Origin of the sequence: Mobilicoccus massiliensis, assembly GCF_000826525.2 — a bacterium.
Lineage (GTDB): Bacteria > Actinomycetota > Actinomycetes > Actinomycetales > Dermatophilaceae > Mobilicoccus > Mobilicoccus massiliensis.
Window position 1 is genome coordinate 115,343 of record NZ_LN651331.1, and the last position, 114,308, is coordinate 229,650.

Annotated in this window: 104 protein-coding genes and 2 riboswitches; of the genes, 61 read left to right on the plus strand and 43 right to left on the minus strand. The window is 71.8% G+C overall.

The genetic code is table 11. From position 1 onward, the window contains the following. The first annotated feature begins 30 nt into the window (after positions 1-30). Positions 31-540 (plus strand): PH domain-containing protein, encoded by a 510-nt coding sequence (locus tag BN1197_RS13435; RefSeq protein WP_245851939.1) that lies wholly within the window; start codon positions 31-33, stop codon positions 538-540. Here the strand turns inward: BN1197_RS13435 and BN1197_RS13440 are convergent. Continuing rightward, complete coding sequence (locus tag BN1197_RS13440) at positions 537-1,880, minus strand: FUSC family protein (RefSeq protein WP_245851941.1); 1,344 nt, start codon at positions 1,878-1,880, stop codon at positions 537-539. The two genes, BN1197_RS13435 and BN1197_RS13440, sit on opposite strands and share 4 nt — an antisense overlap. Before the next feature lie 87 nt (positions 1,881-1,967). On the opposite strand from BN1197_RS13440, the gene hisF reads away from it, so the two are divergent. Continuing rightward, positions 1,968-2,759, plus strand: a complete 792-nt coding sequence (hisF, locus tag BN1197_RS13445; RefSeq protein WP_040160560.1) for an imidazole glycerol phosphate synthase subunit HisF — start codon at positions 1,968-1,970, stop codon at positions 2,757-2,759. A 230-nt stretch (positions 2,760-2,989) separates the two neighbouring features. Here the strand turns inward: hisF and BN1197_RS13450 are convergent, their stop codons facing one another. After that, complete coding sequence (locus tag BN1197_RS13450) at positions 2,990-3,631, minus strand: GOLPH3/VPS74 family protein (RefSeq protein WP_040160563.1); 642 nt, start codon at positions 3,629-3,631, stop codon at positions 2,990-2,992. After that, positions 3,628-4,233, minus strand: coding sequence for a precorrin-6Y C5,15-methyltransferase (decarboxylating) subunit CbiT (gene cbiT, locus BN1197_RS13455; protein ID WP_052466736.1), 606 nt, complete (start codon positions 4,231-4,233; stop codon positions 3,628-3,630). Before cbiT ends, BN1197_RS13450 begins: the two co-directional genes overlap by 4 nt. Positions 4,234-4,324: 91 nt before the next feature. On the opposite strand from cbiT, the gene BN1197_RS13460 reads away from it, so the two are divergent. Next, positions 4,325-5,074, plus strand: a complete 750-nt coding sequence (locus BN1197_RS13460) for a cobalt-precorrin-6A reductase (RefSeq protein WP_040160566.1) — start codon at positions 4,325-4,327, stop codon at positions 5,072-5,074. 27 nt (positions 5,075-5,101) lie between these two features. Here BN1197_RS13460 and BN1197_RS13465 read toward each other — a convergent pair whose 3' ends face one another. Continuing rightward, entirely contained in the window at positions 5,102-5,821 is a 720-nt protein-coding gene (locus BN1197_RS13465; protein WP_040160568.1) for a PIG-L deacetylase family protein, read from the minus strand. A 375-nt stretch (positions 5,822-6,196) separates the two neighbouring features. Here BN1197_RS13465 and cobI point away from each other — a divergent pair, with 375 nt between their 5' ends. The 4 genes from cobI to cobM are packed head-to-tail and all read left to right on the plus strand — an operon-like array spanning position 6,197 to position 9,502. Further along, the gene (gene cobI, locus BN1197_RS13470) at positions 6,197-6,961 is read left to right on the plus strand and encodes a precorrin-2 C(20)-methyltransferase (RefSeq protein WP_040160574.1); all 765 of its coding nucleotides are present in this window, start codon (positions 6,197-6,199) and stop codon (positions 6,959-6,961) included. Next, the gene (gene cbiE / locus BN1197_RS13475) at positions 6,958-8,208 is read left to right on the plus strand and encodes a precorrin-6y C5,15-methyltransferase (decarboxylating) subunit CbiE (RefSeq protein WP_082043905.1); all 1,251 of its coding nucleotides are present in this window, start codon (positions 6,958-6,960) and stop codon (positions 8,206-8,208) included. The genes cobI and cbiE overlap by 4 nt, the downstream gene beginning before the upstream one ends. A gap of 53 nt (positions 8,209-8,261) precedes the next feature. Then, positions 8,262-8,720 carry a cobalamin biosynthesis protein gene (locus BN1197_RS13480; RefSeq protein ID WP_176489766.1) on the plus strand — a complete coding sequence of 153 codons (459 nt, stop codon included), beginning with the start codon at positions 8,262-8,264 and terminating at the stop codon, positions 8,718-8,720. Continuing rightward, positions 8,717-9,502, plus strand: coding sequence for a precorrin-4 C(11)-methyltransferase (cobM, locus tag BN1197_RS13485; RefSeq protein WP_040160576.1), 786 nt, complete (start codon positions 8,717-8,719; stop codon positions 9,500-9,502). Before BN1197_RS13480 ends, cobM begins: the two co-directional genes overlap by 4 nt. A 6-nt stretch (positions 9,503-9,508) precedes the next feature. On the opposite strand, the gene BN1197_RS13490 is transcribed toward cobM, so the two are convergent. From BN1197_RS13490 to BN1197_RS13520, 7 genes are all read right to left on the minus strand, one after another. After that, entirely contained in the window at positions 9,509-9,991 is a 483-nt protein-coding gene (locus tag BN1197_RS13490) for a glutathione peroxidase (protein WP_040160578.1), read from the minus strand. Positions 9,992-10,004: 13 nt separating this feature from the next. Beyond that, positions 10,005-10,415 carry an RbsD/FucU family protein gene (locus BN1197_RS13495; RefSeq protein ID WP_040160581.1) on the minus strand — a complete coding sequence of 137 codons (411 nt, stop codon included), beginning with the start codon at positions 10,413-10,415 and terminating at the stop codon, positions 10,005-10,007. Between the two features lie 15 nt (positions 10,416-10,430). Further along, a complete protein-coding gene (locus tag BN1197_RS13500; RefSeq protein WP_052466742.1) occupies positions 10,431-12,116 on the minus strand; it encodes a precorrin-2 C(20)-methyltransferase in 1,686 nt (561 codons plus the stop codon). A gap of 8 nt (positions 12,117-12,124) precedes the next feature. Further along, positions 12,125-12,754 (minus strand): precorrin-8X methylmutase, encoded by a 630-nt coding sequence (locus tag BN1197_RS13505; protein ID WP_040160584.1) that lies wholly within the window; start codon positions 12,752-12,754, stop codon positions 12,125-12,127. Between the two features lie 61 nt (positions 12,755-12,815). Then, a complete protein-coding gene (locus BN1197_RS13510) occupies positions 12,816-14,153 on the minus strand; it encodes a hypothetical protein (RefSeq protein ID WP_176489767.1) in 1,338 nt (445 codons plus the stop codon). 86 nt (positions 14,154-14,239) lie between these two features. After that, positions 14,240-16,135 carry a DNA helicase RecQ gene (gene recQ, locus BN1197_RS13515; protein ID WP_052466744.1) on the minus strand — a complete coding sequence of 632 codons (1,896 nt, stop codon included), beginning with the start codon at positions 16,133-16,135 and terminating at the stop codon, positions 14,240-14,242. Between the two features lie 100 nt (positions 16,136-16,235). Beyond that, complete coding sequence (locus tag BN1197_RS13520; protein ID WP_040160586.1) at positions 16,236-17,216, minus strand: alpha/beta fold hydrolase; 981 nt, start codon at positions 17,214-17,216, stop codon at positions 16,236-16,238. A 78-nt stretch (positions 17,217-17,294) separates the two neighbouring features. Between BN1197_RS13520 and BN1197_RS13525 the strand changes: the two genes are divergently transcribed. Further along, positions 17,295-17,897, plus strand: a complete 603-nt coding sequence (locus BN1197_RS13525) for a TetR/AcrR family transcriptional regulator (RefSeq protein WP_040160589.1) — start codon at positions 17,295-17,297, stop codon at positions 17,895-17,897. Positions 17,898-18,008: 111 nt separating this feature from the next. Here BN1197_RS13525 and BN1197_RS13530 read toward each other — a convergent pair whose 3' ends face one another. Continuing rightward, entirely contained in the window at positions 18,009-18,794 is a 786-nt protein-coding gene (locus tag BN1197_RS13530; RefSeq protein ID WP_052466745.1) for a phosphatase PAP2 family protein, read from the minus strand. 186 nt (positions 18,795-18,980) lie between these two features. Continuing rightward, positions 18,981-19,106, plus strand: a riboswitch (cobalamin riboswitch). Between the two features lie 33 nt (positions 19,107-19,139). On the opposite strand from BN1197_RS13530, the gene cobN reads away from it, so the two are divergent. The 4 genes from cobN to cobO all read left to right on the plus strand — a co-directional run bounded on the left by cobN (position 19,140) and on the right by cobO (position 27,084). After that, entirely contained in the window at positions 19,140-23,081 is a 3,942-nt protein-coding gene (gene cobN, locus BN1197_RS13535) for a cobaltochelatase subunit CobN (RefSeq protein ID WP_052466746.1), read from the plus strand. After that, positions 23,078-25,273, plus strand: a complete 2,196-nt coding sequence (locus tag BN1197_RS13540) for a VWA domain-containing protein (protein ID WP_082043907.1) — start codon at positions 23,078-23,080, stop codon at positions 25,271-25,273. Before cobN ends, BN1197_RS13540 begins: the two co-directional genes overlap by 4 nt. Positions 25,274-25,323: 50 nt before the next feature. Further along, on the plus strand, positions 25,324-26,250 hold the full coding sequence (gene mmuM / locus BN1197_RS13545; RefSeq protein ID WP_040160592.1) for a homocysteine S-methyltransferase: 927 nt from the start codon (positions 25,324-25,326) through the stop codon (positions 26,248-26,250). Positions 26,251-26,460: 210 nt separating this feature from the next. Next, the gene (cobO, locus tag BN1197_RS13550) at positions 26,461-27,084 is read left to right on the plus strand and encodes a cob(I)yrinic acid a,c-diamide adenosyltransferase (RefSeq protein WP_040160594.1); all 624 of its coding nucleotides are present in this window, start codon (positions 26,461-26,463) and stop codon (positions 27,082-27,084) included. A 107-nt stretch (positions 27,085-27,191) separates the two neighbouring features. Here the strand turns inward: cobO and BN1197_RS13555 are convergent, their stop codons facing one another. Continuing rightward, a complete protein-coding gene (locus tag BN1197_RS13555) occupies positions 27,192-27,920 on the minus strand; it encodes a thermonuclease family protein (RefSeq protein WP_040160595.1) in 729 nt (242 codons plus the stop codon). 203 nt (positions 27,921-28,123) lie between these two features. On the opposite strand from BN1197_RS13555, the gene BN1197_RS13560 reads away from it, so the two are divergent. The 6 genes from BN1197_RS13560 to BN1197_RS13585 all read left to right on the plus strand — a co-directional run bounded on the left by BN1197_RS13560 (position 28,124) and on the right by BN1197_RS13585 (position 35,458). Continuing rightward, entirely contained in the window at positions 28,124-29,458 is a 1,335-nt protein-coding gene (locus BN1197_RS13560; RefSeq protein WP_082043909.1) for a YihY/virulence factor BrkB family protein, read from the plus strand. 12 nt (positions 29,459-29,470) lie between these two features. Beyond that, positions 29,471-29,611: riboswitch (cobalamin riboswitch) on the plus strand. 36 nt (positions 29,612-29,647) lie between these two features. After that, positions 29,648-31,129: a cobyrinic acid a,c-diamide synthase CobB gene (locus tag BN1197_RS13565; RefSeq protein WP_082043970.1), complete on the plus strand. Its 1,482-nt coding sequence runs from the start codon at positions 29,648-29,650 to the stop codon at positions 31,127-31,129. Beyond that, complete coding sequence (gene cobC / locus BN1197_RS13570) at positions 31,126-32,199, plus strand: Rv2231c family histidinol phosphate aminotransferase CobC (protein ID WP_052466828.1); 1,074 nt, start codon at positions 31,126-31,128, stop codon at positions 32,197-32,199. The genes BN1197_RS13565 and cobC overlap by 4 nt, the downstream gene beginning before the upstream one ends. After that, on the plus strand, positions 32,196-33,998 hold the full coding sequence (gene cobT / locus BN1197_RS13575; RefSeq protein ID WP_245851943.1) for a nicotinate-nucleotide--dimethylbenzimidazole phosphoribosyltransferase: 1,803 nt from the start codon (positions 32,196-32,198) through the stop codon (positions 33,996-33,998). Before cobC ends, cobT begins: the two co-directional genes overlap by 4 nt. Beyond that, positions 33,988-35,193 (plus strand): uroporphyrinogen-III C-methyltransferase, encoded by a 1,206-nt coding sequence (gene cobA, locus BN1197_RS13580; RefSeq protein ID WP_245851944.1) that lies wholly within the window; start codon positions 33,988-33,990, stop codon positions 35,191-35,193. The genes cobT and cobA overlap by 11 nt, the downstream gene beginning before the upstream one ends. A 46-nt stretch (positions 35,194-35,239) precedes the next feature. Next, the gene (locus tag BN1197_RS13585; protein WP_040160598.1) at positions 35,240-35,458 is read left to right on the plus strand and encodes a hypothetical protein; all 219 of its coding nucleotides are present in this window, start codon (positions 35,240-35,242) and stop codon (positions 35,456-35,458) included. Between the two features lie 18 nt (positions 35,459-35,476). Here BN1197_RS13585 and BN1197_RS13590 read toward each other — a convergent pair whose 3' ends face one another. Beyond that, positions 35,477-36,058, minus strand: coding sequence for a DUF3043 domain-containing protein (locus BN1197_RS13590; protein ID WP_040161305.1), 582 nt, complete (start codon positions 36,056-36,058; stop codon positions 35,477-35,479). Positions 36,059-36,116: 58 nt separating this feature from the next. Here BN1197_RS13590 and BN1197_RS13595 point away from each other — a divergent pair, with 58 nt between their 5' ends. From BN1197_RS13595 to BN1197_RS13605, 3 genes are all read left to right on the plus strand, one after another. Next, a complete protein-coding gene (locus BN1197_RS13595; protein WP_040160600.1) occupies positions 36,117-37,505 on the plus strand; it encodes a dipeptidase in 1,389 nt (462 codons plus the stop codon). 41 nt (positions 37,506-37,546) lie between these two features. Next, on the plus strand, positions 37,547-38,707 hold the full coding sequence (locus tag BN1197_RS13600; RefSeq protein ID WP_040160602.1) for a glycerate kinase family protein: 1,161 nt from the start codon (positions 37,547-37,549) through the stop codon (positions 38,705-38,707). A gap of 152 nt (positions 38,708-38,859) precedes the next feature. Beyond that, entirely contained in the window at positions 38,860-39,216 is a 357-nt protein-coding gene (locus BN1197_RS13605) for a HesB/IscA family protein (RefSeq protein ID WP_040160604.1), read from the plus strand. A gap of 133 nt (positions 39,217-39,349) precedes the next feature. Here BN1197_RS13605 and BN1197_RS13610 read toward each other — a convergent pair whose 3' ends face one another. Then, entirely contained in the window at positions 39,350-39,895 is a 546-nt protein-coding gene (locus tag BN1197_RS13610; protein ID WP_052466748.1) for a hypothetical protein, read from the minus strand. A 6-nt stretch (positions 39,896-39,901) separates the two neighbouring features. After that, complete coding sequence (locus BN1197_RS13615; protein WP_040160606.1) at positions 39,902-40,255, minus strand: PadR family transcriptional regulator; 354 nt, start codon at positions 40,253-40,255, stop codon at positions 39,902-39,904. A gap of 100 nt (positions 40,256-40,355) precedes the next feature. Between BN1197_RS13615 and BN1197_RS13620 the strand changes: the two genes are divergently transcribed. The 6 genes from BN1197_RS13620 (at position 40,356) to BN1197_RS13645 (ending at position 46,759) form a co-directional block, all read left to right on the plus strand. Beyond that, positions 40,356-41,342: a carbohydrate kinase family protein gene (locus BN1197_RS13620; protein ID WP_040160608.1), complete on the plus strand. Its 987-nt coding sequence runs from the start codon at positions 40,356-40,358 to the stop codon at positions 41,340-41,342. Continuing rightward, positions 41,335-42,051: a leucyl/phenylalanyl-tRNA--protein transferase gene (gene aat / locus BN1197_RS13625; protein WP_040160611.1), complete on the plus strand. Its 717-nt coding sequence runs from the start codon at positions 41,335-41,337 to the stop codon at positions 42,049-42,051. The genes BN1197_RS13620 and aat overlap by 8 nt, the downstream gene beginning before the upstream one ends. A gap of 211 nt (positions 42,052-42,262) precedes the next feature. After that, positions 42,263-43,153, plus strand: a complete 891-nt coding sequence (ctaC, locus tag BN1197_RS13630) for an aa3-type cytochrome oxidase subunit II (RefSeq protein ID WP_040160614.1) — start codon at positions 42,263-42,265, stop codon at positions 43,151-43,153. After that, positions 43,153-44,925: an aa3-type cytochrome oxidase subunit I gene (gene ctaD, locus BN1197_RS13635; protein ID WP_040160616.1), complete on the plus strand. Its 1,773-nt coding sequence runs from the start codon at positions 43,153-43,155 to the stop codon at positions 44,923-44,925. The genes ctaC and ctaD overlap by 1 nt, the downstream gene beginning before the upstream one ends. Next, positions 44,922-45,323, plus strand: a complete 402-nt coding sequence (locus tag BN1197_RS13640; protein WP_040160619.1) for a cytochrome c oxidase subunit 4 — start codon at positions 44,922-44,924, stop codon at positions 45,321-45,323. The genes ctaD and BN1197_RS13640 overlap by 4 nt, the downstream gene beginning before the upstream one ends. Before the next feature lie 284 nt (positions 45,324-45,607). Continuing rightward, complete coding sequence (locus tag BN1197_RS13645) at positions 45,608-46,759, plus strand: L,D-transpeptidase (protein ID WP_187122605.1); 1,152 nt, start codon at positions 45,608-45,610, stop codon at positions 46,757-46,759. Positions 46,760-46,765: 6 nt separating this feature from the next. Here BN1197_RS13645 and BN1197_RS13650 read toward each other — a convergent pair whose 3' ends face one another. Beyond that, positions 46,766-47,107: a metallopeptidase family protein gene (locus BN1197_RS13650; RefSeq protein WP_040160621.1), complete on the minus strand. Its 342-nt coding sequence runs from the start codon at positions 47,105-47,107 to the stop codon at positions 46,766-46,768. Positions 47,108-47,136: 29 nt separating this feature from the next. Here BN1197_RS13650 and BN1197_RS13655 point away from each other — a divergent pair, with 29 nt between their 5' ends. Beyond that, a complete protein-coding gene (locus BN1197_RS13655; protein WP_040160623.1) occupies positions 47,137-47,436 on the plus strand; it encodes a DUF167 domain-containing protein in 300 nt (99 codons plus the stop codon). Positions 47,437-47,497: 61 nt separating this feature from the next. Here the strand turns inward: BN1197_RS13655 and qcrB are convergent, their stop codons facing one another. The 4 genes from qcrB to ctaE all read right to left on the minus strand — a co-directional run bounded on the left by qcrB (position 47,498) and on the right by ctaE (position 51,927). Continuing rightward, a complete protein-coding gene (qcrB, locus tag BN1197_RS13660) occupies positions 47,498-49,297 on the minus strand; it encodes a cytochrome bc1 complex cytochrome b subunit (RefSeq protein ID WP_052466751.1) in 1,800 nt (599 codons plus the stop codon). After that, positions 49,294-50,430: a cytochrome bc1 complex Rieske iron-sulfur subunit gene (gene qcrA, locus BN1197_RS13665; protein WP_040160626.1), complete on the minus strand. Its 1,137-nt coding sequence runs from the start codon at positions 50,428-50,430 to the stop codon at positions 49,294-49,296. Before qcrA ends, qcrB begins: the two co-directional genes overlap by 4 nt. A 47-nt stretch (positions 50,431-50,477) precedes the next feature. Continuing rightward, positions 50,478-51,275 (minus strand): cytochrome bc1 complex diheme cytochrome c subunit, encoded by a 798-nt coding sequence (gene qcrC / locus BN1197_RS13670; RefSeq protein ID WP_082043910.1) that lies wholly within the window; start codon positions 51,273-51,275, stop codon positions 50,478-50,480. 73 nt (positions 51,276-51,348) lie between these two features. After that, the gene (gene ctaE / locus BN1197_RS13675) at positions 51,349-51,927 is read right to left on the minus strand and encodes an aa3-type cytochrome oxidase subunit III (RefSeq protein WP_040160628.1); all 579 of its coding nucleotides are present in this window, start codon (positions 51,925-51,927) and stop codon (positions 51,349-51,351) included. A 328-nt stretch (positions 51,928-52,255) separates the two neighbouring features. On the opposite strand from ctaE, the gene BN1197_RS13680 reads away from it, so the two are divergent. Next, complete coding sequence (locus tag BN1197_RS13680; RefSeq protein WP_040160630.1) at positions 52,256-52,705, plus strand: response regulator; 450 nt, start codon at positions 52,256-52,258, stop codon at positions 52,703-52,705. A 5-nt stretch (positions 52,706-52,710) separates the two neighbouring features. After that, positions 52,711-53,778: an anthranilate phosphoribosyltransferase gene (gene trpD / locus BN1197_RS13685; RefSeq protein WP_040160632.1), complete on the plus strand. Its 1,068-nt coding sequence runs from the start codon at positions 52,711-52,713 to the stop codon at positions 53,776-53,778. Positions 53,779-53,942: 164 nt separating this feature from the next. On the opposite strand, the gene BN1197_RS13690 is transcribed toward trpD, so the two are convergent. Continuing rightward, a complete protein-coding gene (locus BN1197_RS13690; RefSeq protein WP_040160634.1) occupies positions 53,943-54,221 on the minus strand; it encodes an Lrp/AsnC family transcriptional regulator in 279 nt (92 codons plus the stop codon). After that, positions 54,218-56,038, minus strand: a complete 1,821-nt coding sequence (locus BN1197_RS13695; RefSeq protein WP_082043973.1) for a DEDD exonuclease domain-containing protein — start codon at positions 56,036-56,038, stop codon at positions 54,218-54,220. Before BN1197_RS13695 ends, BN1197_RS13690 begins: the two co-directional genes overlap by 4 nt. Before the next feature lie 140 nt (positions 56,039-56,178). Between BN1197_RS13695 and BN1197_RS13700 the strand changes: the two genes are divergently transcribed. Together BN1197_RS13700 and BN1197_RS13705 are read left to right on the plus strand one after the other, a co-directional pair. Beyond that, entirely contained in the window at positions 56,179-56,397 is a 219-nt protein-coding gene (locus BN1197_RS13700; RefSeq protein ID WP_141397321.1) for a hypothetical protein, read from the plus strand. A 373-nt stretch (positions 56,398-56,770) separates the two neighbouring features. Continuing rightward, a complete protein-coding gene (locus BN1197_RS13705; protein ID WP_141397300.1) occupies positions 56,771-57,499 on the plus strand; it encodes a hypothetical protein in 729 nt (242 codons plus the stop codon). On the opposite strand, the gene BN1197_RS13710 is transcribed toward BN1197_RS13705, so the two are convergent. Then, complete coding sequence (locus BN1197_RS13710; protein WP_040160638.1) at positions 57,490-59,283, minus strand: AMP-dependent synthetase/ligase; 1,794 nt, start codon at positions 59,281-59,283, stop codon at positions 57,490-57,492. The genes BN1197_RS13705 and BN1197_RS13710 overlap by 10 nt on opposite strands. An 89-nt stretch (positions 59,284-59,372) precedes the next feature. Here BN1197_RS13710 and BN1197_RS13715 point away from each other — a divergent pair, with 89 nt between their 5' ends. From BN1197_RS13715 to BN1197_RS13730, 4 genes are read left to right on the plus strand one after another with little or no spacing between them, the layout of a single operon-like run. After that, positions 59,373-59,816, plus strand: coding sequence for an SRPBCC family protein (locus BN1197_RS13715; RefSeq protein WP_040160640.1), 444 nt, complete (start codon positions 59,373-59,375; stop codon positions 59,814-59,816). Beyond that, a complete protein-coding gene (locus BN1197_RS13720) occupies positions 59,813-60,247 on the plus strand; it encodes a hypothetical protein (RefSeq protein WP_040160643.1) in 435 nt (144 codons plus the stop codon). The genes BN1197_RS13715 and BN1197_RS13720 overlap by 4 nt, the downstream gene beginning before the upstream one ends. Beyond that, on the plus strand, positions 60,244-61,194 hold the full coding sequence (locus tag BN1197_RS13725; protein ID WP_040160645.1) for an ROK family glucokinase: 951 nt from the start codon (positions 60,244-60,246) through the stop codon (positions 61,192-61,194). The genes BN1197_RS13720 and BN1197_RS13725 overlap by 4 nt, the downstream gene beginning before the upstream one ends. Beyond that, on the plus strand, positions 61,191-62,165 hold the full coding sequence (locus tag BN1197_RS13730; protein WP_040160647.1) for an ROK family glucokinase: 975 nt from the start codon (positions 61,191-61,193) through the stop codon (positions 62,163-62,165). Before BN1197_RS13725 ends, BN1197_RS13730 begins: the two co-directional genes overlap by 4 nt. 20 nt (positions 62,166-62,185) lie before the next feature. On the opposite strand, the gene BN1197_RS13735 is transcribed toward BN1197_RS13730, so the two are convergent. Then, positions 62,186-62,812, minus strand: coding sequence for a hypothetical protein (locus tag BN1197_RS13735; RefSeq protein WP_052466753.1), 627 nt, complete (start codon positions 62,810-62,812; stop codon positions 62,186-62,188). A gap of 216 nt (positions 62,813-63,028) precedes the next feature. On the opposite strand from BN1197_RS13735, the gene BN1197_RS13740 reads away from it, so the two are divergent. From BN1197_RS13740 to BN1197_RS13760, 5 genes are all read left to right on the plus strand, one after another. Then, entirely contained in the window at positions 63,029-64,021 is a 993-nt protein-coding gene (locus BN1197_RS13740; protein ID WP_082043913.1) for a lysophospholipid acyltransferase family protein, read from the plus strand. A gap of 14 nt (positions 64,022-64,035) precedes the next feature. Continuing rightward, positions 64,036-65,283: a MacS family sensor histidine kinase gene (macS, locus tag BN1197_RS13745; protein WP_052466754.1), complete on the plus strand. Its 1,248-nt coding sequence runs from the start codon at positions 64,036-64,038 to the stop codon at positions 65,281-65,283. Beyond that, positions 65,280-65,984: a response regulator gene (locus BN1197_RS13750; RefSeq protein ID WP_052466755.1), complete on the plus strand. Its 705-nt coding sequence runs from the start codon at positions 65,280-65,282 to the stop codon at positions 65,982-65,984. Before macS ends, BN1197_RS13750 begins: the two co-directional genes overlap by 4 nt. A 112-nt stretch (positions 65,985-66,096) precedes the next feature. Then, positions 66,097-67,461: a class II 3-deoxy-7-phosphoheptulonate synthase gene (locus BN1197_RS13755; RefSeq protein WP_052466756.1), complete on the plus strand. Its 1,365-nt coding sequence runs from the start codon at positions 66,097-66,099 to the stop codon at positions 67,459-67,461. A gap of 9 nt (positions 67,462-67,470) precedes the next feature. Next, positions 67,471-68,067, plus strand: coding sequence for a molybdopterin-dependent oxidoreductase (locus tag BN1197_RS13760; RefSeq protein WP_040160649.1), 597 nt, complete (start codon positions 67,471-67,473; stop codon positions 68,065-68,067). 36 nt (positions 68,068-68,103) lie between these two features. On the opposite strand, the gene BN1197_RS13765 is transcribed toward BN1197_RS13760, so the two are convergent. Continuing rightward, positions 68,104-70,239, minus strand: a complete 2,136-nt coding sequence (locus BN1197_RS13765) for a Stk1 family PASTA domain-containing Ser/Thr kinase (RefSeq protein WP_040160651.1) — start codon at positions 70,237-70,239, stop codon at positions 68,104-68,106. A gap of 73 nt (positions 70,240-70,312) precedes the next feature. Between BN1197_RS13765 and BN1197_RS13770 the strand changes: the two genes are divergently transcribed. Next, on the plus strand, positions 70,313-70,708 hold the full coding sequence (locus tag BN1197_RS13770) for an Rv2175c family DNA-binding protein (RefSeq protein WP_082043915.1): 396 nt from the start codon (positions 70,313-70,315) through the stop codon (positions 70,706-70,708). Between the two features lie 39 nt (positions 70,709-70,747). Here BN1197_RS13770 and BN1197_RS13775 read toward each other — a convergent pair whose 3' ends face one another. Beyond that, positions 70,748-71,908: a polyprenyl synthetase family protein gene (locus BN1197_RS13775; protein ID WP_245851946.1), complete on the minus strand. Its 1,161-nt coding sequence runs from the start codon at positions 71,906-71,908 to the stop codon at positions 70,748-70,750. A gap of 364 nt (positions 71,909-72,272) precedes the next feature. Between BN1197_RS13775 and BN1197_RS13780 the strand changes: the two genes are divergently transcribed. The 6 genes from BN1197_RS13780 to BN1197_RS13805 all read left to right on the plus strand — a co-directional run bounded on the left by BN1197_RS13780 (position 72,273) and on the right by BN1197_RS13805 (position 80,109). Then, the gene (locus BN1197_RS13780) at positions 72,273-72,587 is read left to right on the plus strand and encodes a DUF6504 family protein (RefSeq protein ID WP_052466757.1); all 315 of its coding nucleotides are present in this window, start codon (positions 72,273-72,275) and stop codon (positions 72,585-72,587) included. A gap of 149 nt (positions 72,588-72,736) precedes the next feature. Next, a complete protein-coding gene (locus BN1197_RS13785; protein ID WP_052466758.1) occupies positions 72,737-73,180 on the plus strand; it encodes an SAV_6107 family HEPN domain-containing protein in 444 nt (147 codons plus the stop codon). 152 nt (positions 73,181-73,332) lie between these two features. Then, positions 73,333-77,370, plus strand: a complete 4,038-nt coding sequence (locus tag BN1197_RS13790) for a DNA polymerase III subunit alpha (protein ID WP_082043917.1) — start codon at positions 73,333-73,335, stop codon at positions 77,368-77,370. A gap of 103 nt (positions 77,371-77,473) precedes the next feature. Beyond that, on the plus strand, positions 77,474-78,247 hold the full coding sequence (locus BN1197_RS13795; RefSeq protein ID WP_040160653.1) for a methyltransferase: 774 nt from the start codon (positions 77,474-77,476) through the stop codon (positions 78,245-78,247). A gap of 45 nt (positions 78,248-78,292) precedes the next feature. Next, positions 78,293-79,576: a DNA polymerase IV gene (gene dinB / locus BN1197_RS13800; RefSeq protein ID WP_052466759.1), complete on the plus strand. Its 1,284-nt coding sequence runs from the start codon at positions 78,293-78,295 to the stop codon at positions 79,574-79,576. Positions 79,577-79,707: 131 nt separating this feature from the next. Then, the gene (locus BN1197_RS13805; protein WP_040161352.1) at positions 79,708-80,109 is read left to right on the plus strand and encodes a DUF3040 domain-containing protein; all 402 of its coding nucleotides are present in this window, start codon (positions 79,708-79,710) and stop codon (positions 80,107-80,109) included. Here the strand turns inward: BN1197_RS13805 and BN1197_RS13810 are convergent. The 3 genes from BN1197_RS13810 to BN1197_RS13820 all read right to left on the minus strand — a co-directional run bounded on the left by BN1197_RS13810 (position 80,103) and on the right by BN1197_RS13820 (position 81,528). Then, the gene (locus BN1197_RS13810; protein ID WP_040160655.1) at positions 80,103-80,567 is read right to left on the minus strand and encodes a hypothetical protein; all 465 of its coding nucleotides are present in this window, start codon (positions 80,565-80,567) and stop codon (positions 80,103-80,105) included. The two genes, BN1197_RS13805 and BN1197_RS13810, sit on opposite strands and share 7 nt — an antisense overlap. A 97-nt stretch (positions 80,568-80,664) precedes the next feature. Next, on the minus strand, positions 80,665-81,186 hold the full coding sequence (locus BN1197_RS13815) for a DUF456 domain-containing protein (RefSeq protein WP_040160657.1): 522 nt from the start codon (positions 81,184-81,186) through the stop codon (positions 80,665-80,667). Between the two features lie 135 nt (positions 81,187-81,321). Beyond that, entirely contained in the window at positions 81,322-81,528 is a 207-nt protein-coding gene (locus BN1197_RS13820; RefSeq protein WP_040160659.1) for a DUF7455 domain-containing protein, read from the minus strand. Here BN1197_RS13820 and BN1197_RS17885 point away from each other — a divergent pair. The 3 genes from BN1197_RS17885 to BN1197_RS13835 all read left to right on the plus strand — a co-directional run bounded on the left by BN1197_RS17885 (position 81,516) and on the right by BN1197_RS13835 (position 85,542). Beyond that, the gene (locus BN1197_RS17885) at positions 81,516-81,857 is read left to right on the plus strand and encodes a hypothetical protein (protein ID WP_245851948.1); all 342 of its coding nucleotides are present in this window, start codon (positions 81,516-81,518) and stop codon (positions 81,855-81,857) included. The genes BN1197_RS13820 and BN1197_RS17885 overlap by 13 nt on opposite strands. Beyond that, complete coding sequence (locus tag BN1197_RS13830) at positions 81,854-83,962, plus strand: DNA gyrase/topoisomerase IV subunit B (protein ID WP_040160663.1); 2,109 nt, start codon at positions 81,854-81,856, stop codon at positions 83,960-83,962. The genes BN1197_RS17885 and BN1197_RS13830 overlap by 4 nt, the downstream gene beginning before the upstream one ends. 104 nt (positions 83,963-84,066) lie before the next feature. After that, positions 84,067-85,542, plus strand: coding sequence for an APC family permease (locus BN1197_RS13835; RefSeq protein ID WP_040160665.1), 1,476 nt, complete (start codon positions 84,067-84,069; stop codon positions 85,540-85,542). A gap of 1 nt (position 85,543) precedes the next feature. Here BN1197_RS13835 and BN1197_RS13840 read toward each other — a convergent pair whose 3' ends face one another. Beyond that, positions 85,544-86,536, minus strand: a complete 993-nt coding sequence (locus tag BN1197_RS13840; RefSeq protein ID WP_082043918.1) for a ferredoxin family protein — start codon at positions 86,534-86,536, stop codon at positions 85,544-85,546. Further along, entirely contained in the window at positions 86,533-87,510 is a 978-nt protein-coding gene (locus BN1197_RS13845) for a sugar-binding transcriptional regulator (RefSeq protein ID WP_040160667.1), read from the minus strand. Before BN1197_RS13845 ends, BN1197_RS13840 begins: the two co-directional genes overlap by 4 nt. 164 nt (positions 87,511-87,674) lie before the next feature. On the opposite strand from BN1197_RS13845, the gene BN1197_RS13850 reads away from it, so the two are divergent. The 5 genes from BN1197_RS13850 (at position 87,675) to BN1197_RS13870 (ending at position 94,486) form a co-directional block, all read left to right on the plus strand. Continuing rightward, entirely contained in the window at positions 87,675-89,462 is a 1,788-nt protein-coding gene (locus tag BN1197_RS13850; protein ID WP_052466761.1) for a glycerol-3-phosphate dehydrogenase/oxidase, read from the plus strand. A gap of 139 nt (positions 89,463-89,601) precedes the next feature. Then, on the plus strand, positions 89,602-90,369 hold the full coding sequence (locus BN1197_RS13855) for an MIP/aquaporin family protein (protein WP_281253133.1): 768 nt from the start codon (positions 89,602-89,604) through the stop codon (positions 90,367-90,369). A 46-nt stretch (positions 90,370-90,415) separates the two neighbouring features. Then, on the plus strand, positions 90,416-91,951 hold the full coding sequence (gene glpK / locus BN1197_RS13860; protein WP_040160669.1) for a glycerol kinase GlpK: 1,536 nt from the start codon (positions 90,416-90,418) through the stop codon (positions 91,949-91,951). Between the two features lie 73 nt (positions 91,952-92,024). Continuing rightward, positions 92,025-93,221, plus strand: coding sequence for an acetylornithine deacetylase (gene argE, locus BN1197_RS13865; protein WP_040160671.1), 1,197 nt, complete (start codon positions 92,025-92,027; stop codon positions 93,219-93,221). After that, positions 93,218-94,486: an MFS transporter gene (locus BN1197_RS13870; RefSeq protein ID WP_052466762.1), complete on the plus strand. Its 1,269-nt coding sequence runs from the start codon at positions 93,218-93,220 to the stop codon at positions 94,484-94,486. Before argE ends, BN1197_RS13870 begins: the two co-directional genes overlap by 4 nt. A gap of 46 nt (positions 94,487-94,532) precedes the next feature. Here the strand turns inward: BN1197_RS13870 and BN1197_RS13875 are convergent, their stop codons facing one another. The 3 genes from BN1197_RS13875 to BN1197_RS13885 form a co-directional block, all read right to left on the minus strand. Continuing rightward, on the minus strand, positions 94,533-97,268 hold the full coding sequence (locus BN1197_RS13875) for a DNA gyrase/topoisomerase IV subunit A (protein ID WP_040160673.1): 2,736 nt from the start codon (positions 97,266-97,268) through the stop codon (positions 94,533-94,535). A gap of 149 nt (positions 97,269-97,417) precedes the next feature. After that, complete coding sequence (locus BN1197_RS13880) at positions 97,418-97,885, minus strand: OsmC family protein (RefSeq protein ID WP_040160675.1); 468 nt, start codon at positions 97,883-97,885, stop codon at positions 97,418-97,420. Positions 97,886-98,024: 139 nt separating this feature from the next. Further along, positions 98,025-98,789, minus strand: a complete 765-nt coding sequence (locus BN1197_RS13885) for an SDR family NAD(P)-dependent oxidoreductase (protein ID WP_040160677.1) — start codon at positions 98,787-98,789, stop codon at positions 98,025-98,027. Between the two features lie 271 nt (positions 98,790-99,060). Between BN1197_RS13885 and BN1197_RS13890 the strand changes: the two genes are divergently transcribed. Next, positions 99,061-99,693 (plus strand): TMEM175 family protein, encoded by a 633-nt coding sequence (locus BN1197_RS13890; RefSeq protein ID WP_040160679.1) that lies wholly within the window; start codon positions 99,061-99,063, stop codon positions 99,691-99,693. A gap of 25 nt (positions 99,694-99,718) precedes the next feature. Continuing rightward, a complete protein-coding gene (locus BN1197_RS13895) occupies positions 99,719-100,531 on the plus strand; it encodes a PIG-L deacetylase family protein (protein WP_176489769.1) in 813 nt (270 codons plus the stop codon). A 157-nt stretch (positions 100,532-100,688) separates the two neighbouring features. On the opposite strand, the gene ptsP is transcribed toward BN1197_RS13895, so the two are convergent. The 7 genes from ptsP to BN1197_RS13925 all read right to left on the minus strand — a co-directional run bounded on the left by ptsP (position 100,689) and on the right by BN1197_RS13925 (position 107,229). Then, positions 100,689-102,404 carry a phosphoenolpyruvate--protein phosphotransferase gene (gene ptsP, locus BN1197_RS13900; RefSeq protein WP_082043919.1) on the minus strand — a complete coding sequence of 572 codons (1,716 nt, stop codon included), beginning with the start codon at positions 102,402-102,404 and terminating at the stop codon, positions 100,689-100,691. A gap of 4 nt (positions 102,405-102,408) precedes the next feature. Beyond that, the gene (locus BN1197_RS13905; RefSeq protein ID WP_040160681.1) at positions 102,409-102,678 is read right to left on the minus strand and encodes an HPr family phosphocarrier protein; all 270 of its coding nucleotides are present in this window, start codon (positions 102,676-102,678) and stop codon (positions 102,409-102,411) included. Between the two features lie 112 nt (positions 102,679-102,790). Then, positions 102,791-102,961: a hypothetical protein gene (locus BN1197_RS17160; RefSeq protein WP_217991206.1), complete on the minus strand. Its 171-nt coding sequence runs from the start codon at positions 102,959-102,961 to the stop codon at positions 102,791-102,793. Positions 102,962-103,066: 105 nt separating this feature from the next. After that, positions 103,067-105,010 (minus strand): PTS fructose-like transporter subunit IIB, encoded by a 1,944-nt coding sequence (locus BN1197_RS13910; RefSeq protein ID WP_082043920.1) that lies wholly within the window; start codon positions 105,008-105,010, stop codon positions 103,067-103,069. Continuing rightward, the gene (locus BN1197_RS13915) at positions 105,007-105,462 is read right to left on the minus strand and encodes a PTS sugar transporter subunit IIA (RefSeq protein ID WP_040160683.1); all 456 of its coding nucleotides are present in this window, start codon (positions 105,460-105,462) and stop codon (positions 105,007-105,009) included. Before BN1197_RS13915 ends, BN1197_RS13910 begins: the two co-directional genes overlap by 4 nt. Before the next feature lie 55 nt (positions 105,463-105,517). Then, positions 105,518-106,471, minus strand: coding sequence for a 1-phosphofructokinase (gene pfkB / locus BN1197_RS13920; RefSeq protein WP_040160685.1), 954 nt, complete (start codon positions 106,469-106,471; stop codon positions 105,518-105,520). Further along, entirely contained in the window at positions 106,468-107,229 is a 762-nt protein-coding gene (locus BN1197_RS13925; protein ID WP_040160686.1) for a DeoR/GlpR family DNA-binding transcription regulator, read from the minus strand. The genes pfkB and BN1197_RS13925 overlap by 4 nt, the downstream gene beginning before the upstream one ends. Before the next feature lie 177 nt (positions 107,230-107,406). Here BN1197_RS13925 and BN1197_RS13930 point away from each other — a divergent pair, with 177 nt between their 5' ends. The 3 genes from BN1197_RS13930 to BN1197_RS13940 are packed head-to-tail and all read left to right on the plus strand — an operon-like array spanning position 107,407 to position 111,901. Then, positions 107,407-110,133 carry a bifunctional acetate--CoA ligase family protein/GNAT family N-acetyltransferase gene (locus BN1197_RS13930; protein ID WP_082043921.1) on the plus strand — a complete coding sequence of 909 codons (2,727 nt, stop codon included), beginning with the start codon at positions 107,407-107,409 and terminating at the stop codon, positions 110,131-110,133. Between the two features lie 32 nt (positions 110,134-110,165). Continuing rightward, positions 110,166-110,759 carry a DUF5998 family protein gene (locus BN1197_RS13935; protein WP_040160688.1) on the plus strand — a complete coding sequence of 198 codons (594 nt, stop codon included), beginning with the start codon at positions 110,166-110,168 and terminating at the stop codon, positions 110,757-110,759. Between the two features lie 2 nt (positions 110,760-110,761). Continuing rightward, entirely contained in the window at positions 110,762-111,901 is a 1,140-nt protein-coding gene (locus BN1197_RS13940; RefSeq protein WP_245851949.1) for an alkaline phosphatase family protein, read from the plus strand. A 90-nt stretch (positions 111,902-111,991) separates the two neighbouring features. Here BN1197_RS13940 and sepH read toward each other — a convergent pair whose 3' ends face one another. Continuing rightward, entirely contained in the window at positions 111,992-114,175 is a 2,184-nt protein-coding gene (gene sepH, locus BN1197_RS13945; RefSeq protein ID WP_040160690.1) for a septation protein SepH, read from the minus strand. Positions 114,176-114,308: the final 133 nt, after the last annotated feature.

Below are 114,308 nucleotides of genomic sequence, written 5' to 3' on the forward strand. Positions count from 1 at the left end.
GCCCAGATCCGCCCGCGGCGGGGTCGGGTCGTGCCCATCGTCGCGGCGGTGTTCGTGGTGCTCGTCTTCACCGGGTCGGCGGTGTTCGTGCCGGGTCAGGCGGCGCAGAAGAACGACTGGGCGATCTCGGATCGGCTGCTCATGTTCCTGCTCGGGATCGCGATCGCCGCGTTCCTCCTGCGCTTCGCGTTCATCCGCGCCGTTCCGAGTCGCGAAGGCATCGTCGTGCGCAACCTCCTGCTCACCCGCAGCCTGGAGTGGAGCGAGATCGTGCGTCTGCAGTTCGGCGGGGGATCGCCGTGGGCCTACCTCGACACGTGGGACGCCGACACGGTGCCGGTGATGGCGATTCAGAAGGCTGACGGCGCCTTCGGCCGAGCGGAGGCGGCCCGGCTCGCCGCGCTCATCGACTTCCACGCCGGTCGGGAGCCGGGGGAAGCGGGGCCGACGCGAGCCGGTGGCCCGGTCGAGGGTGAACCGGGGCCCACAGATCAGCACATGAACGACGAACCGCAGGATCCCCCGCAGGACTTCCGCTAACGCTCCTTCCCGCCACCGCGGCGAGGCTCCGAGTCTCGACCTCGTTCCGTGGTGCCGTGCACCGGGATGTCGTCGTGTTCCATGAGGCCCTCGTGTTGCGCGGAGTCTCCGACCGTTCTTCCTGCGGTGTCGTCGTGCTCGTCGTGCTCTTGCTCGTCGTCGCGACCGTCGAAGTCGTCACCGAGGATCTCGTCCTCCTCGCCGTGCAGGCTGTAGGAGGAGGGGATGCCGATCATCGCCTCCTCGAACGGCAGTCCGCTCACCATGAGCAGGTCGAGCACGATCGAGCGCACCTGGGCCCGGATGACCTCGGAGGACAGGGTCGGGCGGGAGGTGACGTACGTCGTGGCCTCGGCGAGGCGGTAGAGCTCGGCCCGGTGGCCGGCGGGGAGCTCGCGGCGGCCGAGATCGTCGGCCATGCCCGCGGTGACGTCGGCGAGTTCGCTCACCATGTCGATGTAGTTCTTGGGCACGCTCTCGCCCTGGCGCAGCGCGATGGTGGCGCGCCGGATGAGCACCCGCAGGTTGCGCATCGCGCGCTCCAGCGGCTCGTGAAGGTCAGCGATCTCCTGCACGGCGGGCAGGTGACCGCGGCGGAACGGTGAGGAGCGGATGACCGCGAGGCCGTCGTCGGCGAGCGACTTCAGGGTGTCGAGCATGCTCTCGGCGTCCCGCGCGCGGTCGAGCGCCGCGGTGGCACGGCCGAGGTCGCGTTCGCGCAGCGCGGCGGTGGTCTCGGCGAACAGGTCGGAGACGTCGCGCACGATCTCGGAGGTGTGCTGACGCGGACGGCGCAACGGCGCCGCGGGGGTGATGGTCGCGGCGACGAGCGCGACGAGCCCGCCGACGACGGCGTCGATCCACCGCGAGAACGCCTGGTTCGGCCCCGCGACGAGGATCGTCACCATCGCCGACTGGAGGCCGGCCTGGATCGTCGTGAGCACGCGTCCGTCCACCAGCGTCATGATCGCCATCGACGCGAACACGATGAGCGCGAGCTGCCAGTACCCGCTGCCCACCACCCAGACGACGAGGTCGCCGACGAGGACCCCGACGGCGACGCCGAGGACGATCTGGACGGCCCGCTCGATGCGCTGCCCGAACGAGAAACCGAGGGCGACGACCGTGGCCACCGGGGCGAAGAACGGGCTCGGGTGCCCGAGGACGCGACCCGCGATGAACCAGGCGAGGGCCGCCGACACCGCGATCTGGGTGATGAAGAAGAGGCGCTCGCGCAGGCGCCGCCACCGCTGTTGGAGGGATGCCCGGCCGCGACGGCGGGCCGCGGCGGCGCGGCGGGCCGCAACGGCGTACAGCTCACTCGTGTGGGGCACGTGCACGGCCTCATCGTAGGCGCGCGGTCCCGGGCAGACCGGATGGCGCGAGCGACGGGCCGACGACCTGACCGACCTCCCTAGACTGGACGCGTGAGCCTCGCGACCCGTGTCATCCCCTGCCTCGACGTCGACGGCGGCCGCGTCGTCAAGGGCGTCAACTTCGAGAACCTCCGCGATGCCGGTGATCCCGTCGAACTCGCGCGGCGCTACGACGCCGAGGGCGCCGACGAGCTGACGTTCCTCGACGTCACCGCCAGCAGCGGCAACCGAGAGACGACCTACGACGTGGTCTCCCGCACGGCCGAGCAGGTGTTCATCCCCCTCACCGTCGGTGGCGGGGTGCGCACCGTGGCGGACGTCGACCGGTTGCTGCGGGCGGGCGCCGACAAGGTGGGGGTCAACACCGCCGCGCTCACCCGGCCCGAGCTCATCGACGAGGTCGCCGCGCGGTTCGGCGCGCAGGTGCTCGTGGTCTCCGCCGATGTGCGCCGGTGGCGACCGACCGAGGCGGGGGCCGGGGACCGCGAGCGGCCCGAGAGCGGGTTCGAGGTGACGACCCACGGAGGCCGTCGCGGAACCGGCATCGACGCGCTCGCGTGGTGCGAGGAGGCCGCGCGGCGCGGTGCGGGCGAGATCCTGCTCAACTCCATCGACGCCGACGGCACCAAGGCCGGGTTCGACCTCGAGCTCATCGAGGCCGTGCGGGGTCGGATCGGGGTGCCCCTCATCGCGAGCGGAGGCGCGGGAGCCACGGCGCACTTCGCGCCGGCGGTACGGGCGGGGGCGAACGCCGTGCTCGCCGCGAGCGTCTTCCACTTCGGCGACATGACGATCGACGAGGTCAAGCGCGCCATGGCCGCCGAGGGCATCCTCGTCCGCTGAGGACGGCCCGGGCAGGCCGGGCTCGGGCGCCTGGCCCCCTCAGGTCATCGGCGCATCGAGGGCCCCCACTCATGACGGCGGCCCCGGTGGGGGGGACCGGGGCCGCTGGGTCTGCACAGCCGGGGGGAGGCTGACGAACCACTGCCAGGCTACGAGCCGGGGCTTGTGCTCGGGACAGCCGGAACCCTGGGAAGAGTAGGGAGTTCGTAAAGTCTTGGCATGGCCGACGATCAGGCGCGGGCGGCGTTGACGAGCCGCACGGCGTGGGCAGTCGCCGTCACGACCCAGTGCTTGCCGGGGGCCGTCTTGAGGCGGGTGCGAAGAGCACGGGCGTCGAGTTCGGGAAAGAGCGCGGCGGCCGTGCGACGGGAGTGGTAGGCCGTGCCGAGCAGGTCGACGAGCATCCGGGTCTGCGGATCGGCGGCCTCGGCGGCGGCACGCACGTCCGCAGCGAGCACGACCGAGCGCACGCGCTCGACGACCTGCTCACGGGCCGCCAGGTCGCGCAGCGGGTGACGGGTACGCGGCAGCATGCCGAGCACGACGTCCTCCTCGGTGCCGAGGACACCGGTTTGGACGAGGTGCTCCCGCTCGGCCTGCGTGATCGAGCGCCCGGTGTCGAAGATCCACCGCCAGGGGGCGCGTCCACGCCGGGTGTCGGCGATACGCGCGAGCAGCCTGTCGAGGACGGGGTGACCGGTCGGGGTGTCGTCGTCGACCTGCACGGTGCGAGCGGGGCAGGAGATGCGGCCGCGCGCCGCGAGGTCGGCCATCGCGGCGCCGGCGACGAGCGTGGGGAGGTCGCGCAGCGCGTGCCGACCCTCGGGGGTGGACCCCAGGAGCAGCATCTGGTCGACGAGGGCCGCGCTCATGGGGTGATCGTCGCAGACCAGATCGTGACCGCCCGCGCCGGCGTCCAGGCGGTGAACGAGCCGATCGGGCCGACCCGCTCGACCGCGACGCGGCTGAGCTCGCCACCGTGGCGGCGGTGGGCTTCGAGCACGACGGCCTCGGTCTCGAAGGTCACGGCGTTGGCGACGATCCGTCCGCCGCCGCGAGTGAGGGTGTCGAGGCAGAGGTCGAGCAGTCCGGGGCTCGTGAGGCCGCCGCCGACGAAGATCGCGTTGGGAGTCGGCAGGCCCGCGAGCGCGTCGGGCGCTCGGCCGAGGACGACCTCGATGCCGGGAACGCCGAGCCGGGCCGCATTCTCGCCGATGCGGGCCGCGCGGTCGGGGTCGGGTTCGACGCAGATCGCCCGGCACTGCGGGTGCGCGCGCATCCATTCGATGCCGATACTCCCGGAGCCGGCGCCGACGTCCCAGAGCAGTTCGCCCGGGGCGGGTGCGAGGGCGGCGAGGGTGACGGCCCTGACCTCGCGTTTGGTGATCTGCCCGTCGTGCGCGTAGGCGTCGTCGGGCAGGCCGGGGGTGAGCCCGAGGCGGACGCCGGGGGAGTGGGGAACGCGTCGGGGCATGGGTCCAGCCTACGACCGCCCGGTACCGCGGCGCGCCGCAGGAGTTCGCACGTGGGCGGGGCGGCCACCTGCGGCTGAGACACTGGAGGGCATGGCATCGACACGTGTCCTGCTGCTCGGAGGAACGACCGAGGGCCGCGCCCTCGCCCGTGATCTCGTGACCTTGCCGGGGGTCGAGTTGACGAGCTCGCTCGCGGGCCGGGTGCGCCACCCGGAGGCGCTGCCCGGGGAGGTGCGGGTCGGGGGGTTCGGCGGTGTCAACGGCCTCATGGCGCATCTGTTCGCCGAGAAGGTGGATCTCGTCATCGACGCGACGCATCCGTTCGCCGCGGAGATGACCCACAACGCGACCAAGGCGAGCGAGATCGTCGGAGTCCCCCTCGTGCGAGTCGACCGGCCGGCGTGGAAGCCGCGCGCCGGGGACCGCTGGCACGAGACCGACACCGTCGCCGAGGCCGCGCGGCTCGCCGACTCGATCGGCACCCGCCTCTTCGTCACCACGGGCCGTCAGGAGGCCCAGGCCTTCGCCGGGGTGCGGGCGTGGTGCCTGCTGCGCAGCGTCGACCCACCCGAACCGCCTCTGCCGGCGCGGCACGAGATCCTGCTCGCCCGAGGGCCGTTCGTCGTTCCGGAGGAGATCGCGCTCATGGCCGACCGGCGCATCGACTGCCTGGTGACGAAGAACAGCGGCGGCGGGGCGACCGTCGCGAAGATGTCGGCCGCGCGCGAGCTCGGGCTGCCCGTGGTCATCGTGCGCCGGCCGCCGCTGCCGCCGGGGCTGCAGTGCGTGCCCGATCCCGAAGGAGCCGTGGACTGGGTCGCGCGACGACTCGTGCCCTGACGCCGATGAGGTCGTGATGCGCTGAGCTCAGAGGTCGAAGACCTCGAACCCCACGCCGTGCTGCGTACCGGTGAGGGCGCCCCCGCCGGTGAGGATGCCGGTGAGCAGCTCGCGCGGCGACGGGTAGTCCTCGCCGAGCGCGTCGAGATACTGGCGGTGCGCCTCGAGGCTGGCGACGGCGGCGTCGAAGTGACCGGTGACGTCGAGGGCGTGGGTGGGCTGGGGCGCATTGGCGTAGGCGATGAACTTCGTCCCGCCCCAGGGCTCGTCGTCGGTGTTGAGCTCGGGGTGGACCCACCGGTTGCCGGCGTCGCGGGCGGCGTCCATCGCGGCCTGCCCGACGACGCGGTGATCGGCCTGGTTGGTGCCGCCGCCGGCGAACCGCTCGCGGTGGGTGAGGCAGAAGAGCGCCTCCGGTCGGCGGGCCCGGATGACCCGGGCGATGTCGCGGCGCAGGTCGAGGCCGTACTCCAGGACCCCGTCGGAGTGGTCGAGGAACTCGACGACGTCGACACCGACCTCGACGGCGCCGTCGCGCTCCTCCTGTGCACGCACGACGGCGGCCTCGGCGGGGTCCATCGTGTCGATGCCGGCCTCGCCGTGCGTGGCGAGGAGGTAGGTGACCGTGCGGCCGTCGCTGGTCCAGCGGTCGACGGCCGCTGCGAGGCCGTACTCGATGTCGTCGGGGTGGGCGACCACCACGAGGGCGGTGTTCCAGTCGTCGGGCAGGGTGGGCAGTGTGCTCATCTCGTGCCTCCTCGCGAGGGCCGCGCCGGGCCGGTCGTCGCCGGGTCGGTCGGCGTCAGACTAGCCGCCGGCCTATGGGGAACCGGTGAGGTGAGGGTGGTCGGCGCGGCACTGGCCTGAGCGTGCTCGCCCTGATCGAGACGGAAGATGGGATGGCAGCGCAGCCGGGGTGATCACCCCTGTTCCGCTGCCATCCCGTCTTCCATCTCGGGTGGCGGTTCGGGTGGCGGTTCGGGTGCCGGCTGGGGTGACGGCTCGGGTGTCGTGGTGCGGACGTCGGCGCGGGGCGGGACGGCCGGGGCCGAGGTGACGGGCTGTCGGTGTGGCAGTGCAGGATGGAGAGAAGCAGTGCACGATCGCCGCCAGGAGGAGCCCATGTCGCACGTCCGCCGCCTCGTCGGAGTCGGTCTCGGCCCGGGTGATCCCGAGTTGCTCACGTGCCGCGCGATCCGCGTGCTGGGCGAGGCCGGGCTCGTGCTCGTGCCCCCGGGGGAGGAGACGGAGGCGTCGGGGCTGCCCGAGACCGTCGTGCGCTCCCACCTCGGTGAGGCGGCGCCCGTCGTGGCCCTCGACGTGCCCGCCGGCGAGGAGTCCGAAGAGGTGGTCGACTCCGCGCTGGAGTCGGGGGCCGTCGAGGCGGTGACTCGCGCGTTCGCCGCGGGCACGCAGACCGTCGTCTTCGCGACGCTCGGAGATCCGAGCGTCTATTCGGTGTTCGGGCGTGTGACCCGGGCGGTACTCGACCGCGATCCACGGGTGGAGGTCGAGGTCGTGCCGGGCATCACCGCGATGCAGGCACTCGCGGCGGCGAGCCGGACACCGCTCGTGGAGGGCACCGAGTCCCTCACCCTCGTACCCGCGACGGCCGGGCTCGCGACGTTCACCGACGCGCTCGAACACTCCGACACGGTCGTCGCCTACCGGGGTGGCCGCTACCTCGCGGCGATGCACGGCGAGCTCAGCCGGCGAGGCCGTCTCGACGGGGCGGTGCTCGGCGAGCACGTCGGTCTGGCGGACGAGTGCATCACCGCCCTCGACCGCGCCTCGCACGGGGAGGGCCCGGCCGGGCTCGCGTCGCCGCCGTCCTCACACGCCACGACGGTCATCGTCCCGGCCGCTCGCGAAGACCGCCGCCGATGAGTCCGGCGGGTGAGGCGGCTCCGAGCGGGGCGGGCTCGACCGATGACGGGCATCCGAGGAGTGAGCGTGCCCTCCCGGTGAGGGTTCTCGGGTACATCGGCGAGGCCGCGCCCCTGTCCGCCTCGGCGCGGCGGGCCATCGCGGAGGCCGATCTCGTCGTCGGCGGCCGCCGCCACCTCGAGGCGTTCGACGTGCCGTCGAGCAGGCGGGTCGTCCTCGGCCCCCTCGATCCGGCCATCGAGACCCTGCGGAGCCGTGGGCCGCGCCGGGCGGTGGTCGTGGCCAGCGGAGATCCGGGGTTCTTCGGCATCGTTCGACGCCTGCGCGCCGCGGGTGTGGAGATCGTCGTCGAGCCCGGTCCCTCCGCCTGCGCGGTTGCGTTCGGCCGGCTCGGGCAGCCGTGGGAGGAGGCACAGGTCGTCTCGACGGTCGGCCGCGATCTGCGCCGCGCGCTCAACGTCGTTCGTGCCCACCGCCTCGTCGCGGTGATGACCACCGTGGGAGCCGGATTGCGTGAGATCGCCGCCGGTCTCGAGGCGTGGCCCCGGCGTCTCGCGCTCGTTGAGCGCATCGGCGAACCCGACGAGCGCGTGCGATGGTTCACCGTGGCCGAGGCCCTCGACCTCGATCCGGCCGACATCGCCGAGCCCAACGTCGTCGTGGCAGCGGCCGACGAGCATTGGCCCGAGAACTCGGAAACCTCACTCGGCCCGTCCGCCGGGTCCGGCATGCCGTGGCGGTTGGGCGATCGTGGTGCTCATCCTGACGCCGCGCGAGTGCGCGACGACGTGCTCTCCGCTCTCGTCACCGGCGCCTTCGGCATCGGCCCGGGCGACCTCGTCGGGCTGGCAGGCGACGGCATCGACCTTCTCGGAGCAGCAGTGGCCGAGCGGGGGGCAGCGGTGATGCGGGTCGATGGCGGCGTCGATGCCTCCAGCCCCGTCGTCACGGCGCACGGGCGGCTGCCCCGCCTCGAACGGGCCGACGTCGTCTGCGTCTCGCTCACCGGCGGTGTCTGGCCCGACGTCGAGCTCGTCGCCGACGCGGGTGCCGGCGAGCTCGCGCGGGGGGTGGCGATGGTCACCGACGACGCGGGATACGACCGGGCCGCATCGGTGCTCGTCCTGCTCGGCGAGGCGTTCGACACCCGGGTTCTGCCGGTGCCGGTCGCGACGACGCTCGACGGCTCGCACGACGAACGCCCTCACCCCGGCCCCTACCTCTTCCTCGCTCGCCGGCGGTCGTGATGGACGATCATTCGGCGACGAGCGCCGGCCCGACGGCCGCGGGGGCTGCGCGCGTGGACGACGAGACCGTCAGCGACGCCACGGCACCCCTGGTGGTCGGCATCGGCGCCCGATCCGGTGCCGGTGCGGCGCAGATTCGCTCGCACCTCGCCTCGGTCCTCGCCGAGCACGGCCTGGAGCCGAACCGCGTGCAGGTCGTCGCGACGATCGACGCCCGCCGCGAGGGTGGGGTGGCCGATCTGTCGGCCGAGCTGGTGGCCGAGCTACGCACCTTTCCCGCCACGCTGCTCGACGCCCAGCCCGTGCCCACGCGGTCGTCGAGCGGTTCCGCAGTCGTGCGAGCCCTCGGCACGGCCAGCGTCGCCGAGGCCGCGGTCGTCGCCACCGGCGCGCGCCTCATCGTCCCCAAACACTCGGCGGCCGGTTCGACCATCGCCGTCGGGCTCACCACGCCACCATGCGCGCGGCCGTCCGCTGCGCCGTCGACCTCCGACGAGAAGGAGTCCTCGTGACCGTGCACTTCATCGGCGCCGGCCCCGGTGCCGCCGATCTGCTCACGCTGCGTGCCGTGCGCATCCTCGAATCGAGCCCGGTGTGTCTCTACGCGGGCGCCCTCGTGCCGCCGGAGGTGCTCGACCACTGCCCGGAGGGGGCCCGGCTCGTCGACACCGCGGACCTCGACCTCGACACGATCACGGCCGAACTCGTCGCCGCCCACGAACGGGGTGAGGACGTCGCGCGGCTGCAATCGGGCGACCTGTCGGTGTTCTCGGCGGTCTCCGAGCAGATCCGCCGGCTCGAGGCGGCGGGAGTGCCGTACTCGCTCACACCGGGCGTGCCCGCGTTCGCCGCCGCGGCGGCGGCGCTGGGGCAGGAGCTCACGGTGCCCACCGTGGGGCAGACGGTGATCCTCACGCGGGCCGCCCGTAACGCCACGGCCATGCCGCCGGGGGAGGAGCTCGACGAGCTCGCGCGCACCGGGGCGCTGCTCGTGCTGCATCTCGCGACCAACCTCGTCGAGCACGTCGTCGAGACCCTCGTGCCGCATTACGGCGAGCACTGCCCGGCCGCGGTCGTCGCCATGGCGAGCCGGGAGGACGAGATCGTCGCACGCTGCGAGCTCGCCGATCTCGCGACGACGGTGCGCGGGCGCGGAATCCGCCGCACCGCCCTGCTGTTCGTCGGCCGCGCTCTGCAGGCCGGCGACTTCGGCGACTCCCACCTCTACTCCGCCGCGTGCGCGGCTCAACGCCGCGAGAGCCCGCTGCCCCCGCCTCTGGTGATCGACCGCTGAGCCGGCTCAGGCCGCGAGCGCGGTGACGATGTGGCGTTCGATGGCCGAAGGCTTGATGACGGGGGCGAAGCGGTCGATGACCTGACCGTCGCGCCCGATGAGGAACTTGGTGAAGTTCCACTTGATGCGGTTGCCGAACCAGCCGTGCCGGCTCTCGCGCAGCCACCGCCACAGCGGGTGCGCGCGGGGGCCGTTGACGTCGATCTTGGAGAACACGGGGAACGTCACGTCGTATTCGGTGATGCAGAACTGTGCGATGTCGGCGTCGGTGCCCGGCTCCTGTCGGGCGAACTGATTGCACGGAAAGCCGAGGACGGCGAAGCCCTGGTGCTGGCGCCGCTGCCACAGATCTTCCAGACCCAGATACTGCGGGGTGAAGCCACACCTGCTCGCCGTGTTGACGACGAGGACGACCTGATCTGCGTACACCGACAGGGCACGCATCTCACCGTCGAGCGTCCTCGCCGAGAAATCGGGGAGGGCAGTCATGCACTCCAGCGTCTCAGACGAGCGCACCCTTACGCAGGATGATGCTCGAATCGCGCGCCGTCTCACCCGTGACGACGACCACAGCGGTGCCGACGAGGTTCTCGTAGAACGCCGGGCGCGGCAGGAGTTCGACCTCGACGCCCTCTCCCCAGACGGCGGTGTACTTCTCCCACCCGGCCGGCCGGTCGCCGCCCTCAGGCTCGATGAGCACGACCTGCTCCTCGGCGGTCTCGTCGAGGGGCATGAGGTGCAGCACCGCCTCGAGCAGCGTCGTCATCGGCACGCCGTCGGCCCGGATGACCTGGTGGTGGATGCTGTGCGCGGGCAGGTTGGCCTCGGCGAGGACGATCTCGTCGCCCTCGCCCATCTCCATGAGGGCCTTGACGAGGTCGGGTGACAGCACCCGGGGGATGTGACGCAGCATGTGAGTCTCCTTGCCTCAGGCGGGGGTCGGGTCGAGGTGGGTCTCATCGGGGTAGCGGCGCGGAGTCCAGACGACGAGCTCGACGTCGTCGCCCTTCTCGTCTCGGGCGTGCGCGCCGACCGAGGACGGGCCCGCGTGACGGTGGTCGACGCGCGTGCGGCTCGACCCGACGACGAGCATCGTGCGCATGTCGACGACCTCGGGGTCGAGTTCGGCGAGGGTCGTGACCGTGATGCGCTCACCCGCGGGGTCGCCGACGGCGCGGGCGACGACGACCGGCGTGGACGCGGAGCGGATCGACAGCAGATCGTCCCGGATCGTGGCGACCTGCGTGCGTCGCTCGGTGCTCGCCGGGTTGTACATCGCGATGACGAGATCGGCACGGGCCGCGGCTTGCACGCGTTCACGGACGACGTCGAACGGCTTGAGGCGGTCCGACAGCGAGATCGTCGCGAAGTCGTGGCCGAGCGGGGCGCCGACGGCCGCGGCGACCGCGTGGGACGCCGTCATGCCCGGGAGCACCCGCACCGGGATGCCCGCGTACCGCTGCTCGCCCGCCACCTCGAGCACGGCGGTCGCCATCGCGAACACCCCTGGGTCGCCGGAGGAGACGACGACGACCCGACGCCCGCGGGCGGCGAGGTCGAGCGCGAACTCCGCGCGCTCGGACTCGACCTTGTTGTCGCTGTCGTGCTTGACCAGACCCGGCCGATCCGGCACCCGGCGCACGTAGGTCGTGTATCCGACGACGTCGGTGGCTCGGCGCAGCGCCTCGTCCACCTGCGGCGTGCGCCACTGCGGACCGGCCGGGCCGAGCCCGACGACCTCGACGTAGCCCGTCTCGGAGACGCCGTCGCAGCCGGGTGCGGGCGCGCCCGGCTCGTCGTGCGACCCGGCGGCTCGGGCAGCGCTCGGCATCCAGTCCGCGGCACCGACCCGGCTCGGCACGACCGCGAGGGAGAAGTACGGCACCGAGTCGGGATCGACCTCGTGCAGCGGGCGGACGACCTCGCGTTCGCCCATCGAGACCCGCTCGGTGTACCAGGCGTCGTCGAGCCGCCCGGCCTGTTCGAGCGCGTCGCGGACCTTGCCGAACGTGCGCCCGAGCTTCATCACGACCGCGGAATCGGCCTCGGCGAGGGCCTCGGTGAGACGCTCCTGCGGCAGGGTGCCCGGCAGGACGGTGAGGATCTCCTTGTCCTCCACGAGAGGACGGCCGAGAGCGCTGCCGCAGGCCGTGACCGAGCTGATGCCGGGGATGACCGTCGTGGGATAGCGGTGTGCGAGACGTTCGTGCATGTGCTGGTAGGAGCTGTACATGAACGGGTCGCCCTCGGCGAGGATCGCGACGTCACGCCCCGCGTCGAGGTGGGCGGCCAGGCGCGCGGCCGCCTCGTCGTAGAACTCGTCGATCGCCGCGCGGTAACCGCCGGGGTGATCCGTGCGTCCCGTCGTCACCGGGTACTCGAGCACCTCCTCGGCCTGACCATCGCGCAGGTAGGGCGCGGCGATGCTGCGGGCGTTCGAGGTTCCGCCGGGAGCCTGGTGGTAGGCGACGACATCGGCGTCGCGGATCGCCTCGACCGCTGCGACGGTGAGCAGCTTCGGATCGCCGGGCCCCACGCCCACCCCGAAGAGCCGACCGCTGGAGGTGCTGGGGGCGCTGGCGGCACTGGCGACGCTGGGCGCGCTGTCGCTCATCAAATCGCTCATTCCTGGGTCGAGGCGAGCGCGTTGAGGGCGCCGCACGTGATGGCCGAACCGCCCCGGCGGCCGCGGACGACGATGTGTTCGAGGCCGAGGTCGTTCTCGATGAGGGCCTCCTTGGACTCCGCGGCGCCGATGAAGCCGACGGGCATGCCGAGGACGACCGCGGGTCGCCACGGTGAGTCGTGCAGCAGCTCGAGCAGGTGGAACAGGGCCGTGGGGGCGTTGCCGAAGGCCACGACGGCGCCGTCGATGCGCTCGCCCCAGAGTTCCACGGCCGCGGCGGTGCGGGTGTTGCCGATGCGCCGCGCGAGGTCGGCGACCTGCGGGTCGCGCAGCAGGCAGACGACTTCGTTGTCGGCGGGCAGGCGGGTGCGGGTGACGCCGCTGGCGACCATGTTGGTGTCGACGAGGATCGGGGCGCCGGCGCGCAGGGCGCTCTGTGCCGCCGTGGCCGCGCCGGGGGAGAAGACGATGTCCTTCGCGAGGTCGACCTCACCGGCGGAGTGGATCATCCGTACGGCCACGCGCTCCTCGTCGGGGGAGAACCGGGCGAGGTCGGATTCGGCCCGGATCATGGCGAACGAGCGGCGGTAGATCTCGGCGCCGTCGGTGATGTAGTCGTGCGTCAACGGTTCGTCCTCGTCGGTGGGGTCAGGGGTGGGTGCGTGAGGCGGGAGCCGGAGGCGCGGGTCACGCCGGTTCGTGCCGGGCGCTGAGCAGCGCGGCCAGGGGGTCGTGACCGTCGGGCAGCGGCGCGCCCGCGGCGGAAGAACCGTGCACCACCGCGGTGGCGTAAGCGGACTCGTCGGCGGCGTCGCGTTCCGGGTCCCGCGGGCGGGCCACGGCCTCGTGGTGCGTGTGTCGCGGGTGGCCGCACCGGCGTTCGCATCCACTGACGTGGACGGGCAGTCGGTCCTCGGAGGACTCGCCGCCGGCCGCGGCGTGGGCGTCGATCTCGGCGAGGTCGGCGACGACGTCGGCGCGCACATCGGCACGGGCGGAATCACAGCCGGGCAGACCGGTGCAGGCGGTGACGCCGTACGCGGGGTCGGCCGGGTCGGCGATGAGCCCGAGCGCCGAAGCGTCGGTGAGCAGGTGCGCGCGAACGTCCGCGCTCAGGCCGGCGAGGACGATGCTGCGGGCCGGGGTGGTGCGCACGAGGCCGTCGCCCGCCCGGGCGCGTGAGGCCAGCGCCATCCACGTGGCGGCCGGCGCGCGACCGAGACGCAGGACGAGGTTGACAGCGTCGTCGCCGATCGGGCCCGGGTGCGGCAGGTCGGTGCCCGTCTGGGGTTCGGGTTCGTCGATGCGGTGCGCCTCGGCGAACCGCTCGGTGACGGCGGTGGCGATGGCGTCGGCCACCGCCTCCGGGTGGCCGAGATCGGCGATGCGCCAGCCGGATTCGCCGGCCGCATCGCGGGCATCGAGGAAGGCGACCGCAGCGGCCACGAGCGCCTCGGGCACCTGCTCGGCGGGCAGCCGCACCACCGGAGTTCGGCCCACGTGCAGTTCGGCGTGCGTCGGCGAGATCCATCGGGCCAGAAGATCGGGCTGCAGGGGGAGCACGTCGCCACGCCCGTCGTCGAGGCCGAAGAGGAACCGGCCGGAGAGATCTGCCGTGCGCGGGGTGGAGCACAGCGCCCGGTCGAGCCGGCTCACGGCCTCGACGAGGCTGCCGAACCCGCGGCCGTCGAGCCCGGCGGCGGGGCCGGCGACGATGTTGCGCACTCGTTCGTGGGACATCGACGGGAGCAGCCCCTCGGCGGCGAGCAGTCGCGACAGCCGCCCCGCCACGTCGTCACCGTGCAGCCCGCGGATCTCGACGTTGCCGCGCGCCGTGATGCTGAGCATCCCGTCGCCGAGGGTGCGCGCCGCGTCGGAGAGCGCGACGACCTGATCGGCCGTGAGCAGCCCGCCGGGCACGCGAACGCGCGCGAGCAGGCCGTCGGCCGCCTCGTGCAGCCGCAGCGCGCCGGGACAGCGGTCGTCCGAGGTCTGCGGGGCCGGGGTCAAGGGGTCGGGCTCCATGTCCGCGAGGATATCGGCCACCTCCGACATCACCCCAGCCGATCGCCCAGGTGTGACCCCCGTCCCGATCGGTGCCGTGCCAGGCGTCACCGGGAGGAGTCGTCGGGGCGGTTCTCCCCGGCGATCGTCGCCAGCAGCCCGGGGCCGTAGCGTTCCAGCTTGGCGGCGCCGATGCCGCTGATCGTGCCGAGCTCCCCGGTCGTCGTCGGAGCCTGCGCGGCGACCGCGCGCAGCGTCGCGTCGTGGAAGACGACGTAGGCGGGCACGCCCTGCTCCTTCGCCGTCGCCGCCCGCCAGGCGCGCAGCCGTTCGAACAGCTCGGCCTGCGGGCCCGACAGCTCGGCGGTCGCCCCGGATGCCGACCTCGACCGGCCCGATGCCTTCGCGCGCGAGCGGCGGGGCTCCGGCTCCGTGCGCAGTGGTACCTCACGCTCCCCGCGCAGCACCGCGCCGGAGGCCTCGGTGAGCCCGAGGGTGCCGTAGTCGCCCTCGACGCCGACGAGCCCGGTGGCGAGAAGCTGACGGACGACTCCACGCCAGCCCCGCTCGTCCAGCTCGGTGCCGATGCCGAACGTCGTGAGGTCGGTATGGCCGAGGGAGGTCACCCGGTCGGTCGCGCGGCCGAGGAGGATGTCGACGAGATGCCCTGCCCCGTAACGCTGCCCACGCCGGTCGAGCCGGACGATCGTCGAGAGGAGCTTCTGGGCGGGGATCGTGCCGTCCCACGTCTGCGGTGGTTCGAGGCACGTGTCGCAGTTGCCGCACGCCCCACTGCCGGGTTGGCCGAAGTAGGCGAGCAGTTGCTCGCGCCGGCAGGTCACCGTCTCGCACAGGGCGAGCATCGCGTCGAGGTGGCGCCCGAGGTTGCGGCGGTGGGCGGCGTCGCCCTCGCTCGTCTCGATCATCTTGCGGTGTTGTACGACGTCGGCGAGTCCGTAGGCGAGCCATGCCGTCGAGGGCAGCCCGTCGCGGCCGGCACGTCCGGTCTCCTGGTAGTAGCCCTCGACGGATTTCGGCAGGTCGAGGTGGGCGACGAACCGCACGTCGGGTTTGTCGATGCCCATGCCGAACGCGATGGTCGCGACCATGACCAGGCCGTCCTCGCGGAGGAACCGGGCCTGGTTGTCGCTGCGCACCTGCCGGTCGAGGCCGGCGTGGTACGGCAGCGCGGGGATGCCCTGCTTCTCGAGGAACGCCGCCGTCCGCTCGACCGAGGCGCGCGAGAGGCAGTAGACGATGCCCGACTCGCCGGGGTGCTCGGTGCGCAGGAATGCGAGGAGCTGTTGCTGGGGGGAGTTCTTGGGGACGATGCGGTACTGGATGTTCGGCCGATCGAAGTCGGCGACGAACTGGCGGGCCCCGGTGAGGTCGAGCCGGGTGGCGATCTCGCGGCGCGTGGCGTCGGTCGCCGTGGCCGTGAGCGCGATGCGCGGCACGTCGGGCCAACGCTCGTGCAGCATCGACAGGCGCAGGTAGTCGGGCCGGAAGTCGTGACCCCATTGGGAGACACAGTGGGCCTCGTCGATGGCGAACAGCGCGATGCGCGCCTGGTCGAGGAGGCGCTGGGTCTCGGCGACCCGCAGTCGTTCGGGGGCGAGGTAGAGCAGGTCGAGCTCGCCGGCGAGCAACGCCTGCTCGGTGGCCGCACGCTCGTGGGGGAGCTGGGTCGAGTTGAGGAACCCGGCGCGCACCCCGAGCGCCGAGAGCGCGTCGACCTGGTCGGCCATGAGCGCGATGAGCGGGGAGATGACGATGCCCGTGCCCGCCCGCACGAGCGAGGGCACCTGGTAGCACAGCGACTTGCCTCCGCCGGTCGGCATGAGGACGAGCGCGTCCCGCCCGGCGAGGATCTCCTCGACGATCGCCGCCTGGTCACCGCGAAAGTCGTCGTACCCCCACACGCGGCGCAGCACCTCGCGCGCCGGGGTCGGCTCGGGAGTCGTCACGGCGGATGTCTCGGCGCGTGCTTCGGAGGTCGGCATCGCGGCCAGCCTAGGCACCCGGCGCGGGGCGTGGACATCGGCGCCGGCCCGGCCCGGTCCCCGTCGCCTCGGAGCGTGCGTCCGCCACCGATTGCGGACCTCACTTCAGCACCGACCACCAGCTCTCCAGGCGGTCGGTGAGCGCCGGGCCCGCCTGCATCGGCAGGGAGTGGGTCGTGTTCGGCCACGTCTGCACCGTCGCGCCAGGGATGAGTCGGGCCTGCTCGGCCGCCTTCTCACCGCCGGCGAGAGAGTCGCGGTCGGCGATGGCGACGTAGACCGGCATCGGCAGGGAGCGCAGGACGTCCTCACCGACCGGGGCGGGCGTGGGGGCGTGACCGCTGTAGTGGGCCGTGGCGAGATCGATCATGCGGCCCATCGGGTCGTCGCTGCGTACCTCCGAGACGTCGACGCCGCCGATCCGGGCGAGGGCGTGATCCCGCCACGACTGGGGGACGAACGGCAGCGTGGCCACCGTCGCCCAGAGGAAGATCGCGGGTGGCGGGTAGGCGAGGGTGAACGCGGGCTCGAGCAGGGTCAGGCCGGCGACGCGGCCGGGATGGCTGCGGGCGTGGGCCATGGCGGTCGCCCCGCCGAAGGAGTGGCCGACGGTGTGGACTCGTGCCAGTCCGAGGCCGGCGAGGGCGTCCTCGACCCAGTCGCCCTGCTGCGCCTGCTCGGTGATCGGCACGGTCTGCGTCGAGCGGCCCGCGTCGCCGACCGCGTCGAACGCGTACACGTCGCGATGGCGGGAGATCTCCCGCACCTGTTCGGCCCACATGGGGATGCCCGAACGGGTGCCGGGCAGAAGGACCACCGGTGTGCGCCCGCGGTGGTCCGGCGAGGTCCACGCGGCGACATCCGCCGTGCCGTAGCGCGTGGGTACCTCGCGCGTCGCGGTCGGTGCCGGGAGGGCGCGCATGGCCTCGTCGTACGCGGACAGGTATGCCTGTCGCCCCTCGACCGAACGCCAATGACCGACGGTAGGAGAACTCGTGAAAGGGCGGACGAGGGTCATCGCCGCGAGGGCGAGGACGATGATCGTGACGAGCAGTCGTAGGCGTGGTCGGCGGCGGGGCATGGCGGCCTCCGGGCTCGGCTTCTCGGAACGTAGGCACCCTAACACGATTCAATACGAACGTATTGCTACGATCTGTGCATGCCCCGACAGGTCGACCACGACGAGCGCCGCGCCGAGATCGTCCAGGCGGTGTGGTCGCTCATCGCACGGGAGGGCATCGAGGCGGTGACGATGCGCCGGGTCGCGGCCGAGGCCGGTGTCTCGGTCGGCCGAATCCAGCACTACTTCGCGGGCCGCGGCGATCTCGTGCGGGTCAGCGCGCAGGCGATGCTCGCGGGCGCCGAGGCGCTCTACGACGCGCGCCCGCCGTCGGAGGCGTTGCGATTCGCCGTCGAGCACGTCGTGCCGATGACCGACGCACAACGCGTCGGGGCGACGGTCTGGCTCGCCTACGTCGCGGCCTCGGTCTCCGATCCCGAACTCGCCCGCCTTCTCGCCGAGGCCAAACGCGGCCAGGAGGACGAGGTGGCCCGGTTGCTCGCCGAGGCAGGTGGTGGACCCGGTGGCGACCCGGACGCTCACGGACGCGGTGCCGGCGGCCCGGACGCCTGCCGCGAACGGGCGCGCGCGCTCGTCGCGATCGCCGACGGCCTGGCGGTGCGCGTGCTCGTCGGCGATCTCACCGGCGAGGAGGCGCTGGCGGTCGTGCGCGAGGCGCTGCCTGCCGAGGACGGCGGATGAGTGACGGGCCGAGAGCAGTATCGCCTCCACCGGCGATGACGGCCTGCGGCGGCGACGATCCGATCCGGTCGTCGGCGTGCGCGAGTGCCGTCTCGCGCTCGGTCGTCGAGGTCACGAGGCGGCCGTGGCGCCGCCGTGGTGTGCATCGCCGGGTGGCGGTGCGGGCGATTCGAGGGGCACGCCTCGGTGGGCCCGGTAGCGCCGCATCTGGACCCAGAGCCGACGGGCGAGGATGACCGCGCACGCCCAGGCGGTGCCGATCAGGAGTCCGGCCATGACGTCGGTGAGCCAGTGCTGCCCCAGGTAGACGCGGCTCGCCGCCACGCACACCGGATCGAGCGCACACACCCCCACCGCGACCCAGCGCGCGAGCCACGGCCGCACCGTGATGAACACGAGGTATCCGACGAGAACGGCCAACACCGTGGCGTTGAGCGTGTGGCCGCTCGGGAACGACGGCGACGTCTCGAACGGCGGGAGGGCGAACTGCCGGGGTGGACGCGCGCGGTCGGAGATGCGCTTTCCGACGACCGTGATGGTGAGCGACCCCAGCAGGCCGGTGACGAGCAGGACCGTCGGCGCCCAGTCGCGTCGTCGCCACGTGAACAGGGCGAGAGCGAGCACTCCGAGCAGCGGGGTGCCGGCACGCCCGGCCAGGTAGGTGAGTCCGACCGCGACGTCGGTCAGCCACGGCCGGCGTAGTGCGAGGACCGCGTCGAGAGTGGGCATGTCGAACGTCTCGATGCCGTTACCCGCGGCGACGCCCTCGTAGGTCTCGTGTGCTCCGTAGGTCGAGGCACTCACCAACGTGAGCAACACGGCGACGACCACGAGGAAGGCCGCGTGGGGTGAGAGCCTCGCCTTGTTCGCGGCGTCGACGGCCCGGGGAATCGACATGCCGACCAGTGTGATCCCACCTGCGGTCACTTCGCCGCCCGGCCTGGGGTCCGAGTGGGATCGCGAGGGCGATCCGAGCGTGATCCCAGCGCGATCCGAGCACGATCGCCGTGTTGTCGGAGGCCGCTGTTAGTCTCGTTCGCGAGGCCCGAGGTAGGGCCTCGTGGCCGGTGAATGCGCCGGTCAGCCACCTCTTCGAACGACATTGCGGAGGAAGCCGGTGCGATGCCGGCGCGGTCCCGCCACTGTGTCCTCGTGCGGTCGTCTCGAGCGCGCGGGGGAGTCAGGAACTCCGGTCGTCCGAAGCCACCCCGGGGCGAGGACCCCGAGAGAGGCCACATCCCCGTGTTCCTGCTGCTGTCGACCTCCGACACCGATCTGCTGAGCGCGCGCGCCGCGAACGACCTTCATGCCGACGGCGGTGCGCCCGTGCCGTGGCGCCACGCCAACCCCGTCAGGCTCGACCGCCTGCACCTCGCCCAGGGCGAGGAGAACGATGCCGCCTCACAGCGCGAGCACCTGGCCGCGCAGCTCGAGGAGTTGATGGAGGGCGTCGATCTCGTCGTCGTCCGGCTGCTCGGCGGGCGGCGTGCCTGGGAGGACGGACTCGCCCTGCTGCTCGCCGAGGGCCAGCCGCGGCCGGTGGTCGTTCTCACCGGCGAGCAGGCTCCCGACGCCGAGCTCATGACCGCCTCGACGGTGCCGGTCGGTGTCGCCACGCAGGCCCACGCCTATCTCGCTCACGGTGGGGCCGCGAACCTCGCCCAGCTCGGCGCGTTCCTCTCCGACACGGTGCTGCTCACCGGGCACGGGTTCGCGGCACCGCAGGCGACGCCGGCCTGGGGATCGCTGGGCTGCACGGGGGCGTGTCTCGCCACGGCCGCGGCCGATCGGCCGAACTGCGGGCAGGCCTCCTGCCGGGCGTGGACGACACAGGCCGAACACGGCGACGACCCTTCGAAGCCCACGATCGCCGTCCTCTTCTACCGGGCTCACCACATGAGCGGCAACGTCGCGTTCGTCCACACGCTGTGCGACGCGATCGAGAGCGCGGGCGGCGTGCCGATGCCGCTCTACGTCACCTCGTTGCGCGAGCCCGACGCCGACCTCATCGCGACCCTGCGGCGCGCCGACGCCGTCGTCACCACCGTCCTCGCCGCCGGCGGCACCGTGCCCTCGGCCGCGCAGGCGGGCGGTGACGAGGACGCCTGGGACGCCGGAGCTCTCGCCGCGCTCGACGTGCCGATCATCCAGGGTCTCGTCCTCGGATCCTCCCGCGAGGAATGGCTCGAGAGCGACGACGGCGTCACCCCGCTCGACTGCGCCACCCAGGTCGCGGTTCCGGAGTTCGACGGCCGCATCATCTCGGTGCCGTTCAGCTTCAAGGAGATCGACTCCGACGGGCTGCCGCGGTATGTCCCCGATCCCGAACGTGCGTCGCGCGTCGCGGGTATCGCCGTCAGCTACGGCGCGCTGCGTCGTACCCCGCCGCAGGAGCGCAGGCTCGCGATCGTCCTGTCGGCCTACCCCACCAAACATGCGCGCATCGGCAACGCCGTCGGGCTCGACACCCCGGCCAGCGCCATGCGGCTGCTCCACCGTCTCGCCGACGCGGGTTACGACATCGGCCCACTCGCCGGCGAGGGTTCGCTGCCCGGTGTCGAGTCGGGCAACGGCGACGATCTTATCCACGCCCTCGTCGCGACCGGCGGTTACGACCAGGCGTGGCTCACCGAGCAGCAACTCGCGTCGAACCCCCTTCGGGTGCCCGCGGGTCTGTACGAGCAGTGGTACGCCCGGCTCGACCAGGGCCTGCGCGACCTCGTCGAGGAGGCCTGGGGTCCGGCGCCCGGCGAGCTGTACGTCGATGCGCACACCTCCGCCCGCCGCGGAGGCAACGACGAGAAATCCCTCATCATGGCCGGGGTGCGGGCGGGCAACGTCGTCGTCATGATCCAGCCGCCGCGCGGCTTCGGCGAGAACCCCATCGCCATCTATCACGACCCCGACATGGCTCCCAGCCACCATTACCTGGCGGCCTACCGTTGGCTCGAGGCCCCCGTGGACGAGGGCGGCTTCGGTGCCCACGCCGTCGTCCACCTCGGCAAACACGGCAACCTCGAGTGGCTGCCCGGCAAGTCCACGGCCATGGCCGCCACGTGCGGCCCCGACGCGGTGCTCGGCAATCTGCCGCTGATCTACCCGTTCCTCGTCAACGATCCCGGCGAGGGCACCCAGGCCAAACGCCGCGCCCACGCCACCCTCGTCGACCACCTCGTGCCCCCGATGACCCGCGCCGACTCCTACGGCGACATCGCGAAGCTCGAGCAGCTCCTCGACGAGTACGCCCAGGTCAGCGTCATGGATCCGGCCAAGGTGCCGGCGGTGCGTCAGCAGATCTGGACCCTCATCCAGGCCGCGCGACTCGATCACGACCTCGGGCTCACCGGCGAACGGGCTCTGGACGACAAACTCGACGACACCGACTTCTTCGACGACTTCGTCCTCCACGTCGACGGCTGGTTGTGCGAGATCAAGGACGTGCAGATCCGCGGCGGTCTGCACGTGCTCGGCGAGGCGCCGACCGGGGAGGCGCGGGTCAACCTCGTGCTCGCGATCCTCCAGGCCGCGCAGATCTGGGGCGGGGAGCACTCGCTTCCTGGCCTGCGCGAGGCCCTCGGCCTGAACGAGGGCAGCAGGGAACGACAGGCGACCGACGACGTCGAGGCCGCCGCCCGGGGGCTCGTCGAGGCGATGGAGGAGCGGGAGTGGGCGGTCGAGGCCGTCGACGAGATCGCCCCCCGGGCCCGTGAACTCGTCGCGGCCGGCGTGCGTGGTGCCGAGGGCGTCGGTGCTGGTCTCGACCCCGAGAAGGTCGCCGCCATCCTGCGCTTCGCCGCCACCGAGGTCGTGCCGCGCCTCGATCGCACGACCGACGAGATCGACCAAGTGCTCCACGCGCTCGGCGGCGGCTTCGTCCCCCCGGGCCCGTCGGGATCGCCGCTGCGCGGCCTCATCAACGTGCTGCCCACCGGTCGCAACTTCTACTCGGTCGACCCACGGGCCATCCCGAGCCGCCTCGCGTGGGAGACGGGCCGGGCGTTGGCCGACTCCCTCGTCGAGCGGTACGTGGCCGACCACGGCGAGCCGCCGGCCAACGTCGGGCTGTCGCTGTGGGGCACCTCGGCGATGCGCACGGCGGGTGACGACATCGCCGAGGCCCTGGCGCTCATGGGCATCCGGCCGGTGTGGGACGACGCGTCCCGCCGCGTCAAGGATCTCGAGGTGATTCCGCTCGAGGAGCTCGGCCGCCCGCGGGTCGACGTCACTCTCCGCATCTCGGGCTTCTTCCGCGACGCGTTCCCCCACGCCACGGCTCTGCTCGACGACGCGGTCGCGCTCGCGGCCGCCCAGGAGGAGGGGGACTCCGACAACTACGTGCGCGCGCACGTGCAGGCCGACGTCGCCGCGGGGGTCGACGAGCGCTCCGCGCGTACCCGCGTGTTCGGCTCCAAGCCCGGCACGTACGGTGCCGGGTTGCTGCAGCTCATCGACTCGCGCGACTGGCGCACCGACGCCGACCTGGCCGAGGTGTACAGCGTGTGGGGCGGCTACGCCTACGGGCGCGACCTCGACGGCGTCCCCGCGCGGGAGACGATGGAACGCACGTACAAGCGCATCCGGGTCGCGGCCAAGAACGTCGACACCCGCGAGCACGACATCGCCGACTCCGACGACTACTTCCAGTACCACGGCGGCATGGTCGCGGCGGTGCGCTCGCTCACCGGCTCCGATCCCGAGGCGTACATCGGCGACTCGACGCGTCCCGAGCTCGTGGCGACCCGCACGTTGCTGGAGGAGACCTCGCGCGTCTTCCGGGCCCGGGTCGTCAACCCCAAGTGGATGGCCGCGATGCGCGAGCACGGCTACAAGGGCGCGTTCGAGATGGCGGCGACCGTCGACTACCTCTTCGGTTACGACGCGACCACCGGCGTCGTCGACGACTGGATGTACGACAAGCTCACCCGCGAGTACGTGCTCGATCCGGTCAACCGCGCGTTCCTCGAGACCTCCAACCCCTGGGCCCTGCACGGCATGGCCGAGCGGCTGCTCGAGGCCGTCGACCGCAAGATGTGGGCCGAACCCGACCCCGAGGTCCTCGCCGAGCTGCGCCAGGCCTACCTCGACTCCGAGGGTGATCTGGAAGGCGCCGACGAGGACGAGGAGGAGTCCGGTGCCGCCACCTCGGACGTCCGGGGCGCGGCGCGGGGGCGGAGGCGCCGATGAGCGAGAATCGCGCGCCGGACGCGTCCACCTCGACGGGCGACCCGGGGTCGAAGACCACCGGTTCGTCGACGTTTCCGTTCTCGGCGGTCGTCGGCATGGACGACATGGGCCTCGCGCTGTGCCTGGCGGCGGTCTCGCCGGGGATCGGCGGAGTGCTCGTGCGCGGTGAGAAGGGCACGGCCAAGTCGACGATGGTGCGGGCCCTCGCGGCCGTGTTGCCGCCGGTCGAGGTCATCGGCGGATGCCGGTTCGCGTGTGACCCACGCCGGCCCGATCCGGCGTGTCCCGACCTCGCTCGGCACTCCTCGGTCGACGCGCTGACCCGGCCCGTGCGGCTGGTCGAGCTGCCGGTCGGGGCGAGCGAGGACCGCGTCGTCGGCTCGCTGCACCTCGACGAGCTGCTCTCACGGTCGAAGGTCGAGTTCGAGCCCGGCCTGCTGGCCCAGGCGCACCGCGGCATCCTCTACGTCGACGAGGTCAACCTCCTGCCCGACCACCTCGTCGACACCCTCCTGGATTCCGCGGCGATGGGACGTGCCCGGGTCGAGCGTGAGGGTGTGTCGGTCTCGCACGCGGCGCAGTTCGTGCTCGTCGGCACGATGAACCCCGAGGAGGGCGAGCTGCGCCCGCAGTTGCTCGACCGGTTCGGGCTCGCGGTCGACGTCGCGGCGAGCCGGGAGGTCGACGTGCGCGTCGAGGTCGTCCGCCGCCGGATGGCGTTCGAGGCCGACCCGGCGGGGTTCGTCGCGGGGTACGCCGGCGAGCAACGCGAACTCGCCGACCGCATCGCCCGCGCCGAACACCTCCTGCCGCAGGTCGTGCTCACCGATGCGGCCGTGCGCCAGATCTCCACGATCTGTGCGGAGTTCGACGTCGACGGCATGCGCGGCGACCTCGTCACCGCACGCACGGCGTGCGCCCACGCGGCCTGGTGCGGACGCACGGAGGTGACCGGCGAGGACGTGCGGGTCGCGGCCCGGCTCGCCCCGCCGCACCGGCGCCGTCGGTCTCCGTTCGACGACCACAGCGGCGACGACCTCGAGGACATCCTCGACGAGACCCTCGGCGAGGAACCGCCGGAGCCGCCGGACGACGACCCGGCCGGCCCCGACGACGACCCGCCGGGCGGCGGGCCCGACGACGGCGCCGGGGATGGCTCCGATGACGGTGACGACGACGGCGGCGATGGCAACCGCGGCGCCCCGCCGGAGCCGACCGAACCCCCCGAACCACAGGAGACGCCCGAGCCCCAGCACTCGAGCGACGCGGGGGAGACCGGGACGAGCGAGGCCGAGGAGGCCCAGAGCCCGCCGCGGCCGAACTCCGCCGGCTCACGAGGAACCCAGGGGACTCGACCCGACCGCCCGTATCGCACTCGCCTGTTCGCGCTCCCGCACGCCGGGGCGGGGGTGGCAGGGCGTCGGTCCTCCGCCGAAGTCGCGACGGGCCGTCACGTGCGGGCCGTGCGTCCGGAAGATCCGCGTGGCCGCGGGCTCGCGCTCACCTCGACGATCGTCGCGGCGGCGTCGCGTCTGGACGGTGACTCCGCGCGGAAAGCGCGGCCGTCTCGGTGCGAGGTGGAGGTCGGGCCGGGGGATCTGCGGCGCAGCGTGCGTCGCGGCAAGGAGGGCAACCTCGTCGTCTTCGCCGTCGACACCTCAGGGTCGATGGGCGCGGCCGAACGCATCCGTCAGGTGAAGACCGCGTGCGTCTCTCTGCTGCTCGACGCCTATCAGCGGCGTGACAAGGTCGCGGTCGTCACGTTCTCGGGGCGGGAGGCCCGCGTCGTGCTGCCGCCGACGAGCAGCGTCGATCTCGCCGAGCGTCTGCTCGCCGAGGTGCCGACGGGCGGACGCACACCGCTCGCCGAGGGCCTGACCAGCGCGTACGAGGTCCTCCGCCGCGAACGCGTCCGCGATCCCCATCGCCGTGCCCTGCTCGTCGTCCTCACCGACGGACGCGCGAGCGCAGGCGGACGCACCGCGCTGCCCCGTGCCCACCGGGTCGCCGACGGCATCGGTGCCGACGCGGCCCGCACCGGCCAGTTCGGCACCGTCGTCGTCGACTGCGAATCGGCCCGCGCGGGTTTCCGACTCGGCCTGGCGCGCGACCTCGCAGGCCGTCTCGGCGCCGAGTACGTCGACCTCGCCGAGTTGGGTGGGTCCCTGGTGGGACACGCACGCCCCGCCTGAGCACACGAGGCCGCCGCTGGCCTTCCGAACCGCTGGTGGACGATGGGGCCGTGACTGCGCTCGACACCCTTCCCGATGGAGTTCTGCTGTCCGACGGTGGACTGGCCACGCAACTCGAGGCCGTGGGGCACGACCTGTCCGATCACCTCTGGTCGGCGCGTCTCCTGCGGGACGACCCGGCGGCGATCATCGAGGCCCACCTGGCGTTCCTGCGGGCCGGGGCGCAGATCGTGACGACGGCGAGCTATCAGGCGTCCTTCGAGGGCTTCGCGGAGGCGGGCATCGACGGCTCCGAGGCCGAGCGGCTCATGCGGCTGTCGGTGACTCTCGCCCGGGACGCCGTCGACCGCCACGCGAGCGAGACCGGGCGGACGGCGTGGGTCGCCGCCTCGATCGGCCCGTACGGCGCCGCGCTCGCCGACGGGTCGGAGTACCGCGGGCGCTACGGCCTCACCGTGACCGAACTGCGGCGATGGCACGAGCGCCGCCTCGCCGTCCTCGCCGACACACTCGGCCCGACCGGCGCCGATCTCCTCGCGATCGAGACGATCCCCGACGTCGACGAGGCGGCCGCACTTGTCGAGCTTCTCCGCGGAAGTGGGCATCCCGCGTGGCTCAGCTACACCGTCGAGGGGACGGCCACGCGCGCGGGCCAGACTCTCCACGAGGCCTTCTCCCTCGCCCGCGGCATCGACGAGATCGTCGCCGTCGGTGTCAACTGCTGCGACCCCGCGGACGTCCTCGACGCGGTCGCCGCTGCCCACGGCGCGACCCGAGGGGCGGTCGTCGTCTACCCCAACAGCGGCGAGGGATGGGACGCCACGGCTCGCCGCTGGACGGGACCCGGACGTTCGCTCACCGACCTCGCCGAGGACTGGGTCGACGCCGGCGCCCGCATCGTCGGCGGCTGCTGCCGGGTCTCACCCGACCAGATCACCGCCCTCCACGGCCGGCTCCGCCCCGGTCGGCGCGGGTAGAACCGCCTGTTCGAGCGTGTGTGTGGGGGTGTGCGCTCTGTCGGCGTGGGTGGAAGCGCCGGCTCGGGCGGTCGGACAGGCGGTTCGCTCGCTCAACCGTGGATGAAAGTGCCTGTTCGAGCACTCGGGCGGGTCGGAAGTGCCTGTTCGAGCGGTCGTGGCAGGCGGTAGCGTCGGGCGGAGCCACCCGAACGAGACGAAGGAGCCTCCATGCCCCAGGGTCAGCCGGCGGTCGTGCCGGACGACGGACTCACCACTCGCCAGCGCCGCAACCGCGCGATCCTCGCCGTGCACACCGGCGTGGGCAAGGGCAAGTCGACGGCCGCGTTCGGGCTCGCCCTGCGCGGCTGGAACCAGGGCTGGGACATCGGGGTGTTCCAGTTCGTCAAGTCGGCGAAGTGGAAGGTCGGCGAGGAGGAGGTCCTGCGCAGGCTCGGCCGCCTGCACGACGAGACCGGCGAGGGTGGCCCGGTGGAGTGGCACAAGATGGGGTCGGGATGGAGTTGGACCCGCTCCAGCCAGGGCGAGGACACCGAGGAGCGCCACGCCGCCGACGCGCGTGAGGGGTGGGAGGAGATCAAGCGCCGCCTCGCCGAGGAGCGCCACGACCTCTACGTGCTCGACGAGTTCGCCTACCCGATGAAATGGGGCTGGGTCGACGTCGACGACGTCGTCGAGACCCTCGCCTCGCGCCCGGGGCGCCAGCACGTCGTCATCACCGGCCGCGACGCCGACCCCAGGCTCGTCGAGGCCGCCGACCTCGTCACCGAGATGACGAAGATCAAGCACCCCATGGACGCCGGACAGAAGGGCCAACGCGGCATCGAGTGGTGAGCGCTGAGCGCGCGCCGCGCCGAGACAGCCGCCGTTTCCGGCCCCAGGTATCCGAGTTCCTTCCGCGGTGTCAGAAGGGCCGGAAACGGCGGCTGTCTCGGCGGGGGTCAGACCTTCGCGGGGCGCCACCCGGCCTTCTCGGCGGCGCCGCGCGAGCAGAACCAGCGTTCGCCCTTGCGCACGTCGATCTTGGTCGCGGAGTAGTAGCGCTGTCCGGGCATGTGGTAGATCCGCTCACCGGAGCCGCTGATGTTGCCCTTGATCGTGCAGCCCTTGACGGTGGCCGTCGTCTTCTTGCCGACGGGCTTCTTCTTCGTGGAGACCGCCGCGGCCTTCGTGCCGGCGCAGCGGCCCCACAGTCCCCGCTTCTTCGTCTTGGCGGTGGCCTGCGCCTTGAGGTAGGTCGGGCGGCCGGCGTAGGCGCGGGCGTAGGTGTACTCGCGGCCGAAGCCGTTGGAGATGAGGCGTTGGGCGAGCTTGGTGCCGTCGGTGAGGACGACGTGCCGCAGCAGGCGGCCGTAGGAGTCCCGGTTCTTCTGCGTGCGGTCGGCGCGCAGGTAGACGGTGCGGCCCTTGACGAGCTGGGTGGTCGCGGCCTTGGCCTGGGTGGCGTAGCAGTCGCGCCGCGCGAGTTCGGGGGTGTCGACGCCGATGAGCCGCACCTTCTCGACCTTGGCGCCCACGCGGACGTGCACGGTGTCGCCGTCGGCGACGTAGGTGACGGTGCCGCGCACGTCGCCTCTCGCCGGGGTGGCGGCAGCGGCGGGCAGGGTTGCTCCGGCGCTCGTGATCGCGGCGACGACCACAGTGGTCACGACCGTCTTCGTCATCGTCATGGCGGAATCCTTCGTCTGGGTGCGGCTCCGGGAGTACGGGTCCGTCGTTCCTCACATCGTGTGGGTGCGAGCGGCGTTTCTGTGACGTGGATTGCTATGACGTGGACGGCATCTCGCCGACGTAGCCGACGTCGCGGGCCGTGGTGTCACGAAGGCGGCGCAGCGTGGGCGTGGGATGATCCACCCGGGCAGGAGGTGAGGTCATGAGCGGTTTCGTCGGGTGGCTCGACAGACAACAGCGGCGGCATCCGATCCTGGGGGCACCCCTGGCGGTCGTCTACAAGTTCTTCGACGATCAGGGCTTCTACCTCTCGGCCCTCATCGCCTTCTACGCCTTCATCTCGTTGTTCCCGCTCTTCCTGCTGTTCTCGACGATCCTCGGGTTCGCACTCGAGAACGACGCGGGGTTGCGCGCCGAGATCCTCGAGTCCGCCGCCCGTCAGATCCCGGTCATCGGTCAGCAGATCGAGACGCAGCAGCTCCGGGGCAGCGGCACGGCCGTCGCGGTGGCCATCGCCACCGCGGTGTTCGGATCGTTGGGAGTGGCCCAGGCCATCCAGAACGCGATGAACGTCACCTGGGGTGTACGCCGCAACGAGCGACCCAACCCGGTGACGAGCCGGCTGCGCAGCCTCGGGCTGTTGGGCGTACTCGGCGTCTTCGTCGTCGCGACGACCCTCATCTCCCAGATCGGCGCGTTCGTCGACTCGAGCCTGCCGATGGGCAGGGACGCCTCGACCGTCATCTTCACCGTCGGGTCCCTCGTGCTCTCGGCCCTCGCCTTCGTCATCATCTGCCGGCTCGGCACCGCGGAGCCCCCGGAGATTCCCGAACTCGTGCCGGGCGCCTTGCTCGCGGCGCTCGCCTGGCAGGCGTTGCAGACCGGTGGCGGCACGTTCGTCACGACGGTCGTCGCCCGCTCGTCGGTGACCAACGGTGCGTTCGCGATCGTCCTCGGCCTCGTGGCCTGGCTGTACATCGGCGCGATCTGCCTCGTCTTCTGCCTCGAGACGAACATCGTCTACGCCCGGCGTCTCTACCCGCGCTCCCTGCTCACCCCGATGACCGACCGCGTCGATCTCACCGAGGCCGACCAGCTCGCGTACGCCCGCATGGTGCGGGCCCAGAGCCTCAAGGGTTTTCAGAACGTCGAGGTCACCTTCGACTACGACGGCCAGTACGCGAGCGAGCATCGCCGGCGGCGCCGGGAGGCCGCGGACGAGGGTCCGAGCGAGAGCGCGGCCACCCGCATCCTGCGGCTGCGCGAAGGATTGCGTCGCGCCCTGCCCAGGTCGAGCGACGCCCACTTCGAGGCCCTCTCCGACCGCGTCGAGAAGCCGGCGTCGGGCACGGTCGGCGAGCCGTCGGAGGCGGCCGCCGACCTCCCGGCCGACGCGGCGGATACGGGCGGGGACGCAGCTTCTCCCGCCGCACCCGACGCCACGTGCGAGCGGGATCCCGATGCTGCCCGCGACCCACGTTCCGGGACCGAGGTCACCCCGCGCTCCGACGGCTCACGCGCGACGCCCGCCCGCTGATAGGCTCACCGCCGCCGGTCCACAAGGGCCGGCGCTTCGTCGCAGGTCGACGTTTCGGAGGAAACCGGTGCGACACCGGTGCGGTCCCGCCACTGTGACCACCCGCCGTGCGGTGTGGGAGCCAGGAACTCCGGTCGGCCTGGAAGCCGCCTCGGGACGCGGATCCCGGGAGGAAGGCCGTACGTGTCGATGCCCAGCACGCCGCGCATCGCGCCCGCCGTGCCCGTCGCGCATGGCGGCGTGAGCGCGTCACCCGTGGCGTTGCCGAGGGTCGTCATCGCAGCTCCCGCCTCGGGCAGCGGCAAGACGATGCTCACGACCGGCATGCTCGCCGCCCTGCGGGCGCGCGGGCTGCGGGTGAGCCCGCACAAGGTCGGGCCCGACTACATCGATCCCGGCTATCACGCCGCCGCCTGCGGGCGCGTCGGGCGCAACCTCGACGCGCACATGCAGGGTGTCGAACGCATCGTCCCCCTGCTGCTGCACGGTGCGACGTCCCCGGAGCCGGCCGACGTCGCGGTCGTCGAGGGCGTCATGGGGTTGTTCGACGGCGCGCTCGGGCGCGACGGGTTCGCCAGCACCGCCCACGTCGCCGAACTCATCTCCGCTCCGGTGATCCTCGTCGTGGACTGCGCCTCGACCTCCCGCAGCGCGGGCGCGCTCGTGCACGGGTTCGCGACGTTCAGCACGGCGATCCGCATCGGCGGCGTCATCCTCAACAACGTCGCCTCCCCGCGTCACGAGCGCGAGGCACGGGCGGGCATCGCCGAGACCGGGGTCCCGGTGCTCGGTGTCGTTCCGCGCCGCACCGACGTCGTCGTGCCCAGCCGTCACCTCGGGCTCGTCCCCGCCGCCGAGCGTGCACCCGAGGCCGAGTCGGCCGTCGCCGCGCTCGCGACGCTCGTCGGCGAACACGTCGACCTCGACGCGGTGCTCGCGCTCGCCCGCACCGCCCCCGAGATCACCGGCGTCGACGCGTGGGACCCGGTCGCCGAACTGCGCGCCGCCGGCTGGACATCGGGGGCCCACAGCGAGCGAGGCCGGCGCGTCGCCGTGGCCGGTGGCGAGGCGTTCACCTTCTCCTACGCCGAGAACGCCGAACTGCTCGAGGCGGCCGGCGTGGAGGTCGTCGCGTTCGACCCGCTGCACGACTCGCTGCCCGCGAACATCGACGGCCTGCTCGTCGGCGGCGGCTTTCCCGAGGTCCACGCCGCCCGGCTCTCGGCGAACACCACCTTGCGCGAACAGATCTCGGGCTTCGTCGCGGGTGGCGGGGTCGTGTCGGCCGAATGCGCCGGCCTGCTCTACCTCGCGCGTTCGCTCGACGACCACCCGATGTGCGGCGTGCTACCGGTCACCGGGCGCATGACCCCGCGTCTCACGCTCGGCTACCGCGACGCCGTGGCGCTCGCGGGCAGCGTGCTCGGCCCCGAGGGAACGCGGGTCACCGGCCATGAGTTCCACCGCACGGTCGTCGAACCCGCGATCGGAGCGAGCAGCGGTGAGACGGTCGCCCGAGCGTGGGGATGGCAGGACTCCGAGGGCGAGCGCCGTCGCGACGGCTGGATCACCGGTCGGGTGCACGCCTCCTACCTCCACCTGCACTGGGCGGGAGCCCCGCGCGTCGCGGCCTCGTTCGCGGCGGCGATCGGAGCGGGGGAGTGCGCATGATCGACGACCGTCTGCTCGCGCATCACGGCGACGTCGAGGCGCGCGGCATGCTCGACTTCGCCGTCAACGTCGCGGTCGAGCGGCCGCCGGAGTTCCTCGCGAGCGCGATGGCCGACGCGATCACCGACCTCGCCGCCTACCCCGACGCCGGACCCGCGACCGCGCTCCTGGCCGACCACCTCGGGCTCCCCACGGGGCGTCTGCTCCTGGTCAACGGCGCCGCCGAGGCGTTCCACCTCATCGCCCGCGCCGAGCCGTGGCGGCACCCCGTCGTCGTGCACCCGCAGTTCACCGAGCCCGAGACCGCGCTCAGAGCCGCCGGATTCGCCCCCGGCCGCCACGTGCTCGAGGCGCCGGCCTTCGCGTTCGACGCCGAGTCGTTCGAGGCCCGGCACGCCGAGGCCGACCTCGTGTTCGTCGGCAACCCGACCAACCCGACCTCGCGGCTGCATCCCGCGGCCGACCTGCTGCGCCTGCGACGCCCGGGCCGGCTGGTCGTCGTCGACGAGGCGTTCATGGACACCGTGCCGCGCGAGCAGGACACGGTGCTGCGTCACGCCGCGGCCGGGGAGGGCGTCTTCGTCGTGCGCAGCCTCACCAAGACGTTCGGACTCGCGGGGGCGCGTGCCGGTTTCGTCGTCGCCGAGCCGGCGTGGATCGAGGCGTGTGCCCGGGCGCAGCCGCACTGGTCGGTCAACTCCCTCGCTCTGGCCGCGATCGAGGCGATCTGCACCCGGGCCGGGGTGGCGCATGTCGCCGACGTCGCCGCCCGGGTCGCCGCGGATCGCGCTCTGCTCGTCGACGGCCTGACCGGCCTCGGGTTCGACGTCGTGCGCCCGGCCGCCGCACCGTTCGTGCTCGCACACCACCCCCGCGCCGCCGAACTGAGGTCGAGGCTGCGCGAGGCCGGCATCGCCGTACGCCGGGCCGACACCTTTCCCGGCCTCGACGACACGTGGCTGCGTATCGCCGTGCGCGACGCCGCGACGACGGCCACCTTGCTCGACGCTCTGCGCACCGCCGGCGCCGACCACGCCGACACCCCCGAGACCGACCGGGAGGTCCGATGACGCCCACCAGCACCTCGATCGACACCTCGACCAACGCCTCGGTCGACACCGCGAACGGCACGGCCCCGACCCCGCCGATGCCCGAGCCCACCCGTGCCGGGCTCGCGGAGGTCGTCGCGAACCGGCGGGACATCCGCACCGGGTTCACGATGGATCCGATCGACGAGGCCGCGCTGACCCGCGTGCTGCAGGCCGCGCACCAGGCGCCGAGCGTCGGATTCTCCCAGCCGTGGGACTTCGTGCTCCTGCGTGATCTCGAGGTGCGCACCCGCGTCCAGCGACTCGCCGCCGCACAGCGCGAGCGCTTCGCGGCCTCCCTACCGGGTGGTCGAGCCCGCAGCTTCGACGGCCTCAAGGTCGAGGCCATCCTCTCGACGCCGCTCAACATCGTCGTCACCTGTGACCCCACCCGCGGCGGCCCCTACACGCTCGGACGGCACGCCGATCCGCGCATGGCCCCGTTCTCGGTGGCGTGCGCGGTGCAGAACCTGTGGCTGGCCGCCCGTGCCGAGGGTCTCGGAGTCGGCTGGGTGAGCTTCTTCGACCCCGCCGACCTGCGCGCCGAGCTCGGTCTGCCCGAGCACCTCGACGTCGTGGCCTACCTGTGCATCGGCCACGTCGAGGAGTTTCCGCCCGCCCCCGAGCTCGCGCTCACCGGGTGGGCCCGTCGCCGCCCGCTCGCGTGGGCGGTCCACCACGACACCTGGGGCGAGCGTCGCCTCCCGGGAGGAGCACCGATGTTTCTCATCGACGAGACGGTGGCCGCGATCGGCCCCGTCGACCAGGCCGCTCGCGACGAGGCGCTCGCGCGGCAGGGACTGCTCACTAAACCCGCCGGGTCGCTGGGAGAGCTGGAGAACATCGGGGTGCGGCTCGCGGCGATCAGCCGCGAATGCCCGCCGCCGGTGCCCGAGCCGGCCGCGCTCGCGGTGTTCTGCGGTGACCACGGGGTCTACGACCAGGGCGTCACCCCGTGGCCGCAGGAGGTGACGATGCAGATGGCCCTCAACTTCATGGGCGGCGGCGCGATGACGAGCGTGCTCGCCCGGGGCGTCGGCGTCGAGGTCGCGATCGTCGACATGGGTGTCAAGGGCGACCTCCCCGAGGCGCCGGGCGTGCTCGTGCGCAAGGTGGGCCGCGGCACGAAGGACATGACCGTCGAGCCCGCGATGACGCCGGGAGAGTGCCGCCAGGCCGTCGAGGCGGGCATCGATGTCGCCCGCGATCTCGTCGCGCAGGGCAACCGCCTCCTGCTCACCGGAGACCTCGGCCTCGCCAACACGACGCCGTCGGCAGCTCTCGTCGCGGCGATGACCGGCCGGCGTGCCGAGGAGGTCACCGGACGCGGTACCGGGATCGACGACGCGATGCTCGGCCACAAGACCGACGTCGTGCGGCGTTCGATCGACCGCCATGACGCGCGACGGGAGGAGCCGCTCGCCGCTCTCGCCGCGGTGGGCGGGTTCGAGCACGCCGGACTCGTCGGATTTCTGCTCGGGGCCGCGGCATTGCGCACGCCGGTCATCCTCGACGGGGTCATCGCGCTGTCGGCCGCGCTCGTCGCCGCGGAACTCGCCCCGCACGCCCGTGAGTACTGGTTCGCCGGCCACCATTCGGCCGAGCCGGCCTGCCGCCACGCCACCGAGCAGCTCGGGCTGCGCCCGATCCTCGACCTCGGCATGCGATTGGGGGAGGGCAGCGGCGCCGTCTGCGCGGTTCCTCTGCTGCAGGGGGCCGCGCGCGTGCTCGCCGAGGGTGCGACGTTCGAGAGCGCCGGGGTGGCCGAACGTGACGAGTGAACCTCTGCCGCAGGCAGTTCCGGCGACCGAGCACGGCGCCCCCGCCCGTCCCGATCCCGTCGAGGTGTTGCTCGCCGGCCGGCCGGCGCTCGTCGTCGGCGGCGGCCCGGCGGCGATCGGTCCCGTCGGGCGGCTCCTGCGGGCGCGAGCCCGTGTCACCGTCGTCGCGCCCGCGCTCGCGACCTCGCTGGAGGATCTCGCCGACCGCGGGCTGCTCACGTGGACCCCGCGCGACTACGAACGCCGCGACCTCGACGGCATGCTCGTCGTCGCCGCCGCGAGCGGCAGCGAGGGAACCGACGCCGCCGTGCTCCTCGACGCCGAGACCGCGGGGGTGCTGGCGATGGCGGGTGCCCGTCGCGGCCGGCCCCGGGACGACGACGCGCGCCCAGCGCTCGATGCGGAGACCCAGTCGTTCGAGCCTCCCGAGCCGGCTCGCCACGAGGATCGCCCGGCGTCGCCGCAGACCGCGGCGGGATCCGTCGTCCTCGTCGGCGGCGGTCCGGGCTCACCCGGCCTCATCACCGTCGCGGGCCGGGAGGCAGTCCTCTCGGCCGACGTGGTCGTCGTCGACCGCCTCGCACCCCTGGCACTGCTCGACGAACTCGGTCCCGAGGTCGAGGTCGTCGACGTCTCGAAGATCCCGCGCGGGCGGTTCACCCCGCAGGAGGAGATCAACGCCGTGCTCGTCGACCGGGCTCGCGCGGGCAGGCGGGTCGCGCGGCTCAAGGGCGGAGATCCGTTCGTCTTCGGCCGCGGCATGGAGGAGCAGATCGCCTGCGCCGAGGCCGGGGTCGCCTGCGAGGTGGTCCCCGGGGTGACGTCGGCCGTCTCGGCGCCCGAGCTCGCCGGTATCCCGGTCACCCATCGCGGCCTCGTGCAGGGGTTCGCGGTGATCTCCGGCCACGCGGCCCCCGACGACCCCCGCAGCACGGTCGACTGGGACGCACTCGGGCGCAGCGGCGTCACCCTCGTCGTGCTCATGGGCGTCGAGACCCTGCCGCGGATCGCCCGCGCCCTCATCGAGGCGGGACGACCGGCCGAGACCCCCACCGCGTCGGTCATGGACGCGGCACTGCCGACCCAGCGCGTTCACGTCTCGACGCTGGCGGCGCTCGCCGACGGAGCCCCGCCGGAGGTCACCGCGCCCGCCGTCACCGTCATCGGCGAGGTCGCGCGGTTCGCCCGATCCTGACCGCGCCACGGCGCCGGCCGGTGCGAGTCGTCGCTAAGGTCGGCACATGGCTGCAGAGAACGCATGGACCTGGCGATGCGAGGACGCGAGCGGCACGAGCGTCGAGAGCGACGTCGTACCCACCTCCGGCTTCCCCGGGCAGGGCGAGGCCGAGGCCTGGCTGTCGGAGAGCTGGGCCGAACTCGCCGATGCGGGTGTCGAGCAGGTCAGCCTGCTCGAGGGTGATCGCGTCGTCTACGGCCCGATGAGCCTCGCGGGCGGCTGACCGTTCGGCCGACGGCCGTCAGGCCTTGGCGCGACCGCCGCGGGTGACCTGCGGTCGCGGCATCCGACCGGCGCGCAGTTGCACCGAGCGGGAGAAGACGTACCAGGCGGTGCCCTTGGCGGGCTCTTCGCCGAACTTCTCCCGGACGGCCTTCTTGACCCGGCGGGTGAGGAGCAGCACGTCGAGGACGGTGAGCGCGATCATGCCGTAGAGCACCGTGAACCCGGCGATGTACGCCCATCGGTAGGGCAGCATGCTGATCGGCAGCGCGATGATCATGAGCGGCAGCAGGAACTCTCCGACGTTCCACCGGGAGTCGACCATGTCGCGGACGAAGCGCCGCTGAGGGCCCCGATCGCGGGGTCCGAGCGCCCACTCCTCGCCGCGGTACATGGCCTCGCGGTACTTGGCGCGCTCCTCGCGCTCGCGTCGGCGGGAATCCTTCTTGGCCGCCTCTCGGTCGGCGGGGACGATCGGGCGCCGCCTGGCCGCCTCGGCCTCCCGGCGTGAGGGGGTGGGGCGGTTCTTCGCCCCGGGACGCTGCTCGACCACGGGTGCGGGCGTCACCGTGGCCTCTTCCTGCTTCTTCCGACCGAACACGTCCACACCTTATCCGTGACCCCGCCCGGCCACGGAATGCGCTCGTTACCCTGGTGCGATGAGCGAGCCGACGAGCGACACCGCCGACACCAGGACCGAAGAGTTGCGGCGCCGGATCGCCGACCTCATGCCCGGCGTGCGCGCCGACCTCGAGGAACTCGTGCGGATCCCCAGCGTGTCGCTCGACTCCTTCGATCCCGTCGAGGTCACCCGAAGCGCGGAGAGGGTCGTCGAGCTGCTCACCGACGCCGGGGCGAGCGCGGAGATCGTGCAGGTCGAGGGCGGCCACCCCGCCGTCATCGGGCACATCGACGGGCCGCAGGGCGCCCCCACCGTGCTGCTCTACGCCCACCACGACGTGCAGCCCCCGGGAGACGAGAGCGACTGGCGGTCCTCGCCGTTCGAGCCCACCGAGCGCGACGGGCGGCTGTACGGCCGCGGCGCGGCCGACGACAAGGCAGGGGTCATGGCGCACGTCGCGGCTCTGCGCGCGCACGACGGCAGGCCACCGGTCTCGGTGCGGCTGTTCGTCGAGGGCGAGGAGGAGGTCGGGTCGGAGTCGCTGCCCGCGCTGCTCGAGGCCCACGCCGATCGGCTCGACTGCGACGCGATCGTCATCGCCGACTCGGCCAACTGGGCGGTCGGCACCCCTTCCCTCACGGCGACACTGCGCGGCCAGGTGCGGGCCGTCGTCGAGACGCGGGCCCTCGACCACGGGCTGCACTCCGGCATCTTCGGTGGCCCCGTGCCCGACGCGATCACCGCGATGTGTCGTCTGCTCGCCACGCTGCACACCGACGCCGGTGACGTGGCCGTCGACGGGCTCGTCCACGGCGCCGACCCGGGGGTCGACTATCCGGAGGAGTCGTTGCGCGCCGACTCCGGCATCCTCGACGGCGTCGACCTCGTCGGCACCGGCTCCCTGGCCTCCCGCCTCTGGAGCAAGCCGTCGCTCACCGTCATCGGCATCGACGCACCGGCCGTCGACGTGGCCGCCAACCTGCTCACGCCGTCGTGCCGGGCCAAGCTCTCGCTGCGCATCGCCCCGGAGCAGGATCCGCTGGCCGCGTACGAGGCCCTGCGCCGCCACCTCGAACGGCACGCGCCGTGGGGCGTGCAGGTGAGCGTCGAACTCGTCGACGAGGGAGCCGGGTTCACCGCCTCCACCGAGGGCCCGGTCGCGCGGACGATGCTGGGAGCGCTCGCCGACGCCTGGCAGGCCGAGCCCAACGCCGTCGGCCTGGGCGCGTCGATCCCCTTCATCTCCCAGTTCGCCGAGGCCTTCCCGAAGGCGGCCATCCTCATCACCGGGGTCGAGGATCCCGACACCCGCGCCCACGGCGCCGACGAGAGCCTGCACCTGGCAGAGTTCGAGAAGGCCTGCCTCGCCGAGGCGCTGCTGCTCGACCGGCTCGGCCGGCAGGACGACGCGTACGCGACGCCCTGATCGAGCCCACGAACCGATCGAAGACACGAGGAGACGTCTCAGTGCGCGTGCTCATCTGCCCCGAGTCCTTTCCCGGGATGCTGACCGCGGTCCAGGCGGCCGAGGCCATGGCGGAGGGATGGCGGCAGCGGGCGCCCGGTGACGAGCTCACCCTCGCACCGCTCTCGGCAGGCGGTCCCGGGTTCCTCTCCTCGCTGTCGACGGCCGTCCGCGGCGAGGCCGTGGCGGCGACCGTGAGCGACCCCCTCGGACGGCCGGTGCCGGCGTCCCTGCTCGTCGTCGACGACGGCGGCGGCACTCGTACGGCGTACGTCGAGGCGGCGCAGGCCTGTGGCCTGCATCTGCTCAACGCCGACGAACGACGACCTCTCGTCACGAGCTCCTTCGGTGTGGGGCAGCTCGTTCGGGCCGCGCTCGAGGAGGGCGTCTCGCGCATCGTCGTCGCCGTCGGCGACAGCGCGATCAACGACGGGGGAGCGGGGCTGCTCTGCGCGCTCGGGGTGGGCGACCCCGCTCGGCTCGCCCGCGGCGGCGGCGCCCTGCACGAGATGGCCGAGGACGCCCTCACCGGCCTCGACGAGGCCCAGGCGTTGCTCGCGGGCGTGGAGGTCGTCGTCGCCACCGAGGAACGTTGCCCGCTCCTCGGGTTCGACGGCACCTCGGCCCTGGATGCGCCCGAGCGCGGCGCCGGGGGGGAGCAGTCACAGGCCCTGGAGACGGCGCTCGGCCGCTTCCACGACGTCGTCACCCGCACTTGCCCGCCGGCGCCCGACCTGCTCACCGGCCTGCCCCGGCGGCTCGACCGCGAGCCGGGGGCGGGTGCCGGTGGCGGAATCGGTTACGCCCTGCTCGTGCTCGGCGCCCACGTCGAGAGCGCCGTCGAGGTCATCCAGCGTGCCCGCGACGTCGACTCCCTCCTCGACCGGCACGACCTCGTCCTCACCGGCGAGGGACTCTTCGACTGGTCGTCGCTGCGCGGAGGAGTGATCGCGGGCATCGCCAGACTGGCGTCGACCCGCGGCCTTCCCGTGGTCGTCCTCGCCGGCGAGGTCACCGTCGGTCGCCGCGAGACCATGGCGCTCGGTGTCTCCGGGGTGTACGCGCTGGTCGAACGCCCGGGCGAGGTGGCGGCGTTGATGGCCGACCCGGTCGGATCGCTGCGCTCTCGCGCGGCCCGCGTCGCCGGCACGTGGTCGCCCTGAGTCGCCCTGAGTCGCCCTGAACCTCATGGGAGCGATGCGTGAGCCCCTCGCGCGGGAACACCGGCGCGGTCTACGGTGTTGTGAAGGGTAGCCTCACCCCGAGGGTCGCGCCGCCGCGCTCGGCCCGTTGCACGACACGACTAGGGAGCAACATGACTGTGCAGAACGAGACGAAGGCACCCGAGCACGGTGTCCTGCTCACCGACGTGGCCGCGAGCAAGGTCAAGAGCCTGCTCGAGCAGGAGGGTCGCGACGACCTCCGCCTGCGCGTCGGCGTCCAGCCCGGTGGCTGCTCGGGGCTCATCTACCAGCTCTACTTCGACGAGCGCAGCCTCGACGGCGACGCCGTCCGCGACTTCGAGGGGGTCGAGGTCGTCGTCGACCGCATGAGCGCCCCCTACCTCGACGGCGCGACCATCGACTTCGCCGACACCATCGAGAAGCAGGGCTTCACCATCGACAACCCCAACGCGGGCAGCTCCTGCGCCTGCGGCGATTCCTTCAGCTGAGTCGCCGGCGGGACGCCCTCCCGCTGATTCGCACCACGGCGCCGCCGCCCCCGATCGGGGCGGCGGCGCCGTCGCGTGTGCGGCGGCCGTGTGAGCGCTCCGCCCCCTCAACCCCTCAGACCCCTCAGGCCCCTCAGAGCGCCGGGGAGGCGTGAGCCGGTTCGCGACCGCTCGTGAACAGTCGCCACGGACGCGCCGCGAGGAGGAACACGATCAGCGGCACGACGAGGACGATCAGGAACGAGTCGCCGCCCACAGAGAACGCGCCGCCGTCGGGCTCGACGAACGCGGTGAAGCGGGCCCCGAACCACGGGGCCACCGTCCTCGAATCGATCTCGCGGCCCGTGACCCCGCTCGCGCGTACACCTTCGAGGAAGGCCATCGCGCTGAAGAAGTAGCTGTAGAGCAACACGGCGAAGACCGGCAGGGCCACGGCCGCTCCCACGCTCCATCGCGGCCGGCCGGGGTATCCCTCACCGACGGTGCGGGCGAGGTCGCGCATCGGGCCGAGGCTGCGGACGGCGGCCCGCATCCCCTCGCTGCGGGCGAGGTCGTCGAGCATGGTCCTGACCTCACGGCGTTCGGTCCTGCGGCGTGCTCTGGGCACGCCTTCGTAGTCGAGCCAGAAGTCGAGCGTCTGGACGGCGTTCTCACGGCGCCACAGATCGGCGAACGTCATGGCGGATCACTCCTTCGGCGGAAGCGGGGTCTGGATGGGTCGATCGAGCACGCGGTCCACGGCCTCGACGAGCGCGTGCCAGGAGGAGGTGCGGTGGCCGAGTTCGGCGCGGCCCGCCTCGGTGAGCCGGTAGTACTTGCGGGCGGGGCCGGTCTCGGAGCGGCGCAGGTAGCTCTCGGCGAGGCCGGAGTTCTCCAGCCGGGTCAGCGCGGGGTACACGGTGCCCTCGCCGAGGTCGTCGAAGCCCCGGCTCTGCAGGTGGGCGAGGACGGAGTATCCATAGCTGTCCTCCCGTGCGAGTTCGTGCAGCAGGAGGAGGGCGAGGACCCCCTTGAGCATCTGCGGATCGTGCGAGGACATGCTCCATGATGTTCTCAGGTACTCGACTTGGTCAAGTACCGACGCGTGCGCCGCCCGATGTCGTCGGAGATGCGAGCGACCCGCACGTTAGATTGGTCGGGTGCCTATCGCCGTTGCCGGGTCCATCGCGACCGATCACCTCATGACCTTCCAGGGACGCTTCGCCGATTCCCTCATCGCCGAGCAGCTCGAGCAGGTGTCGCTCTCCTTCCTCGCGAGCGGCCTCGAGATCCGCCGCGGGGGAGTGGGCGGCAACATCAGCTTCGGGATGGGCGTGCTCGGGCTGCGCCCGGTGCTCGTCGGCGCGGCCGGCCCCGACTTCGCCGACTACCGCTCGTGGCTCGAGCGGCACGGCGTCGACTGCGAGTCCGTCCACATCTCCGACTCCGCGCACACCGCGCGCTTCGTCTGCACCACCGACGCCGTGCTCGCCCAGATCGCCACCTTCTATCCCGGCGCGATGTCGGAGGCGCGTGACCTCGAACTCGCCCCGGTCGCCCAGCGCGTCGGTGAACTCGAGCTCGTCCTCATCGGCCCCGACGACCCCGAGGCGATGCTGCGCCACACCGACGAGTGCCGCGAACGCGGCATTCCGTTCGCCGCCGACCCCAGCCAGCAGATGGCGTTCATGGACGGCCCGGCGATCCGCCGCCTCATCGACGGGGCCACCTACCTCTTCACGAACGAGTACGAGTCGCACCTCGCCGAGCAGAAGACCGGCTGGGACGCCGCGGAGATCGCCGAGCGGGTGCAGACGCGCGTCATCACCCGGGGTGCCGAGGGTTGCACGGTGTTCACCCGGGGCGAGGAGCCGATCTCCGTGGGCGTGGTGCCCGCCCGGACTGTCGCCGACCCCACCGGTGTCGGCGACGCGTTCCGGGCCGGGTTCCTCGCGGCGCTGGGCTGGGGGCTGGAGCTGCGGCAGTGCGCGCAGCTCGGCGCCGTCATGGCGACGCATGTCGTCGAGACGGTGGGCACCCAGGAGTACGCCGAGAACCTCACGGGTCTGCGGGCCCGCCTGGCCGAGGTCTACGGCGACGCCGATGCCGACGCGATCGCCGCCCATCTTCCAGAGAGTCGTGTCTGACGACCCACCCCGCCCCGTCGAGCCTCCTCCCAGCCGGTTCGCGTTCGACCCGCTGAGCGACCGGGGGGAGGAGGTGGCCGGTGTCGGGGCCGATCTCGAGCCGGGCACGCTGCTGGCCGCCTACCGCGAAGGGGTCTTCCCGATGGGGGTCGGCCGGCACGGCGCGGGCCCCCTCGTGTGGTGGTCGCCCGACCCGCGAGGTGTCCTGCTCCCGGGTCGCCTGAGGGTGTCGAGGTCGCTGCGCAAGTCGATGCGCCGCTTCGACGTCACCGTCGACACGGATTTCGAAGGGGTCGTCGCCGGGTGCGCCGACCCCGGGCGCGAGGGCCGATGGATCACGGGAGCCGTCGCCGACGCCTACGTGCGTCTTCACCGCCTCGGTTGGGCGCACTCGGTCGAGGTCCGCCGCGATGGCGAGCTCGTCGGCGGCCTGTACGGGGTGGCGATCGGCGGGTTCTTCGCGGGTGAGTCGATGTTCCACCGGGTCACCGACGCGTCCAAGGTCGCGCTCGTCGCCCTCGTCGAGTGCTTGTACGCCGACCGCGATCCGCGCCGGCTCATCGACACCCAGTGGTCGACGCCGCATCTGGCCTCGCTCGGTGTCGTCGACATTCCCCGGGTCGACTACCTGCGAAGACTCGCCTGGGCCCTCGAGGCCCCGATCGCACCCGCGTTGCTCGACGCGTGGCAGGAGGGGCGCGGCTCCTGACGGATCCGCGTGGGCCATCGGCCTGCGCCGCCCCGCCTCGTAAGGCCGGCGAACCCCGCGGGATCCCACCTCGACCGGCCACCCCGCTACACGCAATCGAGAAGTCGTCTGGTCTATGCTGGCGACGTCCATGACCCCCGTCGACCACGGTCGCTCGGGGCGGCACCCTTCACGACCAGCGGGGTGCCACAACCGAACCGGAAGGTGTACCTTGCCTCGGCACGATGACTCACCCAGGCGCGGCCGACGTTCACGCGTCGCGCTCGGCGGTCTCGCGGCACTCGCCGCGATCTCGCTCAGCGGCTGTTCCGACGCGCTCTCGCGAGGGTTCCTGCCCAGGGGCGCCTCGACCGGAGCAGACCGCGTCACCGCCCTCTGGATCGCGATGTGGATCACGGCGCTGGCCGTCGGATGCCTCGTCTGGGGTCTGACGATCTGGTGCATCGTCCGCTACCGCCGCAAGAAGGACGACGTCGGCCTCCCGCCCCAGCTGCGGTACAACGTGCCGATCGAGATCCTCTACACCGTCATCCCGGTGATGATGGTGGGCGTCATCTTCTTCTTCACCGCCCGCGACGAGGCCGTCCTCCTCGACACCAGCGCCGAGCCCGACGTGACGATCAACGTCGTCGGCAAGCAGTGGAGCTGGGACTTCAACTACGTCGACGACAAGGTCTGGGACTCCGGCGTGCAGGCCCAGCTCACGGGCAAGCCGGGCGTCGAGGAGACCCTCCCCACCCTCTACCTGCCCGAGAACTCCCGCGTGACGTTCGTGCTCACCGCGCGCGACGTCATCCACTCCTTCTGGGTGCCGGCCTTCCAGCAGAAGCTCGACATGGTCCCCGGCAAGGTGAACAAGTTGCAGGTCCACACCCAGCAGCAGGGCACGTTCCAGGGCAAGTGCGCCGAGTTGTGCGGCGCCTACCACGCGACCATGCTGTTCAACGTCAAGGTCGTCTCCCGTGAGGAGTACGACCGGCACATGGCCGACCTCAAGGCCCGGGGTCAGACGGGAATGCTCGACAACTCCCTCAGCCGACAGCACCTGGAGCCGGGTCAGCCCAGCTACCAGCAGTACCAGCCTCAAGGAGGTGGAAACTGATGGCCACCATCGTCACCAGGCCGGAGCACACGGGGCACGGCCCCGAGCCACAGGCCACCACGTCGCTCGGCCGCCAGGTCGTCAAGGTCCTCACGACCACCGACCACAAGGTCATCGCGAACCTGTACTTCGCCACCACGATGTTCTTCTTCTCCCTCGGTGGCGTCCTCGCCCTCATCATCCGCGCCGAGCTCACCGTTCCCGGTCTGCAGGTGCTGCAGAACCTCGAGCAGTTCAACTCGATGTTCACGCTGCACGGCTCGATCATGCTGCTGCTCTTCGCGACCCCGCTGTTCGCCGCGTTCTCCAACCTGCTCATCCCGCTGCAGATCGGCGCCCCCGACGTCGCGTTCCCGCGGCTCAACATGCTGGCCTACTGGCTCTACCTGTTCGGCGGTCTCACGGCCGTCTCAGGGTTCCTCGTTCCCGGCGGTGCCGCGTCGTTCGGCTGGTTCGCCTACACCCCGCTGTCGAACGCGACGTTCTCGCCGAGCCTCGGCTCCGACCTGTGGATCCTCGGCTTCGCGGCCACCGGTTTCGGCACGATCATGGGCTCGGTCAACTTCATCACGACGATCGTGTGCATGCGTGCGCCCGGCATGACGATGTTCCGCATGCCGATTTTCACGTGGACCGCGCTCGTCACCTCGCTGCTGGTCCTCATGGTCTTCCCCGTGCTCACCGCCGCGTGGTTCGCGCTGGCCGGCGACCGCATGTACGGCATGCACGTCTACGACCCGACGAACGGCGGCCCGATCCTCTACCAGCACCTGTTCTGGTTCTTCGGTCACCCCGAGGTGTACATCATCGCGTTGCCGTTCTTCGGCATCGTGAGCGAGGTCTTCCCGGTCTTCTCCCGTAAGCCGATCTTCGGCTACAAGGGCGTCATCTTCGCCACGATCGCCATCGCGGCCCTCTCGGCCACGGTGTGGGCGCACCACATGTACGTCACCGGCCAGGTCCTCCTGCCGTTCTTCTCGATCATGACGATGCTCATCGCGGTCCCGACCGGCGTGAAGTTCTTCAACTGGATCGGCACGATGTGGGGCGGCTCGCTCACGTTCGAGACCCCGATGCTGTGGGCTCTCGGCTTCCTCGTCACGTTCCTCTTCGGTGGTCTGACCGGCGTCATCCTCGCCAGCCCGGCCCTCGACTTCCACCTGTCCGACACCTACTTTGTCGTCGCGCACTTCCACTACACGGTGTTCGGCACCGTCGTGTTCGCGATGTTCTCCGGCTACTACTTCTGGTGGCCGAAGATCACCGGCAAGATGCTCGACGAGCGTCTCGGCAAGATCCACTTCTGGATGCTGTTCTTCGGCTTCCACATCACGTTCCTCATCCAGCACTGGCTGGGCGTCGAGGGCATGCCCCGCCGCTACGGCGACTACATGGTCGAGGACGGCTTCGAGCTGTGGAACATCGTCTCCACGGTGGGCGCCACGCTGCTCGGCGCGTCGATGATCCCGTTCTTCATCAACGTGTGGAAGACCTACCGCCACGCGCCCAAGGTCACGGTCGACGACCCGTGGGGCTACGGGGCCTCTCTCGAGTGGGCGACCTCGTGCCCGCCGCCGCGGCACAACTTCGACGCGCTGCCGCGCATCCGCTCCGAGCGCCCGGTCTTCGACCTCAACCACCCCGAGGTGGCGGCGTTCGACACGCCGACCCCCGACAAGGGTGTGCTCGACGAGCTGTACGGTGAGCCCGACCTCGAGGGTCAGTCCGCCGGTGGCCGCTCGGACCGCTCGCAGAACGGAGACATTCGATGAGGCAGGCCTCGGCCCTGTTCAACGGCGCAGCCGTCTTCTTCATCCCGGTCGCGATCATCTACGGCATCTTCACCAAGTGGAGCGAGCCGGTCGGCACCGTCGCCATGACCCTGCTGGGGATCATGGGACTCATGGTCGGCCTGTACCTGCGCGCCACGATGAAGCGCCTCGACCGCGACCCGTCCGACGACGCGCGCGGTGAACAGTGGATGCAGGAGGGCGAGTACGGGTTCTTCAGCCCGCACTCGTGGTGGCCGCTTCCGCTGGCCGCCTCCGCGATGATCATCTTCCTGGGCCTTCGCCTCGGCCTCTGGGTGTTCCTCGTCGGAGCGATTCTCGGCATCCTGTCCCTCATCGGGTGGGTCTTCGAGTACTTCCGCCAGGACATGCCCATCTGAGCGCCACCGATCGTTCGATCAGCGCGAACCCCGCCGGATCCCGGCGGGGTTCGCGCTTCGTTGCGTTCTCGTTGTGCGGCGCCGCTGGCGCCGGGCGGCGATTTCGGCCACCATTGATTGATGGGGGCGGCGGCGTGCCGCGGAAGGTGATCGGTGGGGGCGGCGGCATCGGGCCGCAGAAGGCGGCGAACGGCCGGTCCGGCTCGAGGGAGGAACACGGGTACACGGTGGGTCAGACGAACAATCGAACGCGCCACGCGGGCATGTCGCTGGCACTTGCCTCCGTGCTTCTGGTCACGGCCTGCAACGCCGATGTGCCCGGGGTGGGTGGAGGGAATGAGACCCCGACCCCGACGGTTCCGCCGGCATCGCTGACGTTCTCGGTCAAGGACGCGAAGCAGCCGGTCAGACCCGATCAACGATTGAGCGTCGGTGCCGAGGGCGGCACGCTGGTGAACGTCCGGCTCGTCGGCCCCGATGGCAAGACCGTGCCCGGCCGGGTCGCCGACGGGGTGTGGACGAGCTCCGCCGATACCCGGCTGGTTCCCGACTCCCAGTACACCTGGCGTGCGAGTGCGAAGAACGCCGCGGGGGAGGTCCAGCAGCAGGAGATGCGGATCACCACCCTGAAGCCCAAGATCAGCGCCACCTACCGGGTGACCCCCGACGGCAACACGGTGGGCGTCGGCATGCCGGTCATGGTGACGTTCGACAGTGCCGTCACCTCACCCAAACTGCGAGCCGACGTCGAGCGGCGCATGAAGCTCAAGGTCACCCCGGCGCAGAAGGGCTCCTGGGGATGGTTGGACGACCGGCAGCTCATGTGGCGACCCGACTCCTACTGGAAGCCGGGCACGAAGATCACCGTCGCGGCGCCGCTCACCGGCGTCCAGACCGGCGACGACAAGTGGATCGTGCAGGACAAGGGCGCGAAGTTCGACATCTCCGATCGCGCGCGGGTGAGCGTGGTCAACCTGTCGAGCCACGTCATGACCGTGCGGGAGAACGGCAAGACGATCGCCACCTACCCCATCAGTGGTGGCAAGCCCACCGCCGAATGGGAGACGCGCAGCGGAACCAAGATCATCACCGAGAAGCACGCCGACTACGTCATGGACGCGGCCACGGTGGGGGTCAAGGCGGAGGACCCCAACTACTACCGCACCGAGGTCAAGTACGCGATGCGCGTGACGAACACGGGGGAGTTCCTCCACGCGGCCCCGTGGTCGGTGTGGGCACAGGGGCGACGCAACGTCAGCCATGGCTGCATCAACCTCGGGCCGTCGGCGGCCGCGGCGGTGTTCCGTCAGTCGATCGTCGGCGACGTGGTGGAGTTCGTGGGATCAGGTCGCAAGATGCAGCCCGGCGACGGGCTGTCGGTCTGGCTGTTCGACGCCAAGGCCTGGCATGCGCGTAGTGCGCTGGCGTCGAAGTAACACCCCTTAGCCCCAACCCAGCTCGTGCAGGCGCGCGTCGTCGATGCCGAAGTGATGGGCGATCTCGTGAACGACCGTGATGGCCACCTCGTCCGCGACCTGCTGCTCGTCGTCGCACATGCGCAGCGTCGGGCCTCGGAAGATCGTGATGCGGTCGGGCAGACCGAGATCACCCCAGGTCCGTTCGGTGCGCGGCACGCCCTCGTAGAGGCCGAGGATGTCCGCACCATGCTCCGGCTCCTCCTCGACGAGGAAGACGACGTTCTCGAGCATGTCGAGCAGCTCCGCGGGAACCTGGTCCAGCGCGTCGGCGACGAGCTCCTCGAATCGATCGGCTGACACGTGCATGGCTCCATGGTGACGGACGGAGGACGGCGATGAGGATCGACATCCGGGTGCGACCGGGTGCGTCGCGCACGAAGGTCGGCGGGCGCTACGGCGAGGACACACTGGTCGTCGCGGTCACCGCGCGGCCGGTCGACGGCTCGGCGACGCAGGCCGCCATCGACGCGGTGGCCGCGGCCCTCGGCCTTCGTCGACGCGACGTCACGCTCGTCACGGGCGCCACGGCTCGTTCGAAGGTGCTCGAACTCGATGTGTCGCCGGAGTCGCACCGCGCGGTGACCGAGCGGCTCGAGGCATTGAAGGGCTCTCGAGAGCCGAACCGCGGCACGTGACAGACGAAGGGCCCCGCACGACGATTCATCGTGCGGGGCCCTTCGTCGGAGCCAGCGAGGGTCAGCGCTGGGCGTCCTGGTCCAGCCTCTTGTCGTGCTCGATCTCCTTGTGGACCGCGGCCTCGTGCTCGATCTCGTCGTGCGTGTGATCGGCGTCGGCCAGCAGGCGGCGGTCGAGGGCGAGCTCGTGCTCGTTGTGGGCGCGCGCCTCGGCGACCTCCTCCGGCGTCGGCACCGGCACGCGGTCCTTGAAGAAGAACCGGGACCACGCGGCGCGGCGCTTCTCGCTGCGTGCCGTGGGGGACTCCACGCCGTGGGCGTCCTTGCCGTCGGTGAGCTGCAGCGGGGCCGGCGACTCGTGGCCGACGAGGTCCCACTGCTCGTAGACGTCCAGCGGCTGGTGAACCTCGCGGAACTCACCGCCGGCGGTGCGCACGATCCGGCCCGTCTCCTTGCCGTGGAGGACGAGATCGCGGTCGGCGCGCTGCAGCGACAGGCAGATGCGCTTGGTGATCATGAACCCGAGGATCGGGCCCGCGAAGAACAGGAACCGCAGCACGTGGGTGATGTCGTTGATCGACAGGCCCAGCTTGATGGCCATGATGTCGTTACCGGCCGCGAAGAACATCACCAGGTAGGCGATGATCGCGCCCACACCGATACCGGTGCGGGTGGGGCGGTTGCGGGGACGGTCGAGCAGGTGGTGCTCGCGCTTGTCACCGGTGACCCAGGCCTCGACGAAGGGGTAGAGCCCGGCGATGGTGAACACGAGCGGCAGCAGCACGATCGACCCGAGCGCGACGTTCGGCGAGAACGTCCAGCCGGCGATGACGAACTCCATCCAGCCCGGCAGCAGACGCAGGGCGCCGTCGGCGAAGCCCATGTACCAGTCGGGCTGCACACCCGCGGTGACCGGGGACGGGTCGTACGGGCCGTACGCCCACACCGGGTTGATCGTCACGAGCGCCGAGACGAGCGTGATGATGCCGAAGACGATGAAGAAGAAGCCGCCCGCCTTGGCCGCGTAGACCGGCATGACCCGGTAGCCGACGACATTCTCGTTGGTGCGGCCCGGCCCGGGGAACTGCGTGTGCTTGTGCACGACGACGAGCACGAGGTGAGCCGTGAACAGGCCGATAAGGATGGCCGGCACGAGCAGCATGTGCACCATGTAGAGGCGGGGGATGATGAGCTCGCCCGGGAAGGCGCCGCCGAACATGAGGTAGCTCATGATCGAGCCGAGGATCGGGGTGGACTCGACGAAGCCCTCCATGACCCGCAGACCGGTGCCCGAGAGCAGGTCGTCGGGGAGGGAGTAGCCGGCGAACCCCTCGATCATGGCGAGCAGCAGGAGCACACAGCCGATGACCCAGTTGATCTCACGCGGCTTGCGGAACGCGCCGGTGAAGAACACGCGGGCCATGTGCAGGCCGACGGCGCCGACGAAGAACAGGGCCGCCCAGTGGTGGACCTGACGGATGAGCAGACCACCGGGGACCTCGAAGGAGATCTTGAGCGTGGAGGCGTACGCCTCGCTCATCTCGACGCCGTTGAGCGGCGCGTAGGGGCCTTCGTAGTGCACCTCGCCCATGGACGGCACGAACCACAGGGTGAGGGCCACACCGGTGAGGAGCGCGACGATCATCGAGTACATCGCGACTTCGCCGAGCATGAACGACCAGTGGTCGGGGAAGACCTTGCGCATGAGGTAGCGCACGGGGCCGGCGAGGCCGGTGCGATCGTCGAACCAGCTCGCGACCGCGGCACCCCGTCCGCCGCGTCCGCGGGGGGTCGTGGCGCCGTCGTCGCGGGCGTCGGAGCGCAGCCGGTCGGCTGCGCGGGCAGTGGCCTGGGTGCTCATCGTTCACGACTCCAGAAGCTCGGTCCGACGGGCTCCATGAACGGCTGGGCCGCCACGAGGTAGCCCTCGTCGTCCACGGTGATCTTCAACTGGGGCAGGGGGCGCTTGGCCGGTCCGAAGATGACCTTGCAGTCCTGCGTCACGTCGAAGGTGGACTGGTGGCACGGGCAGAGCAGGTGGTGGGTCTGCTGCTCGTACAGACCGACCGGGCAGCCCGCGTGGGTGCAGATCTTGTTGTAGGCGACGATGCCCTCGTAACCCCAGTCGCGAGCCTTGTCGCTCTTGAACAGGGAGGGGTCCAGACGCATGAGCAGCACGGCGGCCTTGGCCTTGCGCTGCAGGAGGTTGAGGTCCTCGTCGTGCTCGAACTTCTGGCCGTCCTGGGGGTGCAGAACGGGGCCGTCGATGCCCTCGGGGAGCACGTGGAACACGGCGCCCTGGTGGACCTCGTCGGCGCGGATCGGGGTCATCTGCGGGTCACGCATGAGGCGCATACCCGTCTGCCAGAAGGTGTGGTGCATCTGACGGCCCGGCATGGGGCCGAGGCCGCCGATGACCGGGAACAGCGGCGGCAGGGCGAAGATGCCGAGCGCCGTGGCCCCGAGCACGCCGATCATCGGACGACGAGCGAGCTGGCTGGAACGCAGCCCCTCCTGCATCGTCTCCTGGAACGCCTCCCGCGACTCGGGGGAGGAGGCGGTGCGGTGCCGCTCCTCGACCTGCTCGGTGTCGGGCATGAGGGTCTTGGCCCACTGCACCGCACCGATTCCGATGCCGAGCAGCGAGGCGGCCAGACACAGGCCCAGCACGGTGTGGAAGGGGCTGATGCGGCCGAAGACCGGGACGGGAACCATGGACTTCGGGTCGAGCGCGAAGTACGCGACGACGAAGCCGATCGACCCGAGGACCGACAGCGTGAAGAGCGCGAGCACCTGCCGTTCGGCACGCTTGGCCGCCTTGGGGTCCACGTCCGAGTGACGCGGGATGTGGGGCGGAAAGCCGGGGTTCTCGAATCGCTCGGGCGCTTGCTCCACGGCGGTGGAGTGCCGGTCACCGAGGTCACGGCGTGCCGGGGTGCCGGGGTGGCCGTGCGCGCCGCCCCCGTCCTCCGGGATGCTGCCGTTCTCGTTCATGTCTACGTTCCTGTCGCTGTCGTGCTGGCGGGAGGTGGTCACGGGGGTCAGGCGGCCTTGCGTGCGAGCCAGACGGCGGCACCGAGCATGAGCGGGATCCCGAACGCCCAGAAGAAGAAGCCGTCGGCGACGGGGCCGAGGTTGCCGAGGCTGAGACCGCCGAAGTTCTCGTTCTGATCGAGGTGGTGGAGGTAGGCGATGACGTCGCGCTTGGCCTCGGCGTCGATGTTGAGATCGTCGAAGACCGGCATCGACTGCGGCCCGGTGAGCATCGCCTCGTAGATGTGCTTGCCCTCGATGTTGTGCAGCGGCGGGGCGAACTTGCCGCGGGTGAGCGCACCTCCGGAGCCGGCGAAGTTGTGGCACATGGCGCAGTTGACGCGGTAGATCTCGCCGCCGCGGGCCACGTCGCCGCCGACGCCGCTGGCGTACTTCTCGTCGGGCAGCTGGGGACCGGGGCCGAGGGAGTCGACGTAGGCGGCCATCTGACGGATCTGCTCGTCGTCGAACATGACGTTCTCGCTGCGCTGCGCCTGCACCGCGGGCCCGGCCAGCGGCATGCGGCCCGTGCCGACCTGGAAGTCGACCGACGCCGGGCCGACGCCCACGAGCGAGGGGCCGTCGCTGGTGCCCTGGCCCTGCTGACCGTGGCACGTCGAGCAGTTGGCCTTGAACAGGCGCTGACCGGCCTCGACGTCGCTCGCCGTGTAGGGGCGGGTGTCCGCGGTGGCCGCGCCCCCCGGAGCCACGAGGGCGTAGACGCCGCCGACGGCGGTGAGGGCGACGACGAGCAGCGCGAACAGCAGCGCGGGGTGTCGGCGTCGGGTCACGGGTGAGGAGGTCACGAGGCCATCCTTGACATCGAAGGGTCGGGGATCGGTCGGTGCCGGAGCGTCCGGTCGGTGGTGCGTCCGAGGCTCATTGGAGGATGTAGATGACCGCGAACAGAGCGATCCAGACGACGTCGACGAAGTGCCAGTAGTACGAGACGACGATGGCGCCGGTGGCCTGCCGGTGGGTGTACCGGGTCGTGGTCATGCTGCGGCCGATGATGAAGAGGAACGCGAGCAGACCGCCGATCACGTGGATGCCGTGGAATCCGGTGGTGATGTAGAACGCCGAGGTGTAGGCGTCGGCCGAGAGCGTGAGCCCGTGTGAGATGAGCTCGGCGTACTCGAGGATCTGACCCGCGACGAAGACCGAACCGAAGAGGTAGGTCAGCACGAACCACTCGCGCATGCCCCACTTCTTGACCTGGAGCAGACCGCCGGTGCGTGAGCCCTGGCCCCGCTCGGCCGCGGCCACTCCGAACTGGCACCAGACGGAGCTGATCACGAGGATCGTCGTGTTGACGAACGCGAACGGCACGTTGAGGTGAGCGGTGCCGGCGTCCCACAGGTCGGGCCGTACGGAACGCAGCGTGAAGTAGATGGCGAACAGTCCTGCGAAGAACATGAGTTCGCTCGACAGCCACACGATGGTGCCCACGGAGGCCATGTCGGGTCGGGTGACCGGACCGTGTCCCGGGGCAGTCTCGGGCCGAGGTCTGGGTGAGTGCGTATGTGCAGAGGAAACAGTCGCCACGGGCGCCATTATGGCCATAACGGAGGCGGAATGGGACGTTGGGACCCCGACGCGTCGCCGAACCCCCCTTCTCCAGACCCGGCGGACGCCGGCCGCGCTGCCCGGTGAGCAGCGCGGGGAGGCCGTCGTCTCCGAGGCGCGACCCTGCGGACGAGGTCTGGGGCCCGGGCGGTGATGCCTGCGGCGCGGCGAGGGCACCGCGGGCGCCTCGTTCGGGCGCGCGGTCGGTAGGATTCGGCACATGACTGGCCCCGTTAGCGACACGACCACCGCCTCCACCGCTCGCCCGTCCCGCGGTGCGCGGGCCGTGCGCCTCCTGTTGTTCAGCGACGACCGCAGCGTTCGCGACGCCGTGCGCCTGGCCGTGGGCCGGCGCCCCGCGCCGGATGTCGAGATCGAGTCGTGGCAGGAGTTCGCCACGGCCCCGGCCGTCGTCGAGGCCGTCAAGGCGGGTCAGGTCGACATGCTGATCCTCGACGGTGAGGCCGCGCCTCTCGGTGGTCTGGGCCTGTGCCGCCAGCTCAAGCACGAGGTCTACGAGTGCCCGCCCGTGATCGTTCTCACCGGGCGACCCCAGGACGCGTGGCTCGCCTCGTGGTCCTACGCCGACGCGGCCGTGCCCCAGCCCTTCGACGCCCTGACGATGTCGCAGGCCGTGGTCGACGTGGCGCGCACGCTCGCGGACGACTGATCCTCGTGGCCGACGCGCACAGCTGGCCCGACGTTCTCACCCGCCTCGTCGAGGGCGACGACCTCACCGCCGAGGCCGCCTCCTGGGCGATGGGCCGCATCATGAGCGGCGAGGCCACGCCGAGCCAGGTGGCCGGGTTCGTCATGGCGTTGCAGGCCAAGGGTGTCTCCACCCACGAACTCGTCGGGATCGCGGACGAGATGCTCGGTCACGCGCGGCGCATCGAGGTGCCGGCTCCGAGCCTCGACATCGTCGGCACCGGGGGTGACCGGCAGAACACGGTCAACATCTCGACGATGTCGGCGATCGTCGCCTCGGCCGCGGGCGCCACCGTCGTCAAGCACGGCAACCGGGCCGCGTCGTCCTCCTCCGGCACCGCCGACTGCCTCGAGGCCCTCGGGGTCGTCCTCAGCCTCGGCCCGGACGGGGTCGTCGAGGTCGCGCACGAGACGGGCATCACGTTCTGCTTCGCCCAGGACTTCCACCCCTCGATGCGTCACGCCGCAGCGACGCGCCGGGAACTCGGCGTGCCCACGGTGTTCAACCTCCTGGGCCCTCTCACCAACCCGGCGCAGCCGACGTTCGCGGCCGTGGGCGTGGCGTTCGCGCCCGCCGCTCCGCTCGTCGCCGGCGTCTTCGCCGAGCGTGGCAAGGATGCGGTGGTGTTCCGTGGGCAGGACGGGCTCGACGAACTGACCGTGTCGACGCTGTCGGACGTCTGGTGGGTGCACGACGGGCGGGTGGCGCGCTACGTCGTCGATCCCGCGGCGTTCGGCCTGTCGCGCTACCCGTTGGCGGACCTGCGTGGCGGTGACGCGGCGCACAACGCCGGCGTGGTGCGCAACCTGGTCGAGCGGCGTACGCACGGCACGATGAACGCGGTGCGCACCGCCGTCCTGCTCAACGCCGGCATCGCGCTGGCGCTCGTGTACGACGCCGACCGGGTCGTCGACCAGACCACCTTCGAGACCGCGATGCGCGGGGGGATCGCCCGGGCTGTCGAGGCGATCGACGGTGGAGCGGCTGCCCGCCGACTGGAGGAGTGGCGGGAGTCGACGGTACGGCGCGTCTGACCGCGTGCGATCGAACGGGTGCAGCCCGGCAGGGGCGATCGAGCCGGGGTGACTCCTGCGGGTGCGCTCGAACGGGCGCAGCCGGCGAGAGTCAATGAAGTTCAGCGCGATTCGGCGCGCTGCGGTCAGCAGGGCGGCGTTGCCATGGCCACCCGGTGCCGGGACTAGTCCAGGCCGATGCTGAACGCCGCGTCGAGGTCGCTCGTGCTGTAGGTGCGAAAGGCGATGTGGGTGTCGGTGGAGGTGACCCCCTCCGCCTTGTTGATGCGGTCGGCGATGACGTCGGCGAGATCCTCGTGCCGGGCCACCCTGACGACCGCGATGAGGTCGCAGCTCCCGGTGACGGAGTACACCTCGGTGACCCCGTCGATCTCGGCGATGGCCTGGCCGGCCTCGGGGATGCGGTGGACGTCGGCGTTGATGAGGACGATGGCGGTGATCACCTCTCCACTGTAGTCAGCGTGGCCCGTTCGGCAGGCGTGCTCGAGGGCCGCAGACTCGGGATGCCCTCGGCGCCGCCGACCGGGCAGCTCCACGTGCCGACGAGGTCGACGAGGCGCACCCCGGCCTGTACGAGCCAACGGTGGAGGATCTCGGTCTCCTCCGGGTGGGTCGCCGGTGCGGGTGGGATCGGTGCGGCGACGACCTCGGCCGTGGCACGCATGGCCGAGATGAACGGCATGGGATCGGCGCGGGGGGGTGTACAGGTGGTCCCGGCGAGGCGGCCGTGCCGAATGGTCACGACCTCCCAGCCCCCTTCGTCCCGTCGGCGGGCCGCGACGATCTCCGGGGCCGCCGCGAGCGGGGCGAGCCGCTGGGCGCGCGCGAGCCCGTCGACGAGAGAGGCGGCCCGGTCGCGGACGGCACCGGCCTCCTCGTAACGCTCGTCGGCGGAGAGGTCGCGCATGCGTCGGCGCAGCGTCTCGACGGGGGCACGGTCGGCGCCGGTGAGCAGCTCCGTGGCACGTTTCGCGAGCGGGGCGTACTCCTCGACGCTCTGCCGCCCCCGGCAGGGTGCGCCGCACCGGCCGATCTCGGCGAGCAGGCAGGCCGAGGCCTGCCGGGCGAGCCGGGCGAGGCGGGTCGTGCACTGCCGCAACGGAATGACCTCGTGGACCGCCGCCATCGCGTCGAGGGCGCTCTGTCGCCGGGGAAAGGGCCCGCAGTAGGCCGCGCCGTCGTTCTTGACCGCGGTGACGACGGAGAGCCGAGGGAACGGCTCGATCGTGACCTTGACCCAGGCGCGTGAGGCCGGCCGTTTGGAGCGGCGGTTGTACGGCGGGTCGTGTTCGGCGATGAGACGCAGTTCGCGCACCTGTGCCTCGAGGCGGGTGGCGCACACGACGGGGACGACGTGCTCGGCGGCCTGGAGCATCTCGGTCATGCGGGCGCGCTGCTCGGAGGCGGTGAAGTACGACGACACACGACGCCGGATGTCGGTGGAGGTGCCCACGTAGAGCACCTTGCCGCGCAGGCCCGTGAACATGTAGACGCCGGGGGCCGAGGGCAGGCCCTCGCCGAGGTGGCGTTTGCGGCGTTGGACGGGATGCACCCGGGAGGCGAGCACCTGCAGCTCTTCCAGGGTGCGGGCGGCGAGGGGGCCCGTACCGCCGCAGCGGGCCAGCAGGCCGTGGAGGACGTCGACCGTGGCCCGGGCGTCGTGCAACGCCCGGTGGTCGGGGATGACGGCCGTGCCGAACAGCTCTGCGAGGGTGCCCAGCTTGTGGTTGGGCACCTCGTCACGGGTGACGAGCCGGCGGGCGAGAGTGACCGTGTCGACGACGGTGGGCGATCCCCACGCGAGACCGAGCCGGCGGGCGCCGGTGCGGAGGAACCCGATGTCGAACGGGGCGTTGTGGGCCACGAGCACGGCCCCCCGGGAGAACTCGAGAAAGCGGGGGAGGACGTCGTCGATCTGCGGGGCTCCGGCGAGCATCTCGTCGGTGATGCCGGTGAGGAGACGGATGAAGGGCGGCACCGGCACCTGGGGGTCGACGAGGGTGTGGAACTCGCCGAGGACCTCCCCGCCGCACACCTTGACGGCCCCGATCTCGGTGATGTGCGAGTCGGCGGGGTTGCCGCCGGTGGTCTCGAGGTCGACGACGACGAAGGTGACCTGCGACAACGGGGTGCCGAGCTCGTCCAGCGTTCCCTGGACGTATCCGGCGCCGGTGCTGCCCGCCGCGGGCGTCGTGGACGCCGCGGCCGGTGGGCTGCCGGGCCCCGCGTGCAGGGGGAGGAGGGTCGTGTCGTCGTGCATGGGGCCGAGGATGGCAGGGCCCTCCGACAACCGTTGCTCTCGCGCGTCGTCGCAGGTCGCAAGGGTTGTCGGTGCCGAGCCGTAACGTCCGGGGCGAGCTGGGACGAGGTGTTCCGGCGGTCGAGGTCGAGGAGGCCGAGATGATCGTGGACTGTGGCACGTGCCCCGTCTCCGGGGCGGCATGCGCCGACTGTGCCGTGCGAGTCCTGCTCGACGTCCCGCTGGGCGGGTTGCGTCTCGATCCGGTGGAACGCCGGGCCGTCGACGCGTTCGTCGGCGCCGGACTCATCGACGCGGAGCGAGCGGCGCACCTCACCGCCGAGGTGCATCCGTGGGAGGGTGTACGCGTGGCCGGATGAACGGAGGCGATCGATGCACGCCCGACGCGTGGGTTCGTATGCTCCTCTCGCCCGTCGCTCGGTGCTGCCGGCCGGTGCGCTCGCCCTCGTCCTCGGTCTGAGCGCGTGCGGCGGCGGGCCGACGCCGCCCGGGCTCGATGCGACGGCCCCGCCTCCCAGCGAGGCCGCACTCGTGGCGGCTCCAGGTTCGAGCCGGTCCTCGACACCGCCGGCGCCGACAGCCTCGACGGAGGCCGGGGGCGCCACCGGCAGCGGGTCGAGCGGGGCGTCCACGGCTGCGCCCCGACCCGGTGTCGCGGGACGAGTCGCCTCTGCGGCGGCCCGCCTCCGGCGCGAGCGGCCCACCGATGAGGTCCTCACCTCCGCTGCCACGGTGGTCGCCGGACCGGCGACTGCGGCGAGCCTGCGCGAGGTCGCGGCGGCCGGTGACGAGGCGTGGCGCCGCTGCCGGGCCGTGTGGCCCGCGGCCGAGGACGTCCCGCCGCTCGTCGTCGTCCTCGCGTCCTCTCCCGAGACCGCGGGCGAGGCTCCCGGCACCCCGACGGGAGCGCGGCCGTCTTCTGCTCCCGTGGAGGCCGTGGCCACCACCGTCGTCGCCGGCCGTCCGCCCTCGGCGCGGGTCCGGGTGCACCTCGACCCCCGTGGGTGGGCGGCGCTCACCGAGAAGGGGCGTCGCGTCGTGCTGACACACGAGTGTGTCCACGTGGCCCTCGCGGCTCGCGCCCGGCCGGCCGCACCGGCCTGGCTCGTCGAGGGAACGGCCGAGTACGTCGCCTACCGCGACGCGGCGGTGAGGCGCGAGGAGGTGCTCGCCCCGCTGTTCGCACGGGTCGCCCGCGAAGGGGCCCCGGCGTCCTTCCCGGCCGACGCCGACTTCGAGGTGGGCCACGGCGACCTCACCCAGGTGCTGGGCGCGTACGCCGAGGCCTCGAGCGCGGCCGCCGTCTACGCCGATCTGTACGGCGAACCGGCGCTGCTTCGGCTCGTCACGACCGGGCCCGGGGCTCCCGGGCCGGGCTCCTTCCGCGAGCTCGAGGCGGTGTTCCTGCCGCAGTGGCGGCACGAACTGCAGCAGGCGGCGTTGCGTTCCACTCAGCTGTAGAGGGCTTCGACCTCGCCCGCGAAGTCGCGCAGAATCTCCTTGCGTCGCAGCTTCAGCGACGGGGTGAGGTGGCCGCTGTCCTCGGTGAAGTCGCCGGGGATGATGCGGAACTTGCGAATGCTCTCGGCCCGGCTCACGGTGGCGTTCGCGCGGTCGACGGCCATCTGGATGTGCTCGCGCACCATCGGGTCGGTGAGGCACAGCTCGGGTGTGAGGTCGGGGCGCCCGTGCGAGGTGGCCCAGGATTCGAGCATGTCGGTGTCGATGGTGAGGAGGGCACCGACGAAGGGGCGTCCGTCCCCGACGACGACGGCCTGTGAGACGAGGGGGTGCGCGCGGACGACGTCCTCGAGTCCCGAGGGCGCGACGTTCTTGCCGCCGGCGGTGACGATGATCTCCTTCTTGCGGCCGGTGATCGAGAGGAACCCGTCCTCGTCGATGTTGCCGAGGTCGCCGGTGCGCAGCCAGCCGTCGTCGGTGAAGGCGGCACGGGTCGCCTCGGGATCGCCGCGGTATCCGCGAAAGACGCCCTCGCCGCACACGAGCAACTCGCCGTCCTCGTCGATCCGCATCCCGACGCCCGGGATCGGTAGCCCGACGGCCCCGATGCGCAGGTTGTCGGGCGTGCCGACCGCGACGGGGGCTGTGGTCTCGGTGAGGCCGTATCCCTCGAGCACCGTGATACCGACGCCCCGGAAGAAGTGGCCGAGCCGCTCGCCCAGCGGAGCGCCGCCGGAGACCGCCCAGCGGATGTGTCCGCCGAGGCGCGCTCGAAGTCGGCGGTAGACGAGCCGCTCCATCACGGCGTGCGCCACCCGCACTCGCAGGGAGGGCCCGCGGGGCTCGTCGAGGGCTCGGCTGTAGGCGATGGCGGTGCGGGTGGCCCGCGTGAAGATTCCTCCCTTGCCGTCGTTGCGCGCGCTCTGGTCGGCCGCGTTGTAGACCTTCTCGAACACGCGGGGAACCGCGAGGAGGAACGTCGGGCGGAACGCCTGGAGGTCGCCCGTGAGGTTCTTGATGTCCGGCGCATGCCCGACGCGCATCATCGCGTCGACGGCGACCACCTCGATGAGGCGCGCGAACACGTGCGCCAACGGCAGGAACAGCAGCACCGAGGCGTCCTCGGGCCCGACGATGACGTCGAGCTCGACGCAGATGTTGTCGGAGAGGTCCATGAAATTGCCGTGGGTGAGCTCACACCCCTTGGGGCGGCCGGTGGTGCCCGAGGTGTAGATCACGGTCGCGAGATCGGTGCGGTCACGCCCCGCGGTGCGCGCGGCGAGCGTCGCGTCGTCGACGTCGGCACCGGCCGCGAGCAGATCCTCCAGTCCGCCACCCTCGATCGACCACACGTGCTCGAGATCGGGGCAGTCGTCGCGGACCTGCGCGGCCACTGCGGCGTGGGTCTCGTTCTCGACGAGAAGGGCCCGCGTGCCCGTGTCCTGCAGGATCCACTTCAACTGCCCGGCCGAGGACGTCTCGTACACCGGCACGGGCACGGCTCCGGCCGTCCACAGGGCGAAATCGGCGAGGGTCCACTCGTATCGGGTGCGGCTCATGATCGCGACCCGGTCACCGGCCTCGATGCCCGCGGCGACGAACCCCTTGGCGAGTCGGGCGACCTCGTCGGCGAATCCACGCGCGGTGACATCGCGCCACCCGTCGTCGCCCTTCACGGAGAAGACGACACGGTCGGGACGCCGCGCGGCGCCTCGCACGGGCAGATCGGCCAGGGTCCCCTGCGTCGTGGGCGGGACGACCGGCGGGCTGATCGATTCGCGCATCGGTTCCTCTTCACGCGGGGGAGTGGATGAGGCCGGACGGCTCCGACGTCGCGTCACCATACCGGCGCGCCGGTGGATAGCCTACGGTCATGCCGTCACGCACCGAGGAGTCCATCCGCATCGACGCACCCCCGGGTGAGGTGCTGGACGTCGTCGCCGATGTCGAGTCCTACCCCGAGTGGTCGGCGGGGATGCGGGAGGTCACGGTGCTCACCGAGGACGAGGAGTCGTGGCCGCTGCAGGTCGAGTTCCTCGTCGACGCGGGGTTCTCCAGCGAGCGCTACACCCTCGACTACACGTGGGACGTCGACGTAGACGGGGCGGGCACGGTCTCGTGGACGCTGGCGCGCTCCGACGCTCTCAAAGCGCTCGACGGTAGCTACGTCATCGCTCCCGACGGTGACGGCACCCTCGTCACCTACACGATGTCGGTCGAGACCGCGATGAAGGTGCCGGGGATGCTGCGTCGCAAGGCCGAGCAGAAGATCGTCTCGACGGCGCTCACGGGCCTCAAGCAGCGCGTCGAGGGATGAGCGGCGAGGGGGCCTCGGCCGTCGAGCGCGAGGCCGAGCTGCTCGCCGAGGCGTTGGGCCGGGCCTGGGGGCGTGAGGCCGGCCCGACGGATACGAACGAGACGGACGAGGCCAACGGCACGCCTGATGGCCGCGCGACGGTGGCGTCGCGCTGGATCCAGGAGCGCGGGCCCGAGCTGCTGCGTAACCTCGCCGACGCGACTGCCCTCGTCTCCGACGGGTTGCGAGTCCTCGCCGACCACGTCGAGGAGGCTGGGGCCGAGAGCCGGGCGCGATCCGCGCAAGGCGAGCCGGGGGAGCGACCGGAGGGGCGGCAGGAGGAGTGGCCGCCGCGGCCAGGCCCGTGGCGTTCACCGCATCCGCAGGGTCTGGGGGATCCGCAAGATCGACAAGATCGACACGTGCAGGAGCGATACGAGGAGCAGGCATGATCACGGTGGGACTCGACATCGGCGGCACGAAGATCCTCGGTGCGCTCGTCGAGGAGGACGGCACGATCCTGACGCGCGGACGCCGGGACACGCCGGCGCAGGATCCCGCGGGCATCGTCGCGGCGGCGGCGGATCTCACCGCCGAACTCGCCGCCGACCACGATGTGGCCGGGGCCGGGGTGGCCGTGGCCGGCTTTCTCGATCGGGCGCGGGAACGGGTGCTGTTCGCGCCCAACGTCGCCTGGCGCGACGAGCCCCTGCGGGCACGGCTCGCCGACCTCGTGGGGCTGCCCGTCGTACTCGAGAACGACGCCAACGCCGCGACGTGGGGCGAGTTCGTCCACGGCACCGCGGCGGAGGCGAACGACCTGCTCTTCCTCACGATCGGCACGGGGGTCGGCGGCGGGATCGTCACCGACGGTGCTCTCCTGCGTGGGGCGTTCGGTGTCGGGGCCGAGGTCGGGCACATCCGCGTCGTGCCCGACGGCCGGTTGTGCGGGTGCGGAGTGCACGGCTGCCTGGAGCAGTACGCGTCGGGGACGGCGCTGCTTCGGTCGGCCCGCCGGCTCGTGGACTCCGGGGCGCCCGAGGCGGCCGTCCTCACCGAGATGTGCGGCGGCGATCCCTCCGCGTTGACGGGGCAGGACATCACCGCGGCCGCGATGGAGAAGGACCCGGCGTCGATCGGTCTCATCGCGGAGCTCGGACGATGGATCGGCGCGGGCGCCGCGTCGCTGACCGCCGTGCTCGACCCCGAGATCATCCTCATCGGCGGTGGCGTCTCGACGGCGGGTGACCTGCTGCTCGAGCCGGCGCGCGAGGCGTTCGCCGAGAACATCACCGGACGCGGATTCCGCCCCTACGGCACGATGCTCTTCGCCGGCCTGCTCGACGACGCCGGGGTCATGGGCGCCGCCGCCCTCGCGAGGGAGGCGGGCCGCCGGTGAACGACGAACTGGCGATCGGTGTCGACATCGGCGGCACCAAGGTGGCCGCGGGACTGGTCGACGCCGAGGGTGTCATCCTGCACCGCACCCGGCGCGACACCCCGGATCGTTCGAGCAGCCCGCGGGTGGTGGAGGACACGATCACCGACGCCGTGAACGAGCTGCTGGCCTGGGCCGACGGTGAGGGCCGTGAGGTCGAGGCCGTCGGCATCGGTGCCGCAGGGTTCGTGGGCGCCGACCGGGGGACGGTCGTCTTCGCACCGCATCTGTCGTGGCGCGACGAGCCGCTGCGCGACTCCCTCGGTGGGCGCATCGGCCGACCCATCACGGTCGACAACGACGCGAACGCGGCCGCCTGGGCCGAATCCCGCTTCGGCGCGGCTCGCGACGAGAGCCACGTCGTCATGATCACCCTCGGCACCGGCATCGGTGGCGCGCTGATCATCGAGAACGAGTTGCGGCGCGGCCAGTTCGGCATCGCCGGAGAGTTCGGGCACATGCAGGTCGTGCCCGACGGCATCCGTTGCGAGTGCGGCAACCGCGGCTGTTGGGAGCAGTACGCGAGCGGCAACGCGCTCGTCCGGGAGGCCCGCGGCCTCATGACGGCGCGCTCGCCCGTCGCGCAGGATCTGCTCGCGCGGGTGCACGGCGATCCGTCCCGGCTCGCCGGCCCGCTCGTCACCGAGGCGGCCCGGGAGGGCGATCCCACCGCCCGGGAGCTGCTCGCCGAGATCGGCCACTGGCTCGGGGTGGGGATCGCCGGGCTCGCGGCGGCCTTCGACCCGGGGATCTTCGTCATCGGCGGCGGCGTGAGCGCGGCGGGGGAACTGCTCATCGAGCCCGCCCGCGAGAGCTACCGCCGACGCCTACCCGGGCGCGGGTACCGTCCCGAGGCGCGCATCGTCGAGGCCGCCCTCGGGCCCGATGCCGGGCTCATCGGCGCCGCCGACCTCGCCCGCGGGGGGACCTGAGCTCGATCCTGCACGATGGGTCAGACGCGGGCTCCGTCGTCGTCATCGTCGGGGTCACGATCGTGGGGCTGGCGCAGCACCAGCGTGACGAATCCCGCGATGGTGAGCGCACCCGCGGCCCACATCTGTCGGTGCTCGGTGGGCGTGACGAACACGAGGTAGAGCAGCCACAGCGGCCCGCCCACGAGACCGACGAGCGCGAGGTAGAACGACCAGTCGGTGAGCACCGGCGGCAGTGGTGAGGGCGGCGGGGGGACGAACCCCTCCTCGTCGTCGTCCTCCGGCGGAACGTGCTGCCGCCACGCAGCGGTCTCGGCCGGCTGGGGCATCGGCTCGTGTGCCGGGGTCGCGCCGGACGTCGGAGACACGTCGGACGTCGGGGAGGCCTCGGACGTGGGAGAGACATCGGACGCCGGGAAGACATCGGATACCGGGGGCGAGTCCGCCGACGAGGCGTCGGCCGACGAGGGGTCGTGCCCCGCCGCGGGGTCGCGCGGTCGCGGTGATGCGGGGTCGAGAGGCGGTGCCGGCCGTTCGGTCGAAGCGCCTGCTCGAGCCTCGTCGGGCGGGTCGTCCCAGCGGGCGACGATGTCGGCGAACAGCGCGTCGATGTCGTCGCGTTCACCGCCGCCGGGGCTCGTCGTCATCGTGCACCTCCCACCGGGTCGATTCTTGCAGAGACCATCTCTCGGCGGGCGGCCGCGGTGCACCCCCGTCCCCTCGTGGTCGCGCCACCACTCCGTCGCCACCGCACCGCCACTCCATCGCCACGACATCGGGCGTCGCCGCGCTCTCGATTGATCGCTCGGCGCGCTCCGGAGTTCCGTACCGTAGAGTCTGCCCGGCCGATCAGGAGGTTCTCGATGTTGTACTGGTTCTTCAAACTGGTCCTCATCGGACCCGTGCTGCGCCTGCTGTTCCGCCCGTGGGTGGAGGGGGCCGAGAACGTTCCCGCGCACGGCCCGGCCATCCTCGCGAGCAACCATCTCTCGTTCAGCGATTCGATCTTCCTGCCGCTCATGTGCCCGCGGCGGATCACGTTTCCGGCCAAGAGCGACTACTTCACCCAGCCGGGGCTGATCGGCCGACTCAAGGCCGCGTTCTTCCGCGGCACGGGGCAGATCCCCATCGACCGCTCCGGCGGAGCCGCGAGCCAGGTGGCGATGGACGCGGGTCTGGCGGTGCTGCGCCGGGGCGAGTTGTTCGGCATCTACCCCGAGGGCACGCGGTCTCCCGACGGCCGCCTCTACCGGGGCAAGACCGGCATCGCCAGGCTCGCCCTGAAGGCCGGGGTCCCCGTCGTCCCGGTGGCGATGATCGACACCGACAAGGCTCAGCCGACCGGCCAGAAGATTCCGAGGATCATGCGGGTGGGGATGCGCTTCGGCGAGCCGATGGACTTCTCGCAGTACGCCGGGCAGGCCGGAGATCGCGAGGTGCTCCGTCGCGTCACCGACGAGATCATGGCGGCGCTCGCGAGGCTGTCGGGTCAGGAGTACGTCGACGAGTACGCGGCCACGGTCAAGGCACGCCTCGCCGCCCAGGCCAAGGAGCAGCTCGCCGCCAAGGCGGAGCACCTCGTGGCGGCGGCCAAGGCCGAAGGAGCACAGGCGCAGGCACGGGCCCAGGCCACTGCGGAGAACCTCGTCAACACGGCCAAGGCCGAGGGTGCGCAGGCGCAGGCGCGGGCCGAGGAGCTCATCGCCGCGGCCCGCGAGGAGGTCCAGCGACGGCGGGCCGCGCGTGCGGAGGACGCCGACCGTGCTCCCGGAGCTCGTGGAGCCGCCGGCGCCTCGACGCCCGACTCCGCAGATTCGGGCGACGCACCGCCTCCTGCGACCCCGCCCGCGGGATGACGCCCGGGCGGTGGATGCCGTCCGTCGCGGAGGCGTCGACGGCGGACCCGGCGGACGCGCGCGTCATCCTCGCGTTCTGGTCGGCGCTCGATCTGCTGCGCCCGCTGGTGTTGATCTACGTCGTGCATCAGTACGTCGGTCGCCTCGAGCAGGTCGAGCATCCGGCCGTGGGCTGGACGATCCTCGCGGTGCTCGCCGCCTGGACCCTCGCCACGCTGTTCGTCCGTCGACGCACGGCGGGGTGGCTCGCCGTCGAGCTCGCGATCGGCGTGGGCGGCATCCTCGCCTCGGGCTGGACGGATTCGACCGCGGTCATCGAGGCGGGGGCGCCGACGGTGCCGGGCATGTGGCCCTCGGCGACCGTACTGTCGTGGGCCGTGCTCGGCGGCCCACTGGGCGGTACCTGCGCGGCCCTCGCCATCGCGATCGCCGACCTCGTGCTCGTGCGCACGCCGAACGCGATCACCTTTCACAACATCGTCATCCTGCTGCTGCTCGGCTCGCTCGTCGGCTACTGCGCCGAGCTCGTGCGCGAGGGACACCGCATCGCGCAGGAGGCCGAGGCCGTGCGGGCGCGGGCGCTCGAACGGGAGCGGCTGGCGCGCAGCGTCCACGACGGGGTGCTGCAGGCGCTGAGCTTCGTCCACCGCCGCGGCCTCGAGATCGGCGGCGAGACCGGTGAACTCGGCCGATTGGCCGCCGAGCAGGAGCGCAACCTGCGTGAGCTCCTCCGCGTGCCCGTCGATCCCGTTGCACGCTCGTCCCGAACCGGTGAGGCCGACGGCGGCACGGCCGATCTCGCCCTGCTGCTCACCGCCCACGCGGGCGATCGGGTCAGCGTCGTCGACACCGGTGATCGTGTCGTCATGCCTCGCGGCCGTGCCCGAGAGATCGACGCAGCCGTGACGGCGGCGCTCGACAACGTCGAACGGCACGCCGGCCCGCAGGCCCGCGCCTGGATCCTGCTCGAGCGCCTCGGCTCCGAGGTGGTCGTCACCGTTCGCGACAACGGGGTCGGCATACCGCCGGGGCGGCTGGCGCAGGCTCGCGACGAGGGGCGTCTGGGAGTGTGCTCGAGCATCGTCAGCCGGATGCGTGATCTCGGCGGCCGGGCCGACATCACGTCCTCCGGCAGCGGCACGCAGGTCGTGCTGCGGGCGCCGGTGTCCGCACCCGCGGGCACCTCCGAGCCGCTGGGGAGTGCCGGGGGCGTCGAGCAGGGGCAGCAGGTCGAGACCCACGAGAGGAAGAGGACCGGATGACCGACGCGAACGACGGAGCGGGCGGGGCAACAGCGGCGGGACAGGCGCCGGCCGTGGTCGTCGCCGACGATCACCCGATGTGGCGGGACGCGGTGGCCCGGGATCTGGAGTCGGCCGGGATGCGGGTCGTCGCGACGGCCGCGGACGGGCGGGCCGCCATCGACCGCACGATCGCCGTGCGCCCCGACGTGCTCGTGCTCGACCTCAACCTGCCCGTGGTGCACGGGGTGCAGGTGTGTCGCCGCCTGCAGGAGGCGGTGCCGGAGGTGCGGATCCTCGTGCTCTCGGCGAGTGGCGAGGCCGACGACGTGCTGCAGGCCGTCAAGGAGGGGGCGACGGGGTACCTCGTGAAGTCGGCGAGCCGCGAGGAGTTCCTCGACGCGGTGCGACGCACCGCGGACGGCCGGGCCGTGTTCACCCCCGGACTCGCCGGCCTCGTGCTCGGGGAGTTCCGCCGGCTGGCCGTCGAACCGGTGGCCGAGGATCCGGCGCCGGAGCTCACGCCGCGGGAGACCGAGATCCTGCGGTACGTCGCCACGGGCATGAGCTACCGCGAGATCGCCGAGACGCTCGTCGTCAGCCACCGCACCGTGCAGAACCACGTGCAGAACACCCTCGGCAAGCTGCAGTTGCACAACCGGGTGCAGCTCGCCCGGTACGCCGTGGCCAAGGGCATCGTCGACGCCGAGGAAACGGGCTGAGCCCCTGCCGGCCCGGCGCCGTCCCCGGGGGAAACCCGCCTCGATCGCTGATGTATGCCCGGTGGGCGAACCCGTGGGCTTGGCGTGCGCCGGCTCCCATTACCCTGGCCGGGTGACTGCGAACGACACCCTCACCTGGGCCGACCTGCCCGCACGCCAGCAACCGGTGTGGCCGGACGCCGACGCGCTGGCCGCCGCACAGCGCACGTTGTCGACCTATCCGCCGCTGGTGTTCGCCGGCGAGTGCGACATCCTGCGCCGTCGCCTCGGTGACGCGGCCCGCGGCGAGGCGTTCGTCCTCATGGGCGGCGACTGCGCCGAGACGTTCGCGTCGGCCACAGCCGACAACATCCGTGACCGGGTCAAGACGATCCTGCAGATGGCCGCCGTGCTCACGTACGGCGCGAGCCTGCCGGTGGTCAAGATCGGGCGCATGGCCGGGCAGTACGCCAAGCCGCGCAGCAAGAACACCGAGACGCGCGGCGACGTCGAGCTGCCGGCCTACCGCGGCGACATGGTCAACGACTTCGCGTTCGACGAGGCGTCGCGCACCCCCGACCCCCAGCGACTCCTGCGCGCCTACCACGCGAGCTCGGCCACGCTCAACCTCGTGCGCGCGTTCACCCAGGGTGGCTTCGCCGACCTGCGGCACGTGCACGACTGGAACCGCGGGTTCATGTCGAACAAGGCGAACAAGCGCTACGAGCGCATCGCCCGCGACATCGATCGCGCGATGCGGTTCATGAACGCGTGCGGTGTCGACTTCGAGGCGCTGCGCCGGGTCGACGTGTGGGCCAGTCACGAGGCGCTGCTGCTCGACTACGAGAAGCCGCTGACCCGCATCGACTCGCGCACCGGGCGCCCCTACGGCACCTCCGGGCACTTCCTGTGGGTCGGTGAGCGCACCCGTGAGCGCGAGGGCGCGCACCTCGATTACGTCGAGCGCATCACCAACCCCATCGGGGTCAAGCTCGGGCCGACGGCCACGGGCGAGGACGCCGTCGAGCTGCTCGAGCGGCTCGACCCCGATCGCGACCCCGGCCGGCTCACGTTCATCACGCGAATGGGGCAGGACAAGATCCGGGAGGCGCTGCCGCCCATCCTCGAGGCGGTCAAGGCCTCCGGTCACCTGCCCACGTGGGTGTGCGATCCGATGCACGGCAACACGTTCTCCACCGAGAACGGGTACAAGACACGCCGGTTCGAAGACATCGTCGAGGAGGTGCGGGGCTTCTTCGAGGCGCACGCCCAGGTGGGCACCCACCCCGGCGGCCTCCACGTCGAGCTGACCGGCAACGACGTCACCGAATGCCTCGGCGGAGTCATGCACCTCGAGGACGCCGACCTCGAGCGACGCTACGAGACGCTCTGCGACCCGCGGCTCAACCACCAGCAGAGCCTCGAGCTGGCGTTCGTCGTCGCCGAGATGCTCGCCGAGCGCACCGGCGGGATCGCCGCCGACGAGCCGGGGGACTGAGCCGGCGCCGTGAGCGATCCGCTCGACGAGCTACGCGACCCGACCCCGCTGCCGCCCGGGCAGCGGGAGGTGCCGCTACGCCCGATGCACTACGGGCGGGTGCCGCGCGTCGACCTCGCCTCGTGGTCCCTGACGATCGAAGGGGCCACGGTCGACGGGTCGATGACACGGCTGCTATGGGCGGATCTCGAGTCGCTGCCGCACATCGAGGTCCGCGCCGACCACCACTGCGTGTCACGACGCAGTACGACGGGGCTCGTCTGGGGAGGCATCCCCGCGCGGGCGATCGTCGAGCTCGCGCCGCCGGCGCGTGAGGCCCAGTGGGTGCTCGCGTCGGCGGCGTACGGCTACCACGCCAACATCACCGTGGACGATCTGCTGTCGTCGCGTTCGCTGCTCGCCACCCATCTCGACGGCGAGCCCCTCGCACCGGAGCACGGGTGGCCGATGCGGCTCGTCCTCCCACACCTGTACGGGTTCAAGGGGCCCAAGTGGCTCATGGCGCTGGAGTACCTCGCCACACCGCAGCGCGGGTTCTGGGAGGAACGCGGCTATCACTTCACCGGTGACGTGTGGCGCGAGGAGCGGTACGCCCACCAGGAGTGAGGCGACTCTCCAGGCGCTTCGCTCGGGTGATCTCGATCAGACGACGTTGAGGACGACCCGGCTGCCCTGGGGAGCGGTGGCGCCCTGGGGCTCGGTGGAGCGGGCCAGGCCGAGCACGCCGCCGAGGATGCGGTTGACCTTGACCTCGAACCCCGCATTCTTGAGCTTGGCCACGGCCTCGCGTTCGCTGAGGCCCTGCACGGGCGGCACCGCGACCATGACCGGGCCCTTGCTCACGGTGAGGGTGATCTCGTCGCCCTTGTGGAGGGTGCCGGTGGGAGAGGTCGAGACGATCGAGCCCGCGGGCACGGTGCGGCTGTTGACGCGTTCGTCGGCGACCGTGACGGTGATGCCGAACTTCTCGAGCCGGGCCTGCGCGTCGGCCAACGGCATGCCGGGGATGTCGTCGACGGGCACCGGCTGGCGTCCCTTGCTCACGACGAGGGTGACGGTGGTGTCGGGCTTGGACGAGGTGCCCTTGGCGGGCTCGGTGCGGACGACCTCGCCCTTCGGGACCTCGTCGTCGTAGACCTCTCGAACGGTGGCGGCCGGCGCGAGATGCGCCTCGGTGACGGCGGCTCTCGCCTGCTCGACCCCGAGACCGGTGACGTCGGGCACGTCGTAGCGCTCGGGACCCTTGCTCACGACGATCGTCACGGGGGTTCCTCGGCGCACCACCGTGCCCGGCTGCACGTCGGTGTTCATCACCGAGTCGGCCGGCGCAGTCTCCGAGAACTGCTGCTCGGTGACCGGCACGAGGTCGTTGTCGCGCACCGCCTGCTCGGCCGCCACGGTGTCGAGACCGGTGAGGGTCGGGACGGTGCGCTCTCCCGGAGGCCCGAACCACCAGTACGCGGCGCCGCCCGCGGCGATGAGGGCCGCGGCGAGAGCGAGGAGGAGCGCGGTGCGGCGGCCGTGTCGTCGGGTGGCGTCGGGGGCGTCCGGGGGTGACGGGTCGGTGTTCTCGGCCGGGCCGGAGGCGGTCGTGGCGGGGTTTCCGGCGGCGGCCGCGGACGAGCCGGAGCGCGCGAGTCGGGGGATCGTCTGCGTCTCGCGGCGGAGGGGACGGGTGAGGTGCTGCTCGCGGGATCGCGTGACGGCGCCGACCCCGGCGAAGGACTTCTCGTGGGCCTCCTCGGCAGCAGCCGCGCCGGTGGCCTCCATCCGGTCGGGGCGGTGGTCGAGCACCTGCGTCGGCAGCCCGAGCCGGGTGGTGCGCACGGCCGCGAGGAAGTCTGCGGCGGTGGCGTAGCGATCGTCGGGGTTCGTGCGGGTGGCGCGGGCGACGAGTTCGTCGAGGGCGCCGGGGAGTTCGGGTACCTGATCCGAGGGCCGTGCCAGGGTGCCGTTGACGTGCTGCCAGGCGATGTGGATGGGGGAGTCGCCCTCGACGGCGGGCGTGCCGGTGAGCATCTCGTGGAGCACCAGGCCGGCGGTGTAGAGATCGGTGCGTTCGTCGGAGCGGCCGTGCTCGACCTGCTCGGGGGCGAGGTACGCGACGGTGCCGAGGAGCGGGCCCGTGCGTCCCGTGGCGGTGCTCGTCCCCATCGCGCGGGCGAGCCCGAAGTCGGCGACCTTGACGTGGCGGTGGCCGGAGGTGCCGCCGCGGGCTCCGTCGTGTCGGCCAACGCCGTCGTCTGAGTGCTCATCGCCGGGCTCGGGGGAGTCGTCGTCGTCTGGGTCGTGCGGATCGTGCGGGTCGTGTGAGTCGTGTGAGTCGCACGAGACGAGGACGTTCTCGGGCTTGATGTCGCGGTGGAGGATGCCCTTGCGGTGGGCGGCCTGCAGGGCCTGGAGGACGTCGGCGGCGATGTCGAGGGCCTCTCGCGGGGTGAGGGCTCCGTGGTCGGCGAGCAGGTCGCGCAGGGTCTGGCCGTCGACGAACTCCATCGCGAGGAAGAGGAGGCCGTCGTCCTCGCCCTGGTCGAAGACCGCGACGACGTTCGGATGCGAGAGCCTCGCCGCGGCCCGCGCCTCGCGGCGGAACCGGGTGACGAAATCGGGATCGCGGGCGAGGTCGGGGCGCATGACCTTGAGGGCGACCTGACGGTCGAGGCGCGTGTCGAGGGCGGCGTAGACACTGCCCATGCCGCCGTCGGCGATGTGGGTGAGCACCGTGTAGCGGCCGTCGACCGTGCGGCCGACGAGCTCGTCCTGCTCCACGCTCGCCACGGTCGGCAGTCTAGGGCGCCCGGTGCGGTCGACGGCTGTGCGGCGCGCGGAGCCGCTCTGGCACTCTGGTGGGGTGACCGATCAGCAGTTCCCCACCGACGCCGACCTGCTCGCCGGGCTGGAGACCCTCGTCGACGCCTGGATCTCCGTGCCCGAGGCCGCCGAGCTGCAGGGCGTCTCGCTCTCGGCCGTGCGCACCCAGATCAAGGATCGCGAGTTCGTCGCCGTACGCCGCGGCCCCAACAACGCCGTGTACATCCCGGCCGCGTTCGTCACCGCCGAGGGTCCGCTCGCCAACCTGCACGGGACGATCGTCGTGCTCGCCGACGGCGGCATGAACGACCTCGAGCTCCTCACGTGGCTCTTCACCCCGCAGGAGGGACTCGTCGGCGACGGCGCTCCCATGAGCGCCCTGCTCGCCGGGCAGAAGACCGAGGTTCGGCGCCGGGCCATGGAGACCGCGTTCTGACGTCGGTTCTGACGTCGGTTCTGACGCCGACGCGACCGGTCAGGCGTCGCGACGGGTGGCGAGGTCGACGAGGGCGGAGAGCGCGGCGCGGCCCTCGGAGGTGAGGCCGGTGACCTGGGCCAGGTGGTCCCGAGCGGTGGCGGTGCCGGCGTCGATGAGCCGCTCGAGCCGTTCGACGGCGCCGGCGTCGAGGATCGCCTGCCGCATCGAGGCGATCTCGTCCTCGGTGAGGTCGGGGTCGCCCACCCGCTCTCGCAGGAGCCGCGCGCCGGGGGAGTCCTCGGCCCCGAGCGCGAGGGCGAGGAGCACCGTGCGCTTGCCCTCGCGCAGGTCGTCGCCGGCGGGTTTTCCGGTGGCGGCGGGGTCTCCGAAGACTCCGAGCACGTCGTCGCGGAACTGGAAGGCCTCACCCAGCGCGAGACCGTATTCGCGCAGGTGAGAGGCATCGGCATCGGACACCCCCGCGGCGCCGGCGCCGATGAGCAGGGGATGCGCCACGCTGTACTGGGCGCTCTTGTAGCGCACGACCGACCGGCTGCGCGCGACGCGCGCGGCCTCGTCGAGGTCGGTCCAGCCGGTCACGGCGACGTGCATGTCGAGAAACTGCCCGGCCATGAGATGGCTGCGCATCTCGTCGAAGACGACCCGCGCGCGAACGAGTTCGTCGTCCGGCAGGCCGGCACGGGCGAACATCTCGTCGCACCACACGAGGCAGAGGTTGCCGGCGAGGACGGCCCCGGCGAGCCCGTACCGCTCGGGAGGGCCGGCCCAGCCGCGTGTGACGTGCTCGTCGGCGAACGCGACGTGCGCCGTCGGGCGGCCGCGACGGGTGCGTGAGTCGTCCATGACGTCGTCGTGGAGCAGTGCCGCGGCCTGGAACATCTCCATCGCGGCGGCCACCGTGGCGATGCCGTCGGTGTGCGTGCCTCCGAAGCCGCGATAACCCCACTCGCAGAAGGCCGCCCGCAGCCGTTTGCCGCCGGCGAGGAGGTCTGCGACGGCGTCGACGAGCGGAACCACGTCGCTGCCGAGCGGAGCCAGGACCCCGCGTTGCCGCGTGATCTCGTCGTCGAGCTCGGCCTGGATGAGGGCGCGGAACGCGTCGAGATCGAGGACGTCGCCGTGACCCCTCGACTCCGCGGTCTCGTGCGCCGCGGGCCGGAACACGTCGGGAGACGTACGTGGCTCGTGAGTGGACAACCGGACCTCCTCGTGGCTCCGCCGAGCCTACGACACCCCTGCGCGGGGGCTGCCGGCGTCCATCGGTGGAGTGCGTCGGACACGCGGTGGGCAGGCTGACGGTCCCAGGGTCGGGGCGTCTGGAAAGGACGTTCGTGCATGTGTACGCATCGCTGGGTACACGCCGCTGACCAGCGCATTCGTCACTGTTGACAGGTTGTCGGTGGCGGGGTGTAACCTTCTTTCATCGAACAATCGTTCGAACTCGAACACGTGTTCATGAATGCGGTGCTGCTGCCGTTTCGCCTGCCGAGAACCCCGCCCGAGGCATTCGAGGCGGTGGCGCGGCAGGCCCGAAAGAGCAGGCCCGAAAGAGCAAGGAGGGGTGACCGTGCGCAGGTACGACGAGCCGGTACAGGTCCAGACCGCGGACGAGGGCGTCCCCGAGCACGAGGCGAGCCCGCGCCGGTTCATCTGGCACGGGCGGGTGTACGACGTCGATGCGGTGCACGACCGGTGGGTCCTGCGGCAACCGTGGTGGCGTCGGGCCCTGGCCTCCGACGGCGGGGCGTGGGCGCTCGAACCCGACCTGCTCGACGAGCACGTGTGGCGGGTCAGCGCCGTCGCCCGGGGAGCCGGCGTCGGCGTCTACGACCTCGCCCGTGGCCGTCAGTGGCGTCTTCTGCGCGTCGGTGACTGACCCGCCGGCCTTTTCATCGGCAGGCCCCGTCCGCCTCGTCCGCGTCGTCCGCCTCTGGACCGCCGCGCGCTTCGGGCCGGCGCTCCCATCCGTCCCGTTCCCGACCTCCATGTTCGCCAGATCCAGTCACCCGTGAGAGAGGCCCGAGCATGACCGCCACCGCCACCTTCGACCTGCTCGATCGCGCCCACGCCACCCTCGTCCTCGCTCATCGCAGCGAGACGACCAACGACCGCTACATCAACGCCCACCTCGCGACCCTGCGTTCGGCCGCCGCCGTCGTCGCCGATCGCACCCCGGCCCGAACGAGTCGGCATCCTGGGCGGGGCAGGGGCCGCGGCGTGGCTCCGATGCGCGACACGTGGACGGTGCTCGCCACCCTCGCGCCCGAACTCACCGAATGGGCCGACTACTTCGCCCTCTGCGGTGAACGCCGCGGCGCGCTCGAGGCGGGGCAGATCGCGAGTCCGCGTGAGGCCGACGATCTGCTGCGCGACGCCGAGACCTTTCACGGTCTCGCCCTCGCCGCACTGGGGCTCCCGTTCGACGGTCACGTCGCCGAGCAGGGGCTGGTCGTCGCCGGGCGGGGATGAAACGCGTGGCGAGGCACCGCCACATCGAGACATCGAGACGCCACACGGTGGCGCATCGACACGCCGCGAACAGCGTGTCTGTTCGGCAGGCGCGACAGGTGAGGTGTCGCAGCGGCGGCATCACCGACGAGTATCCGTGAGGGGGAACAGAGATGGCGGCAGCGACGAGCGGCATCGGCGCTCGGGGAGCCGAGGACGCGGGGCCCGCGACGCGAACGGGGGGCGCACCCTCCGTGGCGGGCGCGTCGTTCGCGCACCTGCACGTCGCCTCGAGTTTCTCGATGCGCTACGGCGCCTCATCACCGGGTGCTCTCGTCGAGGCCGCGGCGGCCGCGGGGCAGGGCATCCTCGCGCTCACCGATCGCGACGGGCTGTACGGCGCGGTCAGATTCGTGCGAGCCGCGGACGAGGCGGGCATCGACCCCGTCCTGGGCGTCGACCTCGCCGTCGAGCACGACGGTCACCCCGGCGAGGATGCCGACGCGATCCGACGACGATCGCGCATGTCGCCTTCCGTCCCGACCCGGTCCTCGGCGCCGCGGACCCCGGTGCGTGGCGGAGAGCTCGTCGACGACCGGGCGCCGCGAGTCGTCGTCCTCGCCCGCGGGGCGGGGGCGGGGATCGGCCCGGGCATGGGCTGGGCGGCCCTGTGCCGTCTCGTCACCGCGGCCCACCTGCGACCCGACCTTCCCGGCGGCGGAGAACGCGGGCGGCCGCGGGTGACACCGCGCCTCCTCGCCGAGGCGGTCCTCACCCGGGAGGCCGGTTCCTGGGCCTCCGCCTCGTCCGCGGCGGCCGCGCCGCTCACGGGCGAGACGGCCGAGACGGCCGGCGCGCCGTCGCCGCTGCTCGTGCTCGTGGGCCCCGATTCCGACGTCGGCCGGGTGATTCTCGATCGCCCCGACCGTGCCCGCGAGCTGCTGCTGCGGTGGAAGACGCTGCTCGGTGACGCACTCGTCGTCGAGCTCACCTGCCACGACGCGCCGCCCGGGCAGATCCGCAGTGCGTCCCAGTCCCGCCGTCTGTGGCGACTCGCGAACGACGTGGGGGTGCCGTGCGTCCTCACCGGCGCGGTGCGGCACGTGACGCCCGAGGGCGCGGTCACCGTCGACGTACTCGACGCGGCGCGGCGGCTCACGATCCTCGACGAGCGCCACCTCGACCGGGTGAGCACGGCCGGGCACCTCGCGGCGGCCCCGCGCATGGCGGCGATCGCCGAGCGCATCACCGGAAGCCCCCGGGACGCGCGGATGCTGCTCGACGTCACCGTCGCCGTCGCGCGCGAATGCGTGCAGCATCCACGACGCGACATCGGGCTCGGTTCGATCCACCTGCCCGAGGCCGACGTGCTCGGGCTCGCACCGGGGGAGGACCCGCAGCAGGTGCTCGCGCACCGGTGCCGCGGAGCCCTCGCCACCCGGTACCCGCACGCGGGCGAGGCCGAGCTGCGTCGCATCACCGACCGCCTCGACGACGAGCTCGGCGTCGTCGCCTCCCTCGGCTACGCGACGTACTTCCTCACGGTCGCGCTCGTCTGCGACCTCATTCGCGACGCCGGGGTGCGGGTGGCCGCCCGCGGCTCCGGGGCGGGCAGCCTCGTCAACCACCTGCTCGGCATCAGCGGCATCGACCCGATCCGGCACGACCTGCTCATGGAGCGGTTCTGCACCCCGCTGCGGGCGCAACTGCCCGACATCGACATCGACATCGAATCGGCCCGCCGCACCGAGATGTACGAGCGCATCCTCAATCACTTCGGCGGCGAACGGGTCACGTGCGTCTCGATGATGGAGACCTACCGGGTGCGCCACGCCATCCGCGACGTCGGTTCGGCGCTCGGTCTTCCGGCCGTCGAGGTCGACGTCATCGCCAAGGCCTTTCCCCACATCCGTGCCCGCGACGCCCGCTCGGCCATCGCCGAGCTGCCCGAGCTCTCCGGCATGGGGCTTACCGCGCCCCGCATGGAGGTGCTCTTCGAACTCGTCGAGCGTCTCGACGGCCTGCCGCGTCACATCGCACTGCACCCGTGCGGGGTGGTGCTCTCCGGCCTCGGGTTGCTGGACCGCACTCCGGTCGAGGCGAGTTGGCTCGGGTTTCCGATGAGCCAGTTCGACAAGGACGACGTCGAGGCCCTCGGCCTGCTCAAGCTCGACGTGCTCGGCATCCGCATGCAGTCGGCGATGGCGTACGCCGTCGACGAGATCGCCCGCGTCGAGCGGGTCCACGTCGACCTCGACGACCGCTCCTGCGTGCCGCTCGACGACGAGGCGACGTTCGAGCTCGTGCGTTCCACCCGCACCCTCGGCTGCTTCCAGATCGAGAGCCCCGGCCAGCGAGAGCTCGTCGGCAAGTTCGGCCCCGAGACCTTCGACGACCTCATCATCGACATCTCGCTGTTCCGGCCCGGGCCGGTGAAGTCCGACATGATCTCCCCGTTCCTGCGCGCCCGGCAGGGGTGGAGCGAGCCCGAGTACCTCCACCCGAGCCTCGAGCCGGCGCTCGCCGAGACGTGCGGGGTCGTGGTCTACCACGAGCAGGTGCTGCGCATCGTCGCAGTGACCACGGGCGTGAGTCTCGCCGAGGCCGACGAGGTACGCCGTGCCCTGGGCAGCATCGCCGGACGTGACCAGGTCGAGACGTGGTGGCGTGAGAAGGCCACCGCCCGCGGCTACTCGGCGCAGGATCGAGACCGCATTTGGGAGGTGCTCGCCGCGTTCGCGAGCTTCGGGTTCTGCAAGGCGCACGCCGCGGCGTTCGCGCTACCCACCTACCAGAGCGCCTGGCTCAAGGCCCATCACCCCGCGGCGTTCCTCGCCGGCGTCCTCACCCACGACCCCGGCATGTACCCCAAGCGCCTCATCCTCGACGACGCCCGTACACACGGCATCCCCGTGCTCGGTCTCGACGCCAACGCCTCCGGCGACACCTATCGGATCGAGCGGGTGGGAGGTGCCACCGGTACGGGCGGTCTCGACGAGGACGTGAGGAAGGAGGGGGAGAACGACGACGAAAGCGAGAACGACGAGAGCGACGACGACGAGAACGGCGACGAGAGCGACGACCCGCCCGTGTTCGGCATCCGCGTGAGCCTGGCCGACGTCAAGGGCATCTCGGCGGAGGAGGTCTCGCGCATCGTCGCCGGTCAGCCCTATTCGGGTCTCGAGGATCTCGCGCGGCGGGCGCGGCCGAACCAGGCGGTGCTCGAACGGCTCGTCCTCGCCGGGGCGTTCGACGACCTCTACGGCATCGACGTCGCCTCCCGCGCCGGCCTCGGCCGGCGGGGTTCGATCACGCGGCGCGACCTGCTGCTCCACGTCGCCGAACTCGACCGCTGGAACCGCGCGGCCGAACGGGGGAGTGGCCGCGCCCGGCGCGGTCGCGCGGCAGAGACCCCGTCCGCCGACGTGCGCTCGCGGGCGGCGGCCCAGTCCCGCGGGGCGGCGCCGGCCCAGGACGCCGAAGCGCGCACGGTGCAGCTCGCCCTCGACATGGGGCCGGTGCTCACTCCCGCGACCGGGCTGCCCGAGCTCGACGCCGCCGAGCGGGTGCAGGCCGAGCTCGACGTGCTCGGGCTCGACGTCAGCGCCCACGTGCTCGAGCCGTACGAACCGATGTTCGCCGACCTCGGCGTCGTGCGGGCTCGTGACCTGCGCGAGGTTCGCACCCGCAGTGACATCCTCGTGGCCGGGGTCAAGGTCGCGACCCAGACCCCGCCCGTGCGTTCGGGCCGCCGGGTCGTGTTCGCCACCCTCGACGACTCCACCGGCCCCGTCGACGCGACGTTCTTCGAAGACGTCCAGGGCGACTACGCGATGACGGTGTTCCACCACTGGCTGTTGCTCGTGCGGGGAGTGACCCGGCGTACCGGGCCACGCGGGGTGTCGCTGCGTGCCACGGCGGCCTTCGACCTCACCGAGGTGTGGGAGGCATGGTCGGCCGGCGGGGTCGAGGCGGCGCGGGCGGTCATGACCCCGCTCACCGTCGCGGGTGCAGCGGGTGCGCCGGAGGCACGGCCCCGCCCGCGGCGGGTGCTGCGACACCCCTCGGGGTTCACCCAGTCGCCGTACGCCGACATCGCCCCGGCGGGGGGCTCGGTGCGCTCCGGGCACGATCTCGCCGCCGTGGCCGGGGCCCGGCGCACCCCCTCGCGCAAGCTGTGGCACGCCAGCCCGGGCAGCGCCGGGCGATGAGGACCCGACGCTCTAGAGTGGGGCCACGACCCACAGCGGGGCCCACAGCAGGGACGCGACCCACGGTGGGCCTCGACCGATACCGCCGCACCGGAGGACCCGCATGCCCGAGGACCAGCGCATCCGTCGGACGGGTGTCGACTCGTCGATCCGCACCGCCGCCGTGTGGCAGGTCGTCGCGGCCTCGACCGGGCGACAGCAGCAGCAGCTGGGTCGCCCGTTGCGCGTGCTCGACCTCGGTGGCGGCAGTGGCGGGTTCGCGGTTCCCCTCGCCGAGGCGGGCCACGACGTCGTCGTCGTCGACCCCAGCCCCGATGCGCTCGCCTCGCTCGACCGGCGCGCCGGCGAGGCCGGCGTCGGCGAGCGTGTGCGGGGCTTCCAGGGTGACTCGAACACTCTCGGCGAGGCCGTCGCCGAGCCCGTCGACCTCGTCTGCTGCCACGGCGTACTCGAGTACGTCGACGACCCGAGCGCGACGATCGCGGCCCTGCGCGACGCCCTCGCACCCGGTGGCGTCGTCAGCCTCCTCGTCGCCCAGCGCCTCGCGGCCGTACTCTCCCGCGCGCTCGCCGGCCAGTTCGACGCGGCCCGCACGGCGCTCGTCTCGACCGACGGGCGCTGGGGCCCGACCGACCCGCTGCCGCGCCGGTTCGACGTCGAGGAGATCCACGAACGCCTCGTCGCGAGCGGCCTCACCCCGGTCTCGACCCAGGGCGTGCGGGTGTTCACCGACCTCGTCCCCTCGGCCTATCTCGACTCCGAGGCCGACCGAGCGAGTCTGCTCGCCCTCGAACAGGCCGTCGCCGAGCGTCAGGCCGCGGCGTTCCTCGGCCGTCTCGGTGCGGGTCTGCACGTCCTCGCGGTCCGCGCCGACTGACCACTCGCGCCGGCACCTCGCACGACCCGCCCAGGGGGTGATCCCATGAGCCGTCGCCGGTTCGCCCGCCCCGAGCAGCCGGAGCACCTCGACGACACCGGGTGCACGATCCTCCACGTCGACATGGACGCCTTCTACGCCTCCGCGACCCTGCTCTCCCACCCCGACCTCGTCGGCACCCCGGTGATCATCGGGGGCGGCAACCGCGGAGTCGTCCTCTCGGCGACGTACGAGGCCCGTGAGTTCGGGGTCACCTCGGCCATGCCGATGTCGAGGGCCCGCCGACTGTGCCCTCAGGCGACCGTCCTGCCGCCCGAGCACGGGCTGTACTCCCGCATCTCGGGCGCGGTGATGGCGACGTTCCGTCAGATCACGCCCTACGTCGAGCCCCTCTCGCTCGACGAGGCGTTCCTCGACGTCTCCGGCGCGGTGCGCCGGCTCGGCTCACCCGCGACGATCGCCGCCGCGATCCGCGACACCGTCGCCGACGAGCAGGGCATCACCTGCTCGGTCGGGGTCGCGCCCACGAAGTTCGTCGCCAAGCTCGCCTCCGGCCTCGCCAAACCCGACGGGATGGTCGTCGTGCCCGTCGAGCACGTCGTCCCCTTCGTCCAACAGCTCCCGGTCGGCGCCCTGTGGGGGGTGGGGGATCGCACCGAGGAGCAGCTCGTCCGCCTCGGCCTCACCACCGTCGCCGACATCGCCCACACCCCCGTCGCGACCCTGCGCAAGGCGCTGGGGGAGCACGGTGCCGCCCTGCACGACCTCGCCTGGGGACGAGATCCTCGCAAGGTCACCCCCACTCGCACCGAGAAGAGCATCGGGGCCGACGAGACCTTCGCCGCCGACATCGACGATCCCCGCGAGATCCATCGGCGTCTGCTCGGGCTCTCCCTCAAGGTCGGCGGCCGCACCCGGGACGCCGGGATGACCGGACGCACCGTGACGATCCGCGTGCGGTTCTCCGACTTCACGACGATCACCAGGTCACGCACCCTGCGCGAGAGCACCGACGTCGGCCGCGACATCTACCTCGCGGCCAAGGACCTGTTCGACGCCCTCGGTCTGCAACGTGCCCGCATCCGCCTCGTCGGGGTGCGCCTCGAAGGGCTCACCGACGTCTCGGCCACCCCCGTTCAGGGGCTGCTCGACGAGCCCGAACACGGCTGGCGCGACGCCGACCTCGCGATGGACCGAGCACGGGCCAGGTTCGGCGTCGGGGCCGTCCGCCCCGCCTCGCTCGTCGGCCCGCAGACCTCCCGCGACGGGCCCTCTTCAGAGGGCCGACCGCTCGACTTACCAGGACCCCCGATGGGGCCGTACTCTTGATCTCATCGGTGAATTGCAGTCTGGCCGATCCACCGATGCCAGGAACTTTCCGAGGTGCGGCGGCGTTGTCCACAGTGACCTCGGCCCCTGTTCCGTTCCTCGATGGGCCGTCCTGGATGAAGGAGGTCACGGTGCCACTGTCCGAGCACGAGCAGAAGCTGCTCGAGCAAATGGAGCGCGCGCTCTACGCCGAAGACCCGAAGTTCGCCTCGCAGATGAAGGGGAAGCGCCGCGGGGGCCCGCCGCGCAAGCGCCTCATCACGGGCCTGTGCATCGCGCTCGTCGGCCTCGCCCTCATCGTCGCCGGGGTCAGCCAGAAGCTCATCTGGCTCGGGGGCGCCGGGTTCGCCGTCATGGTCGCCGGGGTCGCCTGGGCCTTCGGGGCGGGCGGCCGCACCCTCACCGACACCTCGACCGGCCGCAGCCGTCGCACCGGTCGCGGCCGTACTCCGAAGACGCGGGGAGGCTCCTCGAGCTTCATGCAGCGTATGGAGAACCGCTGGGACGAGCGCAAACGCGGCGACGCCTACTGACCGAGGCCGACCCGACACCTACCTCGGATCCCCCGTCTCCTCGAGCGAGGCGGGGGATCCGCCGTCTCGCCGGGACACACGCCCACGGCGGGCTCGATGCGGTAGAGAGGAAGACGGCCGACTGCGCGGCGCGTGTTCTGCCGCTGGTCGATGCCGAGGCCGAGACGACGGTCGTGATCGACGATGCCCTCCGCCGGACTCGGGCCTAGCCTCATCCAGTCCGACGTCGGGGCGCCCGCCTGACGGCACGGCCACCGGCGCACGCGGGTCGACTGCCGCGGAATCCCCGCGTGCCCGCCGGCGACCTTCATCAGGTAGACGGGCCCGAGCCACCTCTGCCGTTCGCGGCCGGACGCGACGAGGTCGAGGACGCTCAGCCCCGCGGCGAGCACGTTCGCCACCGGCCTTCGGAGGGGCGAGTCCGGCAGCAGCGTCTCCAGCGCCGTGGTCGCCACCACGGCCGAGGTATACCTCGCGGCGGTGACGCGTAGGTCGCCCTGGCCGGTCAGGGGGTTGAGGTCGATCCACTCCTCGGGCGGCGTGTGCCGACGGCGCTCAGACCGCCGGGGAGGGCACGGCGTCGAGGCTGCCGCTGAGCACGAGGGAGGCGCCGATGGCGAAGACGATGCCGATCATCAACGCGGTCGTGAGCTCGATGCCGTAGCTGATCGCGGCGGCCTTGAGGGCGTGGATCGCCGAGGGCCAGGCGGCCTCCGCCGAGCGCAGGCGGGCGTACTCCGCGCCGAACACGCCGAGCACGAAGCCGATGGGCAGGCCGAGCGGGGGCAGGAGGAACAGGCCGACGACGCCGGCGACCGCACCGATGAGCAGGGTGCGTCCGGGAACTCCGAACGCCTGCATCCGCCGCGTGGGCACGATGTACTGCAGGGTCCAGCCGGCGGCCGCGAGGGCGAGGGCGATGACGAGCACCCCCCAGGCGATCGCGTGCTGCGCCACGAGCGCCCACACGACGACGGCCGCCACGACGAGGAGCAGGCCGGGCAGCACGGGGACGATGATTCCCACCAGGCCCACGGCGATGGCGAGTCCGGCGATGACGGTGGCGGCGATGAGCACGATGGCACCCTACCCGCACGGGCTCGCGTCCATGGTGCGTGCACGGACGACGAGAAGCCCCCGGCGGACATGCGAGCGGGCCGCCCCTCACCAGGAGGAGCGGCCCGCCGACGGGGTCTTCGTGGTCGATACGACTCAGGCCGTGGCGTCGTCGAGAAGCCGGTCGGATTCGTCGACGATCTCGGTGGCGACGTCTGCCAGCTTGGGCAGGTGGGCGCGACCGTGGTGTGCGCAGAACAGGAGTTCTCCGCCCGATTCGAGGCGGGCACGAATGTAGGCCTGAGCGCCGCAGCGGTCGCAACGGTCGGCCGTGGTCAGGCTAGGGGCCAGTGCAGCTGTCACGTCAAGCCTTCCTTGTCATGGTCGGGCGCCGGTGGCGCGGGCTGTTGTCGCCTGCTTCAACAGTGAAGCATGCGGAGTTGTTCCCCACCCTTCGGGCCCTCGAACTGCGGCTCTGCGAGGCGTACGGTCACCACCGCGGTGAGGCCGGCGAGGATGTCGGCCTTGTCGACCTTGTCGCCACCGACCTTGAGGCGGCGCCCCTCGATCCCCGTCGGGACACCGGCCCGTTCGCCCTCGTCGGCGAGCCTGTCGAGGGGTTGTCGGTGGCGGCGGATACCCTCACCACCGGCTGCAGAACGGCCGGGAACGAGCAGGAGGAACGTCGTTGAGCACTGGCGAGTCGTACACCGCGCGGCACCTTCAGGTCCTCGAGGGCCTGGAGGCGGTCCGCAAGCGTCCCGGCATGTACGTCGGGTCCACCGACGGCCGTGGGCTCATGCACTGCCTGTGGGAGATCATCGACAACGCCGTCGACGAGGCGCTCGCCGGCGTGTGCTCGCGTATCGAGGTCGTGCTCCACGCCGACGGCTCGGTGGAGGTGCGCGACGACGGCCGCGGCATCCCGGTCGACGTCGAACCACGCACCGGCCTGTCGGGGCTGGAAGTCGTGTTCACCAAGCTCCACGCCGGTGGAAAGTTCGGTGGGGGCTCCTACATGGCCTCCGGCGGGCTGCACGGTGTGGGCGCGAGCGTCGTCAACGCGCTGTCCTCGCGCCTCGACGTCGAGGTCGATCGAGGTGGCAAGACCCACCGACTCACGTTCCACCGCGGTGAGCCCGGCCGGTTCGAGGACGGGCCGCAGGGCCCGTCGCCGGAGTCCACGTTCACGCCGTTCGTCGAGCGCGGCGAGCTCGACGTCGTCGGCAAGGTCAAGCGCGGGGTCACGGGCACGCGGGTCCGGTACTGGGCCGACCGCCAGATCTTCCTGCGCAACGCCGACTTCTCCTACGACGAGCTCGTCTCACGGGCGCGACAGACGGCGTTCCTCGTGCCGGGGCTCACCATCGTCGTGCGCGACGAGCGCGGTCTGCCCGAGACCCCGGGGGCCGAGGACCCGCACGAGGAGGTCTTCCGCTACGAAGGCGGCATTGCGGAGTTCACCGACTTCCTCGCCGCCGACCCGCCGGTCACCGACGTGTGGCGTCTGCAGGGGCAGGGGTCGTTCACCGAGACCGTGCCGGTGCTCGACGAGCGCGGTCACATGACCGCGACCGACGTCGAGCGCACGTGCGAGGTCGACATCGCCCTGCGGTGGGGCACGGGGTACGACGCCAAGGTCGTCTCGTTCGTCAACATCATCGCCACGCCCAAGGGCGGCACCCACTACACCGGGTTCGAACAGGCGCTGCTCAAGGTGTTCCGCAAGCAGCTCGAAGAGAACTCGCGCCGCCTCAAGGTCGGTGGCGACAAGGTCGACAAGGCCGACATCCTCGCCGGCCTCACCGCGGTGGTGACCGTACGCCTCGCAGAGCCGCAGTTCGAGGGCCAGACCAAGGAGGTGCTCGGCACCTCGGCCGTGCGCCAGGTGGTCTCGAGCGTCACCGAACGCGAGCTCACCGCCGTGCTCACCTCCACCAAACGCGACCTCAAGACGCAGTCGACGACGCTGCTCGAGAAGGTCGTCGCCGAGATGAAGACCCGTATCTCGGCTCGCCAGCACCGAGAGAACCAGCGCACCAAGAACGCGCTCGAGAGTTCCTCGATGCCGAGCAAGCTGTACGACTGCCGCAGCAACGACCAGGACCGCACCGAGCTGTTCATCGTCGAGGGCGACAGCGCCATGGGCACGGCCAAGGCCGCGCGGCGCTCGGAGTTCCAGGCGCTGCTGCCCATCCGCGGCAAGATCCTCAACGTGCAGAAGGCCAGCGTGGCCGACATGCTCAAGAACACGGAGTGCGCTTCGATCATCCAGGTGATCGGCGCGGGCTCGGGGCGCACGTTCGACCTCGCGGCGGCCCGCTACGGCAAGGTCATCATCATGACCGACGCCGACGTCGACGGGGCGCACATCCGCACGCTGCTGCTCACCCTGTTCTTCCGCTACATGCGGCCCCTCGTCGCCGCCGGCCGGGTGTACGCCGCCGTGCCGCCCCTGCACCGCATCGAGGTGCTCGGCTCGGGGGCTCGCAAGAGCGAACTCGTCTACACGTACAACGAGAACGAGTTGCGCCGCACCATCGCCTCGCTCGCCAAGAAGGGCCGCCGCTACAAGGAGCCGATCCAGCGGTATAAGGGTCTCGGGGAGATGGACGCCGCGCAGTTGCGCGAGACGACGATGGACCCGCGGCTGCGCACCCTGCGCCGGGTCACCCTCGCCGACGCCGAACGGGCCGAGCGCACGTTCGACCTCCTCATGGGCAGCGAGGTCGCCCCCCGCAAGGACTTCCTCGTCGACGCCGCCGACTACCTCGATCGTGAACGAATCGACGCGTGATGAAGCCCCGTGAGGCGGCAGGGCGCTGATAGCGTCGCATCTCGGGCAGATCGTCCGCCTGGCATATCCCGCCGTTGCACATCATCGAGAACACTGGGGTTTCCATGAGCGACACCGACGACGTCAACGCCGCCTACGGAGGTGCGGACCCGGCCGAGGCCGGGGATGGCCGAGGCGGTGAGCCCGGGCTCGTCCGCCGCATCGGGCCGGGTCTGCTGCTGCTGTTCATCGTCGGCGACATCCTCGGCACCGGCGTCTACGCGCTCACCGGCAAGGTCGCCAAGGAGGTCGGCGGGGCCGTCTGGCTGCCGTTCCTGCTGGCGTTCGGTGTCGCGTTCCTCACCGCGATGAGCTATCTGGAGCTCGTCACCAAGTACCCCAAGGCGGGTGGCGCCGCGGTGTACGTGCACCGGGCCTTCGGCGTCCATTTCGTCACGTTCCTCGTCGCGTTCACGGTGATGTGCTCGGGCCTGACCTCGGCGGGCAGCGCGGCCAAGGCGTTCGCGGGCAACCTCGCCTCCGCGGCCGGGTGGTCGCCCGACGGGGCCGACCTGCTCAAGCTCGCGGTGGCCGTGGGCTTCGTGCTGCTCGTCGCGATCATCAACCTGCGGGGTGTGAGCGAGAGCGTCAAGGTCAACGTCGTGCTCACGTGCGTCGAGCTCTCGGGCCTGCTCATCATCATCGCCATCGGCGTCATTGCCCTCTCCGGCGGCAAGGGCGACGTGTCCACCCTCAGCCACATCGAGATTCCCGAGGGGGAGAGCGCGTTCAGTGCCGTCACGGCGGCCACCGCGCTCGCGTTCTTCGCGATGGTCGGGTTCGAGGACTCGGTCAACATGGCCGAGGAGACCAAGAACCCGGCGCGCATCTTTCCCAAGATCATGCTGACCGGGCTCACGATCACCGGCGTGGTCTACGTGCTCGTCGCGATCACCTCGGTGACGCTCGTGCCGGTCGCCGAGCTCGGTGAGGGTGAGACCCCGCTGCTCAAGGTCGTCGAGGCAGGTGCGCCGGCGTTCCCCATCGGCATCTTCGCGATCATCACGATGTTCGCCGTGGCCAACACCGCGCTCATCAACATGCTCATGGCGTCGCGTCTGCTGTACGGCATGGCCCACGAGGGCGTGCTGCCGCGTGGGCTCGGCAAGGTTCTCTCGAGCCGGCGCACGCCGTGGGTGGCCATCATCTTCACGACGATCCTCGCCATCGGGCTCGTGTGGTTCGCCGACCTCAAGGCCCTCGGCGGCACGACGTCGCTGCTCCTGCTCGTGGTGTTCACGGTGGTCAACGTCGCCGTGCTCGTCCTGCGCAAGGACAAGGTCGAGCACGAGCACTTCAAGTGCCCGACGATCGTCTCGGTGCTCGGCGCGCTCACGGCCGGGTTCCTCGCCAGCCCGTTCAGCGGGCGGGAGACCCAGGACTACGTCGTCGGCGGGGTGCTACTCGTCATCGGCGTCGTGCTCTGGGGCATCACGCGGGCGTTCGGCATCGGTCGCGACGACACCCCCGACAGCGTCACCAAGCTGCGTCTGCAGCAGGAGGAGCTCAAGCGGCTGCGCGAGGGTCGTCCGTACTCCTGATCTACGTCATCGCCGCGAGCGTCACGCGCCAGCTCTCAGCGGGCACCGCGGCCGTGACGCAGGAGTTCTTGCGCAGGGTGCTCGCGTCGTACTCCTTGACGACCCGCATGAGCCATTCGCGGCCGTCGCGACGCGAGACGGCGATGGTCATCGGGTCGCTCGGCTCCGGGCCGGAGGTGACGACCCAGGAGGTCAGGCCGAGGACGTCGGTCTCCTCGACGGCGAACCGGATCGCGGCGTCGGCCGCCTGACACGGCGGCGAGAGGTGCGACAGGCCCCGCTGGTGTTGCGGTTGGAGGAGTTCGGGCGGGAGTTCGGCCCGCGCGGTGGCGTCGACCGCGGCCACGGCGAGATCCGTGGTGAGGCGGGCGAGCGTGGCGCCGGTGGGCAGAGCGACGGCGGTGGCGGCGAACCGGTGACCGCCGGTGTGCGTGCACTCCCAGACCCGGTCGGGGCGCAGCGTGGCGGCCTCGAGCGCGACGGGTCGTCCGAGCACGGCGCAACACGCGTCCCGTCGGGCGTTGGTGCAGACGAGCAGCACGGAGTCCACGTCTCGGTGCAGGGCCGGGATCGCCGCGATCACCGGTTCGGGGTCGGCCTCGTTCAGCAGCTCGAAGGGCAGGTCGAGCACGACCGCCGGATCCTCGATGTCGGCCGTGAGCAGCCACGGCGCACCTGCGGGCATGCCGCCGGAGACGTAGAGCCGACGTCGCTCGGGCACGTCCTCGGCGAGCCGGTGGTCGTCGGGCCGCCGGATGAGCAGGGCGCGGCCGCCGGCGGCGGCGCAGGACCGCTCGAGGGCGCGGCCGATCGCGGGATCGAGGCGGGACTCGGTGAGCGCCTTGTGCCCCCAGGGGCCGCGTTGTTCGAGCGCCACCCAGAACGTCGCGGGCGCGGCGGTACCCCAGGCGGGTTCGGCGGCACCCGCCCACATCCCCGCGCACGAGGTAGGAGCGGGTGCGCGGTGACGGATGCGGGGGCGGCGCTCGCTCATCCCGTCAGCCTAGCCGCGGCGCGAGGGTGGCTGTCGAGGTGCCGGACCAGTGCCGCCGCGGTCGGGGTGTCGACGACGAGGTCGGTGATCGCCCGTGATCGCACCACGCCGACGAGCGCCGGAACCTTGGCGGGCCCGCTGACGGCGCACACCCGGCGGGGGAGCTCGCGCAGCTGTTCGGGGGTGGGGCCGCTCGCACGCTCGTTGAGGGCGATGTCGGCGTGGGTGCCGTCCTCGCGGACGAACACGGTGCACACGTCGCCGACGACCTCCTGCTCGCGCAGTTCTCGCAGGTCGGCATCGGTGAGGTAGTGGGCGGCGTAGACGTGGGACGGCAGTTCGGCGGTGAGGCTGCCGACGCCGAACAGCGCGACGTCGAGACGACGCTGCAGCTCGAGGATCCGTCGGACCGACGTCTCGCGCCACAGCAGGCGCCGCACCTCCGGGTCGTCGAAGAACGCCGGGGTCGGGAACTGGTGGGCGTGCGCATCGTAGGCGGCGGCCGCCCGGGTGAGGATGTCTCCCGCGTACGTGATGCCGCTGCTCCAGCTGCTCGCGGCCCCGTTGAGCTGGACGACGGTGGCCTCGCGCAGCGGCTTGGCCTGCAGGTGGTCGACGACCGCGGAGGTCGTCGTGCCCCAGGCGATCCCGAGGGAGTGGCCGTCGTCCATGAGCGAGCTCACGAGGTGGCCGGCCGTGCGGGCGACCGCCTCGAGGCGGGCCCTGGGCGCGGCGCCCGGCCGCACGTCGACGACGTGGCACGTGACGCCGAGCCGGTCGAGGTGTCGTCGCAGCTCGGCGGGGGCACGTCCGAGGCTGCGCACCGTGATCTGGACGACGCCCTGGGATCGGGCCTCGTCGAGCATCCGGGAGACCGTGGATCGGGAGACCCCCAACCGTCGACCGATGGCGGTCATCGTCTCTCGCCGCACGTAATAGGCGTGGGCGACGTCGACGAGATCGCTTTCGTTCACGGGTCAGGAGTCTAGGTGCACGTTCGTGCACACAGGATGCACGCATGGCCGTCAGGCGCCAGAGTGGGGAGTGGCGGGGCCGAGAAGCGGTGCACACCAGGGCCGGACCGCGGCCGCCGCCGGCCGCTCCGGCCGAGAGGACCTCGACTTTCAGGAGGACGACCATGGCGCACGATCGACTGAACCGCTCCCAGCGGGAGGAGTCCCTGGAACGGATGAGCAGGGAGAAGGTGGATGTCCTCGTCGTCGGCGGCGGCGTCACCGGAGCCGGCATCGCGCTCGACGCCGCCGGCCGCGGTCTCGACGTCGCGCTCGTCGAGGCTCAGGACTGGGGCGCCGGCACCTCGAGCCGTTCGAGCAAGCTCGTCCACGGCGGCCTGCGCTACCTGCAGATGCTCGACTTCAAGCTCGTCGCTGAGGCACTGGTCGAACGTGGCCTCCTGCTCGACCGGCTCGCGCCCCACCTCGTGCGCGCCGTGCCGTTCCTCTACCCCCTCGAGCACCAGTGGGAGCGTCCGTACGTCGCTGCCGGCGTCGGCCTCTACGACATCCTCGCGACGGTGGGCACCGAGAATCGCGCCGTGCCGACGCATCGTCACCTCGGGCGTCCGGGCATGGCGAAGGCCTTCCCCGGCATCAGGTCGGACGTCGCCGTCGGGGCGATCAAGTACTACGACGGCCAGGTCGACGACGCCCGTCTCGTGCTCGGGCTCGTGCGGACGGCCGTCTCCTACGGCGCGGCCGCCGCCAGTCACACCGAGGTGCTGGAGCTCACCAAGGACGTCTCCGGCCGGGTGGACGGCGCGCGCGTCCGCGACGCGATCTCGGGCGAGGAGTTCCACATCCGCGCCGGCACCGTGGTCGCCGCCGCCGGCGTGTGGACGGAACGCACCCAGCAGCTCGCCGGCACCGACGGCGGCCTCAAGGTGCTCGCCTCCAAGGGCATCCACATCGTCGTCCCTCGGGATCGCATCGACGGGACGACCGGGATCATCCTGCAGACCAAGACCTCGGTGCTGTTCATCATCCCCTGGTCGCGGTACTGGGTCATCGGCACGACCGACACCGCCTACCACGAGGACCTCGTGCACCCCGTCGCGACGGTCGAGGACATCGACTACGTCATCGGCCAGGCGAACCGCATCCTGCGTGACCCCCTCACCCCCGACGACGTCATCGGCACGTGGGCGGGGCTGCGTCCGCTGCTCCAGCCGAAGACCGAGGGCGGCGGCTCCTCGAAGGTCTCCCGAGAGCACACCGTGATGGAGTCGACCCCGGGTCTCGTGTCGATCGCCGGCGGCAAGCTGACGACCTACCGGGTCATGGCCAAGGACGCCGTCGACTTCGTGCTCGGCGACGAGGAGGCGAAGAAGCGGCCGTCGCTGTCGCACAAGACCCCCCTCATCGGCGCGGTCGGGTTCGCGGCCTTCGCGACCCGCGCCGACGGCATCGGCGAGAAGTACGGCTGGGACCGGTTCCGCATGGCGCACCTGCTGCACCGCTACGGATCCAGCCTCCCCGAGCTGCTCGAGCTCGTCGACGCCCGCCCCGAGCTCGCGCGTCCCCTGCCCGGAGCCGACGCCTACATCGGCGCCGAGATCGTCTACGGCATCACCCACGAGGGCGCGCTGCACCTCTCCGACCTCATGGTGACGCGTACTCGACTCACCTACGAGGTCCGCGGTCACGCACTCGACGCGATCGACGAGATCGCCGCCCTCGCGGCCGCCGAGCTGGGCTGGGACGAGACGACCACCCGAAGCGAGATCGGCGCCTACCGCGACCGGTGCGAGGCCGAGGACGCCGCCGCGCGCCGCCACGACGACGCCTCCGCCTCGGCCGTCCGCGGCCGCGCTGGCGATCTCGTCGACGTCCTGCTCACGGACTCGAACGCCCCGCAGGAGAGCGCGACCGAGACCGATCCGCGCACACCGGGGGAGGCCAAGCGCTAGGCCTCATCCTCGACCCGGCGCGCACGACCTCCTCGGCCTGCACGACGTCCTCGACGTGTTCGGGGGGGACGTCCGCGCGTCCGGTCGCTCCACCCCTCGATCGTCGTCCGGGCCGTCCCCGGCTACGAAAGGAACCACCGTGACCGTGCTCGCCAACGCCGCCGCAGCACCTCCCGGGCTCGGAGACGTCTTCGTCTCCGAGGTCCTCGGCACCGCCGTCCTCATCCTCCTGGGCGGGGGCGTCTGTGCCGCCGTCACCCTGCCGCGTTCGAAGGCGCAGAACAGCGGCTGGATCGTCATCGCGTTCGGCTGGGGTCTGGCCGTCTACTGCGGAGTGTGGGTCGCGTGGCTCTCCGGGGCCCACCTCAACCCGGCCGTGACGATCGGGCTGCTCGCGAAGGGCGCCGCCGAGTACGCCCCGATGGTGCCGATCACGCCGGCGAGCACGCTCACCTACCTGGCCGGGCAGATGCTCGGCGGCTTCCTCGGCGCGGTCGCGTGCTTCCTCGTCTACAAGAAACACTTCGACGAGCCCACCGAGCCGGGCGTGAAGCTCGGCGTGTTCAGCACGGGCCCGGCGATCCGCTCCTACGGGTGGAACCTGCTCACCGAGATCGTCGCCACGTTCGTGCTCGTCTACGTGATCCTCGCGTTCGGACAGACCCCCACGCAGCTCGGCCCGCTCGCGGTCGCCTTGCTCGTCGTCGCGATCGGCCTCTCGCTCGGCGGCCCGACCGGGTACGCCATCAACCCCGCTCGTGACCTCCCGCCCCGCATCGCCCACGCCGTGCTGCCCATCAAGGGCAAGGGTGACAGCGACTGGGCCTACGCCTGGGTGCCGATCGTCGGCCCCCTCGTCGGCGGCGCACTCGCCGGACTCGCCGCCGCCGTCCTCATCCCGGCCTGACCACCTCAGCCCTTCCTCACGACGACGTGACCCAAGGAGCCCCACCATGAGCACGACCGACAAGAAGTACGTCCTCGCCATCGACCAGGGCACGACGAGCTCTCGCGTGATCCTCTTCACCCACGAGGGAACGATCCACTCCACCGGCCAGCTCGAACACGAGCAGATCTTTCCCCGAGCGGGGTGGATCGAGCACGATCCCGAGGAGATCTGGACGAACATCCGCCAGGCCACGGCCCGGTGCCTCGCGCAGGGCGAGGCGAACAGGGACATGATCGCGGCGGTCGGCATCACCAACCAGCGTGAGACGGCAGTCGTGTGGGACAAGTCGACCGGTGAGCCGGTCTACAACGCGATCGTCTGGCAGGACACCCGCACCCAGAAGATCTGCGATGAGCTCGCGGGCGACGAGGGCCCGGACCGCTACAAGGACATCTGCGGCCTGCCGCTCGCGACGTACTTCTCCGCGCCCAAGGTCAAGTGGATCCTCGACAACGTCGACGGCGCGCGCGAACGGGCCGAGAACGGCGACCTGCTGTTCGGCACCACCGACACCTGGGTGCTGTGGAACCTCACCGGCGGCACCGACGGCGGCGTCCACGTCACCGACGTCACCAACGCCTCCCGCACGATGCTCATGAACGTGCGCACGCTTTCCTGGGACGAGTCGATCTGCGCCGACATGGGCATCCCGATGTCGATGTTGCCCGAGATCAAGAGCTCTTCGGAGGTCTACGGCACCGGCCGCTCCCGCGGGCTGCTCACCGGTGTGCCGATCGCGGGCGACCTCGGCGACCAGCAGGCCGCGACCTTCGGGCAGGCGTGCTTCGAGAAGGGGATGGCCAAGAACACGTACGGCACCGGCAACTTCATGCTCATCAACACCGGTGAGGAGGCGGTGACGAGCGAGAACGGCCTGCTCACGACCGTGGCGTACAAGATCGGCGACGCCGATGCCGTCTACGCGCTCGAAGGGTCGATCGCCGTCACCGGCTCGCTCGTGCAGTGGCTGCGCGACAACCTCGGTCTCATCTCCAGCGCCCCCGAGATCGAGCGCCTCGCGGCGACCGTCGACGACAACGGTGGCGCGTACTTCGTGCCGGCGTTCTCAGGGCTGTTCGCCCCGCACTGGCGCTCGGACGCACGCGGGGCGCTCGTCGGGCTCACCCGGTACGTCAACAAGGGCCACATCGCCCGAGCGGCCTTGGAGGCCACCGCGTTCCAGACCCGCGAGGTCATGGACGCGATGATCGCCGACGCCGCGAGTGAGGGCGTCGAGCTCTCCGAGCTCAAGGTCGACGGGGGGATGACGGCCAACGACGAACTCATGCAGTTCCAGGCCGACATCCTCGGTGTGCCGGTCGTGCGACCGAAGGTGGCGGAAACGACCGCGCTCGGTGCGGCGTACGCGGCGGGGATCGCCGTCGGGTTCTGGGAGGGGGAGCAGGACGTCACCGACAACTGGGCCGAGGGCAAGCGATGGGAGCCTCGGATGGAGGAGGGCGAGCGCGACCGGCTCCTGCGCAACTGGAAGAAGGCCGTGACCAAGACGCTGGACTGGGTGGACGAGGACACCGACTGACACCGACTGAGCCCCGACGTGCCGGGGTGGACGTGAGCCGGCGTTGTCGGTGCCGGCTGCAAGAATCGCCGGCATGACCGAAACCCCTTCCACCGATGCCCTGCCCGCCTCCTGGCCCTGGCTCGAGAAGCTCGTCGGGATCGACACGACGAGCCGCGACTCCAACCTCCCCCTGATCGAGCTCGTCGCCGAGCGCGTGCGTGGGCTCGGCCTCGAGCCGCAGATCTTCCACGACGACGGGGGCACGAAGGCCAACCTCATCGTCACGGTGCCGGCCGCGGACGGCTCGCGCAGCGGCGGCGTGATGCTCTCGGGTCACACCGACGTCGTGCCCGTCGACGGCCAGAAGTGGCAGTCCGACCCGTTCACCGCCACCGTGCGCGACGGCCGCGTCTACGGCCGTGGAACGTGCGACATGAAGGCGTTCTCCGCGGTGGCGCTGACGCTGCTGCCGCAGTTCGTCGAGGCCGAGCTCGCCCAGCCGCTGCACCTCGCGCTGTCGTACGACGAGGAGGTCGGCTGCCTCGGGGGAGCGCAGATCGTCAAGCAGATCGCCGATCTGGGCCTCGCCCCGAGGCTGTGCGTCGTCGGCGAGCCGACGACGATGCAGGTCATCCGCGCTCACAAGTCGATCAACGTCCTGCGCATCGTCTTCACCGGTGTCGCGGCCCACTCCTCGCTCACCCCTCAGGGCGTCAACGCCATCGAGTACGCCGCGCGCTTCGTCACCACCGCCCGCCGGATGGCCGACGACTGGCGCGAGAACGGGCCGTTCGACGAGGCGTACCCGGTGCCGTACACGACGATGAGCGTCAACCGGATCGACGGCGGCATCGCGCAGAACACCGTGCCCGACCGGTGCGTCGTCGAGATGGAGTTCCGCTCCATCGCCGCCGTCGAACCCACCGACGTCGTCGACCGGCTCCGCACGACCGTGGACGATCTGCGCGCCAGCATGCAGGCGGAGAACCCCGCTGCCGACGCCGAGCTCGAGATCCTCGCGATGGTGCCGGGGCTCGACACCCCGGCCGACGCCGCCGCGATCGGCGATGTGGCGGCCTGGGGCGGCGTGCCGTCTGAGGGCAAGGTCACGTACGGCACGGAGGCCGGCCAGTTCTCGGGCTCCGGCATCGAGACCGTCGTCTGCGGTCCGGGTGACATCGCGCAGGCCCACGCGGCCGACGAGTACGTCGAACTCGCCCAGATCGAGGAGTGCGAGGCCTTCATGAGCCGGCTCCTCGCGCACCTGTCGCAGGGCGGTGAGGCGTGAGCGCCGCCCCGGCCTTGAGACCGGACGAGCGTGCCCGCGCCCGCAAGGCGGTGTTCGCCGCCTCCCTGGGAAACGCGCTCGAATGGTTCGACATCATCGTCTACGCCTTCATGGCGCCGGTCATCAGCAAGTTGTTCTTTCCCGAACTCGAGGACCCGATCGGGCTCATCATCACGTTCGGCCTCTTCGGGGTCTCCTACCTGATCCGCCCTCTCGGCGCGATCGTCATCGGCAACCACGGTGACCGGCACGGGCGCAAGGCAGCGCTGACGTTGACCATCGCGCTCATGACGCTCGGCGTCGCGCTCATGGCCTTCGCCCCGACGTACGCGACGATCGGCGTGGCGGCCCCGCTGCTCATCGTCGTCTCGCGCCTCATCCAGGGATTCTCCGCGGGCGGCGAGTTCGGATCGGCGACGGCGTTCATGACCGAGAACGCGGCCGAGCACAAGGCGTTCTACGCCTCGTGGCAGGTGGCCACCCAGGGCGCGTCGATGTTCATGGCGGCCTCCGCGGGGTTCCTGCTCAACACCCTCGTCGACCCGGTCACCCTCCACGCGTGGGCGTGGCGCCTCCCGTTCATCTTCGGGTTGCTCATCGGCCCGGTGGGTCTGTGGATCCGCATGAGCATGGACGACACCCCGGAGTTCGCCTCGGCCGAGAAGGCGGCATCCCCTCTCGGTGAGACGTTCGCCCGGCATCTGCCTCGTGTGCTCACCGCCGCCGCCTGCGTCGGCGTGGCCACGATGAGCGTGTACCTCATCACGTACCTGCCCACCTTCGCGCAGAAGAACCTCGGCCTGCCGCCGTGGAGCGGGTACGCCGGAGCGGCGGTGGCCGGCCTCATCGCGCTCGTCGGTTCACCCTTCGTCGGCGCGCTCGCCGACCGCGTCGGGCAGTCGATCATCATGCTCGTGGCCGCCGTCGTGGGGCTCGTCGTGGCCTGGCCCATGTTCGCCGTGCTGACCGCCGCGCCGTCGGTGAGCGCGCTCATCGTGGTCGAGGTCGTCCTCGGAGTTCTCATGGCCGCGTACTTCGCGCCCTTGCCGTCGCTGCTCGCCGAGATGTTCCCGGTCCGCATCCGCACCACCGGCATGTCGCTCGCCTACAACATCGGCGTCACCCTGCTCGGCGGCTTCGCACCGTCGGTGCTGGCCTGGCTCGTCACCTACAGCCTGCAGGCGCCGAGCCTGTACTACATGGCGGTGGCCGTGCTGTCGATCGGCGGCCTCCTGCTCGCCCGGCGCCTCTACGTGGTGCGCTGAGCGATCGAGGCCTCGGGCACGGCCGGCGGCGTCGTGCCCGAGGCGCTCACTCCTCGCCGGTCTGGACGACGTCGTCGAGCGAGTCGGGGTCGTAGTCGTCGCGGTCGACCTGCGGCCGGGGGCGCGGGGTCGACGCCTCGTCGAAGCCCGGCAGCACGTCTCCGGCCGCGAGCCCGGTGACCCGACCGGCCACACGACGGTCGGCGGGGGAGCCGCTCGCCGTGGCGGGCGCGTCTGCGGCGTCGTTGACGCCCCTGGAGGCGCCTCCCTCACCTGACGTGTCTGACGCATCCCCTGCGGTGTCGGTCGCGCCCGTCCACATCGCCGTCGCGCTGCCTGGGGCGAGGCCGGCGATGACGCCGGGTGCGGCGACGCCCGAGCCGTCGCGGCGGCCGAACTCCGTCGGCAGCGTGAGGGCCTTGCCCGTCTTGCCCGCCGCTCGGATCGGGAGGGCACCGACGTACGCGCCGAGCAGCACGTCCTCGCCGCGGATGAACCGGTGCGCCCGCACCCCACCGGTGGCACGGCCCTTGCCGGGGTATTCCGAGAGCGGGGTGACCTTGACGCTGCCGGCCTGGTTCGCGCTGCCACCGGCCGAGCCGGCGACGGTGACGACGACGTTCCCGGCATCGGTGGGGTCGTAGGCGCCGAAGTGGACGACCCGGGCCTTCGCACCGAGCTTGACACCCGCGACTCCGCCGGCCGGGCGGCCCTGCGGGCGCACCTTGTCGGCGCCGAAGTGGAGCAGTTGCGCATCCGAGGTGACGAACACGAGTTCCTCGGTGCCCGTGGCGAGCTCACGCGCGCCGACGACCGCATCACCCGGTTTGAGGGTGATGACCTCGAACTCGTCCCGACCCGCCGGGTACTCCGGCACGACGCGCTTGACGACGCCGTGAGCCGTGCCGAGCGCCACGCCCGGACGAGCCGCGGCCTGCTCGTCGAGGCCGATGATCGTCACCGGCTCCTCGTTCTTGGCGAAGTCGACGTACACCGACGCCGGCGTGCCGCCCGCGAGGGTGGCGGCACCGTTCGTCGGGGGCAGAGTGGGCAGCTCGAGCACCGAGAGCCGCACGACGCGGCCGGTGGAGGTGAGGAGTCCGACCTCCCCGCGCGCGGTCGTCGGCACGGCGGCGGCGACGTCGTCGTGCTTGGCCCGGGGAGCGTCCGCGGCGAAGCTGCTGCGGTCGCTCGTGCGGGCGAGCAGGCCGGTCGAGGAGAGCAGCACGAAGCACGGGTCGTCGCCGACCTCCAGGGGAGTGGCCGCCGAGGTCGTCTTCTCGCCCGAGGACTCGAGCAGCACGGTGCGCCGCGGGGTTCCGAGCTCCTGGGCGACCTCGGCGAGTTCCTCGGAGGTCACGCTCCGCAGAACGGCATCGTCGCCGAGGATGCGGCGCAGCATCTCGATGCGCTCGGTGAGCTCGTCGCGTTCGCGCTCGAGCTCGAGCCGGCTGAACTTGGTGAGGCGGCGCAACTGCAGGTCGAGGATGTAGGTGGCCTGGGCCTCGGAGAGGTCGAAGACGTCCATGAGCCGCGCCCGCGCGGTGGTCGCGTCGTCGGAGCCGCGGATGAGCTGGATGACCTCGTCGATGTCGAGGATGGCGATGAGCAGGCCCTCGACGAGGTGCAGCCGTTCGAGGGCGCGGTCGAGGCGGTATTGGGTGCGGCGGCGCACGACGTCGAGACGGAACTCGACGTACACGCTGAGCATCTCCTTGAGCCCGAGCGTGCGCGGCTGCCCTTCGACGAGCGCGACGTTGTTGATGCCGAAGGAGTCCTCCAGCGGGGTGAGCTTGTACAGCTTCTCGAGCACGGCCTCGGGGTTGAACCCGTTCTTGAGCTCGATGACGAGGTGCAGCCCGTGTTCGCCGTCGGTGAGGTCGACGAGGTCGTGGATGCCCTGCAGCTTCTTGGCCTGCACGAGCTCCTTGATCTTGGTCGTGACCTTCTCGGGTCCGACGAGGTAGGGCAGTTCGGTGACGACGATGCCCTTGCGGCGTGGGGTGACGTTCTCGATGCGCACGGTCGCGCGGGTGCGAAAGCTGCCGCGGCCGGAGGCGTAGGCGTCGCGGATGCCGTCGAGGCCGATGATCCGACCGCCACCGGGCAGGTCGGGGCCCGGCACGAACCGCATGAGGTCGTCGAGGGTCGCATCGGGGTGGTCGAGCAGGTGCCGTGCCGCACCGACGACCTCGACGAGGTTGTGCGGTGCCATGTTCGTCGCCATACCGACCGCGATGCCGCTCGCGCCGTTGACGAGCAGATTCGGGTACGCCGCGGGCAGGACTCCTGGCTGGAGGAGTTGGTCGTCGTAGTTGGGGACGAAGTCGACCGTGTCCTCGTCGAGCCCGGCCACCATGGGCAGGGCCGCCGGGCTCATCCGCGCCTCGGTGTAGCGGGCCGCCGCCGGGCCGTCGTCGAGCGAGCCGAAGTTGCCGTGGCCGTCGATGAGCGGCAGGCGCATCGTGAACGGCTGGGCGAGGCGCACGAGGGCGTCGTAGATCGCCGAATCTCCGTGCGGGTGGTACTTGCCCATGACCTCACCGACGATGCGGCTGGACTTCACGTGACCACGGTCGGGACGCAGCCCGAGCTCGCGCATGCCGTAGAGGATGCGGCGCTGCACGGGCTTGAGACCGTCACGGGCGTCGGGCAGGGCGCGGGAGTAGATGACCGAGTAGGCGTATTCGAGGAACGCGCCCTCCATCTCGTCCTGCACGTCGATGTCGACGATGTTCTCCTCGAAGTCCTCGTCGAGGAGCGACGGCTCCTTGCGCGCCACGCGGCGGCCTCCTTGATCTGCTGGGCTGCACTCGACCGCTCATCATTGCGCACCGGTCCACATGCGCCGATACCGGCACGCCGGGAGGCGTTCCCACGGCCGATCGGTCGCGGACGACCGTGCCGGTCGGTCGCGGACGACGATGCCGATCAGTCGCGGACGACGGTGATCGCCTCGTGCTCGACGGGGAAGTTCATCGAGCTCGCGATGAAGCACGCGGCTCCGGCCTCCTCGTGCAGGCGAGGGACGAGTTCGGCGTGCCCGGGGTCGGTGATCGTCACCCGGGGACGCAGGAGGACGCGGGTGAAGTGGCCGCCGATGCCCGACTGTTCCATCTCACCGACGGGGGTGTCGGTGTAGGCGACGACGGTGACCCCGTGCATCACCGCGACGTGCAGGAACGAGAGCAGGTGGCACTCGCTCAACGCCGCGAGCAGCAGCACCTCGGGATTCCAGCGAGAAGGGTCGCCTCTGAACGGCCGATCTGCCGAGAGCTCCAACGTCGGCCGCCCCTCGCTGTGTGCGAGCACGTCGCGCGAGTAGTCCCGGTAACCGGAGGTGCCGGTACCGAGGTCACCGGTCCACTCCAACTCGAGCTCGTAGGTGTGCGTCGTCATGTCGCACACGTTCGCATTCTTCGCGCGTCACGCGCTCGATCGCGCACCTCGGCGAGACCCATGCGCGATCCGTGCACGTCGACCGCGCACGTCGACGGGGTTCGCGCGTGATGCGCGCGTGTGCGGCCGCGCCCGTGCGTCAGCGCGGGGGCATGCGCAGGGCGCCGTCGAGGCGGATGGCCTCGCCGTTGAGCATGCCGTTGGCGATGATGTGCTCGGCGAGGGCGGCGTACTCCTCGGGGCGTCCGAGGCGGCTCGGGTGGGGGACCATCGCGCCGAGGCTGTCCTTGGTCTCCTGCGGCAGGCTCGCCATCATCGGCGTCTCCATCGTGCCGGGGGCGATGGTCATGACCCGGATGTGCTTGTCGGCGAGGTCGCGCGCGGCCGACAGCGTGAGCCCGACGATCGCGCCCTTGCTCGACGCGTAGGCCGCCTGACCGACCTGCCCGTCCCAGGCGGCGATCGAGGCGGTCATGATGACGACGCCGCGGTCGCCGTCGACCGGCTCGTTGTCGAGCATCGCGTTCGCGGCGAGGCGCAGCACGTTGAACGTGCCGACGAGGTTGATGTCGATGACCGTCTTGTACGTCTCGAGCGGCAGCGGGCCCTTGCGCCCGATGATGCGCCCCGGCGTCGCCACCCCGGCGCAGCACACGGCGATGCGCAGTTCGCCGAGCTCCCTGGCGACGTCGATCGCGGCCTGCACCTGGGCCTCGTCGCGAACGTCGGTCGGCACGAAGCGGACCCGGTCACCGAGCTCGGTGGCGACCGCCTCACCCTGGCTCGTCGGCAGGTCCAGAAGGACCACCGCGGCGCCGTCGGCGTGGAGCCGGCGCGCGGTGGCCTCCCCGAGGCCGGACCCTCCGCCGGTGATGATCGCGACGGTCTGCGGGGTGATCTGCATGGATGCTCCTCGTGTCTTCGGGGCTCTTCAAGGGGGATCATCGGGGCGGGCGCGGGGCGAGGTGCGCACCGCGTTCGAAGTCGTACCGACGCACCGCGTTCGAAGTCGTACCGACCCTATCGCCGAGCCACTCCGCCGGAGCGTGAACGCGACCACAGTGCACCCGCGCGGCACGGCAGAGGCATCGGCGATGACGCCGCGGACGTGCAGGATGAGGTGTCGCGCGTCCGGCCCGGCGACCGGACGCCGCTCGACCACACGAGGAGAGACCATGCCGACCACGCGCCTCGAGGCGTTCAGCGACGGCGTGCTCGCCATCATCATCACGATCATGGTGCTCGAGCTGAAGGTGCCCGAGGGCGACACGTTCGCCTCGCTGTGGAGCTCGACCGGGGGCGGTCTGCTCAGTTACCTGTTGAGCTTCGCCTACGTCGGGATCTACTGGAACAACCACCACCATCTGCTCCATGCGGTCGACACCGTGCGCGGCCCGGGCCTGTGGGCCAACCTCAACCTCCTCTTCTGGCTGAGCCTCATCCCCTTCACCACCGGGTGGATGGACGGCAGCGACTTCGCCCGCACCCCCGTCCTCGTGTACGGCATCGTCCTGCTGCTCGCGGCGGCCGCCTACATCCTGCTGGAGGTCGTGCTGTCCCACGGGGCCGGGGAGGACTCGCCCGCTCACCGCGCTCTCCGACGTGACTCGCCGAGCATCGTCGGCATCGGAGGCAAGGACAGGATGTCGCTCGTGCTCTACTCGACCGGAATCGTGGCAGCGCTGCTCGACGACGTCGTCCTGCCGGCGGGGGCCGGTTCGGTCGTCGCGATCGGGTGCTACGTCGCCGTGGCGCTGCTGTGGTTCATCCCCGACCGCCGCCTGGAGTCGGAGATCCGCGGACGCTGACGGGCCGGTTGCCCGGTCGCGCATCATGGGGAACGTGTCGACCATCGTGTTCTTCCACGCCCACCCCGACGACGAGGCCTCGCAGACCTCCGGAACCATGACGCTCGCCTCTCGCCGGGGTCACCGGGTCGTCGTCGTGTACGGCACCGACGGCGATCACGGGGAGGTGCCGGACGACCTCGCTCCCGGGGAGAGCCTCGTCGCGCGCCGCCGACAGGAGGCCGAGGCATCCGCCCTGGTCACCGGCACCGCACGGCTGGCGTGGCTCGGCTACGAGGACTCCGGTATGACGGGGTGGGAGCAGAACGCCGGCAAGCGCAGCTTCCACACCGCCGACCTCGACGAGGCCGCCGGGCGCCTCGCCGCGATCCTCGACGAGGAGGACGCCGACGTGCTCGTCACCTACGACTGGCACGGCGGCTACGGCCACCCCGATCACGTCAAGGCCCACCAGGTCGCTCACCGCGCCGCCGACCTCGCGGCCCGCCGCCCCCGCGTGCTGGAGTCGACGATGAACCGCGACCACCTGCGACGCGTCATGGCGATGGCCGCGGAGGCAGGTCTGCTGCCCGCCGACGGTCGTGGAATGGACGTCGACGGCCCGGCCGACGACGGGAATCCGTTCGGCACACCGGAATCGGAGATCCACTGGGCCGTCGACATCAGCGACGCCGTCGACGCCAAACGCGCCGCGCTCGCCTGCCACGCGAGTCAGGTCACCGACATCGGCATGTTCCTCGCCATCCCGATCGAGCACTTTCGCACCGGCTTCGGGCGGGAGTTCTACATCGAGCCGGGCCGCGAGGCGGGCATGGTCGAGGCGTGGCCCTTCGACTGAGTGCCGTCACCTCGCGCACTTCGTCCCGCAGCCCTCGCCGACATGGAAGATGGGATGGCAGCCGAACAGGGGTGATCACCCCGGTGTCGCTGCCATCCCATCTTCCATCTCGTCGACTCCGGTCGGGAGACGCGCTTCGTCGCGAGAGGAGTGCGCCTCAGAGCAGGTCGATGAGGTTGGGGTGCGCGAGGGCGAGCACGGCCTCCTTGGCGGCGACGGACGTCTGGGCGTTGACGGCGTAGGCGGCCATCTGCTGGCACGTCGAGTAGTCGTGCAGACGCAGGGCGGCGCGCACCGCGGAGACGCGCCCGGGCGCCATCGACAGCGAGGAGACACCGAGGCCGACGAGCACGAGCGCGAGGAGCGGATCGCCGCCGGCCTCGCCGCACACCCCGACGGGCTTGCCGGTCGCTCGACCGCCCTCGCAGGTGAGCCTGACGAGCTGCAGCAACGCGGGCTGCCACGGATCGAGCAGGGGAGCGAGCTCGCCCTGCATGCGGTCGGCGGCCATCGTGTACTGCGAGAGGTCGTTGGTGCCGATCGAGGCGAAGTCGACGATCGAGAGCATCTGCTCGGCGCGCAGGGCAGCGGCGGGGATCTCGACCATGACCCCGACCTTGGGCAGCCCCGCAGCCCGAACCTTCTCCGCGAAGTACTCGGCCTCGTCGAGGGTCGCCACCATCGGCGCCATGACCCGCACGTCACCGCCGGTGGCGCGGTAGGCGGCGCCGAGGGCCTCGATCTGGGTGTCGAGCAGGTCCTCGCGGATCATCCCCAGACGCAGGCCGCGGCGGCCGAGCGCGGGATTCTCCTCCTCACCGAGATCGGCGAACGTCAGGGGCTTGTCGGCTCCGGCGTCGAGCGTTCGCACGACGACCCGGCGGTCGCCGAACGCCTCGAACACCCGTGTGTACGTGGCCGTCTGCTCCTCGAGCGAGGGCGCCTGATCGCGTTCGAGAAAGAGGAACTCGGTGCGGAACAGCCCCGATCCCTCGAGGTCCTGGGCCGCGGCGCTCACGGCGTCGTCGGCCGTGCCGATGTTCGCCAGCAACGCGACCTTCTTGCCGTCGCGCGTCGCGCCCTCGCCGCTGCTGCCCGCGAGAGCGGCCCTGCGGCGGCGGCTGCGTTCGGCGAGCTGCTCCTTCTCCTCCTTCGTCGGGGCGACGATGACCTCCCCGACGCCGCCGTCGAGGGCGATCTCGGTCCCCGCGTCGATGAGCATCGCGCCCTTGACCTGCACGACCGCGGGGATGCCGAGCTGGGCGGCGAGGATGGCCGTGTGGCTCGTCGGCCCGCCCGCGGCGGTGACGATGCCGCGCACGGTCTGCGAGGTGAGAGTGGCCGTCTCGGCGGGCGCGAGGTCGTGAGCGACGAGCACCGAGGGCTCGGCGAGTTCGGGCACGCCGGGCTCGGGGACCCCGCGCAGCCGGCAGATCGTGCGATCGCCCACGTCGCGCAGGTCGGTGACCCGCTCGGCCATGTAGCCGCCGAGCGAGGCGAACATCACGCAGTACTCCTCGACGGCCTGATGCACCGCCTGGGTGACACCGACGCCGTTCTTCAACTGGGTGTCGATGCCCGAGGCCAGCCCGGGGTCTTTCGCCATCATCGCGGTGGCCTCGAGGATCGGTCGGGCGTGTTCGCTCGCTCGCCCGGCCCGCTCGGTGAGGCTCGTGGCGACGGCGTCGAGTGCCTCCCGAACCCGTGCGGAGGCCTCCTGCGCGTCGGTCGTCGGCGGCTCGGAGGTGTCGGGACCCGGCGCCGGTCGTACCTGCACCGCCGGGCCCGAGGCCGTCCCCGCAGACACGCCGATGCCGTGCAGGATCTCGTGACCGGGGGCGCCGGCGGGCTGGGGTGAGGAGGGGACGGTCACGACGTCACTCCGCGTCGAGGTCGCGCGAGAGCAGGGCCACGAGGGTGTCGAGCGCGGCCTCGGCGCCCTCGCCCTCGGCCTCGAGGGTCACGGTCTCACCGTGCTTGGCGCCGAGCGCCATGACGGCGAGGATGCTGCGGGCGTCGACCGGCTCGCCGCCCTCCTTCGCGACGGTGACGGGCAGACCGGTGGCCGTGGCCTCCTGCACGAACAGCGCCGCGGGGCGGGCGTGGAGGCCGACGGAGGAGGCGATGCTGACCTGACGAGATGCCATGGGGTTCTCCTTGGAGGGGGTGGTGGATCTGAGGGGGCGGATCTGAGGAGGAAGGGGTGAGGGGTAGGTGAGGATCTCGGGTGTGAAGCCGTGAGCCGGTGTGGTGGAGGGCTCAGGGGGTGACCGGCGCGACCGGCCGGGCCGTGGACTTGAGCGCGACGACGACGAGCGCCATGACGACCGTGCCGACGAGGACGGCGAGGAGGAACATCAGCGGATTGCCGATGAGCGGCACGACCCAGATGCCACCGTGTGGTGCGCGGAGCGTCGAGCCGAACGCCATGACGAGCGCGCCGGTGACNATCTGAGGGGGCGGATCTGAGGAGGAAGGGGTGAGGGGTAGGTGAGGATCTCGGGTGTGAAGCCGTGAGCCGGTGTGGTGGAGGGCTCAGGGGGTGACCGGCGCGACCGGCCGGGCCGTGGACTTGAGCGCGACGACGACGAGCGCCATGACGACCGTGCCGACGAGGACGGCGAGGAGGAACATCAGCGGATTGCCGATGAGCGGCACGACCCAGATGCCACCGTGTGGTGCGCGGAGCGTCGAGCCGAACGCCATGACGAGCGCGCCGGTGACGCCGGAGCCGACGAGGGAGCCGGCGATGACGCGGATCGGGTCGGCGGCGGCGAAGGGGATCGCCCCTTCGGAGATGAACGAGGCGCCGAGCAGCCAGGCCGCGCGGCCGTTCTCGCGTTCGGGAACGGTGAACAGCTTGGGCCGGACCGTCGTGGCCAGGGCCATGGCGAGCGGGGCGACCATGCCGGCGGCCATGACGCAGGCCATGATGCGCATCGGCATCTCGCCGCTGGAGGCCAGACCGGCGGTGGCGAAGACGTACGCGGTCTTGTTGACGGGCCCGCCGAGGTCGAAGCCCATCATCAGGCCGAGGATGAGCCCGAGCAGCATGGCGTTGGCGCCGGACATGCCGTTGAGGCCGTTCGTCATCGCCGTCATGAGCGCCGCGATGGGCCGGCCCAGCAGGAGGATCATCACTGCGCCGGTGACCAGCGTCGAGAGCAGCGGCACGACGACGACGGGCATGACACCGCGAACGCCCTTGTGCACCTTCCAGCCGGAGATCCAGCGGGCCACGAACCCGGCGATGAAGCCGGAGGCGATGCCGCCGAGGAACCCGGCGCCGATGGTCGAGGCGATCATGCCGCCGACGATGCCGGGCACGAGGCCGGGGCGGTCGGCGATGCCGTAGGCGATGTAACCCGAGAGGATCGGCACGAGGAACCCGAACGCGACGCCGCCGATGAGGAACAGCAGGGCCGCCCACTGCATGCCGCTGGTGGGGTCGAAGTTCGCGACGATGTTGACCGCGCCGTCGGTGTCGACGAGGGCGTAGTTCTTCGTCACGTCGATCGCGCCGGTCTCGCCACCGAAGAACTGGGCGAGCATGAACCCGAGCGCGATGAGGATTCCGCCCGCTGCGACGAACGGGATCATGTACGACACGCCGGTCATGAGCCACTGGCGGATCTTCGTGCCGACGCCGGCACCCGAGGGGCCTCCGGAACGGGAGCCTGTCGTCCCGGCCGATGTGGCCGAGGTCGCCGCGGTCGCTGCGGTGGCACCGGCAGCAGGGCGCTGACCCGTCGAGTGCGGGGTGGCACCGGCCGCGGTGCGGGCGGCTCGCGCCTCGCGGGCCTTCTCGGCCGCCTCGGCGACGAGTTCGGCTGCGCCGCCGATGGCCTTCTTGACCTCGACGTCGACGGTGGGCTTGCCGGCGAAGCGTTCCTTGTCCTTGACCTCGAGGCCGTGGGCGAAGATCACCGCGTCGGCGGCGTCGATCGTCGCCTGGTCGAGCGGCTCGGAGCCGGCCGAGCCCTGGGTCTCGACGACCATCTCGTACCCGGCGTCCTCGGCCGCCTGCTCGAGCGCCTCGGCCGCCATGTACGTGTGGGCGATGCCGGTGGGGCACGAGGTGACCCCGACGAGCCGGAGCGGGACGGAGGCGTCCTCGGTCGTCGACGGGGAGGCGCCCGCCGCGGCGGTGGCGTCGGTGTTTCGCGCCCGCTCCTCCTCGGCCAGGCGCACGGCCTCGGCGACGAGCCCGGGGGCACCGCCGATCGCCTTCTTGACCTCGACGTCGACGGTGGGCTTGCCGGCGAAGCGTTCCTTGTCCCTGACCTCGAGACCGTGGGCGAAGATCACCGCGTCGGCGGCGTCGATCGTCGCCTGGTCCAGGGGCGTCGAACCCGCCGAGCCCTGGGTCTCCACGACGATCTCGTGGCCGGCCTCCTCGGCCGCCTGCTCGAGCGCCTCCGCCGCCATGTACGTGTGGGCGATGCCGGTGGGGCAGGAGGTCACTCCGACGAGTCTCATGCGTTCACGACCTCCCGATCGACGACGTCGACGACGGTCTCCGGGTCGGTGGCGGTGCGCAGGGCGTCCTTGAACTCGCTGCGCATGAGTTTGCGGGCGAGCTTGGCGAGGATCGCGAGGTGGTCCTCGCCACCGCCCTCGGGCGCGGCGATGAGGAAGATCAGGTGCGCCGGGCCGTCCTCGGCACCCCAGTCGATGCCGTTCTCGGAGCGACCGAAGGCCAGGGAGGGAACGGAGACGTGCGCGCTGCGGCAGTGCGGGATGCCGATGCCGCCGGGCAGGCCGGTGGCCATCTGCGCCTCGCGCGCGGCGACGTCGGTGAGGAACCCGTCGAGGTCGGTGACGCGCCCGGTCGTGACGAGGGTCTCGGCGAGACGGCGCGTGGCCTTCTGCCGGTCGTCGGTCTCGAGGCCGAGGATGACCTGTTCCGCGGAGATGAGGGGGTTGTTCACGAGATGCTCCTTCGATTCGGTCGGTGAGCGGATCAGTCGGTGATCGGTGAGCGGATCAGTCGGTGAGCAGGACGCTCCGAGCGGGGTCCTGGTCGAGCCTGACACGGACGGCGGCCACGTGGGGGACCGAGGGGACCTCCGTTCCGGGGAGGGCGACGGCGGCCGCGCCGAACGCCACGGCCTGGGCGAGCGCGTCGGTCGACCCGGCACCCCGGTCCAGGGCGAGGAGGTGACCGGCGAGGGTGCAGTCGCCCGCACCGACGGTCGAGACCGGCCGTTCGACCTGCGCGGAGGCGTGGACGACCTCCTCGGCGGTGACGAGCAGTGCGCCGTCGCGTCCCAGGGAGACCAGGACCTCGCCGATGCCGCCGGCGATGAGATCCCGGGCGGCGTCGACGACCTCGCCGATCGTGCCGAGGTCGGCGCCGACGAGTTCGCCGAGTTCGACGCGGTTGGGCTTGATGAGGTCGGGGCCCGCGGGGACCGCGGCGGACAGTGGGGCGCCGGAGGTGTCGATCGCCGCCCGGCAGCCGCTCTCGTGGGCGAGCCTCACGAGGTCGGCGTAGAAGTCGCCGGCGACCCCGCCGGGCAGGCTGCCGCAGCCGACGATCCACGCACCGGGGGCGGTGCGCACGGCATCGCGCACCGCATCGAGGAAGGCGACGACCTCGTCGGCGGCGAGCAGCGGGCCGGGTTCGTTGACCTTGGTCGTCGCACCACCGGGCTCGACGATCGCCACGTTCGCGCGGATCGACTCGGCGATGGGGACGGTGAGCACCGGCACGCCGGTGGCCTGCAGCAGCTCGGTCATCATGCGGCCGTGCGCGCCCCCGACGGGCAGCACCGCGAGAGTGGCCCCGCCGTGCACGTCGATGGCACGCGAGACGTTGATGCCCTTGCCGCCGGGGTCGACACGGGTCGTCCTCGCGCGGTTGACCTCTCCGTGACGCAGGGCGTCGACGCCGATCGTGCGGTCGACGCTCGGGTTGGGGGTGACGGTGACGATCATGCGAGGAGGACCTCCGGTCCGCGGTTGGCGAGCTCGGTCACCGTCTCGGTGTCGAGGCCGGAGTCGGTGACGATGGTGTCGATCGATCCCAGCTCGCAGAAGCGGTGGAAGTGGTTGGTGCCGATCTTCGAGTGGTCGCACACGACGACGACCCGGGTGGTGGCGGCGATCATCGCGCGCTTGGTCATGGCCTCGGACTCCTCCGGGGTCGTCAGGCCGCGGGCCACCGTGAGCCCGTTGGTCCCGATGAACGCGACGTCGATGTGCACGTCGGCGAGCGCGTCGACGGCCCAGGGGCCCACGGCCGCGAGTGTGCGGGGGCGGACCCGCCCGCCGAGCAGGTGCAGGTCGATGTCGGTGCGCCGGGCGAGGATGCCCGCGATGGTGATCGAGTCGGTGACGACGGTGAGCTCACGGCCCTGGGGGAGCAGCTCGGCGACGGCGGCGGTCGTGGTCCCGGCGTCGAGGAGGACGACGCCGTGCTCGGGCACGAGGTCGACGGCGAGGCGGGCGATGCGCTCCTTCTCGGCCTGATGGTGCTGGGCGCGGGTCTCGAGCGTGGGTTCGAACCCGAGGCGCTCGATGGCGATGGCGCCGCCGTGCACCCGGCGGACGAGGCCGTGCCGTTCGAGCACCGTGAGGTCGCGGCGGATCGTCTCGGGTGTGACCGCGAGGGAGTCGGCGAGGTCGGCCACCTCGACCCGGGTCGTGCGCCGCGCGAGGTCGACGATGAACGTGTGTCGCTCGTGCTGGTGCATCGATGCGCTCCTCGTGTCCGGATGGTGTGCCCGACGATAGTGGGGGTGCGCCCGTTTGCCCAGAGTTTTCGCAAACGAATCTGTCCGTAACAACATCTTCGGGCGGCAGTGCGTCGGGCGTGTCCGATCCCGGCTCGTCGCAGGCCCCGGAGCGGTGCTGCGTGGAATGATCGTGTCATGGCCGACGACGCCCCCCGACCCGCCGAGACCGACGCCGAGGGCGCAGCCGCACCCGCCCCGTCGCCCCAGGAGCGTCCCGAGTCCTACCCCGCCGAATGGGAGGCCGACGTCGTCCTGCGCGACGGCACCGTGGCCAACGTGCGGCCCATCGTGCCCGCCGACGCGGCCGGCATCCGCGCCTTCCACGCCGGCCAGTCCGAGGAATCGATCTACCTGCGGTTCTTCGCGCCGATCAAGGAGCTCTCGGACCGTGACGTCCACCGCTTCACCCACGTCGACTACGACGCCCGGGCCGCGATCGTCACGACGATCAAGGACACGATCATCGGCATCGGCCGCTACGACCGCCTCGACGACCCGAGCGTCGCGGAGGTGGCCTTCAACATCTCCGACCACCACCAGGGCAAGGGCGTCGGCTCGGTCCTGCTCGAGCACCTCGCGGCCATCGCCCAGGAGCGCGGGATCCGCCGCTTCGTCGCCGACGTGCTGCCGCAGAACCGCAAGATGATGAACGTCTTCATCGATGCGGGCTACGAGGTCAAGCACCACTTCGACGACGGCGTCATCGCCGTGGAGTTCCCCATCGACCCCACCGACAAGAGCCTCGCGGTGCAGCTCGCCCGCGAGCATCGCGCGGAGGCACAGAGCATGGCCGGGGTCCTCGCGCCGAGATCGGTCGCCGTCGTCGGCGCCAGTCGCCGGCCCGATGCCATCGGCTCGCTCGTGCTCGACAACATCCTCGACGCCGGGTTCGCCGGCGAGGTGTACCTCGTCAACTCCGAGACCACCTCGGTACGTGGCCTGCCGGCGCATTCCAGGGTGACCGACATCGACGGGCCGGTCGACATGGCCGTCATCGCGGTGCCGGCCGATCGCGTGCTCGACGTCGTCGACGACTGCGCCGAGGCCGGGGTCAAGGTGCTCGTCGTCGTCTCCTCGGGGTTCGCCGAGGCCGGGCGCCAGGGGGAGGAACGGCAGGCCGAGCTGCTGCGCCGGGCGCGGGAGAACGGTATGCGGGTCTTCGGACCCCGTTCCTTCGGCGTCGTCAACAACGACCCGGACGTGCGCCTGGTGGCCACCATCACGCGGCACGTCCCGCCGCGAGGCTCCCTCGGTCTGTGCAGTCAGAGCGGCGGCATCGGTGTGGGTCTGCTCGCCTCGGTCACCCGCCGCAGGCTCGGTGTCTCGGTGTTCGCCTCCACGGGAAACCGCGTCGACGTGTCGACCAACGACCTCATGCAGTACTTCATCGACGACGACCACACCGCCTCGGTGGGGTTGTTCCTCGAGTCCATCGGCAACCCGCGCAAGTTCTCGCGCATCGCCCGCCAGCTCGCCAAACGCAAGCCCGTCATCGCCGTGAAGACCGGCAGCATCGGCACGGTGCCGCCGGGCCACCGCGCCCGCGCCTCCCGCGTGGGGGAGAAGGCGATCGCCTCGCTGCTCGACCAGGCGGGGGTCATCCGCGCCGCGAGCATCCACGAACTCGTCGACATCGCCGAACTCGTCAGCCACCAGCCGCTGCCGGCCGGGCCGCGGATCGCGATCGTCGGCAACGCCCTCGGCCTCGCGCAGGTGGTCGCCGACGCGGCCGTGCGGGCCGGTCTCAAGGTGACCCACGGGCCGGTCACCCTTCCGACGGTGAGCACCGCCACCCAGCTCGCCGACGCCGCCGAGAAGGCGTTCACCGACCCCGAGGTCGACAGCGTCGTCGTGTGTGTGACGGCACCGATGAAGTCGAGCGACGAGGAGGTGGCCAGCGCGATCGCGCACACGGCGTGGCCCTACGGCAAGCCGTGCATCGCGACGTTCTTCGGCATGCGCGACGTCACCGAGATCATGCACCGGGCCGGGCGCCCGCGTTCCAGCGGCGGCCGCTACATCGTCCCGGCCTACAAGACGCCACTCGACGGCGTGGCCGCGTTGGGCCGGGTGACGGAGTACGCCCGGTGGCGCGACAGCGAACGCGGCACGGTCATCCGCCCCGACGGGCTCAACAAGACCGCGGCCCGGCACATCGTCGACCGCGTGCTCGAGGAGTCCCCGCAGGGACGCGCCCTCGACGCCGACGAGGCCACGACGTTGCTCGCCGCCTACGGGCTCGACGTGTGGCCGATGATCCCGGTCGCCGGCACCGAGGAGGCCGTCGACGCCGCCCGCCGCTTCGAGGGCCACGTGGTCATCCGCTCGATGCTGCCGGCCGTGAGGTCGATCCCCGGCGGCATCCGCGGCGGGCTCAACGACGACGCCGCCGTCGCCGCGGCGTACGAGGCGCTCGCCCAGCAGTTCGCCTACGCCGGTGACCCGATGCTCGTCGTGCAACGGATGGCACCGGTGGGAGTCGCCACCGTCGTCCGGTCGGTGGAGGATCCGCTGTTCGGGCCGGTCGTCTCCTTCGGGGTCTCCGGTCCCGTCTCCGAACTGCTGGACGACGTCTCACACCGCATCCCGCCGCTGACCGACGTCGACGCCAAGGGCATGCTCACCGACATCCGGTCGGCACCCATCCTGCAGGGATACCGCGGCGCCCAGCCGGCCGATCTGTCCGCGCTCGCCGACGTGCTCGTGCGCGTCTCGGCCCTCGCCGACGACGTCCCCGAGGTCGCCCAGCTCGAGCTCAACCCCGTCAACGCCCACCCGGGCGGGGCCGACGTGCTCGGCGCCGAGATCGTGCTCGCACCCGCCGGGATGCGCACCGACGCCGGACGGCGGGCCCTCACATGAACCGGCGCAGGCCGTCAGGGGACACTGGGGGAATGAGTTTCTCGTCACGATCGCCCGCGCAGGGTGCGCTGCCGCCCGAGGTGGGCCGCGACATCGAACGCGCCGGGTACTACCCCGCCCTCGTCCAGGACGTGGTCCGGACGGCGCTCGCCGGCGACGAGGTGGTCTCCCACCTCGTCCACCAGGAGACGACGTTCGACCACGACTCCGTCCGACGCCACGTCACGGTGCTCGTGCTCACACGCACCAGGCTCGTCGTCGCCCACGCCGACGACCACGTCGAGGAGGGGGCGCCCGTGGGGACGGCGACCGCGACCACCGAGAGCGTGCCGCTGTCGGGCGTGCGCGGTGTCATGCTCACCCACGTCGTCGCCGATCCGGCCTCCTACCGGCCCGGCGTACTCGGGCACGAGATCACCGTGACGATCGGGTGGGGCTCGGTGAGCCGGGTCGACCTGCTGCCCGCCACCTGCGGGGATCCGGGCTGCGACGCCGACCACGGCTACGAAGGCACCCTCACGGCCGACGACATCAGCCTGCGCGTCAGCGCCGTCGCCGACGGTGAGGCCGCGCTCTCGCAGGCCGTCGCGTTCGCCTCCGCCCTGCAGTCGGCCACGGCGCGCTGATCGTGACCGTTCCCGCCGACCTGCTGTCTCCGTTCCCCGCCTACGACGGCGGCGGACTCGCCGACGTGCTGCCGTCGGTGTGTGACGCGCTGGGAGTCCCCGATGTCGTCGGACGCCTGCCGGTCCCCGAATGCCGCCGAGCCGTCGTCGTGCTCGTCGACGGTCTCGGCGATGCGCTGCTGCGACGGCGCAGTGGACACGCGCCGTTCCTGCGCTCACTGCTGCCGGGCGGCCGCACGCTGCTCTCGGGATTCCCGTCGACGACGGCGACGAGCATGGGCACGTTCGGCACCGGGTTGCCGCCGGGCGCGCACGGCATGCTCGGCTACACGGTGTTCGTCCCGGGTGCCGACAAGCTGTTCAACGAGCTGAGCTGGGAGGACGGGCCCGACCCCTACCTGTGGCAGCCGCGGCCCACGCTCTTCCTCGAGGCCGAGCGGGCCGGGGTGGCCGTCACCCGCGTCGGGCCCGGGTACTTCGACGGGTCAGGCCTGACGAACGCGGCCCTGCGCGGGGGTGGGTTCGTCGCAGCGAGCTCTCTCGCCGATCGCGTCGACGCCTCCCTCGCGGCGCTGCGTCAGGATCCGCGGGCGCTGGTCTACCTGTACTGGGGCGACGTCGACAAGATCGGTCACGTCCGGGGACCCGAGAGCTGGCAGTGGGGGGCCGAGCTCGAGTCGGTCGACGGCGAGCTGCGCCGCCTCGCCGCGCTCGTCCCCGACGACACGGCCATCGTGGTCACGGCCGACCACGGCATGGTCACGAGCCCCCTCGACAAGCGCATCGACCTCGCGACCGACGCCGAGCTCGCGGCGGGGGTCCGCCACGCCGGAGGAGAACCGCGCGCGCTGCAACTCTTCTGCGAACCGGGCGCGACGGACGACGTCCTCGCCACGTGGACCGCGCGGCTCGAGGACCGAGCCTGGGTCGTCCCCGGCTCACGTGCGGAGGAGTTGTTCGGCACCGTCGAGGACGACATGCGCGACCGGCTGCCCGACGTCGTCGCCGTCATGCGCGGAGACGAGGCGATCGTCGACTCGCGCACCCAGCGCCAGGAGGTGCGCAGCCTGCTCGGCCTGCACGGATCACTCACCGCCGACGAGCTGACGATCCCCTTCCTCGTCGTCCCTCCGCGCCGCTGAGTTCTGCGATCCGCGCGGCGCGTTCACCTCGATCGTTGACGAGGTCGCCGGCGCGCTGCGTCACTCCGCGCTGCGTCGCTCCTCGCTGAGTCACTCCTCGCCGGGCTTGGCCCCGAACATGATGTCGTCCCAGGCCGGAACGCTCGCGCGCCCGCGTCGCCGCGCGGAGGACTGCTTGCGCGGGGGAGCCGGCTTCGGGGTCGTGTCGGGACGCGGCTGCGGGGAGGTGCCGTCGCTCGGCGGCGTCTCGGAACGGGGCTGGTTCGTCGGAGGCTGGGTGGATCTCGGCTTGGTGGATCGAGGCTGAGTGGATCGAGGCCGAGCGTCGGGCCGGGACGGCGAACGCGGGGCGGGTGCCTCGGCCGGGCGCGGTTCCTCCGGCATCGCGGCCCGGTCGGCGGGCTGCGGCGAGGCGGTGGTCTCCGTCGCCGGCGCGCTCGCGGGGCTCTGCGCCGCGGGCCGTGCTGCCGACTTCTTCGTGCGTCGCCGGGTGCGCTTGGCAGCGGTCGGAGCGTCGGCCTGAGTGCCGGTCGGAGCATCGGTCGACCGCGCCGCGGAGGCGGCGGCGCGCGCCGACGGGGAGGTCTCGGCCTGCGCGTCGGTCGCGGGCTCGGTCGCCCGTGGCGTCGCCGACTCCGTCGGTTCCACCGCCGCAGGGGGCTCGGTCGGGGCGGCCGACGTCGACGTGCCCGGCTTGGCGGGCGCGGAAGCGGCCGGAGCGGCGGGAGTGGTGACAGCCGCGTCGTCCTCGTCGAAGGGCAGGTGCGGCTCCTCGTGAGTCGGAGTCGTCGGCGCCTCGGGGTCGGCGGGGAAGGGGTCGTCGGCCTGCCGACCGTCGCGGGCTCCCGCAGCCAGGGCCTCGGCGAGTCCCGGATCCCGGCGCTGATTTTCGTCCGTTCGTGCGAGGGAGGCCGGGCGGGCGTCGTCACCGACGCCCTCGGCCGTGAACGCCGGCCCGTCGCGGCGCGGCGTCGTGGCAGAGCCCGGGGCGGTGTCGGGGGCGGGGGTGCCTGCCTCGCCATCGACAGGCGTGACCTGCTTCTCGCTCCTCACCTGTGCGTCGGCGGCCGCTACCCGCTCGTCGCTGGGCGCCGTCGGTGCGTCGGACGGAGTCGCCCGTCCGTCGGCGACGGGCTCGTCGGCAGCAGGGGAATCCGGGTCGGTCGGGAAGCGACCGCCCGCGGGCTTCTCTACCTGTCGGCCGGCCGGGGCCCCGAGGGCCTCCTCCAGACCGGGGTCGCGCACCTCACCCTCGTCCACCGACTCCTGAGCCACCGCGCGCTCGGTGCCGACGGCGTCGACGGAGTCAGCTGAGTCAGCGACTCTCTCGGTGCTCTCGGTGACCTCGCTGCTCGCGGTGCTCTCGGCCTCGACGTTCTCGGCCTCGCCGACCTCGATCTCGACCCGTGCCGCTCCGGCGCGACCCGTCAGCGCACCCTCGGCCTCGGCCGGGTCGGCGGTCTCCTCGGTGAGCATCGGGTCCTCGTGGGTGACCGTGGCGGGCGAGGCCGTCGCGCGGCGAACACCGCGGCGACGGCTGCGGGCGCGGGAGGTCGAGCGCAACGTCGCCATGAGGTCGGAGCCCTCGTCGACGTGCGGCCGCTCGAGGGCGCGGTGCCCGGCGGGCTCGTACGACTCGTAGCCTTCGTGTCCCTCGTACCTGCCGGTCACCGGGTCGTGGTCGGGGCCCGGGTCGAGCAGATCGGGGTCGTCGTCGGAGAGTCGAGCCGCCTCGCGGTCGAGGGGGGCGAGCGACATCGACGATTTGACGAAGCTCCACGAGGCGCGGCGACGGTGTTCGCCCTCGGTGAAGTCGAGTTCGAGGACCCAGCGGCCGTCGGCGTCGCGCCAGGAGTCCCAGTCGACGTCGTCGATCGAGACCCCGCGGTCGGAGAGTCGCCGGGTGACGCGATCGAGCAGGGTGGGCGATCCGCTGGCCGGCCCGCGCGGACGCAGACGCGCGGCGGTCGCGATGCGGGCGACGTGCTCGCGTTCGGCGAGGATCGGGCCCTCGTAGCGGTGGACCTTCTCCACGCTCCACCCGGCGCGCTCTGCGGCCTCCTCCGCGTCGGCGCCGCCGCGGATGAGTGCCTGGACCTCCACCGGGCTCATCGGAGTGCCCGCGACGTGACCGGGGAGCACCTGGCGGCCGGTGTCCCGCCGCAGGGCCGAACGCAGCGCCGCGTCGATCGGCAGCACGTAGTCGGAGTCACCACCGGTGAGGATGAGGTGGGTTCCGTCCTCCGTGACGCCGGCGAGGCGCAGTGCGTGCATCGAGTCTCTCCCATCGCGTGGACCGGCTCGGCGGGCGAACCCCGAGCGAGAGGGGGTGTGCGCGACCGGTCGACAGACGTGGCCACGATAGCGTGAGCACGAGCGTCGGCACCCCGGACGTGCCGTGACGGTT

Coding starts and splice junctions, on each gene's coding strand:
- BN1197_RS13450 (WP_040160563.1), bottom strand. CDS start 3,631: ATGAGCGCGGCCCTCGTCGACCAGATGCTGCTCCTGGGGTCCACCCCC.
- cbiT (WP_052466736.1), bottom strand. CDS start 4,233: ATGCCCCGACGCGTTCCCCACTCCCCCGGCGTCCGCCTCGGGCTCACC.
- BN1197_RS13460 (WP_040160566.1), top strand. CDS start 4,325: ATGGCATCGACACGTGTCCTGCTGCTCGGAGGAACGACCGAGGGCCGC.
- BN1197_RS13465 (WP_040160568.1), bottom strand. CDS start 5,821: ATGAGCACACTGCCCACCCTGCCCGACGACTGGAACACCGCCCTCGTG.
- cobI (WP_040160574.1), top strand. CDS start 6,197: ATGTCGCACGTCCGCCGCCTCGTCGGAGTCGGTCTCGGCCCGGGTGAT.
- cbiE (WP_082043905.1), top strand. CDS start 6,958: ATGAGTCCGGCGGGTGAGGCGGCTCCGAGCGGGGCGGGCTCGACCGAT.
- BN1197_RS13490 (WP_040160578.1), bottom strand. CDS start 9,991: ATGACTGCCCTCCCCGATTTCTCGGCGAGGACGCTCGACGGTGAGATG.
- BN1197_RS13495 (WP_040160581.1), bottom strand. CDS start 10,415: ATGCTGCGTCACATCCCCCGGGTGCTGTCACCCGACCTCGTCAAGGCC.
- BN1197_RS13500 (WP_052466742.1), bottom strand. CDS start 12,116: ATGAGCGACAGCGCGCCCAGCGTCGCCAGTGCCGCCAGCGCCCCCAGC.
- BN1197_RS13510 (WP_176489767.1), bottom strand. CDS start 14,153: ATGGAGCCCGACCCCTTGACCCCGGCCCCGCAGACCTCGGACGACCGC.
- recQ (WP_052466744.1), bottom strand. CDS start 16,135: ATGCCGACCTCCGAAGCACGCGCCGAGACATCCGCCGTGACGACTCCC.
- BN1197_RS13520 (WP_040160586.1), bottom strand. CDS start 17,216: ATGCCCCGCCGCCGACCACGCCTACGACTGCTCGTCACGATCATCGTC.
- BN1197_RS13525 (WP_040160589.1), top strand. CDS start 17,295: ATGCCCCGACAGGTCGACCACGACGAGCGCCGCGCCGAGATCGTCCAG.
- BN1197_RS13530 (WP_052466745.1), bottom strand. CDS start 18,794: ATGTCGATTCCCCGGGCCGTCGACGCCGCGAACAAGGCGAGGCTCTCA.
- BN1197_RS13540 (WP_082043907.1), top strand. CDS start 23,078: ATGAGCGAGAATCGCGCGCCGGACGCGTCCACCTCGACGGGCGACCCG.
- cobO (WP_040160594.1), top strand. CDS start 26,461: ATGCCCCAGGGTCAGCCGGCGGTCGTGCCGGACGACGGACTCACCACT.
- BN1197_RS13555 (WP_040160595.1), bottom strand. CDS start 27,920: ATGACGATGACGAAGACGGTCGTGACCACTGTGGTCGTCGCCGCGATC.
- BN1197_RS13560 (WP_082043909.1), top strand. CDS start 28,124: ATGAGCGGTTTCGTCGGGTGGCTCGACAGACAACAGCGGCGGCATCCG.
- BN1197_RS13565 (WP_082043970.1), top strand. CDS start 29,648: ATGCCCAGCACGCCGCGCATCGCGCCCGCCGTGCCCGTCGCGCATGGC.
- cobC (WP_052466828.1), top strand. CDS start 31,126: ATGATCGACGACCGTCTGCTCGCGCATCACGGCGACGTCGAGGCGCGC.
- cobT (WP_245851943.1), top strand. CDS start 32,196: ATGACGCCCACCAGCACCTCGATCGACACCTCGACCAACGCCTCGGTC.
- BN1197_RS13585 (WP_040160598.1), top strand. CDS start 35,240: ATGGCTGCAGAGAACGCATGGACCTGGCGATGCGAGGACGCGAGCGGC.
- BN1197_RS13595 (WP_040160600.1), top strand. CDS start 36,117: ATGAGCGAGCCGACGAGCGACACCGCCGACACCAGGACCGAAGAGTTG.
- BN1197_RS13605 (WP_040160604.1), top strand. CDS start 38,860: ATGACTGTGCAGAACGAGACGAAGGCACCCGAGCACGGTGTCCTGCTC.
- BN1197_RS13610 (WP_052466748.1), bottom strand. CDS start 39,895: ATGACGTTCGCCGATCTGTGGCGCCGTGAGAACGCCGTCCAGACGCTC.
- BN1197_RS13615 (WP_040160606.1), bottom strand. CDS start 40,255: ATGTCCTCGCACGATCCGCAGATGCTCAAGGGGGTCCTCGCCCTCCTC.
- ctaD (WP_040160616.1), top strand. CDS start 43,153: ATGGCCACCATCGTCACCAGGCCGGAGCACACGGGGCACGGCCCCGAG.
- BN1197_RS13640 (WP_040160619.1), top strand. CDS start 44,922: ATGAGGCAGGCCTCGGCCCTGTTCAACGGCGCAGCCGTCTTCTTCATC.
- BN1197_RS13650 (WP_040160621.1), bottom strand. CDS start 47,107: ATGCACGTGTCAGCCGATCGATTCGAGGAGCTCGTCGCCGACGCGCTG.
- BN1197_RS13655 (WP_040160623.1), top strand. CDS start 47,137: ATGAGGATCGACATCCGGGTGCGACCGGGTGCGTCGCGCACGAAGGTC.
- qcrB (WP_052466751.1), bottom strand. CDS start 49,297: ATGAGCACCCAGGCCACTGCCCGCGCAGCCGACCGGCTGCGCTCCGAC.
- qcrA (WP_040160626.1), bottom strand. CDS start 50,430: ATGAACGAGAACGGCAGCATCCCGGAGGACGGGGGCGGCGCGCACGGC.
- ctaE (WP_040160628.1), bottom strand. CDS start 51,927: ATGGCCTCCGTGGGCACCATCGTGTGGCTGTCGAGCGAACTCATGTTC.
- BN1197_RS13680 (WP_040160630.1), top strand. CDS start 52,256: ATGACTGGCCCCGTTAGCGACACGACCACCGCCTCCACCGCTCGCCCG.
- BN1197_RS13695 (WP_082043973.1), bottom strand. CDS start 56,038: ATGCACGACGACACGACCCTCCTCCCCCTGCACGCGGGGCCCGGCAGC.
- BN1197_RS13700 (WP_141397321.1), top strand. CDS start 56,179: ATGATCGTGGACTGTGGCACGTGCCCCGTCTCCGGGGCGGCATGCGCC.
- BN1197_RS13710 (WP_040160638.1), bottom strand. CDS start 59,283: ATGCGCGAATCGATCAGCCCGCCGGTCGTCCCGCCCACGACGCAGGGG.
- BN1197_RS13715 (WP_040160640.1), top strand. CDS start 59,373: ATGCCGTCACGCACCGAGGAGTCCATCCGCATCGACGCACCCCCGGGT.
- BN1197_RS13720 (WP_040160643.1), top strand. CDS start 59,813: ATGAGCGGCGAGGGGGCCTCGGCCGTCGAGCGCGAGGCCGAGCTGCTC.
- BN1197_RS13725 (WP_040160645.1), top strand. CDS start 60,244: ATGATCACGGTGGGACTCGACATCGGCGGCACGAAGATCCTCGGTGCG.
- BN1197_RS13735 (WP_052466753.1), bottom strand. CDS start 62,812: ATGACGACGAGCCCCGGCGGCGGTGAACGCGACGACATCGACGCGCTG.
- BN1197_RS13740 (WP_082043913.1), top strand. CDS start 63,029: ATGTTGTACTGGTTCTTCAAACTGGTCCTCATCGGACCCGTGCTGCGC.
- macS (WP_052466754.1), top strand. CDS start 64,036: ATGCCGTCCGTCGCGGAGGCGTCGACGGCGGACCCGGCGGACGCGCGC.
- BN1197_RS13750 (WP_052466755.1), top strand. CDS start 65,280: ATGACCGACGCGAACGACGGAGCGGGCGGGGCAACAGCGGCGGGACAG.
- BN1197_RS13785 (WP_052466758.1), top strand. CDS start 72,737: ATGACCGCCACCGCCACCTTCGACCTGCTCGATCGCGCCCACGCCACC.
- BN1197_RS13790 (WP_082043917.1), top strand. CDS start 73,333: ATGGCGGCAGCGACGAGCGGCATCGGCGCTCGGGGAGCCGAGGACGCG.
- BN1197_RS13795 (WP_040160653.1), top strand. CDS start 77,474: ATGCCCGAGGACCAGCGCATCCGTCGGACGGGTGTCGACTCGTCGATC.
- dinB (WP_052466759.1), top strand. CDS start 78,293: ATGAGCCGTCGCCGGTTCGCCCGCCCCGAGCAGCCGGAGCACCTCGAC.
- BN1197_RS13835 (WP_040160665.1), top strand. CDS start 84,067: ATGAGCGACACCGACGACGTCAACGCCGCCTACGGAGGTGCGGACCCG.
- BN1197_RS13840 (WP_082043918.1), bottom strand. CDS start 86,536: ATGAGCGAGCGCCGCCCCCGCATCCGTCACCGCGCACCCGCTCCTACC.
- BN1197_RS13850 (WP_052466761.1), top strand. CDS start 87,675: ATGGCGCACGATCGACTGAACCGCTCCCAGCGGGAGGAGTCCCTGGAA.
- glpK (WP_040160669.1), top strand. CDS start 90,416: ATGAGCACGACCGACAAGAAGTACGTCCTCGCCATCGACCAGGGCACG.
- argE (WP_040160671.1), top strand. CDS start 92,025: ATGACCGAAACCCCTTCCACCGATGCCCTGCCCGCCTCCTGGCCCTGG.
- BN1197_RS13880 (WP_040160675.1), bottom strand. CDS start 97,885: ATGACGACGCACACCTACGAGCTCGAGTTGGAGTGGACCGGTGACCTC.
- BN1197_RS13885 (WP_040160677.1), bottom strand. CDS start 98,789: ATGCAGATCACCCCGCAGACCGTCGCGATCATCACCGGCGGAGGGTCC.
- BN1197_RS13890 (WP_040160679.1), top strand. CDS start 99,061: ATGCCGACCACGCGCCTCGAGGCGTTCAGCGACGGCGTGCTCGCCATC.
- BN1197_RS13895 (WP_176489769.1), top strand. CDS start 99,719: ATGGGGAACGTGTCGACCATCGTGTTCTTCCACGCCCACCCCGACGAC.
- BN1197_RS13905 (WP_040160681.1), bottom strand. CDS start 102,678: ATGGCATCTCGTCAGGTCAGCATCGCCTCCTCCGTCGGCCTCCACGCC.
- BN1197_RS17160 (WP_217991206.1), bottom strand. CDS start 102,961: ATGGCGTTCGGCTCGACGCTCCGCGCACCACACGGTGGCATCTGGGTC.
- BN1197_RS13910 (WP_082043920.1), bottom strand. CDS start 105,010: ATGAGACTCGTCGGAGTGACCTCCTGCCCCACCGGCATCGCCCACACG.
- pfkB (WP_040160685.1), bottom strand. CDS start 106,471: ATGATCGTCACCGTCACCCCCAACCCGAGCGTCGACCGCACGATCGGC.
- BN1197_RS13925 (WP_040160686.1), bottom strand. CDS start 107,229: ATGCACCAGCACGAGCGACACACGTTCATCGTCGACCTCGCGCGGCGC.
- BN1197_RS13930 (WP_082043921.1), top strand. CDS start 107,407: ATGGCCGACGACGCCCCCCGACCCGCCGAGACCGACGCCGAGGGCGCA.
- BN1197_RS13935 (WP_040160688.1), top strand. CDS start 110,166: ATGAGTTTCTCGTCACGATCGCCCGCGCAGGGTGCGCTGCCGCCCGAG.
- sepH (WP_040160690.1), bottom strand. CDS start 114,175: ATGCACGCACTGCGCCTCGCCGGCGTCACGGAGGACGGAACCCACCTC.